The organism is Bradyrhizobium sp. AUGA SZCCT0160, assembly GCF_018130105.1.
Classification (GTDB): Bacteria; Pseudomonadota; Alphaproteobacteria; order Rhizobiales; family Xanthobacteraceae; genus Bradyrhizobium.
In genome coordinates, this window is record NZ_JAFCMD010000013.1 from 56617 (window position 1) to 171233 (window position 114617).

At 63.2% G+C, this 114617-nt stretch carries 104 protein-coding genes, 1 tRNA gene, 1 pseudogene and 1 riboswitch (1 of these 107 running past the window's edge); of the genes and pseudogenes, 62 read left to right on the forward strand and 44 right to left on the reverse strand.

The window, feature by feature from the left end; translation table 11 throughout:
• Positions 1-376: 376 nt before the first annotated feature.
• A complete protein-coding gene (locus tag JQ558_RS21060) occupies positions 377-565 on the reverse strand; it encodes a bacteriocin (RefSeq protein ID WP_212210302.1) in 189 nt (62 codons plus the stop codon).
• A gap of 213 nt (positions 566-778) precedes the next feature.
• Between JQ558_RS21060 and JQ558_RS21065 the strand changes: the two genes are divergently transcribed.
• From JQ558_RS21065 to JQ558_RS21080, 4 genes are all read left to right on the forward strand, one after another.
• Positions 779-1090: a hypothetical protein gene (locus tag JQ558_RS21065; RefSeq protein WP_212294818.1), complete on the forward strand. Its 312-nt coding sequence runs from the start codon at positions 779-781 to the stop codon at positions 1088-1090.
• Between the two features lie 392 nt (positions 1091-1482).
• Positions 1483-2223 carry a hypothetical protein gene (locus JQ558_RS21070; protein ID WP_212210304.1) on the forward strand — a complete coding sequence of 247 codons (741 nt, stop codon included), beginning with the start codon at positions 1483-1485 and terminating at the stop codon, positions 2221-2223.
• Positions 2224-2433: 210 nt separating this feature from the next.
• Positions 2434-4509, forward strand: coding sequence for an ATP-binding protein (locus JQ558_RS21075; protein ID WP_212273515.1), 2076 nt, complete (start codon positions 2434-2436; stop codon positions 4507-4509).
• Positions 4506-5159 (forward strand): response regulator transcription factor, encoded by a 654-nt coding sequence (locus JQ558_RS21080; RefSeq protein ID WP_212273516.1) that lies wholly within the window; start codon positions 4506-4508, stop codon positions 5157-5159. The genes JQ558_RS21075 and JQ558_RS21080 overlap by 4 nt, the downstream gene beginning before the upstream one ends.
• 53 nt (positions 5160-5212) lie before the next feature.
• Here JQ558_RS21080 and JQ558_RS21085 read toward each other — a convergent pair whose 3' ends face one another.
• From JQ558_RS21085 to JQ558_RS21095, 3 genes are all read right to left on the reverse strand, one after another.
• Positions 5213-5518 carry a DUF6719 family protein gene (locus JQ558_RS21085; RefSeq protein WP_212210354.1) on the reverse strand — a complete coding sequence of 102 codons (306 nt, stop codon included), beginning with the start codon at positions 5516-5518 and terminating at the stop codon, positions 5213-5215.
• Between the two features lie 7 nt (positions 5519-5525).
• Entirely contained in the window at positions 5526-5900 is a 375-nt protein-coding gene (locus JQ558_RS21090) for a hypothetical protein (protein WP_212294820.1), read from the reverse strand.
• Between the two features lie 706 nt (positions 5901-6606).
• Positions 6607-6810, reverse strand: a complete 204-nt coding sequence (locus JQ558_RS21095) for a hypothetical protein (RefSeq protein ID WP_212210308.1) — start codon at positions 6808-6810, stop codon at positions 6607-6609.
• A gap of 273 nt (positions 6811-7083) precedes the next feature.
• On the opposite strand from JQ558_RS21095, the gene JQ558_RS21100 reads away from it, so the two are divergent.
• Positions 7084-8262: an efflux RND transporter periplasmic adaptor subunit gene (locus tag JQ558_RS21100; protein WP_212294822.1), complete on the forward strand. Its 1179-nt coding sequence runs from the start codon at positions 7084-7086 to the stop codon at positions 8260-8262.
• Between the two features lie 107 nt (positions 8263-8369).
• A complete protein-coding gene (locus JQ558_RS21105) occupies positions 8370-8813 on the forward strand; it encodes a hypothetical protein (RefSeq protein WP_212210310.1) in 444 nt (147 codons plus the stop codon).
• An 81-nt stretch (positions 8814-8894) separates the two neighbouring features.
• Here JQ558_RS21105 and JQ558_RS21110 read toward each other — a convergent pair whose 3' ends face one another.
• On the reverse strand, positions 8895-9911 hold the full coding sequence (locus JQ558_RS21110) for a polysaccharide deacetylase family protein (protein ID WP_212294824.1): 1017 nt from the start codon (positions 9909-9911) through the stop codon (positions 8895-8897).
• 210 nt (positions 9912-10121) lie between these two features.
• Between JQ558_RS21110 and JQ558_RS21115 the strand changes: the two genes are divergently transcribed.
• Positions 10122-10400 carry a hypothetical protein gene (locus JQ558_RS21115; protein ID WP_212210312.1) on the forward strand — a complete coding sequence of 93 codons (279 nt, stop codon included), beginning with the start codon at positions 10122-10124 and terminating at the stop codon, positions 10398-10400.
• 182 nt (positions 10401-10582) lie between these two features.
• Positions 10583-10798 carry a hypothetical protein gene (locus JQ558_RS21120; protein WP_212294826.1) on the forward strand — a complete coding sequence of 72 codons (216 nt, stop codon included), beginning with the start codon at positions 10583-10585 and terminating at the stop codon, positions 10796-10798.
• A gap of 164 nt (positions 10799-10962) precedes the next feature.
• Here the strand turns inward: JQ558_RS21120 and JQ558_RS21125 are convergent, their stop codons facing one another.
• Complete coding sequence (locus JQ558_RS21125; RefSeq protein WP_212294828.1) at positions 10963-12651, reverse strand: MFS transporter; 1689 nt, start codon at positions 12649-12651, stop codon at positions 10963-10965.
• A 150-nt stretch (positions 12652-12801) separates the two neighbouring features.
• On the opposite strand from JQ558_RS21125, the gene JQ558_RS21130 reads away from it, so the two are divergent.
• The 7 genes from JQ558_RS21130 (at position 12802) to JQ558_RS21160 (ending at position 20807) form a co-directional block, all read left to right on the forward strand.
• Complete coding sequence (locus tag JQ558_RS21130) at positions 12802-14175, forward strand: hydrolase (protein ID WP_212294830.1); 1374 nt, start codon at positions 12802-12804, stop codon at positions 14173-14175.
• Positions 14176-14340: 165 nt separating this feature from the next.
• On the forward strand, positions 14341-15723 hold the full coding sequence (locus JQ558_RS21135) for a cytochrome P450 (protein WP_212210316.1): 1383 nt from the start codon (positions 14341-14343) through the stop codon (positions 15721-15723).
• Positions 15724-15780: 57 nt separating this feature from the next.
• Positions 15781-17193: an adenylate/guanylate cyclase domain-containing protein gene (locus tag JQ558_RS21140; RefSeq protein WP_212210317.1), complete on the forward strand. Its 1413-nt coding sequence runs from the start codon at positions 15781-15783 to the stop codon at positions 17191-17193.
• A 203-nt stretch (positions 17194-17396) separates the two neighbouring features.
• Entirely contained in the window at positions 17397-17924 is a 528-nt protein-coding gene (locus JQ558_RS21145; protein WP_212294832.1) for a TerB family tellurite resistance protein, read from the forward strand.
• A 216-nt stretch (positions 17925-18140) separates the two neighbouring features.
• Positions 18141-18920, forward strand: coding sequence for an SDR family oxidoreductase (locus tag JQ558_RS21150; RefSeq protein WP_212210319.1), 780 nt, complete (start codon positions 18141-18143; stop codon positions 18918-18920).
• A 142-nt stretch (positions 18921-19062) separates the two neighbouring features.
• Complete coding sequence (locus JQ558_RS21155) at positions 19063-19869, forward strand: glutamine amidotransferase (protein WP_212294833.1); 807 nt, start codon at positions 19063-19065, stop codon at positions 19867-19869.
• Between the two features lie 128 nt (positions 19870-19997).
• The gene (locus tag JQ558_RS21160; protein ID WP_212210321.1) at positions 19998-20807 is read left to right on the forward strand and encodes an enoyl-CoA hydratase; all 810 of its coding nucleotides are present in this window, start codon (positions 19998-20000) and stop codon (positions 20805-20807) included.
• A 129-nt stretch (positions 20808-20936) separates the two neighbouring features.
• Here JQ558_RS21160 and JQ558_RS21165 read toward each other — a convergent pair.
• Positions 20937-21012, reverse strand: a tRNA-Ala gene (locus JQ558_RS21165).
• A 182-nt stretch (positions 21013-21194) separates the two neighbouring features.
• Here JQ558_RS21165 and JQ558_RS21170 point away from each other — a divergent pair.
• The 3 genes from JQ558_RS21170 to folD are packed head-to-tail and all read left to right on the forward strand — an operon-like array spanning position 21195 to position 22720.
• Positions 21195-21485 carry a YggT family protein gene (locus JQ558_RS21170; protein WP_192739394.1) on the forward strand — a complete coding sequence of 97 codons (291 nt, stop codon included), beginning with the start codon at positions 21195-21197 and terminating at the stop codon, positions 21483-21485.
• A gap of 19 nt (positions 21486-21504) precedes the next feature.
• The gene (locus JQ558_RS21175; protein ID WP_212210322.1) at positions 21505-21834 is read left to right on the forward strand and encodes a DUF167 domain-containing protein; all 330 of its coding nucleotides are present in this window, start codon (positions 21505-21507) and stop codon (positions 21832-21834) included.
• 1 nt (position 21835) lies between these two features.
• On the forward strand, positions 21836-22720 hold the full coding sequence (folD, locus tag JQ558_RS21180; protein ID WP_212210323.1) for a bifunctional methylenetetrahydrofolate dehydrogenase/methenyltetrahydrofolate cyclohydrolase FolD: 885 nt from the start codon (positions 21836-21838) through the stop codon (positions 22718-22720).
• 159 nt (positions 22721-22879) lie between these two features.
• On the opposite strand, the gene JQ558_RS21185 is transcribed toward folD, so the two are convergent.
• The 3 genes from JQ558_RS21185 to JQ558_RS21195 all read right to left on the reverse strand — a co-directional run bounded on the left by JQ558_RS21185 (position 22880) and on the right by JQ558_RS21195 (position 25875).
• Positions 22880-24361: a M20 family peptidase gene (locus JQ558_RS21185; protein ID WP_212294835.1), complete on the reverse strand. Its 1482-nt coding sequence runs from the start codon at positions 24359-24361 to the stop codon at positions 22880-22882.
• Positions 24362-24607: 246 nt separating this feature from the next.
• The gene (ppa, locus tag JQ558_RS21190) at positions 24608-25141 is read right to left on the reverse strand and encodes an inorganic diphosphatase (protein WP_212210325.1); all 534 of its coding nucleotides are present in this window, start codon (positions 25139-25141) and stop codon (positions 24608-24610) included.
• Positions 25142-25365: 224 nt separating this feature from the next.
• Entirely contained in the window at positions 25366-25875 is a 510-nt protein-coding gene (locus tag JQ558_RS21195) for a GNAT family N-acetyltransferase (protein ID WP_192739389.1), read from the reverse strand.
• A 311-nt stretch (positions 25876-26186) separates the two neighbouring features.
• Here JQ558_RS21195 and JQ558_RS21200 point away from each other — a divergent pair, with 311 nt between their 5' ends.
• From JQ558_RS21200 to JQ558_RS21215, 4 genes are read left to right on the forward strand one after another with little or no spacing between them, the layout of a single operon-like run.
• Positions 26187-27086 carry a S9 family peptidase gene (locus JQ558_RS21200; RefSeq protein WP_212294837.1) on the forward strand — a complete coding sequence of 300 codons (900 nt, stop codon included), beginning with the start codon at positions 26187-26189 and terminating at the stop codon, positions 27084-27086.
• A gap of 7 nt (positions 27087-27093) precedes the next feature.
• Entirely contained in the window at positions 27094-27561 is a 468-nt protein-coding gene (locus JQ558_RS21205) for a DUF2269 domain-containing protein (protein WP_212294839.1), read from the forward strand.
• Positions 27562-27587: 26 nt separating this feature from the next.
• Complete coding sequence (locus JQ558_RS21210) at positions 27588-28901, forward strand: SDR family oxidoreductase (protein WP_409410555.1); 1314 nt, start codon at positions 27588-27590, stop codon at positions 28899-28901.
• Positions 28898-29305: a thiol-disulfide oxidoreductase DCC family protein gene (locus tag JQ558_RS21215; RefSeq protein ID WP_212294840.1), complete on the forward strand. Its 408-nt coding sequence runs from the start codon at positions 28898-28900 to the stop codon at positions 29303-29305. Before JQ558_RS21210 ends, JQ558_RS21215 begins: the two co-directional genes overlap by 4 nt.
• A gap of 132 nt (positions 29306-29437) precedes the next feature.
• Here the strand turns inward: JQ558_RS21215 and JQ558_RS21220 are convergent, their stop codons facing one another.
• Positions 29438-30697, reverse strand: a complete 1260-nt coding sequence (locus tag JQ558_RS21220) for an NAD(P)/FAD-dependent oxidoreductase (RefSeq protein ID WP_212273535.1) — start codon at positions 30695-30697, stop codon at positions 29438-29440.
• Between the two features lie 227 nt (positions 30698-30924).
• Here JQ558_RS21220 and JQ558_RS21225 point away from each other — a divergent pair, with 227 nt between their 5' ends.
• Positions 30925-32673 (forward strand): hypothetical protein, encoded by a 1749-nt coding sequence (locus tag JQ558_RS21225; RefSeq protein ID WP_212294842.1) that lies wholly within the window; start codon positions 30925-30927, stop codon positions 32671-32673.
• A gap of 31 nt (positions 32674-32704) precedes the next feature.
• Positions 32705-32839, forward strand: a complete 135-nt coding sequence (locus JQ558_RS37905; protein ID WP_283814182.1) for a hypothetical protein — start codon at positions 32705-32707, stop codon at positions 32837-32839.
• Positions 32840-32863: 24 nt separating this feature from the next.
• Here the strand turns inward: JQ558_RS37905 and typA are convergent, their stop codons facing one another.
• The gene (gene typA, locus JQ558_RS21230; protein WP_212210332.1) at positions 32864-34690 is read right to left on the reverse strand and encodes a translational GTPase TypA; all 1827 of its coding nucleotides are present in this window, start codon (positions 34688-34690) and stop codon (positions 32864-32866) included.
• Here typA and JQ558_RS21235 point away from each other — a divergent pair.
• Entirely contained in the window at positions 34689-34913 is a 225-nt protein-coding gene (locus tag JQ558_RS21235) for a hypothetical protein (RefSeq protein ID WP_192739380.1), read from the forward strand. The genes typA and JQ558_RS21235 overlap by 2 nt on opposite strands.
• Before the next feature lie 23 nt (positions 34914-34936).
• Here the strand turns inward: JQ558_RS21235 and JQ558_RS21240 are convergent, their stop codons facing one another.
• Entirely contained in the window at positions 34937-35692 is a 756-nt protein-coding gene (locus tag JQ558_RS21240; protein ID WP_212210333.1) for a Crp/Fnr family transcriptional regulator, read from the reverse strand.
• 202 nt (positions 35693-35894) lie between these two features.
• On the opposite strand from JQ558_RS21240, the gene JQ558_RS21245 reads away from it, so the two are divergent.
• The gene (locus JQ558_RS21245) at positions 35895-36263 is read left to right on the forward strand and encodes a response regulator (protein ID WP_212210334.1); all 369 of its coding nucleotides are present in this window, start codon (positions 35895-35897) and stop codon (positions 36261-36263) included.
• 204 nt (positions 36264-36467) lie between these two features.
• Here the strand turns inward: JQ558_RS21245 and JQ558_RS21250 are convergent, their stop codons facing one another.
• The gene (locus JQ558_RS21250) at positions 36468-38018 is read right to left on the reverse strand and encodes an alkaline phosphatase (protein ID WP_212273537.1); all 1551 of its coding nucleotides are present in this window, start codon (positions 38016-38018) and stop codon (positions 36468-36470) included.
• Positions 38019-38115: 97 nt separating this feature from the next.
• The gene (locus tag JQ558_RS21255) at positions 38116-39543 is read right to left on the reverse strand and encodes a TAXI family TRAP transporter solute-binding subunit (protein ID WP_212294844.1); all 1428 of its coding nucleotides are present in this window, start codon (positions 39541-39543) and stop codon (positions 38116-38118) included.
• 209 nt (positions 39544-39752) lie between these two features.
• Here JQ558_RS21255 and JQ558_RS21260 point away from each other — a divergent pair.
• Both JQ558_RS21260 and JQ558_RS21265 read left to right on the forward strand, forming a co-directional pair.
• Positions 39753-40067: pseudogene (locus tag JQ558_RS21260) on the forward strand (4a-hydroxytetrahydrobiopterin dehydratase); the annotation flags it as partial.
• A 157-nt stretch (positions 40068-40224) separates the two neighbouring features.
• On the forward strand, positions 40225-40611 hold the full coding sequence (locus JQ558_RS21265; protein ID WP_212294846.1) for a YkvA family protein: 387 nt from the start codon (positions 40225-40227) through the stop codon (positions 40609-40611).
• A gap of 61 nt (positions 40612-40672) precedes the next feature.
• On the opposite strand, the gene JQ558_RS21270 is transcribed toward JQ558_RS21265, so the two are convergent.
• From JQ558_RS21270 to JQ558_RS21280, 3 genes are all read right to left on the reverse strand, one after another.
• The gene (locus JQ558_RS21270; RefSeq protein ID WP_212294848.1) at positions 40673-41860 is read right to left on the reverse strand and encodes a TAXI family TRAP transporter solute-binding subunit; all 1188 of its coding nucleotides are present in this window, start codon (positions 41858-41860) and stop codon (positions 40673-40675) included.
• Between the two features lie 113 nt (positions 41861-41973).
• Positions 41974-42783 carry a hypothetical protein gene (locus JQ558_RS21275; protein WP_212294850.1) on the reverse strand — a complete coding sequence of 270 codons (810 nt, stop codon included), beginning with the start codon at positions 42781-42783 and terminating at the stop codon, positions 41974-41976.
• 507 nt (positions 42784-43290) lie between these two features.
• Positions 43291-44265 carry an NADPH:quinone oxidoreductase family protein gene (locus JQ558_RS21280; RefSeq protein ID WP_212210341.1) on the reverse strand — a complete coding sequence of 325 codons (975 nt, stop codon included), beginning with the start codon at positions 44263-44265 and terminating at the stop codon, positions 43291-43293.
• A 275-nt stretch (positions 44266-44540) separates the two neighbouring features.
• On the opposite strand from JQ558_RS21280, the gene JQ558_RS21285 reads away from it, so the two are divergent.
• The 7 genes from JQ558_RS21285 to JQ558_RS21315 all read left to right on the forward strand — a co-directional run bounded on the left by JQ558_RS21285 (position 44541) and on the right by JQ558_RS21315 (position 52348).
• Positions 44541-45380: an SDR family oxidoreductase gene (locus JQ558_RS21285; RefSeq protein ID WP_212294851.1), complete on the forward strand. Its 840-nt coding sequence runs from the start codon at positions 44541-44543 to the stop codon at positions 45378-45380.
• A 156-nt stretch (positions 45381-45536) separates the two neighbouring features.
• Positions 45537-46181, forward strand: coding sequence for an invasion associated locus B family protein (locus JQ558_RS21290; RefSeq protein ID WP_212294853.1), 645 nt, complete (start codon positions 45537-45539; stop codon positions 46179-46181).
• 163 nt (positions 46182-46344) lie between these two features.
• Positions 46345-47562: a 23S rRNA (adenine(2503)-C(2))-methyltransferase RlmN gene (gene rlmN, locus JQ558_RS21295; RefSeq protein WP_212294855.1), complete on the forward strand. Its 1218-nt coding sequence runs from the start codon at positions 46345-46347 to the stop codon at positions 47560-47562.
• Between the two features lie 120 nt (positions 47563-47682).
• Positions 47683-48174 (forward strand): hypothetical protein, encoded by a 492-nt coding sequence (locus tag JQ558_RS21300; protein ID WP_212273544.1) that lies wholly within the window; start codon positions 47683-47685, stop codon positions 48172-48174.
• A 39-nt stretch (positions 48175-48213) separates the two neighbouring features.
• Positions 48214-48969 (forward strand): phosphatase PAP2 family protein, encoded by a 756-nt coding sequence (locus JQ558_RS21305; RefSeq protein ID WP_212210346.1) that lies wholly within the window; start codon positions 48214-48216, stop codon positions 48967-48969.
• Between the two features lie 120 nt (positions 48970-49089).
• Positions 49090-50427: an argininosuccinate synthase gene (gene argG, locus JQ558_RS21310; protein ID WP_192739366.1), complete on the forward strand. Its 1338-nt coding sequence runs from the start codon at positions 49090-49092 to the stop codon at positions 50425-50427.
• Between the two features lie 160 nt (positions 50428-50587).
• Positions 50588-52348 carry an alkaline phosphatase gene (locus tag JQ558_RS21315; RefSeq protein WP_409410561.1) on the forward strand — a complete coding sequence of 587 codons (1761 nt, stop codon included), beginning with the start codon at positions 50588-50590 and terminating at the stop codon, positions 52346-52348.
• An 18-nt stretch (positions 52349-52366) separates the two neighbouring features.
• Here the strand turns inward: JQ558_RS21315 and JQ558_RS21320 are convergent, their stop codons facing one another.
• Complete coding sequence (locus tag JQ558_RS21320) at positions 52367-52987, reverse strand: TetR/AcrR family transcriptional regulator (RefSeq protein ID WP_212294858.1); 621 nt, start codon at positions 52985-52987, stop codon at positions 52367-52369.
• Positions 52988-53219: 232 nt separating this feature from the next.
• On the opposite strand from JQ558_RS21320, the gene JQ558_RS21325 reads away from it, so the two are divergent.
• The gene (locus JQ558_RS21325) at positions 53220-54176 is read left to right on the forward strand and encodes a homocysteine S-methyltransferase family protein (RefSeq protein WP_212294860.1); all 957 of its coding nucleotides are present in this window, start codon (positions 53220-53222) and stop codon (positions 54174-54176) included.
• A 55-nt stretch (positions 54177-54231) separates the two neighbouring features.
• Here the strand turns inward: JQ558_RS21325 and JQ558_RS38365 are convergent, their stop codons facing one another.
• Positions 54232-55212 (reverse strand): OmpA family protein, encoded by a 981-nt coding sequence (locus JQ558_RS38365; RefSeq protein ID WP_312014729.1) that lies wholly within the window; start codon positions 55210-55212, stop codon positions 54232-54234.
• Between the two features lie 68 nt (positions 55213-55280).
• Between JQ558_RS38365 and JQ558_RS38370 the strand changes: the two genes are divergently transcribed.
• Together JQ558_RS38370 and JQ558_RS38375 are read left to right on the forward strand one after the other, a co-directional pair.
• Positions 55281-55706: a hypothetical protein gene (locus tag JQ558_RS38370; protein WP_409410556.1), complete on the forward strand. Its 426-nt coding sequence runs from the start codon at positions 55281-55283 to the stop codon at positions 55704-55706.
• A 50-nt stretch (positions 55707-55756) separates the two neighbouring features.
• The gene (locus JQ558_RS38375; RefSeq protein ID WP_409410557.1) at positions 55757-56458 is read left to right on the forward strand and encodes a hypothetical protein; all 702 of its coding nucleotides are present in this window, start codon (positions 55757-55759) and stop codon (positions 56456-56458) included.
• Positions 56459-56573: 115 nt separating this feature from the next.
• Here JQ558_RS38375 and JQ558_RS21335 read toward each other — a convergent pair whose 3' ends face one another.
• The 9 genes from JQ558_RS21335 to sdhC all read right to left on the reverse strand — a co-directional run bounded on the left by JQ558_RS21335 (position 56574) and on the right by sdhC (position 66445).
• Positions 56574-56810, reverse strand: a complete 237-nt coding sequence (locus JQ558_RS21335) for a hypothetical protein (RefSeq protein ID WP_212294863.1) — start codon at positions 56808-56810, stop codon at positions 56574-56576.
• A gap of 116 nt (positions 56811-56926) precedes the next feature.
• Positions 56927-57316 carry a VOC family protein gene (locus tag JQ558_RS21340; protein WP_212294865.1) on the reverse strand — a complete coding sequence of 130 codons (390 nt, stop codon included), beginning with the start codon at positions 57314-57316 and terminating at the stop codon, positions 56927-56929.
• A gap of 31 nt (positions 57317-57347) precedes the next feature.
• Entirely contained in the window at positions 57348-58175 is an 828-nt protein-coding gene (locus JQ558_RS21345) for an FkbM family methyltransferase (RefSeq protein WP_212294867.1), read from the reverse strand.
• A gap of 218 nt (positions 58176-58393) precedes the next feature.
• A complete protein-coding gene (locus tag JQ558_RS21350) occupies positions 58394-60442 on the reverse strand; it encodes an ABC transporter ATP-binding protein/permease (RefSeq protein WP_212294869.1) in 2049 nt (682 codons plus the stop codon).
• A 138-nt stretch (positions 60443-60580) separates the two neighbouring features.
• The gene (locus JQ558_RS21355; protein ID WP_212294871.1) at positions 60581-62773 is read right to left on the reverse strand and encodes a hybrid sensor histidine kinase/response regulator; all 2193 of its coding nucleotides are present in this window, start codon (positions 62771-62773) and stop codon (positions 60581-60583) included.
• Positions 62774-62893: 120 nt separating this feature from the next.
• Positions 62894-63676, reverse strand: a complete 783-nt coding sequence (locus tag JQ558_RS21360; protein WP_192739357.1) for a succinate dehydrogenase iron-sulfur subunit — start codon at positions 63674-63676, stop codon at positions 62894-62896.
• A gap of 112 nt (positions 63677-63788) precedes the next feature.
• Positions 63789-65645 carry a succinate dehydrogenase flavoprotein subunit gene (gene sdhA, locus JQ558_RS21365; RefSeq protein ID WP_212294873.1) on the reverse strand — a complete coding sequence of 619 codons (1857 nt, stop codon included), beginning with the start codon at positions 65643-65645 and terminating at the stop codon, positions 63789-63791.
• 3 nt (positions 65646-65648) lie between these two features.
• Positions 65649-66023, reverse strand: a complete 375-nt coding sequence (gene sdhD / locus JQ558_RS21370; protein ID WP_211994682.1) for a succinate dehydrogenase, hydrophobic membrane anchor protein — start codon at positions 66021-66023, stop codon at positions 65649-65651.
• A 20-nt stretch (positions 66024-66043) separates the two neighbouring features.
• Entirely contained in the window at positions 66044-66445 is a 402-nt protein-coding gene (gene sdhC, locus JQ558_RS21375; RefSeq protein ID WP_212204059.1) for a succinate dehydrogenase, cytochrome b556 subunit, read from the reverse strand.
• Between the two features lie 508 nt (positions 66446-66953).
• Here sdhC and JQ558_RS21380 point away from each other — a divergent pair.
• Complete coding sequence (locus JQ558_RS21380; protein WP_212294875.1) at positions 66954-67805, forward strand: sulfite exporter TauE/SafE family protein; 852 nt, start codon at positions 66954-66956, stop codon at positions 67803-67805.
• A 154-nt stretch (positions 67806-67959) separates the two neighbouring features.
• Here JQ558_RS21380 and JQ558_RS21385 read toward each other — a convergent pair whose 3' ends face one another.
• A complete protein-coding gene (locus JQ558_RS21385) occupies positions 67960-69486 on the reverse strand; it encodes a malonyl-CoA synthase (protein ID WP_212294877.1) in 1527 nt (508 codons plus the stop codon).
• Between the two features lie 86 nt (positions 69487-69572).
• Here JQ558_RS21385 and JQ558_RS21390 point away from each other — a divergent pair, with 86 nt between their 5' ends.
• The 9 genes from JQ558_RS21390 (at position 69573) to JQ558_RS21430 (ending at position 80424) form a co-directional block, all read left to right on the forward strand.
• Positions 69573-70334, forward strand: a complete 762-nt coding sequence (locus tag JQ558_RS21390) for an SDR family oxidoreductase (RefSeq protein ID WP_212294879.1) — start codon at positions 69573-69575, stop codon at positions 70332-70334.
• Positions 70335-70477: 143 nt separating this feature from the next.
• A riboswitch (ZMP/ZTP riboswitch) is annotated at positions 70478-70558 on the forward strand.
• A 35-nt stretch (positions 70559-70593) separates the two neighbouring features.
• Positions 70594-71004 (forward strand): dihydroneopterin aldolase, encoded by a 411-nt coding sequence (gene folB / locus JQ558_RS21395; protein ID WP_212294881.1) that lies wholly within the window; start codon positions 70594-70596, stop codon positions 71002-71004.
• A gap of 901 nt (positions 71005-71905) precedes the next feature.
• Positions 71906-73060 (forward strand): iron-containing alcohol dehydrogenase, encoded by a 1155-nt coding sequence (locus JQ558_RS21400; RefSeq protein WP_212294883.1) that lies wholly within the window; start codon positions 71906-71908, stop codon positions 73058-73060.
• Between the two features lie 14 nt (positions 73061-73074).
• A complete protein-coding gene (locus JQ558_RS21405; protein WP_212294885.1) occupies positions 73075-74637 on the forward strand; it encodes an AMP-binding protein in 1563 nt (520 codons plus the stop codon).
• 297 nt (positions 74638-74934) lie between these two features.
• Complete coding sequence (locus JQ558_RS21410; RefSeq protein WP_212274133.1) at positions 74935-76530, forward strand: ABC transporter substrate-binding protein; 1596 nt, start codon at positions 74935-74937, stop codon at positions 76528-76530.
• Between the two features lie 39 nt (positions 76531-76569).
• A complete protein-coding gene (locus JQ558_RS38155) occupies positions 76570-77517 on the forward strand; it encodes an ABC transporter permease (protein ID WP_212000847.1) in 948 nt (315 codons plus the stop codon).
• 11 nt (positions 77518-77528) lie between these two features.
• Positions 77529-78422, forward strand: a complete 894-nt coding sequence (locus JQ558_RS21420) for an ABC transporter permease (RefSeq protein WP_212294887.1) — start codon at positions 77529-77531, stop codon at positions 78420-78422.
• Positions 78422-79435, forward strand: a complete 1014-nt coding sequence (locus tag JQ558_RS21425; protein ID WP_212294889.1) for an ABC transporter ATP-binding protein — start codon at positions 78422-78424, stop codon at positions 79433-79435. The genes JQ558_RS21420 and JQ558_RS21425 overlap by 1 nt, the downstream gene beginning before the upstream one ends.
• Positions 79432-80424, forward strand: a complete 993-nt coding sequence (locus JQ558_RS21430) for an ABC transporter ATP-binding protein (protein ID WP_212294891.1) — start codon at positions 79432-79434, stop codon at positions 80422-80424. Before JQ558_RS21425 ends, JQ558_RS21430 begins: the two co-directional genes overlap by 4 nt.
• A gap of 367 nt (positions 80425-80791) precedes the next feature.
• Here the strand turns inward: JQ558_RS21430 and JQ558_RS21435 are convergent, their stop codons facing one another.
• From JQ558_RS21435 to JQ558_RS21475, 9 genes are all read right to left on the reverse strand, one after another.
• The gene (locus JQ558_RS21435; RefSeq protein ID WP_212294892.1) at positions 80792-81169 is read right to left on the reverse strand and encodes a hypothetical protein; all 378 of its coding nucleotides are present in this window, start codon (positions 81167-81169) and stop codon (positions 80792-80794) included.
• A gap of 77 nt (positions 81170-81246) precedes the next feature.
• On the reverse strand, positions 81247-83208 hold the full coding sequence (locus JQ558_RS21440; RefSeq protein ID WP_212294894.1) for an acetyl-CoA carboxylase biotin carboxylase subunit: 1962 nt from the start codon (positions 83206-83208) through the stop codon (positions 81247-81249).
• 5 nt (positions 83209-83213) lie between these two features.
• A complete protein-coding gene (locus tag JQ558_RS21445) occupies positions 83214-84830 on the reverse strand; it encodes an acyl-CoA carboxylase subunit beta (RefSeq protein WP_212294895.1) in 1617 nt (538 codons plus the stop codon).
• A gap of 94 nt (positions 84831-84924) precedes the next feature.
• Positions 84925-85791, reverse strand: a complete 867-nt coding sequence (locus JQ558_RS21450; RefSeq protein ID WP_212294897.1) for a 3-keto-5-aminohexanoate cleavage protein — start codon at positions 85789-85791, stop codon at positions 84925-84927.
• Positions 85792-85901: 110 nt separating this feature from the next.
• The gene (locus tag JQ558_RS21455; RefSeq protein WP_212294899.1) at positions 85902-86723 is read right to left on the reverse strand and encodes an AraC family transcriptional regulator; all 822 of its coding nucleotides are present in this window, start codon (positions 86721-86723) and stop codon (positions 85902-85904) included.
• 193 nt (positions 86724-86916) lie between these two features.
• Positions 86917-87573: a glutathione S-transferase family protein gene (locus tag JQ558_RS21460; protein WP_212294901.1), complete on the reverse strand. Its 657-nt coding sequence runs from the start codon at positions 87571-87573 to the stop codon at positions 86917-86919.
• A gap of 80 nt (positions 87574-87653) precedes the next feature.
• Entirely contained in the window at positions 87654-88865 is a 1212-nt protein-coding gene (locus JQ558_RS21465; protein ID WP_212213325.1) for an acyl-CoA dehydrogenase family protein, read from the reverse strand.
• A 34-nt stretch (positions 88866-88899) separates the two neighbouring features.
• Positions 88900-90054, reverse strand: a complete 1155-nt coding sequence (locus JQ558_RS21470; protein WP_212294903.1) for an acyl-CoA dehydrogenase family protein — start codon at positions 90052-90054, stop codon at positions 88900-88902.
• Positions 90055-90192: 138 nt separating this feature from the next.
• Positions 90193-91347, reverse strand: coding sequence for an acyl-CoA dehydrogenase family protein (locus JQ558_RS21475; RefSeq protein WP_212294905.1), 1155 nt, complete (start codon positions 91345-91347; stop codon positions 90193-90195).
• Between the two features lie 157 nt (positions 91348-91504).
• Between JQ558_RS21475 and JQ558_RS21480 the strand changes: the two genes are divergently transcribed.
• The gene (locus JQ558_RS21480; protein ID WP_212274124.1) at positions 91505-92713 is read left to right on the forward strand and encodes an ABC transporter substrate-binding protein; all 1209 of its coding nucleotides are present in this window, start codon (positions 91505-91507) and stop codon (positions 92711-92713) included.
• An 88-nt stretch (positions 92714-92801) separates the two neighbouring features.
• Positions 92802-94349 (forward strand): long-chain fatty acid--CoA ligase, encoded by a 1548-nt coding sequence (locus tag JQ558_RS21485; RefSeq protein ID WP_212294907.1) that lies wholly within the window; start codon positions 92802-92804, stop codon positions 94347-94349.
• A gap of 110 nt (positions 94350-94459) precedes the next feature.
• Here JQ558_RS21485 and JQ558_RS21490 read toward each other — a convergent pair whose 3' ends face one another.
• Both JQ558_RS21490 and JQ558_RS21495 read right to left on the reverse strand, forming a co-directional pair.
• Positions 94460-94669 carry a cold-shock protein gene (locus JQ558_RS21490; RefSeq protein WP_192735591.1) on the reverse strand — a complete coding sequence of 70 codons (210 nt, stop codon included), beginning with the start codon at positions 94667-94669 and terminating at the stop codon, positions 94460-94462.
• Between the two features lie 203 nt (positions 94670-94872).
• On the reverse strand, positions 94873-95637 hold the full coding sequence (locus tag JQ558_RS21495; RefSeq protein WP_212294909.1) for a helix-turn-helix transcriptional regulator: 765 nt from the start codon (positions 95635-95637) through the stop codon (positions 94873-94875).
• A 243-nt stretch (positions 95638-95880) separates the two neighbouring features.
• Between JQ558_RS21495 and JQ558_RS21500 the strand changes: the two genes are divergently transcribed.
• The 3 genes from JQ558_RS21500 (at position 95881) to JQ558_RS21510 (ending at position 101302) form a co-directional block, all read left to right on the forward strand.
• Positions 95881-98094, forward strand: a complete 2214-nt coding sequence (locus JQ558_RS21500) for a marine proteobacterial sortase target protein (protein ID WP_249142576.1) — start codon at positions 95881-95883, stop codon at positions 98092-98094.
• 216 nt (positions 98095-98310) lie between these two features.
• Positions 98311-98880, forward strand: coding sequence for a class GN sortase (locus tag JQ558_RS21505; protein ID WP_212295001.1), 570 nt, complete (start codon positions 98311-98313; stop codon positions 98878-98880).
• Between the two features lie 199 nt (positions 98881-99079).
• The gene (locus JQ558_RS21510) at positions 99080-101302 is read left to right on the forward strand and encodes an acetate--CoA ligase family protein (RefSeq protein WP_212294913.1); all 2223 of its coding nucleotides are present in this window, start codon (positions 99080-99082) and stop codon (positions 101300-101302) included.
• 113 nt (positions 101303-101415) lie between these two features.
• Here the strand turns inward: JQ558_RS21510 and JQ558_RS21515 are convergent, their stop codons facing one another.
• A complete protein-coding gene (locus JQ558_RS21515) occupies positions 101416-102177 on the reverse strand; it encodes a trypsin-like serine protease (protein WP_212294915.1) in 762 nt (253 codons plus the stop codon).
• Positions 102178-102290: 113 nt separating this feature from the next.
• Between JQ558_RS21515 and JQ558_RS21520 the strand changes: the two genes are divergently transcribed.
• From JQ558_RS21520 to recQ, 8 genes are all read left to right on the forward strand, one after another.
• Complete coding sequence (locus tag JQ558_RS21520) at positions 102291-102923, forward strand: HAD-IA family hydrolase (RefSeq protein WP_212274118.1); 633 nt, start codon at positions 102291-102293, stop codon at positions 102921-102923.
• 125 nt (positions 102924-103048) lie between these two features.
• Positions 103049-103510, forward strand: coding sequence for a hypothetical protein (locus tag JQ558_RS21525; RefSeq protein ID WP_212294917.1), 462 nt, complete (start codon positions 103049-103051; stop codon positions 103508-103510).
• Positions 103511-103665: 155 nt separating this feature from the next.
• The gene (locus JQ558_RS21530) at positions 103666-104814 is read left to right on the forward strand and encodes a toll/interleukin-1 receptor domain-containing protein (RefSeq protein ID WP_212294919.1); all 1149 of its coding nucleotides are present in this window, start codon (positions 103666-103668) and stop codon (positions 104812-104814) included.
• A complete protein-coding gene (locus JQ558_RS21535) occupies positions 104796-105668 on the forward strand; it encodes a hypothetical protein (RefSeq protein ID WP_212294921.1) in 873 nt (290 codons plus the stop codon). The genes JQ558_RS21530 and JQ558_RS21535 overlap by 19 nt, the downstream gene beginning before the upstream one ends.
• A gap of 4 nt (positions 105669-105672) precedes the next feature.
• Positions 105673-107325, forward strand: coding sequence for a CBASS cGAMP-activated phospholipase (locus JQ558_RS21540; protein ID WP_212294923.1), 1653 nt, complete (start codon positions 105673-105675; stop codon positions 107323-107325).
• A gap of 121 nt (positions 107326-107446) precedes the next feature.
• On the forward strand, positions 107447-108397 hold the full coding sequence (locus tag JQ558_RS21545) for a MoxR family ATPase (protein WP_212274112.1): 951 nt from the start codon (positions 107447-107449) through the stop codon (positions 108395-108397).
• A gap of 5 nt (positions 108398-108402) precedes the next feature.
• Positions 108403-109779: a VWA domain-containing protein gene (locus JQ558_RS21550; protein WP_212294925.1), complete on the forward strand. Its 1377-nt coding sequence runs from the start codon at positions 108403-108405 to the stop codon at positions 109777-109779.
• Positions 109780-109860: 81 nt separating this feature from the next.
• Positions 109861-111723: a DNA helicase RecQ gene (recQ, locus tag JQ558_RS21555; protein WP_212294927.1), complete on the forward strand. Its 1863-nt coding sequence runs from the start codon at positions 109861-109863 to the stop codon at positions 111721-111723.
• A gap of 15 nt (positions 111724-111738) precedes the next feature.
• On the opposite strand, the gene JQ558_RS21560 is transcribed toward recQ, so the two are convergent.
• Positions 111739-112752: a 1-aminocyclopropane-1-carboxylate deaminase gene (locus JQ558_RS21560; RefSeq protein ID WP_212274109.1), complete on the reverse strand. Its 1014-nt coding sequence runs from the start codon at positions 112750-112752 to the stop codon at positions 111739-111741.
• Between the two features lie 145 nt (positions 112753-112897).
• Here JQ558_RS21560 and JQ558_RS21565 point away from each other — a divergent pair, with 145 nt between their 5' ends.
• Positions 112898-113374: an Lrp/AsnC family transcriptional regulator gene (locus JQ558_RS21565; protein WP_212294929.1), complete on the forward strand. Its 477-nt coding sequence runs from the start codon at positions 112898-112900 to the stop codon at positions 113372-113374.
• A gap of 23 nt (positions 113375-113397) precedes the next feature.
• On the opposite strand, the gene JQ558_RS21570 is transcribed toward JQ558_RS21565, so the two are convergent.
• A protein-coding gene (locus JQ558_RS21570; RefSeq protein WP_212294931.1) for a S1C family serine protease crosses the window boundary here: on the reverse strand, positions 113398-114617 show its 3' portion. Its footprint extends 43 nt past the window's final position; 1220 of the gene's 1263 nt are visible here — the last part of the coding sequence; the start codon falls outside the window, past its right edge; it ends in the stop codon at positions 113398-113400.

The window sequence follows — 114617 nt, forward strand, 5'->3', positions numbered from 1 at the left end:
TCCGACGCGGCTGCGCTTTGATTGCGTCATGCCATGGCGGCGAAAACCAAATTCTCGATTGCGATACTGGTCAGGCGGGACGCCGACCACGGCAAAGGCCGCTGGCTTCACGTCGATTCTTGTCTACTGCGTCGGCCCGCCTGTCGGAGACCCGCGCAAACGGTGTTGGCATTCGGCGGCTAACCGAACGGGGTCACAGGTTCGAGTCCTGTTTGCGTCACCAGCCTCTCTCCCGCTCTACGCGCGTATTCTCAACTGATCGGTGTAGATCTGCGGAAATTTGTGGCCAGCTCCCGGTAGCGCAGCGTGGTCACGACATGCGCCCCAGGTCGGTCACGCCGACCGGGGCGACTTTTGGTCAAAGTGACCGTTTCACTTACAGCCGAATTGTCGGGGCTTCGATTGCGCCGCGATAGTTGCTCTCCATGAGCTGCTTCTGGGCGATCATGAAGTCGGTCCTGGCGCCAAAGCCAGTCGGATGCAGATGGATATATCCGCCTCCAGTGACAGCGGCGAGGTCGTTCTCGGTGATTTCGCGAAGTTCGTTCTGATTCCCGGTAGACATGGCACATCCTCCGTTTAGCTCGACCGGCGCGATCATTCGCCCCGTTCCGTCGATCTCGGAAAAATGCCCCGTCTTGCAATGATGCGCTGTTCCCCAGGTAACAGCCGATGCGTGACCGGCATCACGGAGCGCCCCGCATATCGCGTCTATGTCGGCAAAGCAGAGAGCGCTCATGCACCTGCTGCCATGCTTGTCCGAACATGGAGGCGCCGCATGCTGAAAATATACCTGAAGGTGAAGAGTGCCGCCCCTGTGGCGTTGCTCAACCGTCGACTCAGCGACGTGCCTCCCAAGCAACGTGACGAACTCGCTCGAAATTTGAAGGACGAGTCCGACATCTATCCGCGTGCGCTACTCCTGATATTCGCGTTGGTCTCGTGCGCGTTTGCCGCGCTGGCGATATTTGCTGCTATCGACGCGTGGAAATCCGGAAACTGGGTGCAATTCACGGTAACGCCTCCGGGAGCGATCTTCTTTGCATGGTGTGCGTGGGCATGGCTGCGCCGATGGATTGCCCGCGCCTGAACAGCATTCCGCGCTCACGGCAACAGTGGTACGGGCGGTGTGATCTTTCTCCCGGATACGATCTCCGCGGTGCTCGGAAGCTATTTCCGGCATTTTTCCCTGCCTATGCTGCGCCGTTAACCCTCCATTAACCATGTCGGCGCACCCTGCGCTGTCCCTTCTGGAAACGAGTGTGCGGCGAGAGGCCGTCCCCGCTGTCCCGGTGACGGCTTTTTGCCTTTCCGAACCGTGGAGTAGAGCCATGTCTGAACCGGGCAAGGTGCAACTGGGGGTAAATTTGCTTTCCGCATTCACATCGACAATTGCCGTTGCCCTGGTCTTGGGCTTGCCAATGGCGGTCGCTATAATCTGGCTTTGCTCCTGATTTCTCCGCCTGGCCAGAGGGCAAGGCAGTGTTCGACTGGTGGAAATCGAAAAAGCCTTCGACGAAGTCCGCCGACCGGGGACGCGGCGGCGGACCGCACGTCATCCTTGAGGAATTACGCAGCCGCGTTCCGCGGTACCTCGATGATGCCGATAACGGCAAACTGATCTATCCGGCCTGCAAGCGGGCGCTTTCGGATCTGGATGGCGATATCAGCTCGGTTTGGGATCACACCCGACTCGAAGCGATGCGATATGTCACGATGGTGCCAAGCCCGCAATTCGAGTTGCTGACCGGTTCGGACCGCCAGATCGAGATGATGAACGCTTACTTGTTTCAGCGTCCTCACGACGAGACCGTGATCGATTTCACCGGAACTGCGACGACCGATTTTGCGATTGCTATTGTGGCCGGCCTCAATTGGCTGACGCATTGCGCCCAATTGTCTGGCGTTGAACCAGGCAAGCAGTCCGGCACGATTCGCAATTTTCGAAGGATAGTCACGTTGGCGCACCAATGGTGGCTAACCGAGGGAGCCGGCGAACGCGCCAGCCGATTGCTTGATAATGGCGAGCAGCCACCGCTGATGTTCTATTTGGTATGGAACGACTATACGCAACTGGCAAAGCACATCGCGGCAGCCACCGTATTTGGATCGTCCGCCAACCGTGCAGCAAAGCTGGTTGCACTTCCCGCCGACCTCATTCCCCGTTTTGAGGCCGCTCAAGATCCGCTGGAATTGGCCGACGACGCAGCACGACCCCGCTAGTGGTTTGATCGGCTGCATTCCCTGAGGTTCATGCCCAGCTTTGGCGGGGCCGGAACCAAAGGATCTGGAACCCCGATGGATTGCGAGCGTCAGGATTTACCTGACGTCCGTGCGGCCAACACCATGCCTGGCAGACCAAGGTCAGGCTGGTCCGATCCGCCAAATCCCGTAAGGGTGGTCCGGGTTCAATTTGCTCCGGCGGAACGATAGATGCGCACAGCTGTAATCGCGGAGTTGGCTGACAGGCTTTCCTCCGGTTCAGGACGAAGGAACGAGGGCATATGGCTGTTCGCCGCGCTGGCTCTGACCGCCGCCATCCCGGTCCTGCTTCTCGGGGGATGGATCGCCTACATCACCGCTGACCAGGAACGCAGCTACGCGCGTAAAGCGGCCACCGAAGCGCTGACCCAGGTCGCGCATCAGATCGAAGCCGAAATTTCGCGTGAGATGCAGGTCGCGGAAACGCTCGCGAGTTCGGCCGCACTCGACAACGGGAATTTGGGTGACTTCTATCTGGAGGCAACGCGGATCGTGGCCGCCCGCCCGCTCTGGGAGACGGCCGCGCTGACGAAGCCGGATCAGGAGCAGGTATTGAACGTGCTGCGCCCGCTCGGTGCGCCGCTCGGACCGGTCATGGACAGTGAAAGTTTCAACGCCGCCGTCCGCACGCGAAAGCCGGTCCTTGGCGGACTTGGTCCGTACCAGGCTGCGATCGGCAAACAGCTGGTGTCCCTGCGTGTCCCGGTCATCAGGGATGGTGAACTCCGCTACATCCTGACGATCGGGCTGTTGCCCGACCAGATCGGCACGATCCTCGGTCAGGCCGGACTGCCGGCCGGATGGGCCGGCACGGTGATTGACGCCAAAGAGCGGATGGTGGCGCGCACGCCCGACACGAACACCGCCAAGGCAGACGCGAAAACGCCTGCAGTGCAGGAAGCCATTGCCCGCGGCGGCGCGAATTCGCGCAACACCAAGACCAGTGAGGGCATGGATGTCGAAACCGTCCATCGCGTGCTGGCCGGCACCGAAGGATGGTCGGTGCATGTGGGCGTTCCGCTCGCTGAACTGAACGCTCCCGTGTCTCGCTCCTTGCGACTGTTGTTTGGCGGAACCGCCGCAAGCGTCGGGCTCGCCATTGCCCTTGGTCTGGTGATCGCCCGGGAAATTGCCCGCCGGCGTCGCATGGAGGCGCTCGAATCGGCAGCGGCTTTGCTGGACAGCGAAAAACGAGGGGCGCTTGCGATCGACGCCGCCGAGCTCGGCACCTGGCGCTGGGATCTGTACACAAACGAGTTCAGCGGCTGCAGCCGCTTTTGCGCACTGCTGGGCCTGCCGGCCGCCCGATCGGGCGAAACAAAATGGCCTGCCGACGGGATTTTCGCGAAAGTCGAACCATCGCATCGGCCGGCGCTGGCGGCCTTTGGCGCTGCATGCCTGGAGAGCGGCAAGTCGAGCAGCGTCGCATTTCAGATTCAGTCCGACGACCGCGGCGAGTATTGGTTGCGCGCGGCAGGGAGAGCTGAAGGGCGGCCCAATCATCGCCATGTGATTCACGGCGTGCTCGCCGACATTGACGTGTCCAAGCGCGCGGAGGCGGAGCGGTCGCATCTGCTGCGACGGCTTGCCTCCGCCCAGGAAGAGGAGCAGCGCCGGATATCGCGGGAACTGCACGATCAGATCGGCCAGACGGTGACAGGGTTGTCGCTCGGCCTCAAGGCACTCGAGCAGGGGCTCGCCAGAGGAAACAACGGAGCAGCGGCAACCGAGCAGGTACGATGGCTGGAACAGCTCGCGGCGCAGATAGGCCGCGATATTCATCGCACGGCTTCGGACCTGCGGCCGACGGCGATCGACGACCTCGGAATTTTCAAAGCGATCGAGGCCTACGTTGCGGAGTGGCAGGAGCGTTATGGCGTTCGTGTCGATGTTCAGACGTTCGGGCGAGACGATCAACTTCCCGCCGATGTGGCGGCGGTGCTGTACAGGTTGGTTCAGGAAGGGTTGAACAACGTCCTGAAGCATGCCCAGGCCAGCAAGATCAGTCTCGTGCTCGAAAAAAAATCGGAAGGGTTGGCGCTGGTTCTTGAGGACGACGGAATAGGTTTCGATCCGGAAACCTCGCAACGCAATGTGTCGCACGGCCGGGCGCCCGGATTGGGCCTTTCCGGCATGAAGGAACGCGTGGCGCTTCTTGGCGGCAAGATTGCCCTGGAATCCGCGCCAGGAAAAGGCAGTACGATCTTTGTCCAGATTCCGCTGGAAGAGCTTGTGAGCGTCAGATGACCCGCATTCGCATCGCCCTCGTCGATGATCATCCTGTCGTGCTGGCGGGCATTCGCGCGCTGCTGCTGGACGTGCCGGACGTCGAACTCGTGGGTGAGGCGAATACGGGAGCGGCAGGTTTGAAGGCGATTTGCGAATGCTCCCCGGATATCGCGGTGATCGATCTGTCCCTGCCGGATTTCAGCGGCATGGAACTCGCGCGTCGTCTGAGCAAGCGGTGTCCGGCGGTGAAGATCATCGCGCTGACCGTTCATGAGGATCGCGCCTACGTCCACCCCGTGCTGGACGCCGGAGCGAGGGGATATCTGTTGAAGCGATCGGCCGGAGACGAATTGCTTCGCGCCATCCGGGCCGTCAACCAGGGATCGCTCTACCTCGATCCTGCGATCGCCGAAAAGACATCGGCGAAGGTGCCCGAACTCGCGTCGGCGGGCGAGGACGATGGCGGTGAGCTCAGCCCTCGCGAAGAGGACGTCCTCAAACTCGTGTCGCAGGGATTCAGCAACAAGCAGATCGGCGGGCAACTCGAAATCAGCGTCAAGAGCGTGGAGACCTACAAGGCGCGCGCCTCCGAAAAGAAGGGACTGCATAGCCGCGCGGATATCGTTCGCTATGGCATCAAGCAGGGCTGGCTTACGACTCCAAATTGAGCGCCTGTAACAGGTGTGAAGTCACGTGGCATCGCTGCCTGCGCCGCGAATCATCATCGCGGGGCGGTCTTGAGATCACTCATCGGCACGCAGCTCTTCTTCCGCCGCTGATTCCGCGGCGCACCCTGCACCTTCAAGACCTTGCCGGCCGAACACGAGCCGTCGTTGACATAGATCGTGGTATAGGGATCCATCATCAGCGGTTCGTAGGAATAGAGCTTCTGGGCATAGGACGGTTGCGCAACGAACAAGGCCGTCGCGAACAAGGCCGTCAGAAGCGCGCCCCATGCCAGTCGACGAGAGCCGCGCCGGAACGCAAGGCATGCGCTGTCCTCAACGTGCCCGTTACGTGCGCTCACGGGCATCTCATCGATCCTCTTGACGTTGAAATGTCTCCGCCGTCGAGGGCGCATTCCGCGACAGGCTGTGAATGATGTCGGTCACCGGTATGAGATGGCGGGCGTAGACCTCTTGAAGCCTTCGAATCATGTCGATGTTTTCTGCTGACGCGTTCAAGCGAAAGCCGCCATTCGTGCAAAGCACGAACCCATCTACGGAAAGCCGTTCGAGCGCCTTCGCGGTTTCCGTCTCGCTGGCGTAGATGCGGGCTGCGATCTCAGTCACTCCCCAGTGTTCTCCGGGGTTTGACCAAATGAGCAGCAGCGCTTCGATTTGTGCCACCGAAGCGATGTACTTCAGGATGAAGTCCCGAACCTCGCCGGGGACGTATTGGGCTGCCATGAGTTGGGCCGAGCTTGTGCGTGCGAACGAGAGAGGGTGTCCTGGCGGCAGATCGTGGTGCGATCGCCAGAGGATAATTCAGGGATCATTCCGCCGGTGAGTTTTGAACCGCCGGCGTGGCTCGCGTCCCCAAGGATCGCTCCGCCCGCGCCGCCTCGCCCTCATACTCGTCGACCAGTGCCTGAAGTTTAGCTGCAAATTTCGGGTCGGCGGCGCCGACTGCCAGCTGCTTGAAAAACATGGCCCGCGCACGCAAGTGCTTGCTTCCATATGGCTTGTTCAATTCGCAGTTGGCTCGACCCACCGTCGCATTCCCCATTCTTACATGCTGCCGCTCGGCGCCATTCTAGAGCCCAACCAGTCGTACGGGCGTCAGGAAAAGCCTGTCAGGGTCAACGGTTGTCTCATCAACGGGACGGGACTGCTGCCAAGGGCTGCTGCAAAAGGCAGGCGGGAGCCCCCGAGATGTTCATGGCGTTGGAGAGGGTGTCGCGGCAGTTTGCGGAACGGATCCGCTGCGTGAATCATTGTTGCAAATCAGGCAGACAGCGCGGGACGTCAACCGTCCGTCGACGCCTAACCGCTCGTAACGGTGTGGCGTTCTTTCCAAGCACGGAACGCAGTAAGCCAAAGGTGGACTCTTGATCGTCTTGCCATCCAGCATTTCAAAACCCCCGATCTTGAAAAAATTTGCGTAAATCTCCCGTTATTCTTCGCTTTCGTTGGCCCCACCCGCAATCGCCACCACGCCCACGAAGCCAAGGGCGCCTGCCGAGATGAGCGCATTAATCCTCAATGCCGCCGGAGGAACTCCCAGCCCGTACCAGACCAGCAGCATCATCAACAATGCGGCCACGCATGCGCTTCCGAGGTAGATCGTGAGTGCGACAGCCAGATCTATGATTCTCATCGTTGGCTCGCGGCTATCTCGGGTTCGGCGTTACCCTGAATAGTAGAACGACGATGATCTTCGGAACGTCAGGAAAATCCTGTCAGGTCTGCCGGGGGATAGTGCACTAGTCATTCCTAAAGCAATTCGCGGTAATGACGCTGGACGGTTCCAGGATCTGATCGGGTCCAACGGCGCTGACCCTGCTCAGAGCGGCTGAATCCGATCGGATTGCCTGGCAAGACTTGGAAGCCAAGACTTGGAAGTCAAGACTTGGAAGTACTGGGGGATTAGATGAAGCATCACTCGGGGCTGGCGTGCGGAGCATTGTTGTTGGCTGGCCTTGCGCCGTTTCTTGCTGGTTGCGATGAGCCGAGGGCCGCGCAAGCCGCAACCAAGGTTGAATCCGAAGTGGGCGTTATTTCCGTGAAACCGCATCCGCGTGCCCTGGTGCGCGAACTGCCCGGTCGCATCGCGCCCACGCGCATTGCCGATGTTCGGTCCCGCATATCGGGCATCGTGGTTGAGCGGATGTTCCACCAGGGCTCCGAAGTAAAGGCCGGCGATCCGCTTTATCGAATCGATCAAAGGCCGCTCGAAGTCGAACTGCGGGCAAGCGAAGCGTCGCTGGCAAAGGCGACTGCCGCGCTCGAACTGGCTTCGCATCAGGAGAAGCGAACGACGCTGCTCGCGAGTCAAAAGGTGGTCTCCGAAGCCCAGCATGAGAAGGCGGTCGGAGGCTTGCGTCAGGCCGAAGCGGACGTCGCGGCCCGCAAGGCCGACGTTGCCCGCGCACGGCTCAAGCTGAATTACGCAACCATCCGCGCTCCCATCGATGGCGTGGTTGGCGCTGCACTTGTCAGTGAAGGCGCCTTTGTCGTCCAGAACGAATCCAATCTCGCCACGATTCGGCAGCTTGATCCGACCTACGCAGACTTCACCCAATCGGTAACCGAGATGAACCGGCTTCGCCGCGCGTTTGCCGACGGCGACCTGGACCGGATCGCGCCCACGACAGCCCGGGTTCGCCTCGTGCTGGATGACGGAACCGTTTTTCCGATGCACGGCAAATTGCTGTTCTCGGAATCCAAGGTCGATGCCTATACCGGGCAGGTGACAATGCGGGCCGAGTTTCCAAACCCGAGACGAGAATTGCTGCCGGGCATGTATGTCCGGGTTCTCATCGAGCAGGGGGTCGACGCCGACGCCATCACGGTGCCGCAACAGGCCGTCCAACGCAACGCGGGGGGAGGCAGCGAGGTCTTTGTGGTCAAGGACGATGGTCGTGTCGCGGTGCAGCCGGTCCGTCTTGGTGAGGCGCAGGGTGGCCTGTGGCTGGTAAACGAGGGTCTGCGTGAGGGCGACCGGGTGGTGGTGGATGGATTTCAAAAGCTTGCGCCAGGCGACAAGGTCAAGCCGGTGCCTTACATCAATGAAACGGCGTCGGCCGATGCCTCCCTGGGGCGCCGATAGCTCGCGCCTATTCAGAGAAACGGCCGCTGCCCCCTATGTGACCTATCTCACATAACGATCCGCGGTCCTCGCCTAGTTTTCCCGCCACCAAAAACGGGAGACACATCATGCGCAAGATCATTCTGATCGCAGGGTTCGTTTTGGCGTCTGTCAGCGCGCAGGCCGGGGATAACAGAAGCCTCTCGCTGGCCGGAAGCGATACGCAAACAACCGCCGCACCGGCCCGGACCAACGCGCCGCCGCAAATTGCCGAAGCTGCCGAACCGCCGAAGGCCGAAGCCCCGCGCGCGGCCGAGGCGCCCAAGGCGGAAACTCCGAAATATGTCGAGCGTCCGGCGATCGTCGAAACCAAGCCTGACCGGTATCGCCACGAGCCGCGTTACAAGGACGAGCCGCGATATCGCGACGAACCGCGCTACAAGGATGAGCCGCGATATTCGGACTCGCCTCGATATGATGATGGTCCCCGATACGATAAGTCCCGGAGGTCACGCTACTGGACCGAACGGCGTATCATCAACGCGCTGCATCGACACGGCATTTACTGGTAATTCCAGAAAGCAAAACGCGCCCGCGGGATTGATCCGGGGCGCGTTTTTGTTGTGGGCTGATGCCGGCGGCGGCGCGCTTGACTACTCCTGAGCCGTCTGCACCACGCTGGCGATCGGGCGGCTGGCGACGGTCGGGACCTTGAGGTCCTTGACCAGCATCGCGTCATACTCGGCCAGGGTCTCGAGCTGCACCTTGGCCTTCATCAGCACGACCTTGTAGCCGCCGGCCTTGAGGCGGCGCAGCAGCGTCGGCAACGCCGTCGCGGTGTGCTTCTGCAGGTCGTGCATCAGGATGACGCCCTTGCCCTGCTTGTCGAGCTTGGTCATGACGTTCTGGATCACCTGATCGGGACCCGAGGATTTGAAGTCGTTGGAATCGACGTCGACCGAGAACATCGAGATGTTTCGCGTGCCGAGATAGGCCAGCGTGGGTTGGGTGTGTCCGAGCCCGGGGAAGCGGAAGAACGGCGCGGGTGCAGCGCCGATCGCCATCTTCACGGCGCTGAAGCCCTTCTCGATCTCTTCCTTGGCCTGCGCTTCCGTCATCTTCTTGCTGTCGAGATGCGCGTGCGACCAGGTGTGCGAGCCGACGGTGTGGCCGGCTACGTAAACCTGGCGGAGGATTTCGGGGTGATAGGTGGTGTGCTTGCCGACCGGGAAGAACACCGCCTTGGTGCATTCGTCCGCCAGCGCCTTCAGCACTGCAGGTGTGGTCGGCCACGGACCGTCGTCGAAGGTCAGCACGACCTCCTTCTCAGTCAGGAAGTCGAACTGCTTGTATTGCAGGAAGCCGAAACCCGGTCCGCCCGTGGTGTCGATGATGACGGTGCGGCTGACGCCGAGCGCGTCGGGATTGGCGCAAACCGGTTTTGCGGCCACCGGCGCAGCAGGTGCCGGCGGCGGGGCCGGCTTCGTGAGCGACGCCGTTACCTCGACGTCATCCTTCGGCTTGGCGGCGGCCGGCAACGGCTCGGCCTTGCGGGCGGCGACAGTTTGAGGGGCCGCATCGGCACGCGGCGAGGAGGTCCAGAACCAAACACCGGCGATCACAGCCGCCGAAACAACAGTGGCCAGCATCAGGCCTAACGCATTACGCATCGTTACACTTTCCACATAACGCAAGGGACACAACGCAACGGGCCATTAATGCCAATAAGGTCTTAACGCCTCCCCAACACGGCGCCGGGAGTTCAGGAAAATTAGGGGCTTATCTCTGTGTGATGAACGTCACAGCGGGAATGGTGGGCGGAGTGCACGGTCGGTCATCAACAACGGGCCCCGCATCCGCGGCGCCAATGGGAGCCGAAAATGACCGCTTTCTTCACCACCGTTCGCAACGTCAGTGTCGTGCTGGCCGTTGCCGCCTCGCTTTCCGCTGTTACCTCGACCGCGGGCTATGCCTTCAGCGAAGAAGCCCGCTCGCAGTGCACGGGCGATGCCTTCCGCCTCTGCAGCTCTGAAATCCCGAACATTCCGAAGATCACCGCCTGCATGGTCAAGAATCGCGCAAATCTCTCCAGCGGTTGCCGCGCTGTGATGGACCGCGATTTCGCCGCGCAGCGCGTCAGCAAGGTCGCCGCGCAATAACCCAGTCTTCCCCGGCTCTCTCGAAAAGCGCTTGCGTCGATGCGACGCAGGCGTTTTTGCGTTTGCCGGCCGCCAATTTCCCGCATCTAACCGCTTCCCCCGGACCAGGTCCGGGCTGGCTTTCGCCTGAAAACGCGATAGAAGGCGGGGATCGTTTATTGCTGTGTGTGAAGGCGACTAAGATGACCAGATTTCTTTTTGTTATTCCCTTTGTTCTGATGGCGTCAGCCGCTTCGGCGCAGCAGCAGCCGGGCCATGACACCTGCGCCCGCGACGTCTCGCGGTTTTGCCGCGCCCAGATGAATGACGGCGACATGGTCGTGCTGGCGTGCCTGCAGCAGAACCGCGCCCGTATCAGCAAGGGCTGTCAGCAAACGCTGGCGGCTCACGGGCGGTAGTTAGCCTCTCCGTCATTCCCCGATGCGCAATTGCGCATCTGAGGGCGTGCGAAGCACGAGCTATGATGTGCAATTGCACATCTGAGAATCCATAACCACGATAATGAGTATGGATTCCGGGCCTGCGCCAAGGGGCGCATCCCGGAATGACGATGGTGAGATAGCTACGTACTACTCCCCGCCACGGTCGCGACCGGCAACACCTCGTTGGCGGCGCGGTCGGGCGTATCTTCCTTCCAGCGCACCGATCCGAATGGCCGCTCCAGCATGCGGCGCACGCGGATCGGCTCGGGTCCGAGGTGGAAGTCGATCGCGCGCTGGTGCAGCGCGCGTTCGGATTGCGTCGCGCGGTTGCGCTGGCGCAGATAATCCAGCCAGGTCGGGCAGTGATAGCGTTCGGTCCACAATTCGGGATCGGCGATGTCGCGCGCGATCGACCAGCCATAGGCGCCGTTGCGCTGGCGGCTCAGCTGCACTTCCTGCATCACATTGTGGAACAGCCGGGCGTTGTCCTGCGCCACGCGATATTCGATCTCGACCACCAGCGGGCCGCTGCGTCCGGTCAGCGACAGCCGCACCTCGGGATCGGCCAGCACTTCGGTGGCAGCCTCGTTGCGCGCGCCGACCGGTGGCATGCGCAGCCAGATGCCGAGAACAGGCGAAACCAGCATCAGGCCTGCGGAGACCAGCAACGCGGCCTCGACGCCGGCGTAGTCCGTAAGATGGCCCCAGCCCCAGCTTCCGACTGCGATGCCGCCGGCGATCGCGGCCTGGAAGGCGGCCAGCGAGCGGCCCGCGACCCAGCGCGGCGCCGAGAGCTGCACGCCGATGTTGAACAGCGCGACCGCCAGCATCCACACGCCGCCGGCGAGCACGAGGGCCGCCGCGGTCAGCGCCGCGTTCGTGCTGAACGCCACCGCGGCAATCGCGCCGGCCATCGAAATCGCGCAGGCGCGCACCGCGGCTTCGCCGCTCAGCCGCTTGCGCACTTCCGTGATGTTGAGCGCCCCGATAACGGCGCCCATGCCGAAGGCGCCTAACATGATGCCGTAGGTTTGCGCGCCGCCATGCAGCAGATCGCGCGCCACCAGCGGCATCAGCGCCGAGACCGAACCGCCGATCAGGCCGGTAACCAATGTTCGTATCAGCACGATGCGGATCGACGGCGAGTTGGCGATATAGCGCACGCCGGAGACCATCGCGCGGTTGAGACGCTCGCGCGGCAGGCGCGACGGCTCGTGGGTGCGGTTCCACAGAAACAGCACGACCATCAGCGGCAGATAGAGCACCGCGTTGACCGCGAACGCTGCGACCGCACCCGCGGTCGCGACCACGATGCCGCCGACCGCCGGCCCAAAGCTTCGCGCGATGTTATAGCTGATGCCGTTGAGCGCGACGGCCTGCGGCAGCGTTTCCGCCGGCACCTGCTCGCTGACCGAGGCCTGCCAGGCCGGACCGAACAACGCCATGCCGCAGCCGACGACAAAACACAGCGCCAGCAGCACATTCGGGGTGACGAGGTTGAACCATGCCAGCACGGTCAGCGCGGTGGCGCCGACCAGTGCGATCGACAGCGAGACCAGCGCCACGATACGCCGGTCGTGCATGTCGGCGATGGCGCCAGCCGGCATCGAGATCAGCATGATGGGGAGCATCAGCGCGGTTTGTACCAAGGCGACCTTGTCGGCCGAGGACGTCATCTGCGTCATCGCCCAGGCCGCGCCGACGCCCTGGATCAACAGACCGAGGTTGGACACCAGGCTGGCCAGCCAGATCCGCCGGAACACCGCGTGCCGCAGCGGCGCTGCGATGCTGTCGGCGGCAAAACGCGAGCGCTTCGGCTGGTCGGTCATGGTCCGTTCCGCCTGTCCCTCTGTCACCGGTTTGATTCCATTTGCATTTAAAGAGATGCCTGCGAAAACCCTGCCCTGTCCAGTAGTTACGCCGCCCTTGGTGGTGCCAGGACACAGCTAAAGTACTGAAAAGTAACGGAAGGTCACAAAATGAGCCTATCGCGGCGATCGATCCTGAAAAGCGCCGGCGCGCTATCCTTGCTGGGCGGCCCCTTCGGATTTCAAGCGTTGGCACAGGCGGCGCCGGCTGTGCCTGCCGCCGCCGAGATTCCGCCGATCCTGTTCGTGCACGGCAATGGCGATCATGCCGCGCTCTGGATCACCACGCTGTGGCGGATGGAATCGAACGGCGTGCCGCACGAGCGGATGTTCGCGATCAATTTCACCGATCCCCTGGGGCGCAGCGACGACAAGGTGGAGCAGCCGAACCGTTCGTCGACCGAAGACCAGCGCCGCGAACTTGGCGAGGCGATCAAGGAACTGAAACGGCGCACCGGTGCGCCGCGCGTCGCGCTGGTCGGCAATTCGCGCGGCGGCAACTCGATCCGCAATTATGTCAAGAACGGCGGCGGCGGCGATGTCAGCCATGCCGTGCTGTGCGGCGTTCCCAACCACGGCGTCTATGACTGGGACGACGGCCTCGGCGGCGAGTTCAACGGCCGCGGGCCTTTCCTGCGCGGCCTGAACGAGGGCGAAAAAGAAGTCACTGATGGCACGGCATTTCTGACGCTGCGCAGCGACGGCATCGACAAATTCGCGCAAGCCGACGGCCGCTTCGTCGGCAAGCCGGGGACGCCGACCGGTATCACCGCGGAAGGTCCGGCGCTGAAGGGTGCAACCAATCTGGCGCTCGGGGCTATCGATCATCGCGAGACCGCGTACCATCCGCGCGCGTTCCGCGAGATTTACAAGTTCATCGCCGGCCGCGAACCGTCGCGTCTCGACATCGTGCCGGAAGCGCAGGTCAAGCTGAGCGGGCTGGTGACGGGCATGCCGACCGGCGTTCAGACCAACCGTCCGGTATCCGGCGCAACGGTCGATGTCTATCGCGTCTCCGCAGAGACCGGCGAACGCAATGGCGGGCGGATTCATTCTTCGCAGACCGGCGCCGATGGCCGCTGGGGTCCGGCGCAGGTCGACCCCAGCTGGTATCTCGAAATCGTGCTGACCTCGCCGCACGCGACCACGACGCATTTTTACCGTTCGCCATTCCCGCGCTCGTCCGACATCCTGCATTTGCGGGCCGCCCGGCCGCTCGGGTCTGCCGATTCCGGCGCCGGCGCTGTCGTGCTGATGTCGCGGCCGCGGGGCTATTTCGGCCTGCCGCGCGACGTGGTGCTGTTCGACGGCAAGGAGCCCAAGGACGTGAAACCGGGCGTGCCGACCGATTCGGTCACCACCTTGCGGCTTCCGGCCGAGGAGGCAGGCCGCGCTGTGGTGGCGCTGTTCAACCAGGAGCGAATCGTGGCGCGGGCCTGGCCGGCAGCGGAAAACCGGATTGCGGTAGCTGAGCTGACTTATTAGCTGTTTTCTCGACTATTACCGGTGCCGGCGCCTTTGTCATGCCGGGATCGGAGACATAGATTGGATCTTGGATAAGATCTTGGCCCGCATGAGCGCAGCGATATGCGGGGCTTTGGCACCATCCCGGATATCGCTTCGCTCATCCGGGCGACGAAAGTGGCGCCTATGAGCATTGCCGAAGCCTACGACATGCCGCTCGTGCGGCCGCTGGTGCCACCGAGCCCGCCGCGTGCGCCCGACGACATGACGATGCTGCGGCGGATCAAGGCGATCCGCGAGAACGTGATCGGCAGCTGGGGCCAGCGGGCCTATGAAGAGGACATCGTCCGCGGCCGATTCTTCAGGCGCAGCACTTTCATTCTCAACACGCCGGACGCCATCCGGCATGTCCTGGTCGACAATTACGAGAATTATACGCGCACGCCGGCCAGCTTCCGGGTGCTGCGGCCGCTGGTCGGCGACGGATTGTTGACCGCCGAGGGGCGCGCCTGGAAACATCAGCGCCGAACGCTGTCGCCGGCCTTCACGCCGCGCGCGGTGACGACGCTGGTTCCGCACATGCTGTCGGCAACCGACCAGACCATCGCCAAGCTCAGGGCCGCCAGCAATGCGCCGGTGGATCTGCGCCAGGTCATGCAGCGGATGACGCTCGAGATTGCCGGACGCACGATGTTTTCGTTCGGGATGGACCGCCACGGCGCCGCCTTGCGCAATTTCGTGACGGAGTATGGCGAGCGGCTGGCGTCGCCGCATTTTCTCGACATTCTGCTGCCGCCGCGCTGGCCAAGCCCGCAGGATTTCGCGCGCGCCCGCTTCCGCAAGCGCTGGACGGCTTTTGTCGGTGTGCTGATGGCCGAGCGCCGCGCCGCCGGCAAGACCGAAGGCGCCCCGCCGCGCGATCTGTTCGACCTGATGGGCGCGGCGCGCGATCCCGAAACCGGCGAGGCCTTCACCGACGAACAGCTCGGCGATGAAGTCGCGACCATGATTCTCGCCGGCCACGAGACGACGGCCACCGCGCTGTTCTGGTCGCTCTATCTGCTCGCGCTCGATCCCGCGACCCAGGAAAAACTGGCGTCCGAAGTGCAGGGCGCAAGCGTCAATGGCGAGCTCGAGATCGAGCGGTTGAAATTCACCCGCGCGGTGGTCGACGAGACCATGCGGCTTTACCCGCCCGCTTTCCTGATCATTCGCGCGGCAGCCGGGCCGGATACGATCGGCGGCATGCCGGTGAAGAAAAACGACGTCGTGCTGATCGCGCCGTGGCTGCTGCACCGGCATGAAAAACTGTGGCGCGATCCGAACGCGTTCGTGCCTTCGCGCTTCATGACGGGGACGCCGCCCGATCGCTTCGCTTATCTGCCGTTCGGTGTCGGCGCGCGCGTCTGCATCGGCGCGCATTTCGCGCTGGTCGAGGCGGTGCTGGCGCTGGCCAAGATGATCGGCGCGTTCCGTGTCAGCATGGTCGACAACGCGCCGGTGATGCCGGTCGGCGTAGTGACGACCCAGCCGGACCGCTCACCGCTGTTTGCCATCGTGCCGCGGTGATGCGCATGGCGCATTGCCTGACTTGGTGGCCCGCCCAATCTTCTTTAGGCTGCGATCATGAGTGACGTCAAAGCGCAATTTTCGATGCTCAATCAGACCGCCGATCCCGCGGTCGCCGATGCGATCCGGCTTGCGGTCGAGAACGGCCAGGACCATGAGCTCAACCGCATCAATGTGCTGGATTTTGCGAAACGGAGCGGGCTGGACGAAGAGCGGGTGATTTCGGGCTTTCTGCACGCGTCGCGGCTTGGATTGTTCGACCTGACCTGGAACGTGTTGTGCCCCGGTTGCGGCGGTGTGCTCGGCGCCCACAGTACGCTGAAATCCCTGTCTCCGCATGACTACCATTGCGGCCTTTGCGCCTGCGGTTACGAGGCCTCGGTCGACGAGCAGGTCGAGGTAGCCTTTACCGTCAGCCCCCGGGTCAGGCGCATCGCCGCGCATGATCCCAATACGCTGCCGGTCTGGGAATACTACAAGCAGATGTTCTGGAGTTCGGGCATCGATTTCGACGCGGCTGATATCGCGACGCTGGCCGACGAAGTGACACTGGATACGCTCGAACTCCCGGCGGGCGAGAAGGCGGTGCTGTCGCTGCAATTGCCGAAAGAATTCATCATCGTGTTCGAACCGGTGACGCATTCGGCGGAGTTCATCGACGTTCAGGGCGAGCCGACCAAGGAACGCCAGCAGCTGTCGCTGGTCTACAACAAGACCGCGACGCCGACGGGCGGAACGAGGACCATGCGTCCGGGACCGCTGCGATTGTCGCTCGACAATCAGGCCGATGTGCGGACGTTGCCTACGGTCTTTATCGCGGGTGATGTGATGCATCACCTGATCGGCAAGCGGAAGCCGTTTCTCACGGCCAAGCGGATGCTGTCGAACCAGACCTTCCGCGACGTGTTCAAGGCCGACAATCTCAGCGTCGATCAACGCCTCAAGATCACGTCGCTGACCTTCCTGTTCACCGATCTGAAAGGATCGACCGCTCTGTACGAGCGGGTCGGCGATCTCGCCGCGTTCGATCTGGTGCGCGCGCATTTCCACGCGCTGCTGGAAATCATCTCGTCGGAAAAGGGTGCCGTCGTCAAAACGATTGGCGATGCCGTGATGGCGACGTTCATCAAGCCCGAACATGCGATCGTCGCGGGCTTGCGCATGCGCTCCGCGATGGACGCCCTCAATGCTGCGCGCGGCACCGAGGACCTCGTCGTCAAGATCGGCATTCACGAGGGCCCGTGTCTTGCCGTCATGCTCAACGAGCGGCAGGACTATTTCGGCCAGACCGTGAATATCGCCGCCCGTGTGCAGAGCCTGTCGACCTCGCAGGAGATGCACATCACCGGTCCGGTGATCGAGTCGCCTGCGGTTGCCGGCATCCTCGAGAGGGAAGCGATCAAGCCGATCCAGAAACAGGCGGCGCTGCGCGGCATCGCCGACAAGATCGTGGTGTACGAAATACCGTAGAGGTGGGTCCGTCATTCCGGGATGGTCCGAAGGACCAGACCCGGAACCTAGAGATTCCGGATTCGATGCGTTGCATCGCCCCGGAATGACGACGTGATCCAGATTGCCTAAACGTAATGCTTCCCCGGTAGCCCCCGCGCATTGCGCGGCCTGATTTTCCACGCCATATAACCGCTATCAATCTTCGTTCCATAGAGGTGCCGATGCTCGACGGACTTCGCCAATTCATCGCCGACATTATCTCTCCCGATGCGAATCAGGATCGGGCGTTCGACGATACCGGGTATCTTCTGGCGGCGACGGCGCTGCTGGTTCACGTCATCTCGCTCGACGGCGAACCGACGGCGCTGGAGAAGCGCAAATTGCACAGCCTGATCGAAAGCCGCTTTGAGCTCGATCCCGGCACCGCGGACAGATTGATTGCCTCGGCGACGCGGGTCGAAGGCGACGCGGTCGATCTCTATCATTTCACCAGCGTCATCATGCGCAGCGTGAATGAGGAGGGCAGGCTCCGCATCGTCGAGATGATGTGGGAAATGGTCTATGCTGACGGTGACGTCACCGAGTTCGAGGATAACGTGCTCTGGCGCGCCGCAGATCTCCTGGGCGTCTCGTCGCGCGACCGGATCGATCTCAAGCGCCGTGTCGCGGAGCGGCAAGGGAATTCCGAAGGCAAGTCTCAAGGCAAGCCCCTCGCGGGCGCGTCGAAGGCGGCCGACGCGACAACTTAAGCGCTGTGCCTAGCCGCAGATGACGAAACTTTAATGTGGAGCGCGGCCCGCGATCCCGACGCGCGATAGACCCTGAAAATACTGGACTTCGATTCAGCAGGCGCGTGCCTTTGCGTGGCGATATGCTCGCGGGGTGGCTTGCGTCGCACCACAAGCCTATGCTCTCGTTCTCCCGTTGGGCGGCATTTCCGTAATTCATTTTAAGAGCACTCGATCGTGACTGAGCGTGTGGCGCTGATTACCGGTGCATCGGCGGGCATCGGCACCGAACTGGCGCGCGTGTTTGCTTCCAGGGGCCATCGCGTGGCGCTGGTGGCGCGGCGCGAGGACCGGTTGACGGCATTGGCGGCTGAAATCACCGCGGCAGGCGGTGCGGCGCCGATCGTGATTCCCTGCGACCTCACCCAAACGGGGGCAACCGACCAGATTGCCGACGCACTGACGGCGGCCGGCGTCGAAGTGGAATATGTTGTCAACAACGCGGGCTTCGGTGTGTTCGGCAAGGCGATCCAGCGCGATCGCGCCGATCAGCTCGACATGATAACGGTCAACATCCGCGCGCTGACCGATCTGTCGCTGCGGTTTGCCGATCAGCTGATCCGCCATCGCGGCGGCCTGCTCAATTTGGGCTCGATCGCGGGTTTTCTGCCGGGCCCGGGCATGGCGGTCTATTACGCGTCCAAGGCCTATGTCTTGTCGTTCACCGAAGCGATGCGGGCGGAACTGGCGCCGCGCGGCGTGCGCGTGACCGTGGTGTGTCCCGGCCCGGTGCCGTCGGAGTTTCAGGCCCGCGCCGGCTTCGCGCCCGGATTTGATTCGGCCATCCTCAACGTCCTGCCCGCCGATGTCGCCAGGCAGGCCTACGACGGCCTGATGGCCGACAAGCGCGCGGTGTTGCCCGGTTTTGGTATCAAGATCGTGCCGTTCCTGCTGCGGTTCTTTCCGCGCTCTTTCATCCTGGCGGCGGTCTGCCGTTTCCAGCTGCGCAAGCGCTAAAAGGCGGCGTGACGCGCCTCACAGACGCTCTGGCCCGCGATTTGCTTACAGATATTTGCAAATATCTGCAGGCCCCGCATGAACTCACCTGAAATTAAGACTCACTTAGGTATGGTTTTGGTTTGAGGTCCTGAGCACATCGATGTCGTACCGGTCGCGAAAAAATGGCGAAAACGTCCTGCCCTTTCCGGGGCGAAGGGCGCTGGCTGCCGCGCCCGAATCTCTGCTGCTGCCTCTGCTGCCGGTCCTGATCGTTCTGCACCAGGAGAGTTCGACGCCGGGCCGGGTCGGCAACGCGCTGCGTGCGCTGGGGCATACCCTCGACATTCGCCGCCCGAGGTTCGGCGACCCCCTACCGGAAACGCTGGATCTGCATGCCGGTGCGGTGATCTTCGGCGGCCCGATGAGCGCCAACGACGGCGACGAATATGTGCGCCGGGAGATCGACTGGATCGAAATTGCCCTGCGCGAGCAGCGGCCGTTCCTCGGCGTCTGCCTCGGCGCCCAGATGCTCGCCAAACAATTGGGCGCGCCGGTAGCACCCCATCCGCAGGGCCGTACCCAGATCGGCTACTACCCGATCCGTCCGACGCAAGCCGGCCACGCGGTCTGCCCGAACTGGCCGGATCAGGTTTACCACTGGCACCGCGAGGGGTTCGAGCTGCCGGCCGGCGCCGAATTGCTGGCGGAGGGCGACGACTTTCCGGTGCAGGCATTCCAGTCCGGCCATGCCTTCGGCTTCCAGTTTCATCCCGACGTGACCTACGCGATGATGCATCGCTGGACCACGCGCTGCGAGACAATGGATTTGCCGGGTGCGCGGGCGCCGCATTCGCACTTCGCCGATCGCGCGGTGCACGACGTCGCCGAGCGCGCGTGGCTGCAGCAATTCATCTCCGGCTGGCTCAAGCGCATGCCGATGTCGATCATGTCGGAAGCCGCCGAATAGCCGCCACGCGGAATTTCCCCGCGCCTCCACGCGCCTTTCAAAACCATCAGATGTGCTAATCTGTCCGCATGGCGCGGCCGAAAAGGCGCGCGCGAAATTCAACAACAGAAAACAACAGGGAGATCGCGGTGACCTACCAACACATTCTGTACGACGTGAGCGACAAGGTCGCGACCGTCACGCTCAACCGGCCGGACCGCATGAACGCCTGGACCGCGATCATGGAGCGCGACGTGCGCCATGCGATGGAAACCGCCGCTGCCGACGACGATGTGCGCGTCATCGTGCTGACAGGCGCGGGGCGCGCGTTCTGCGCCGGCGCCGATATGGAAGGGCTGAAGGGAATCGATCCCAACGAGATCAGGCGCGGCGAGAACACGCCGTTCGACATGAACCGGCGAGCCGACTGGCAGACGCGCTACGCTTATTATCCGGCGATTCCAAAACCCGTGATCGGTATGCTGAACGGCGCCACCGCGGGCATCGGCCTCGTGCATGCGCTATATTGCGATCTGCGCTTTGCCGCCGACAACACCGTGTTCACGACCGCATTCTCGCGCCGCGGGCTGATCGCCGAGCATGGCATCAGCTGGATGCTGCCGCGAATAGTCGGCCACGCCAACGCGCTCGATCTGCTGATGTCCTCGCGCCGCGTCTCCAGCGAGGAAGCCCTGCGCATCGGCCTCGTCAACCGGCTCTATCCGCCGGATCAGCTGCGCGAGCAGACCTACGCCTACGCCCGCGACCTTGCCGATTTCGTCTCGCCCAGCGCGATCTCGGTGATCAAGCGCCAGCTCTACGATGTGCCGTTCCAGACGCTCGCGGAAGCCACCATCGACGCCAACCGGGAAATGCAGATCGCGCTCAAGGGCAGCGATTTCAAAGAGGGCGTGGCGAGTTTCATGGAGAAGCGTCCGCCGCGGTTTACGGGGAGGTGAGGGGGTTGTGTGCTTGTGGAACCAGCCCGCCGTCGCCCTTCGGGCTATGGCGCGGCAGCCTTCGCTAGCTTCGCTACGATAGGCCACGGCGTGGCTTGCCGAGCCGTAGCTTGCGAAGCAAGCGAAGGCTGGTGGAGCCAGGCGGGATCGAACCGCCGACCTCGTCATTGCGAACGACGCGCTCTCCCAGCTGAGCTATGGCCCCGTCGCGGCCGCCCAAACTGAGAACAGGCGACCGACAATCGGCGCCATTTACAGTCCGGCCCAAGGTCAAGTCAAGAACGGTTAAAGCGCCGATTCCGGGGTCTTTTTGATGGGAACTTCCCTTGTTTGCGGGGGGATGAACCGATATCTAGCAGGTTACCCCACCTGCGAGCCCCCTCCATCATGCGCGCTGTCCTCGACATCATCTCCATCGTCCTCGACCTCTATATCTGGCTCTTGATCGCCTCCGCCATCCTGTCCTGGCTGATCGCCTTCAATGTCGTGAACACGCGCAACCAGTTCGTCGCGGCCGTGGCCGAATTCCTGTACCGGATCACCGAGCCGGTGCTGGCGCCGATACGCCGGATGCTGCCCAGTCTGGGCGGCCTCGATATCTCGCCGATCATCCTGATCCTGATCATCATGTTCATCCAGCGCGTGATCGCCTACTACATCTATCCCAACGTCATCTGATCGAGGGCATCACTGATCGATGGATCCTTGGCGTTACTCCACCGAGGGCATCAGCGTGGCGCTACGGGTCACCCCGCGCGGCGGCCGCGACGACATCGACGGGATTGAGACGCTCGCCAACGGGCGTTCCGTGGTCAAGATTCGCGTGCGCGTCATCGCTGAGGGCGGCGAGGCCAACCGCGCGGTCATGGAACTGATGGCAAAGGCGCTCGGCGTGCCCAAGGCCAGGGTCAAGATCCTGTCCGGCACGACATCGCGCCTCAAGCAGGTCGCCATTGGCGGCGACCCCAAATCGCTCGGCGATACCTTGCGCAGGCTGACTGCAGCCAAACCGGATACGAAGGATTGAGATGACCGCCCGCATCATCGATGGAAAGATCATTGCAGCAGAGCTCCGCGGCCGCGTTGCCGGCGAGGTCGCACGGATCAAGGCCGCGCATCAGATAATTCCGGGGCTCGCGGTGGTGTTGGTCGGCAGCGACCCGGCGAGCCAGGTCTATGTCCGCAGCAAGCACAAGCAGACCCAGGAAGCCGGCATGGCGTCGTTCGAGCACGTGCTGCCCGAAGACGTCGCGCAGGCGGACTTGCTGGCGTTGATCGCGCAACTCAATCGCGATCCCGCAGTGCATGGCATTCTCGTGCAACTGCCGCTGCCGAAATCGCTGCATACCGAAACCGTCATCAATGCGATCGATCCCGCCAAGGATGTCGACGGGCTGCATCCGAACAATGCCGGGCGCCTGGCCGGCGGCTTTGCCGCGCTGTCGCCGTGCACGCCGCTCGGCTGCATTATTCTCACCAAGAGCGTGCATGCCTCGCTCGAGGGCATGAACGCCATCGTGATCGGCCGCTCCAACCTGGTCGGCCGTCCCCTGGTGCAATTGCTGCTCAATGAAAACGCGACGGTGACGATCGCGCATTCGCGCTCGCGCGATCTGGCGCAATTATGCGCCCGCGCCGATCTGGTCTATGCGGCCGTCGGCAAGCCGGAAATGGTGCGCGGCGACTGGATCAAGCCGGGCGCTACCGTGATCGACGTCGGCATCAACCGCCTGCCGGCCGCCGACGGCAAAACGCGCCTGGTCGGCGACGTCGCCTATGCCGAAGCGCTCAACGTCGCCGGTGCGATCACGCCGGTGCCGGGCGGCGTCGGGCAAATGACGGTGGCGTGTCTGCTGGTGAACACGCTGCGCGCGGCGTGCGCGATACACGGGCTGCCGAAGCCGGCGGTGTGAGGCGAGGCGCAGATCTCTCCGTCGTCATTGCGAGCCAACGGGTCGCGCGAATGCGCGCCCGATGACAGGCTCCGCGAAGCGATCCATAGCGTGGCAAAACGGATAGCTGGATTGCTTCGTCGCAAGTGCTCCTCGCAATGACGGAGGTGAGAGCTTGGGCTATCCCGCCGCGTTCTCGATCAGCCGCCGATAAAACCGGATCATGTCGGCATAGCCGTCCAGGCTGAGGCGTTCGTTGGTGCCGTGGAAGCGCTTCAGATCGTCGGTATCGGCGCGCACCGGCGAGAAGCGGAAAATCTTGTCGGTGATCCCGGCAAAGTGGCGCGAATCGGTCGCGCCCACCATCAGTCCGGGCGCCACGATGACATCAGGAAAAACCTCGCGGATGGTACGGTTGAGCATCTGGAACGACGGGCTCGCGGTACCCGTCACCGGTGGCGGATCGGTATTGCCGGGGAACGGTTTGATCGAAATGCGATCGTTGCGGATCGTGCTGCGCACATGGTCGGTGACGCTCGCCTGGGTGTCGCCCGGGATCATGCGGAAGTTGACGACGGCCTCGGCGTTGCCGGGCAGCACGTTGTCCTTGTCGCCGGCATTGAAAATCGTCAGCGCCGTGGTGGTGCGGATCGTCGCCTCGCTCGGGCCGTTCTTCTCGAACTCGCGCAGCAACAGCGGCTTGAACAGCCACAGGTTCGACAGCACCACGCGGTTGAAGCCGTTCATCTCCGGCGCCAGCGTGTCGAACATTTCGGCGACCGTGCCGCGGATATGCATCGGCAGGCGGTTGTCTTCGAGCCGCGCCAGCGCCGCGCTCAGCATGCCGATCGCGGTGTCGCGCGGCGGCATCGAGGAATGGCCGGGCGTTGCCTGCACGTTCAAGACCAGCGAGGCGTAGCCCTTTTCGGCAACGCCGATCAGAGCCGCTGATTTGTCGAGGCCCTTGATCATGCCTTCGGTGATCAGGAGGCCCTCGTCGACGACGAAATCGAGGCGGACGCCGCGTGAGGCCAATAGCGCCGCGATGGCCTTGGCGCCCGCGGTGCCGGCAGTTTCCTCGTCGTGGCCAAAGGCAAAGTAGATCGTTCGCTTCGGCCGGAAGCCGCCCTTGGTCATCGTCTCGGCGGCCTCCAGCATCGAATAGAGGTTGCCCTTGTCATCCCAGGAGCCGCGGCCCCAGATGAAACCATCGGCAATGACGCCATCGAAAGGCGGCTGCTGCCAGTCCTTCTCGGTGCCGGGCGCAACCGGCACCACATCCTGATGCGCGAGCAGCGCGATCGGCGGCAGCTTTGGATCGGAGCCCTCCCAGGTGTAGAGCAGGCTGTACTGGCCGACGATCTCGCGCTTCGCCACGGCGTGGAACGCCGGAAAGCTCTTCTCGATATGCGCCTGCATGCCGCGCAAGGCCTCGGCGTGCTGGTCGGGCTTTTCGTGGCTCGAAATGGTGCGAAAGCGGATCGCCTCGCTGAGGCGCGCCGCAACGGCTTGCGCGTCAACCGCAACGCGCGGGATGGCCGCGACCTGAATTTGCCGCGAACTATGGGTGATAACGTTGAACGCCAGCACGCCGGCGAGAATCACGATAACAGCGATCAGGAGCAGCGCGAGGTTGCGGACAATTCTGATCAGCCGTCGCATCGGTCTCTCCGTCATGGCCGGGCATAGCCGTCTGAAGGACGGCGTCGCTTCCGCTCGCCATAGCCGTCTGAAGGACGGCGTCGCTTCCGCTCGCCATAGCCGTCTGAAGGACGGCGTCGCTTCCGCTCGCCTATGTCCCGGCCTCCACGCCCTTCTTTCTGCGCGTGACCAAAGACGTGGATGCCCGGCACAAGGCCGGGCATGACGAGATCTATCACAAAGAATTGGTCCCGGGGCGCTAACCGCCTACTTCTTCCCCTGCGCCCGCTCGATGCCCTCGATGATCAGCCTTTGGGCGTCGTTCGCATCGCCCCAGCGCAGCACCTTGACCCATTTGCCTGGTTCGAGATCCTTGTAGTGCTCGAAGAAGTGCTGGATCTGCTGCAGCGTGATGTCGGGAAGGTCGTTGTAGTTCTTCACCTTGTCATAGCGCTGCGTCAGTTTCGATGTCGGCACCGCGATGATCTTCTCGTCGCCGCCGGCCTCGTCTTCCATCAGCAGCACGCCGACCGGCCGCACGCTCATGACGGCGCCCGGCACGATCGCGCGGGTATTGGCGACCAGCACATCGCAGGGATCGCCGTCGCCCGACAGCGTGTGCGGGATGAAGCCGTAATTGCCGGGATAGCGCATCGCCGTATAGAGGAAGCGGTCGACGACCAGCGTGCCGGCCTCCTTGTCCATTTCATATTTGATCGGCTCGCCTCCGACCGGCACTTCGATGATGACGTTGACGTCATGCGGCGGATTCTTACCGGTTGAAATGGCGTCAATGCGCATGGAGGGCTCCGTGGTTGCTTGGCGAAGTCGTGCTTCGACTGGCTGGATGGTCATGCCTGGCAAATGCGCCAAGCGCGTGTTCCGCGCTGGATCCCCGGCGTATCCATCGCATGCAGGCGGCTATTAGAAATGATGGGAGGCTAGGTCAAGCCATACCGAAGGCGCGAGTCGCGCTTTCGTCTGATATGACGATCAGCCCAAAAAATTGGCGTTTCAGGCTTGGCTCAGTTGGTCCAGGCGAAGGCGACCTTGTCGAGCGATTTGGGTCCGAACTTCTCCGACGAGCGGGCGACCATGCGTCCGCCGAGCGCGCGATAGAACTCCGTCGCGGGATCGTTGTCGGACAACGCCCAGATCACCATGCTCTTGAGGCCGCTCTGCAAGAGATCGCGGCGGGCGGAGGTGAAGAGGCGGCGGCCGAAGCCGAGACCCTGGAATTCCGGACGCAGATAGAGCTCGTAGATTTCGCCTTCGAAATGCAGGCTGCGGGCGCGGTTGCGGCCGTAGTTGGCATAGCCCGCGACCTTGTCGCCGAACACCAGCACGCTGACGCGGCTGCCCTTGCGGATCGCGCTGTCCCACCATTGCGGGCCGCGGCGGTTGATCAGCTTTTCAAGTTCGGCGCCGGGAATGATGCCCTGATAGGCCGAGCGCCAGGCTTCGTCATGGGTGGACGCCACCGCGGCTGCATCCGCAGCTTTGGCCGGCCGAACCTCGATCAGGGTTGTGCTCATGGACCCAATCAAAGCAAGTCAGCGCGTTGTCTTCAAGGTCCATCGTTAATTATCGGTTAACCTGTGGATTTTCTGCATCAGTTTACCGCCCGGCTGTACCGAAAGAGGACAGGAGGCCGACTTTACCGGGCACTTGGCCGATGCGGAGCAGGGTAAAACCAGGCTCAAAACAATCGCGGAGAACGCTTCCAGCAATCCGATCACGGAAAAATGTGCTGAATCTGATTCGCCGGTATTCTGTTGGCGAATTCGCAATTCCTTCCCAAAGACTACCGTCGCAACTGCCTTTCCCAAGCCCGCCAGGCCAATTCATGCATCCGGCTAAAGTGTTTATCGCAGCGGTTGTCCTCGCCGCGCTCGGCATCGAGACCGGCGCGGCGCAACAAAACCTCGGCGCGCAAGGTACCGAGGGCGAGCCCAATCGCCGGCAGCAATGGCTGGTGCCGTCGCCCGATCTGGGCCCTCCGTCACATGCGCTGTTGTTTCGTCCACCGGGCGCCGGTCCGTTTCCGCTCGCGCTGATTGCGCATGCCACCACCCAAAACGTATTGCGTCGCGCGCAAATGCCGCAGCCGGAATACCGTGCGCTGGCGGCCTGGCTGGTGGCGCGCGGCTTTGCCGTGCTGGTGCCGGAGCGTCCGGGCCATGGCGCCACGGGCGGCAAATATCTCGAAGACCAGGGCGGCTGCGACGAGGCTGATTACGCCAGGTCAGGCCGCGCCACCGCTGATGTCATCGCGGCGGCAATGGGCTTCGTGCGCAAGCAACCCTTCATCCGGTCAAACGGAATGATCGTGATCGGGCACTCGGCCGGCGGCTGGGGCGCGCTGGCGCTGGCCAGTGAAGATCCGAAGGACATCTCCGCGATCATCGCCTTTGCGCCCGGACGCGGCGGCCGCGCCAATGATTTTCCGGGTCAGGTCTGCGCGCCGCACACCCTGATGGCCGCCGCACGGGAATTCGGCAAGACCGCGCGCGTGCCCGTCACATGGCTGGTGGCGGCCAATGACAGCTACTTCTCGCCTGTTCTGTCACGGCAACTGGCGGACGCGTTCCGCAACGCCGGCGGCAAGGTCGATTTCCGCGTGCTCGGGGCCTATGGCAGTGAAGGGCACTGGCTGCCGGAAACCGAAGCTGGTGTAACAAGCGCTGCCAATGAACTCGATCGCGCCCTGAAGCTGCGCGCGCAAAGCCCGGCCAAAAAACGATGACGCGACGATGACGCTGTATTTCGCGATCAAATATCTGCACATGCTTGGCGCCATCGTCATTCTCGGCACCGGCAGCGGCATCGCGTTTTTCATGCTGATGGCGCACCGCAGCGGTGATGCCTCCTTCATCGCCCGCACCGGGTCGACAGTGGTGATTGCCGACATGCTGTTCACGCTGACGGCGGTGCTGCTGCAGCCCGTCACCGGCGGTCTCTTGATGATGCTGTCATCGACGGGATTTGGCGAACTCTGGATTTGGGCCTCGCTCGGGCTGTATGCGGTGGCGGGGCTGTTCTGGATGCCGGTGATCTTCATGCAGATCGAGATGCGCGACCTGGCGCGCGTCGCCGCGGCTGCGAATGCGGCGCTGCCGCCGCGCTATTTCGCGCTGTTCCGGCGCTGGTTTCTGTTCGGCATTCCAGGCTTTGGTTCGGTCATGGCGATCCTGTGGTTGATGATCGCGAAGCCGGTTTAGGTGGGTATATGCAAGCGGAAAATTCATTGCGCAAAATCCTCGTCCTCGGCGCTTCCGGCCTGATCGGTAGGTACATCACCGATGATCTTCGATTGCAGGGCTTTCAGGCGGTCGGGGTCGCGCGGCATTTCGAACCGTCACAAAAGACTGGCGCTTCCGACCTTGAGCTTCCGATCATGTCGATGGATGCTGCCTCGCTGGCGCGGTTGATCCGCGAGCGCGAGATCGATGTCGTGGTCAATTGCCTCGGCGTGCTGCAGGACGGGCCGGGCAGCGACACCCGCGCGGTGCATCGCGATTTCGTCGAACGGCTGCTGGTGGCGATCCGCGACAGCCGCCGCGCGGTGCGCTTCGTTCACATCTCGATCCCCGGCACCGCCGATGACGACCGCACCGCCTTTAGCACGACCAAGCGCGAGGCAGAGCGGCTGATCGCGGCCTCCGGTATTCCCTACGCAATCCTGCGGCCGGGCTTTGTCGTGGCGCCTTCGGCCTATGGCGGCAGCGCGATGTTGCGCGCGCTGGCGGCATTCCCGCTGCAATTGCCCGGCGATGAATCGGCGACTCCGTTCCAGCCGGTGGCGGTCGAGGATGTTTCCGCGACCATCGCCTGGCTCGCCGCCCGCGACATCGGCGATCCCGCGGCAAACGCCGTGACCTGGGACCTGATGCAGCCGCAACCGATCACGCTTGGCAATGTCATCGATCAATTCCGCTGGTCGCTCGGCACCTCCCGCATGCCGCGGATCACGCTTCCCGGTTTTCTGCTCAATCTCGGCGCCAAATCAGGCGATCTCGCCAATAAACTTGGCTGGATGCCGCCGATGCGCTCCACGGCGATCGCCGAACTGCGCCGCGGCGTCACCGGCGATCCCGCAAGCTGGATGGCGGCGACCGGCATCGTGCCGAAGACGCTGGCGCAGGCGGTGGGCGGGCATGCCGCCACCATCCAGGACAAATGGTTCGCGCGGCTGTTCCTGGTCAAGGCGCTCGTGATCGCCAGCCTTGCGGTGTTCTGGATCGTGTCGGGCTTCATCTCGCTGGTGATCTCGTTTGCCGCCGCCGCCGATATTTTGCGGGCGCACGGCTTTCCGTCATGGCTGGTCGCGCCGATGACTGCTATCACCAGCCTGATGGATATGAGCATCGGGGTGTTAATCGCCTTCCGTCGCACCGCCGCGGTCGGACTGGTCGCCGGCATCGTCGTCGCGCTGGGCTACATGGTCGGCGCGGCGATCCTGACGCCGGATCTCTGGATCGAGCCGCTCGGTGCGCTGGTCAAGACGGGACCGGCGATCGTGCTGATGTTGGTCGCATTGCTTACCTTGGACAACAGATGACGGCATGGCCGGACGATGACGTGATCCTCTACGACGGCGTCTGCATCTTCTGCTCGCGCTGGGTCCGCTTCGTCGCCACGCGAGACGTCGAGCGTCGCTTTCGCTTCACGCCGATCCAGTCCGGCTACGGCACGCGTCTGGCGCAGGCGTTCGGCATCAACCCCGACGATCCCGATACCAACGCCGTCGTTCACGGCGGCGTCGCATATTTCAAGTCCGACGCGGCGCTGACGGTGCTCGGCGCGCTGCCGGGCCGGGGCTGGATGCGCGCGCTGTTTGCGGTGCCGAAGCCGCTGCGCGACGGCGTCTACAGCCTTGTCGCGCGCAACCGCTACCGGATTTTCGGCAAGTATGAGCAGTGTTTTGTGCCCGATGCCGATATGCGCGCGCGGGTGATGGAGTAGATTCACGCCGAACCGTCATTGCGAGCGAAGCGAAGCAATCCATGTCACCGCTTGGGGAATCGATTGCGTCGTCGCTATCGCTCCCTTGCGCAAACGCTTCGCGCTTGTCGCAGGCAATGACGGGATTGAGGGCTATTGCTTCGCCAGCAAAGCCAACACTTCCCCCGCCGCGCGCTCCCCCGAATCCCGTGCCCCATGCGCGGTCGAGAAAAACCCCGGCGAGGTCGCCTCTCCGGCAAAAAACAAGCGTCCATCTACGGGCGCTGCCAGCACCGCGCGGTCGCCGGCGTGGCCGGGTAGAGCGTGGGAATACGAGCCGCGCGAGAACGGCTCGTGGGCCCAGCGCGATTCCGCGAGCGGCTTCAGCTTGCGGCGGAAGTCGTTGCCGAGGAAGCCTGCAATCTCGCTGATGCTTTCGGCGGCCAGTGCGCCGGGGCCGGCATCTTCCAGCGATCGCGCAAAGCGGCCGCCGAAAAAGCCTTCGATGCAGGGCTGGCCGAACGGGCGCAGATGATAGGTGCCCATCGCGGTGCGCATGGTGGCGCCGCGCAGGCTGCCATCCTTCGGCAGCGCGTCGCCATCGCTAAGTGCCAGCATCACCTTGTCGGCGAGACCAAGCGGCAGGCCGCGTGCGGCGTCGAGCTTTGCCGGCAGGGCCGGGTGAAAGCGGATGGCTTCATCCGCAATCAGGTTGGTCGGGACGGTGATGATCACCCTGCCGGCGGTCAGCGTGCCCCGCGACGTCTCGACGCGAATGCGCTTTCCCGAATGGTCGATCAGCGTCACCGCGCAGTTGAGCGCGAGCGGCATCGAGGCGCCATAGGCAGCGACCAGCGCGCCATAACCGCGGCGGACGCGCCAGTTGATCTCGGTGTCTTCATAGGCATCCATGTCCAGGATCGAGACCTGATCCAGTTCGCAGCCGTTGACGTAGGTCGAGATCGCGTCGATCATCGGGTTCCAGCGATTGCCGGGCTCAAGATAGAGGCTCGCGGCGACATCGCGGCCGCTCTGCCCGGCCAGTTCTGCGGCTTCCTCGGCGCGGTCATAGAAGGCATCGAGCGCCCTCAGGAATTCCGTCCGCTGCTCAACCGGAAACGCCTTGTTGTGGGCCTGCTCGCGCCAGGGCGGGCGGTTCCTGTCGATTTCGAACTTCAGTTGCTCGGCGATCGGGACGAATGAATTTTCATCCGCCGAATGCAACCAGCCGCATCCGAGGTCGAAGGTGATCTCGGGCGAGGCCGCTATCGTATGGGCACGGCCGCCGACGCGGTCGCGCGCTTCCAGCACGACACAGGAGAGACCGGATTGTTTCAGCGCATGCGCGGCGCCGAGGCCAGCAGCGCCGGCGCCGATGATGGCAACATCGACTTCGGAGGGGAGGGTCGTCATGTCAGAGCCTCTAGCACGTTCGCCAGGGGGCCTGAAGCCGGTCCGCAGAGGGCTCCCGGTCCACGGCGGGCAGGGGAGGGATGCGGTTTTCGCATCGATTGGCCGAGCTCGGTCATTGCCGGCTGGCAGTGCGACATCTTTGCGAAAAAGAGCGGCTTGTTTCTCTCCCTGTAGTTGTATTGAATAGATTATTCTCCCTAACGTCATTTCAGATCCGGATTTCAGCCATGGCCGAATTCGACCCCGCTACCGCGCGGAAGAGAACCGCGATCCTTGTCGTTCACGGCATCGGCAGTCAGCGCGCGCTGGAAACGGTGCGCGGCGTCATACGGGGCGTCTGGCTGGACGAGAAAAACCCGGCCGACAAAGGCAAGCGGATCTGGACGCATCCGGAAAGGGACGGCTCCGACATCGACCTCGCGGTGATGACGACGAACACGGTGCCGGATTCGCCGGATGGCCGCCTGGTCGATTTCCACGAATTATATTGGGCTCACCTGATGAGTGAGACCAAGGCCGTCGCAGTGCTGCTCTGGCTGTACGAACTGGTCCGGAAGGGGCCGATCATGAAGCTCGGCATGAACGGGCTTTGGTGGGCAGCGGCTATTTTCCTGTGCCTGATGAATCTCTCCTTCGCGGTGCTGGTGTTGCAGGGGATTCTGCTGTTTTCGCGAAACGTTGCGCAGATCATGCTGGTCGCACCGTTCCTGCTGCTGGTTGCAAGCCTGCTGTTAGGCCTCCTCGTCGCCTTGAAATGGGGGGCTGTCCGGATCATCGGATTGCTCGCAATCGCGTTGGCCGGCGGGGCCGTTCTGATCGCGGTCTATGTCTGGATCGGGAGAAAATTTCCCGGCATTGCTGCGAGTGCAGGTAATCCCGGGATTCCCGATGGTGCCGAACTCTTCACGCAGATTGCGCTACCCACGTTGATTGCGCTGATCGCGACATTGCTGATCATGGGGCGACAGGGACTGCGGGCATTCTGGCGAGCCATCTTCATTTCCGTGGTCCTGTTCGGCATTTTCATTGTTGCCGATCGGTACTGGCATCCGGAAAGCGAATTTGTCCTGACCGTGATCAAGGCATGGTTGTGGGCGCTGAACTCGCCGTGGAGCGTCGCGGCGGCGTCGGCCGTGATCGGGCTCTATTTGATCATCAATGCCGCATTCCTGCAGCCGTATCTCGGCGATGCCGCGCGCTACTTCCGCAATTCACCGGCCAATGTGGCGGTGCGCCGGGCGATCAGGAAGGAGGCCGTGGATCGGCTCGCAAACCTCCACGCGTCCGGCCAGTACGATCGCATCGTCGTCGTCGCGCACAGCCTTGGTACCGTCGTCGCCTACGACATGCTGCGCGCCTATTTCAGCCGGGTCTGCAATGAGTTGCCGCCTGTCGAAGAGCTGGGCACGGATTTTGACGCCATCGATAGCGCCAAATGGCAGCCGGAAGACGCCAAGGCAACGATCGAGGACAAGAAGGCGTTGCGGATCAAGGCGCGCGCCACGATCGCCAGCATCGCCGCTGCCGCGGCGAAGCCGACGCCCCAGCAGCAAAAGCCCAATCCCTTGCAACCCAAGAGCTGGCTGGTGACCGACTTCGTCACCCTGGGAAGCGCGCTGACCCACGCCTACTTCCTGATGTGCCTGGGCAAGACCGCGGCGGATCTGAAAGCCGAGGGAAGGTTGAATACCGAGCAGGATCTGAAGGATGATTTCGCCCGGCGCGTCGGGGAAAGAGAGTTTCCGACCTGCCCGCCGAAACGGCTCGATCGAGACGGCTTGCTGACCTTCACCAATCCGACGACGCACAGGAAGCAAATTCACAACGGCGCGTTGTTCGGATTGACCCGGTGGAGCAACATCTATTTTCCCCGGCGTCAGCTGTTCTGGGGAGACGCCATCGGCGGCGCGCTATCGCCGATCTTCGGCTATCACATCGTCGATCTCGCGGTCTCCACCAAAAACGCGGGGGGGTGACGACTTCTTCACCCACACCGCCTATTGGGACGTGCGCCGTGCGCCCGACACCTGTCAGGCGCCGCATATCGTCACGCTGCGCAAGGCCATCGATCTGGCCGATACCGGCGCCGCCATCGACCTGGTCGACGAAGGCGACGATCCCACCGCGCACGACGGGATCTGACGCAGTCGTTTAGGCGGGCGGTGCTTAGGCCACCGCCTCCTTGGCCTTTTCCGCGCGCTTGCGGTCGTTGGCGTCGAGGAACTTCTTGCGCAGGCGGATCGACTTTGGGGTCACTTCCACCAGCTCGTCGTCCTCGATATAGGCCAGCGCCTTTTCCAGCGTCATGCGGATCGGCGGGGTCAGGCGCACCGCTTCATCCTTTGAGGTGGTGCGGATGTTGGTGAGCTGCTTGCCCTTGAGCACGTTGATCTCGAGGTCGTTGTCGCGGGTGTGCTCGCCGACGATCATGCCCTTGTAGACCTTCCAGCCCGGCTCGATCATCATCGGGCCGCGGTCTTCCAGCTTGAACATCGCGTAAGCCACCGCTTCGCCCTGGTCGTTGGAGATCAAGACGCCGTTGCGACGGCCCTGGATGTCGCCCTTGTAGTTGGCATAGCCGTGGAACAGGCGGTTCATGATCGCGGTGCCGCGGGTATCGGTGAGCAGTTCGCCCTGATAGCCGATCAGGCCGCGGGTCGGCGCGTAGAACACCAGCCGCAGGCGGTTGCCGCCGGAGGGACGCATCTCGATCATCTCGGACTTGCGCTCGCTCATCTTCTGCACGACGACGCCGGAATGCTCCTCGTCGACGTCGATCACGACTTCCTCGATCGGCTCCTGCCAGTCACCGGTGGTTTCGTCCTTCTTCAGCACCACGCGGGGGCGCGACACCGAAAGCTCAAAGCCTTCGCGACGCATGGTCTCGATCAGGATCGCGAGCTGCAATTCGCCGCGGCCGGAAACTTCCATCGCATCCTTGTCGGTGGCTTCCACCACGCGCAGCGCGACATTGCCTTCGGCTTCGCGCAGCAGGCGGTCGCGGATCATGCGGCTGGTCACCTTGTCGCCTTCGGTGCCGGCAAGCGGTGAGTTGTTGACGATGAACGACATCGACACGGTCGGCGGATCGATCGGCTGCGCCACCAGCGGGGTTTCAACGGACGGATCGCAGAAGGTATCGGCGACGGTGCCCTTGGTGAGGCCGGCGATGGCGACGATGTCGCCCGCTTCGGCTTCCTCGAGCGGCGTCCGCTCGATGCCGCGGAAGGCGAGGATCTTCGTGATACGCCCGCTTTCGATCTGCTTGCCGTCGGCACCGAGCACCTTCACGGCCTGGTTCGGCTTGATCGAACCCGAGGTGATGCGGCCGGTGATGATGCGGCCGAGATAGGGATTGGCTTCGAGGATGGTGCCGATCATCCGGAACGGGCCTTCTTCGACCGTCGGCGGCGCGACATGGCGCAGGATCAGGTCGAACAGTGGCTGCATGCCGGCTTCGTGCGAGGCTTCCGGGCTGTCGCCCATCCAGCCCTGCTTGGCTGATCCATAAAGAATCGGGAAATCGAGCTGCTCTTCGGAGGCGTCGAGCGCGGCGAACAGGTCGAACACTTCGTTGATGACTTCGGTCGGGCGCGCGTCGGGACGGTCGACCTTGTTGATGACGACGATCGGCTTCAGGCCGACCTTCAGCGCCTTGGAGACCACGAACTTGGTCTGGGGCAGCGGGCCCTCCGCGGCGTCGACCAGCACCAGCGCGCCGTCCACCATGTTCAGGATGCGCTCGACCTCGCCGCCGAAATCGGCGTGGCCGGGAGTGTCGACAATGTTGATGCGGGTGTCTTTCCACTGCACCGAGGCGGCCTTGGCCAGAATGGTGATGCCGCGCTCGCGCTCCAGGTCGTTGGAATCCATCGCGCGTTCGACCACGCGCTGGTTGTCACGGTAGGTACCGGATTGCTGCAGCAGCTTGTCGACCAGCGTGGTTTTGCCGTGGTCGACGTGGGCGATGATGGCGACGTTACGAAGGTTCATGGCTCTTCTTCTGGTCGTGCAATGGCTGGAGCGCGATCTCGCCGGAAAACCGGGACCCACTTTTCCGGATCGTGCTCAAAACCTGAAATGCGAAAGGGGCAACGGCCTCGACCTTGGCCCCAAAAAGGAAGCCCGGCCAAAAGGACCGGGCACACCTTACGCGTTGCGGCGCAATATAGTCAGAAAACGCCAAAAAACAATGATTTGTTTGGCATTTGGTTAGCCGATTTTCGCCCGATTGCCCGCCTAATTGCCCTTTTCGGGGTCCGGATAGACCCCCCGCAAAACCTCCTCGAAATGGTCCTTCACCGCGTCATTGCAGAGGCAGGACCGGATTCGCAGCGCATCGGCGTTGCGGACCAGGATCGAACCGCGACGGGTCTCCAGCATGCCCTCGGCCTTGAAGGTCTGGATCACCCGGCTGGTGTAGCTGCGGCCGACCCCGAGCAGGGTCGCCAACTGCTCATGGGTCAGCGGCACCACTTCGTCGCCGTCGGTGCGTTCCATCGCCGAAATGATCCATTTCGCCGTGCGCTGCTCGATCGAGTGGATCGCGTTGCAGGCCGTGGACTGGAAGATCTGGGCCAGCATGCAGTCGGCGTAGCGGGCGAAGATGTTGCTGAGCGTCGCCGATTGCCTCTTGGCGGCCTCGAGCTTTCCGACCGGCAGCCGCACGAACGGCCCGGCGAACTTGACCATGATGCGGGTATAGGCCGGCAAATAACCCTGGCTGACGATGCCGCCGACCGCGCCTTCGCGGCCGATCAGGATGGTCTCGACATCGCGGCCATCCTCATTGGGGACCAGGTAGGAGACGAGGCTCGGACCGCAGGGGAAATGCACGATCTCGACGTCATCGCCGGGGCTGTAGAGCACTTCGCCGGCACTGGCATCGACCTCGGCAAGGTTCGGCGCGACCAGGGCGAAATCGGCCGCGTTCAGACGACGCAGCAAATTGTTGAACGGCCGTGCGCCGGCCGGCTCCTCGCGTCGCGCCTGCATCCAAGGTTCCTCTGTTCCCCAAGCGCACAATAACGAAGCTGTGCGCGTTTTTATGTGCACTAGTGAACAGACAGCATAACGACGGTGTGATGGTTTCAGTTCCGGAACCGATGGCCGCGCTTCAAGGCGTCGTCGGACCTCCTTCCGGGGCTTCGGCCCGGCAATCGGACAAAAAATAGTGAACCTGGGACAGACGAGTACAATGCAACCCGTCGCCGACGGCATGCCCAATGACGTCCTGATCGTCGAGGACGACCCAATCATCGCACTCGATTTCGAGGACACGCTTCTTGGTTTTGGCGTAAAGGCCGTGCGTACGGCTCAAACCGTGGCCAGGGCCCTCGCCATGATCGCCGAACGGCCGCCGGATTTTGCCCTGCTCGATGTCAGCCTGATTCGTGAAAAGAGTTTTGCGGTTGCCGAACAGCTGGACGCGCTGAAAATTCCTTATGTCTTCGTCACCGGCTATGGCGTCGACGCCAGGCTCCCGGCGGCGTTCGCAAACACGCCCCGGCTGGCGAAGCCTTATTCGACCGAGGCGTTGCTCGCGTTGCTGAACGTCAGGCGCTGAGACGCCAACCAGCGCGTCTGATTTATCGGCGGTGGATGCGTCCGCTTCCGGGCCGCCTGAATGGTTCACCCGGGAGCCGGTTCTGACTGGATCAGAACCGGCCCCGGCTTTTTGTTTTGACGCGTTTTCTACCGCAGATAAGTCTACGCAATCCGCGCAAAGCTTGATTGCGATGCGAACCGATTCCCGCTTCGCTCGAAAACGCTACGTACGCTGCGGATCGAGCGTCGTCGACCAGAGTGCGACGTCGGCGCGATCGCGCAAGGTCACGATCATCTGTCCGGTGGCGCCGTCGATCTTGACGTGGCCGAAGAACTGCATGCCGGCCGACGGCGGCAGGTTCTGCTTGTCCGGCCCCGGCGCCTTGATGAACTTCACCTCGGGCCCAAACGTGTTGTCGAGTTCGTTCGGCCCGAACGTGCCGGCATGCAGCGGGCCGGCGACGAATTCCCAGAACGGATCGAACTCCTGGAATTGCGCTTTATCGGGATTGTAGTAATGCGCGGCGGCGTAGTGCACGTCAGCCGTCAGCCACACCGTGTTGACGACGCCTGATGTCTTGATGAAGCGCAGGATATCGGCAATCTCGAGTTCACGGCCGCGCGGCGGGCCGTCGCCTTGCGCGAACGCTTCCGAGCCCTTTTTGTTGGCCGCATCGTCATAGACGATGATGCTGAGCGGCATGTCGGAGGCGATCACCTTCCAGGTCGCGCGCGAGTTCAACAGTCCGCGCTTCAGCCAGGCGAGTTGATCCGGTCCGAGGAAATAGCTTTCGGGCCCGTAGCTGGTTTGCAGGTTGGGCCCGTTGCCGGCGCGATAGCTGCGCTCGTCCAGCATGAAGACGTCGAGATGCGGACCGTAATGCAGCGTGCGATAGAGCCGGCCCGGCTCCACAATGCTTTCCCGGATCGGATACATTTCGTGGAACGCGCGGCCGGCGCGGGCGGCGAGCAGGTTGATGTCGCGCTCCTTGTAGGAGGCCGGCAATTGCTTCGACGGCGACCAGTTGTTGGTGACCTCGTGGTCGTCCCATTGCACGAAGATCGGCACCTCGGCGTTGAAGGCGCGGACATGTTCGTCCATGAAATTGTATTTGTGGGCCGCGCGAAACTCGTCGAGCGTCTCGGCCACCTTGGCTTTTGCTTCGATGGTGACGTTCTTCCACACCTTGCCGTCGGGAAGCTTCACCTCGGACCTGATCGGGCCGTCGGCATAGACGGTGTCGCCGGAATGCAGCAGGAAATCCGGGCGGTGCTTGCGCATGGTGGCGAAGGTGAACATGCCGCCGTCGTCGGGGTTGATGCCCCAGCCCTGTCCCGCGACATCGCCGCCCCAGACGAAGCTGACATCGCGGCGATCGGCCGGCGCGGTGCGGAAGCGGCCGACAACGGCCTCGCTCGCGACGTCGATATGCGACAGATCGCGAAACCGCACGCGGTAGAAGATCTCTTGTCCCGCGGGCAGGTTTTCCAGCAGCATCTTGGCGGTGAAATCGCTTTCGGGCAGTGCTGCGATCGGCGGCAGCGCCCGCGCATTGGCAAACGACTCGGATGTCGCGACCTCGACCATCATTTGCGAGGGACGGTCGGCGCGCGCCCAGATTACGCCGCCATCGGCGCCGACGTCGCCGGATTGCACGCCGTGGCTGATGACCGGCCGGTCGCCGGCGCGGCTGAGATAGGGCATCGCGATGACGCCAAATCCCGTCGCGGCGGTGGAGGAGAGAAATTTTCGACGAGAAATTCGTGTGGCCATGTCGGTGTTCCCGGTCCGCCCTGAGATAGCACAGGTAGACCTAGGAAAATTCCATGACCGCCGAATTACAGGACGGCCGAATTACAGGACTCCCGGCTCAGGCGCCGGCGGCCCGGAATTGCGCGCTGGCCCGTTGCAGGTTCTGCGGCATGCTCATCAGGAGCGCCTTGCGGTCGGCGACCGCGTTGTGGAACTGTTCGAGCGCGATGTTGAACGTGGTCAACGCGCCCTCCTCGACGGCGCCGTGTTCGAAACACTCCAGCATATGGCGCAGGATGCCGTCGGCCTCCGTCTGCATCTGGTCAAGCTCTTCCCCTGAATCGCAGCTGCGTGCAGCGGTGAGCAAATCGAGCAGCCGGTCGCGCTGCGAATTGCTGGCAATGCGCTCGTCCTTCTTCAGGTAGCCCGCGAACCAGGCGCCGGCAGAGCCCATCGCCGAGAGCCCCATCAGGCCCCACCAGATGAAATCGCTATAGCGCTCGAAGAAGGTTTTTTCCTCGCCATCGACAAAGGCGGCCGCGCCGGGATGCGCCGGGATATTCGCATCCTTGTCGGTGTCCGGCGTCTCGATCTTGGCGGCGAGCGGAAATTCGTTCTTCAGCGTTTGCCTGATTGCAAACAGCTGCCGGGTAAAGATCGCGATGGTGGAGTCGGATACGCCCTTCCGCGCCACGATGTGATGCGAGAAGCTGATGGTCTTGACTTCCTCTTCCGGCTTGGCCGGCGCGCCGCCAAAGGTACCGGCGGGAATCTCGGAAGACTCGTAGGCCGGATGGTTTTGCGCAATCGCTTCCGCCGAATCGATCGCCAGGAAGGTCGGCGTGCCGCCGTCGCGCATCGAGGCTGCGATCGCATCGGACGTGATCTTGCTGTTGAGCGGGCCCGCCGCGAGATAGACATCCGCCTTCTGATTGCGGATGGCGTCGACCGCCTCAGTGACCGGAAACTGGACGATCTCGACCTTCGCCGGATCGACGCCGTATTGCTGCAGGATCACCTTGAGCAAATTGACATTGGCCTCGGTGCGGCCGACGACGCCGACGCGATGTCCGGCGAGCTGCGTGATTTTCGTGATCGCGGGCGCGGCCTTCTTGCCCTTGGCCCTGGCTTTACTGGCGGGTGGCACCCAGAGGACCACGACGTTCTTGCGCAGCGTCGCCACAGCCTGCGCGTTTTTGGGCACCTCGAGGTCGCCCCGGATAATGGCGAGATCGGCCTTGCCGTCGCCGAGCAGCTTGGCGCTCGCCACGGCGCCGTCGGTCTGTGCCGGACGCAGCCGGATTTGACCGTGCGGCTGGTTGTTGAGGGCTTGCGTCAGTGCCTGAACCACCTTGAGGTCGTCGCTGTTGGCCGGGCCGACCGCGATCCGCAACGTCACCGGCCGCGTCGCAATGTGATAGCCGGCCGCCGCCACGCCGATGATCGCCAGAACGCCGGCCAGCATCACGAATGCCAGCCGCCGGCGCGCCGAACGGGGCGACGGGGGAGGCAGTGCTGCTTCGGCGGGATGAGAGCCGTCGGTCATCAATTCCTGAACAATCGTTTGAGGTTCGATCTTCGGTTGCCAACGTGCTTACACCGGGCATCCTAGCAAATTCCTCGCCGGACCGTGGTTACATCTCCGTCATGGTTACCGGCACCCGAGCGGCCATTGGACGCGCCTTTCGGTCTAAATTTGGGCGGGGATCCCGCGGGGGCCCTTCGGTGTTAGGGTGAAGCTGGTGTCAAACGCGGGAGGCGAGCATGGCGGAACGGCTGTCGGCAGAAGCGCGGAAATCGGCGCTGGCGGAACTTTCCGGCTGGTCGGAGGCGCCCGGCCGCGAGGCGATCGCGCGAACCTTTACCTTCAAGGATTTCAACGAGGCCTTCGGGTTCATGTCCCGCGCGGCTTTGGTGGCCGAAAAGAACGACCATCACCCGGAATGGCGCAACGTCTACAAGACGGTCGAGGTGGTGCTGGCCACCCATGACGCCAATGGCGTCACCAAGCTGGACATCGAGCTTGCGGCCGCCATGAACGCCATAGCCAAACAGCTCGGCGTCTCCTGAGCGCCATCTTGGCGTCTCCTGAGCGCGCCAGCGTCTCCTGAGCGCCGGGTCTTGAAGTGATCTTCCAGCAGTGATCTTGCGGCGGCGGCTGGACATCCCCAATTCCTAGACAGACGTCCGCGGCGATCCGCCGCGCCTGTCTTGAGGGAGCGCCGTCATGGCAACGTCCGAACACAGCGTGGGTTTTGAACCGGCCGACCGGCTGGCGCAGGACCGCGAAAGCGTGCGCCGGCGCTTCTGGAGCAAGCTGAAGCGGGTGGTGGCGAAGCTTCCCTTCGCCGAGGACCTGCTCGCGGCTTACTATTGCGCGTTCGACAAGCAGACGCCGCGCCATGTGCAGGCGGCGCTGCTCGGCGCCATCGCCTATTTTGTCCTGCCGTTCGATTTCGTTTCCGACGTGCTGCCGGTGCTCGGCTTCACCGACGACGCCGCAGTCCTGGCCACCGCCATCCGCATGGTTGCCAGCTATATCACATCGGAGCACCGCGATGCCGCGCGCGCTGCGCTGAAGCGAGGTGTCGGGAAGGACGACGAGGCGCAATAGCCCCGCGTCGACGTCCGCCACCGGGATCGCTTGCGGCGATCCCGATCACGGCCGAGGTTTCCTACTTCTGCGATCCGGAGCGAACTTGCGCGCGCGCGTTGCGCTCGGTTTCCCAGGCCTGGAACTGCTTGAACAGCGTCTCGCGATCGGCATCGGTCTTGATGTTCGCCGCGGTGGTTGGGCTCTGCTTCAGGAATTCATCGAACCGGGTACGCGCGACCGCTTCAACGTTGTGGGACTTCAGCCATTGCTCGGCGACCGGCAACCGCTGCCAATCGGGCAGTGGCGCCGACAGCGAGACTTCCCTCCACTTCGGATGGAAGGGCGGGTTCTGGAACGTCGGGAATTTTGTGAAGAACGCATCCACGAACTGCGACAGCTTGCGATAGCGCTCGGTGTTCGGCGCCCAGTTATAGGCCGCAAGCACCGCCGGCACCGCGATGGTGTCGACGCGATCGTCGCCCGAAATCAGGTTGGGATAGTCCTTCGACGACAGGCTGGCGGGCAGATAGTCTTTCTGCAGCGGCTTCTCGTAATTCACCGTCACCAGATGGAAGCGGTCGTCCTTGAACGTGCTGACGGATTTGTACGGTTTGCCGCCGCACACGATCACGGCGTCGATTTCGCCGGCCTTCAATTTCTCCAGCGCGATGCGTTGCTCGACATAGACCACCTTCGGCTTCATCCCGAGCCGTTCGAACACGGTCAGCGCAGTCACGAACGTGCCGCCATTGGGAAGGTCGACGCTGACGGTCTTGCCTTCGAGGTCCCTTAAGCTGCGGACCGATTTCGACGCGATCACGTGCATCTCTTCATTGTAGAGCTTCGTCACGTAGGTGAACTGCTTCTTGATATCCTTCGCAAAGCCCTTGCGTTCGAGATAATCGAGCGTGTCGGAGCGGACGATGCCGAGATCGACACCCTGCAGGAACAGGATGTCCGCCACGCTCTGCACGGAACCGCGCCCGACGATGGGCAGTACGCGCAACTTGTTGCCATCGTCGAGCACGGAAGCGAGGTCGGCGCCGAACTGCACATAGGTGCCGCCGATCGTCCCCGACATCAGCGTCACCGTGTTCGAGTTCAGGCTCTGCTTGGTGGCGACAGAACCGAACTGGAAAATAGCCTTCAGGCTCTCGCTGACCTTGGCCGGGTCGTATTCGGTTTGCTGGGTTTGGGCTTGGGCTTGCGCCGTCAGGCCGCAAGCCATCATGATGGCAAATACTGCCACTCCAAACAGTCGTCGCATTTGTTGGTCCCCTGCGTGATGCCCGCTGATGCGTGATGCGTGTCGCGTGATGCGTGTCGCGTGATGCGCGGTCGTGAGTGATGCGTGCCGGTGATGACCGGTTCTGAAGATGCCTAGTTTTGAACCTGGCTGAGACGCCGCTTGGCGTCGGCCGAGCCGAGCTGGGCGGCCTTCTGGTACCAAAGCCGCGCCATCGCCGGATCGGGCGTGATGCTGCGCATGTCCTGCTTGCCCAGCACCTGCGGATCATAGGTCCCCGCCAGCATCAGCGCGGCGTCGGCCTCCTGCGCGTCTGCCGCACGCTCGAGCAGCAACCGGGCGGAGGTGATGTCACCGATCGCGAGCAGGCCCTTCGCCCGCTTCAACAGCGCGGCCAGTTCATCCGCATCGATGCGCCGTGCCGCTGGTGCAGGTTCGGGGGCCGTCGGCTCGATCGCCACAACCTGGGTCTTGATGGCGCTCTGGTAGGCCGCGGTGATTTCGTCGCGTGACGGTGAAGCGGACGCCAGCGCGACAGGCTGGACACGCTGTACGGTTGCCGCTTCCGGCGTTGCCGGCGATGCTTCGGGACTAGCAGACTGGGCCGCGACGCGCGGTGCCGGTGGCGCGGCGTCCTGTTGTTCGGTGCCTGACGGGGCGGGCGCTGCGCTGGCCAACGAAGCCTTGGCGTTGACGATGACCGCGCGCGTCGAATCGAAGGAAAGCAGCGCAAGAACGGCGGCCACGATGGACAACGCAAGCGCACCGGTCACGATGCGCGATGCGCGCGCTCGTCGTTTCTTGCCGCCAGCGAAGGAGTGTTCGGGCGGTTCTTGATAGAAGGGCAGGTCCTGATAGCGCTCGTCCTGTCGGTGGCGGGCATCCGGCTGGCCGGCGAGAAAAAGCGGCACCGGGTCGTCTGCCAGGTGATCTTTCTGGACCAACGGGTCGGGCTTGCGTGCTTCTGACCGCAGAAATTGATGTGTCTCATACAATCCGGAATCACCGATCGCTTCGCCTAATCTTGCGAACGGATCCCCAGATTGAAAGTGCCTTGTACTCTCCACCATGGTGATGCTTCCCCGCTACCAAAACGCAACGACGGGAGGCCGGCATCTGTTTCTTGTTGTTATCGGTGTCCGGGAACCCGTTTACTGGGCGGGCAATTCGCATGTCGAATGGGTTGAAAAAACGACGCCGGACCGCTCGAATCGGGAGACATTTTGTTTTGATTGCGGCGAATAGACGTGATTCAGAGATTTAAGATTGTATATCGTTAGCGCACAATCGCCTTGTATGAAGGCATTTTCAGCGTCGCCGCTCGGCAAGGCGCAGGCGCGCCAATTGCCAAAACGGGCCACGTTGTGCGCGGCCCGTTCGATTTTTTGCTGAACGATGATCGTTCAAAACAGAAGAGACGTTGAATGAAGCGCGACTGCTGTCGCGCAGCATCACGGATGCAGAATCACCTTGCCCATCGCCTTGCGGCCGGCGAGCACTTTCAGCGCTTCGGCGGTTTGCGCCAGCGGGAAGGTGCGGTCGACATGCGAGGAGATCTTGCCTTCCGCGGTCCACTTCACGAGCTTCTCCAGGTTGGCGCGGTTCTTCTCCGGGTTGAGCCGGGCCCAGGCGCCCCAGAACACGCCGCGGATATCGCAGCCCTTGAGCAGCGCCAGATTGAGCGGCATTTTCGGAATGTCGCCGGCGGCAAATCCGATCACCAGGAAGCGGCCTTCCCAGGCGATCGAGCGTAGCGAGGCCTCGGCATAGGTGCCGCCGACCGGATCGAAGATGATGTCGACGCCCTTGCCGCCGGTAAGGCGCCGCAAGCCTTCCTTGAGATCTTCCTTGCTGTAGTTCAGGCCAAGCTCGGCGCCGTGCGCTTTCGCAAATTCGAGTTTTTCATCCGACGAGGCGCAGGCAATCACCTTCAGGCCCATCAGCTTGCCGAGCTCGCAGGCGGCGAGGCCGGTGCCGCCGGCGGCGCCGAGCACGGCCATGGTTTCGCCGGGCTTGAGGCTGGCGCGATCTTCCAGCGCATGCAGCGCGGTGCCGTAGATGATGAAGATTCCGGCGGCGCGATCGAAGTCCAGATTGTCGGGAATCTTCACGATCGAGTTGGCCGGCAGCGCGATTTTTTCGCGCGCGCCATTATGGCCGCAGGAGGCCGCCACGCGGTCGCCGACCTTCAGATCGGTGACGCCACTGCCGACGCTTTCGATCACGCCCGCGACTTCGGCGGCCGGCGAGAACGGGAACGGCGGCTTGATCTGGTACTTGCCCTGGATCATCAGGATGTCGAAGAAATTCAGCGCCGCGGCTTTGATCGCGATCACCGCCTCGCCCGGTCCGGCGACGGGATCGGGCACATCGGCCAGTACGAGGTCGTCGGGCTGGCAATATTGCGAGCAGAGAATGGCTTTCATGGACACACCTGATGTTCGGACGCACAAGGAAAGGCTGAATGCTTCTTGCCGGATTTGACGCCGGGCTACAATCCGATTCGGTGCTTAGGACGCGCATAGCTATCCGCCCGTCATTGCGAGCGAAACGAAGCAATCCATCGCGCCGCAAAATGAAAGAATGGATTGCTTCCGCCTTCGCTCAGGAGCTACGGCGGACAAGTCGTCGCTTACGCTCCCTTGCGCAAGCGCGTAGCGTTTGTTCGCTGGCAAGGATGGGGAAAACAGGGAGTGAAACAATGTTTGAAAAAGACCTGCTGGCGGGAAAGCGCATTCTGGTCACCGGTGGCGGCTCCGGGCTTGGCGCCGCAATGGGGCGGCGCTTTATCGAGCTCGGGGCGGAACTCATCATCTGTGGCCGCCGGCTCGAATTGCTGGAGGCCACGGCAACCCAGATGCGCAGTGAGCTCAGTGGCAAGGTTTCCGTGGCGCGCTGTGATATCCGCGACGGCGGCGCGGTCGATGCGATGATGGATCAAATCTGGCGCGAGGCGCCGATCGACGTGGTGGTCAACAACGCTGCCGCGACTTTCCTCGCGCAGACCGAACATCTGTCGTTTCGCGCGGCGGACGCGATCCTGGGGCCGACGCTGCATGGCACGATGTATTGCACGCTCGCGGCCGGCAAGCGCTGGATCGAGGGCCGTCATAATGGCGTGGTGCTGAGCATCCTCTCGACCTCGACCATCACCGGCCGCGCCTTCACGGTGCCGTCGGCGATGGCGAAGTCCGCTATCCTGGCGATGACGAAGAGTCTGGCGGTGGAATGGGGGCCGAAGGGCGTTCGCACGGTCGCGATTGCGCCCGGTGCATTCCCGACGCCGGGTGCATCGGGCCAGCTTCGCCCCGAGGGCCGCGGCGAGAGCTGGGCGCACCGCAATCCGCTCGGCCGCGCTGGCGAGCACAGAGAACTCGCCAATTTGGCGAGCTTCCTGATTTCCGACCAGGCCGGCTACATCAATGGCGAGATGGTGGTGCAGGATGGCGGCTCGCATTTGCGCAGTTCCGGCGCCGAAGACCTGCTGCAATGGACCGACGCGCAGTGGCAGAAGCAACGCGAAGGCCGTACCAAAGGCTAACTCCGCAGGAGGCGCGAGATACCGCCAACATGGCCGTGGATACAGCGGCTGGATAGCTCGTAAGTGCCTTCCCAAAAAGGCATTTCCCGGTTATCCATAGGTGACGGCCCGACCCGTCGCCGGGCCATCTTCCAGTCACAATGATGAGGGAACCAGTTGTCCGTGCGGCAGATACTGACATCCCTTGTTTTGAGTGCGTTGCTGTGCGGGGCTTCCAGCCTTGCGCAGGCGCAGAGTGCTGCGCCGAAGGGCGCCAAGGACGCGGCCAAGCCCGCGGCAACGGAAAAGCCCGCGGCGGCTGCGAAGTCTGCCGCCAAGCCTGAGTCGGCGGCAGCCGCCGCGGCCGGTGGCGCGGAGCCGACCCTGATCGGCCAGTTCGGAACCTGGGGCGCCTACACGGCGGCGCCGAACGGCAAGAAGGTGTGCTTTGCGCTGGCCAAGCCATCCTCGTCGAAGACCAATCCGCCCAACCGTCCGCGCGATCCGGCCTATGCCTTCGTCTCGACGCGCCCGGCGGAAAAAGTCATCAACGAAGTCTCGGTCATGATCGGCTACGCGCTGAAGCCGGGCTCGGAATCCTCGCTCGAGGTCGGCGGCGCGTCGTATGCGATGTACACGCAGGGCGACGGGCTCTGGATCAAGAACGCCGCCGAGGAAGAGCGGATGGTCGATGCCATGCGCAAGGCCGCCGACGTCACCGTCAAGGGCGTCTCGGCCAAGGGCACCGAGACCACCGACACCTTCTCACTGAAGGGGCTGTCGCAGGCGCTCGACAAATTGGCGCAGGATTGCCGGCGTTAAGCAATTTTAGGCCGAAAATGACGTTGTTTGTGCGTCCCGGAAGGCCTATTTGAGGTGCTACCTGTAGGCTGGGCAAAGGCGCATCGCGCCGTGCCCACCATTAACGCTTGCGGCGGGCACGCTACGCTTTGCCCACCCTACGTATCCCAAGAATAGAAACACGATGACCGTCGCTTCAATCGAGAGCAGTTCCTCGGCTCAGGCTCCCCTCGAAAAAATTCCGCTCGAAACCTATGTGCCGCCCGCCAAACCGTCGCTGATTGGCCTCTCTCGCGCTGAGATCGCCGACCGGCTCGGCGAGATCGGTGTTCTGCCCGCGCAGCGCAAGATGCGCACCCAGCAGCTCTGGCACTGGATGTATGTCCGCGGCGCCAAAGATTTCGATGCGATGACCAGCATCTCCAAGGAAATGCGCGCCCAGCTGGTGCAGCATTTTACCGTCGATCGTCCCGAAGTGGTCGCCGAACAGGTCTCCAACGACGGCACCCGCAAATGGCTGCTGCGGCTGCCGAGCGGCAATGCCCTCGAGAAGGCGCATGAAGTCGAGTGCGTCTATATCCCCGAGACCGATCGCGGCACGCTGTGCGTTTCCTCGCAGGTCGGCTGCACCCTGACCTGTTCGTTCTGCCACACCGGCACGCAGCGGCTGGTGCGCAATCTCACCGCCGGTGAAATCGTCGGCCAGATCATGGTGGCCCGCGACCGACTCAACGACTGGGCCGATCGCGAGACCCCGACCGGCAGCCGCCTCGTCACCAATGTGGTGATGATGGGGATGGGCGAGCCCTTGTATAATTTCGACGCGGTGCGCGATGCGCTGCTGATCGTGTCAGACAATGAAGGCATCGGCATTTCCCGCCGCCGCATCACGCTGTCGACCTCGGGCGTGGTGCCGAACATCGTCCGCGCCGGCGACGAAATGGGCGTCATGCTGGCGATCTCGCTGCATGCGGTGCGCGACGAATTGCGCAACGAACTGGTGCCGCTCAACCGCAAATACCCGATCGCCGAATTGCTGCGGGCCTGCCGCGATTATCCGGGATCGTCCAACGCGCGGCGCATCACCTTCGAATATGTGATGCTCAAGGGCGTCAACGATTCCATGGACGACGCCAAGCTGCTGGTGAAAATGCTCAAGGGCATTCCGGCCAAGATCAATCTCATTCCGTTCAACCCGTGGCCGGGCACCAAATACGAGTGCTCGGACTGGGACCAGATCGAAAAATTCTCCGAGTATATTTTCAACGCCGGCTATTCCTCGCCGGTGCGCACGCCGCGCGGTCGCGACATCCTGGCCGCCTGCGGCCAGTTGAAATCGGAAACCGAAAAATTGTCCGCGCGCGAACGTCAGGCGCTGCGCGCGATGGCGATGACGGATTGAGTTGACCGATATCAAATTCGTCATGGCCGGGCTTGTCCCGGCCATCCACGTCTTTACGTGGTCACGACGAGGCATGACGGTTGAAAGAATTGTGCTCGTACGCGTGATGGAAATAGCTGCATGGCGCTAATCGGCCGCTTCTTCGTCATCCTGTTCGGATTCCTGTTCGCCTGCCTGGCGGCGGGGATGATCGTGGTCGGCGCGGTGCTGTATCCCGAATTCAGCGATCTCGGCGCAGGGCCGATCGATCAGGGCGCGATCAATGTCGTGCTCGGGTTCGGCTTCATCTTCATTTCGGGTTTTGCGCTGTTGCCGGCGCTGATCGTGGTTCTGATCACGGAAGCGTTTTATGTCCGGGGCGTGCTGACCTATGCGATCGGCGGCGCGCTCGTCGGCTGCGCCTGCTATCTCGGTCTGGTCCCGTTCGATCCCGAGACGATGCGCTTTGACGGCATCGTCCGCCGCCATCTCGAAATCATGACCGGGGCGGGCATCGTCGCGGGCCTGGTCTACTGGATGATCGCGGGCCGGACCGCGGGTGCATGGCGCGAACCGCCGAAACCCTTGCGCCCGCCACCGCCCCTGCCGGCCCATTCGCGGCCGCGTCCGTGAGCCTTTTCAAGACCCATCCCCTCGGCTAAACACCGCGCCATGAACCGGACCGGACTTTTCATCGCGCTGGGGCTGGCGCTCGTCATCGGACTGCTGTTCGGGATTTTTCCCGAACTCGATCTCAAACTGGCGGCGTTGTTCTACGATCCCGCGACCCATTCGTTTCCGTTGAAGCAGAGCTGGCTCGCCGCATTCGCCCGCGACGCCGCGATGTGGATCGCATGGGCGCTTGCATTGCCGTCGCTCGCGGCCATCGTGGTGAAGATGGTGCGGCCGGATCTGCCGATGTTCATTCGCGCGCGTACCGCCGTATTCCTGCTGAGCACCATTTTGCTATCTGCGGTCGTTCTCACCAACCTCACCTTCAAGACCTATTGGGGCCGGCCGCGGCCGGTGGTGGTGACGCAGTTCAATGGGCCGCAGGAGTTCGTGCCGTATTGGGATCCGCGCGGCACGTGCGGACGCAACTGCTCGTTCTTCTCCGGCGAGGGCGCCACCGCGTTCTGGGCTTACGCGCCCGCGGCGCTGACGCCGCCGGCGTGGCGGCCGTTGGCCTATGTAGCGGCGACCCTGTTCGGGATCGCGACCTCTGTGCTGCGGATGGCGTTTGGCGGGCATTTTTTCACCGATGTGGCGGCCGCCGGCCTGGTGAGCTTTTTGGTGATCTGGCTGGCCCATGGCTGGCTGTACCGCTGGCCATCGACCCGGGTCTCGGATGCGGCCGTCGAGGCCGCGCTGGCTCGCCTGGCCCGGCCCTGGAACCGTCTGACCAAGGGCTCGCGCCAGCCGGGCTGATCAGCCCCGGCCAGCTGCTGTCTGGGGTGCTATTAAACACGTGCCGACAAGCGCAAAGTTTGATATTCGCGCACCCGAAGCCGCAAACGATCTCAGCCATTTCGACCGATTGGAAGCACGATGAGCACGATCCTGAAGAGCCTGCCCAAAGGGGAAAAAGTCGGCATCGCTTTTTCGGGCGGCCTCGACACCTCGGCGGCGCTGGTGTGGATGAAGCAAAAGGGCGCGCGCGTCTTTGCCTATACCGCCAACCTCGCCCAGCCTGACGAGGCCGACTACGAGGAAATTCCGCGCAAGGCGTTGGAATTCGGCGCCGAAAAGGCCCGCCTGGTGGATTGCCGCACGCAGTTGGTCCACGAAGGCATCGCCGCGATCCAGTCCGGCGCCTTCCACGTCTCGACCGGCGGCAACACCTATTTCAACACTACGCCGCTTGGTCGCGCGGTAACCGGCACGATGCTGGTTGCGGCCATGAAGGAGGACGGCGTCAACATCTGGGGCGATGGCTCCACTTATAAGGGCAATGATATCGAGCGGTTCTACCGCTACGGCCTTTTGACCAATCCGAGCTTGCGGATTTACAAGCCCTGGCTCGACCAGCAGTTCATCGACGAGCTCGGCGGCCGCGCGGAAATGTCCGCGTTCATGACCGCCAATGGCTTTGCCTACAAGATGAGCGCCGAAAAGGCCTACTCGACCGACAGCAACATTTTGGGCGCCACCCACGAGGCCAAGGATCTCGAGAGCCTCGACACCGGCATCAAGATCGTCAATCCGATCATGGGCGTGCCGTTCTGGCGCGACGACTGTGCCGTCAAGGCCGAAAAGGTTGTCGTGCGTTTTGCGGAGGGCCAGCCCGTCGCGCTGAACGGCCAGACCTTCGCCGATCCGCTGGCGCTGTTCCTTGAGGCCAACGCCATCGGCGGCCGGCACGGCCTTGGCATGAGCGACCAGATCGAGAACCGGATCATCGAGGCCAAGAGCCGCGGCATCTATGAGGCGCCCGGCATGGCGCTGCTGCACATCGCCTATGAGCGTCTGGTCACCGGCATCCACAACGAAGACACCATCGAGCAATACCGGATCAGCGGCATGCGCCTCGGCCGGTTGCTGTATCAGGGGCGGTGGTTCGATTCCCAGGCCCTGATGCTGCGCGAAACCGCCCAGCGTTGGGTGGCGCGCGCCGTTACCGGCGAGGTCACGCTTGAGCTGCGTCGTGGCAACGATTACTCGCTGCTCAACACCGAAAGCCCGAACCTGACCTATCAGCCGGAGCGGCTGAGCATGGAGAAGGTGGAAGACGCCGCGTTCACGCCGGCCGACCGTATCGGCCAGCTGACCATGCGCAACCTCGACATCACGGATACCCGCGCCAAGCTGAAGCTCTATTCCGACACCGGCCTGCTTTCGAGTGGAGACGGTTCCGAGATCTTCAAGCTCGGGAACGACAAGAGCTGAATCCGCCCAGGCCGGGCTGTATTTGGCACCTCTGCGCCGCTGCGGGCCGCCGTTACATGCGTTACATAGATGTCATCCGGGGTGGATAGAACGGGTCACCTTCACTTCTTGCTGAGCAATGGCTGTCGCTGTCCCGCAGGCAAGCACGCGCGGAGCTGAGATTTTGATCAAGCCAGTCACCATCATCACTCTCGCCGCCGTGCTCTCGGCATCGCCGGTTGTCGCCCAAACAGTCTATCCGATCGACCGCGCCGAAATTCTCTCCGGCGCGCGGTTCGACTTCAAGGTCGAATTCCCTGACCGGGTCGATCAGGCGAAACTGAAGGTAACGGTCAACGGCGAGGACCATGCCGCCGTGTTCGGCCGGGCCGCAACGTTTATCGAGCGTGAGGACGGCAGGGACCAATCCGCGCTGATGCTCCGCGATGTCGAGCTGGCAAAACCCGGGCCGTTCGTCGTCGAGGTCAATGACGGCACGAAGAGCCGCAAGGTGACGTGGACGGTCTACGACACCGGGCCGCGCAAGGCGAAGAACGTGATCCTGTTCATCGGCGACGGGATGTCGCCCGCCCATCGCGTCGGGGCGCGGCTGCTTTCCAAGGGCATTGCGGAGGGCAAGAGCCTCGGCAAGCTTGCGATGGACGACATGCCGCATACGGCGCTGGTGGCGACCGCCGGCTCGGATTCGATCATCACCGATTCGGCAAACTCGGCCAGCGCCTATTCCACCGGCCACAAGAGCGCGGTCAACGCGATGGGCGTCTATGCGGACCGCACCAGAGACGCGTTCGACGATCCCAGGGTCGAAACCATCACGAGCCTTGCCAGGCGCCGGCTCAAGATGAGCATCGGTATCGTGACCACCACCGAAGTCGAGGACGCCACGCCGGCGGCGATGGTGGCGCATACGCGCCGCCGGGCGGCCTACGATGAGATTGTCGAGCAGCTTTTCGCGGCAAGGCCCGACGTGTTGCTGGGCGGCGGCAGCGCGAATTTCCTGCCGAAGTCTGCGGCCGGATCCAAACGCAAGGACGAGGTCGATTATATCGCCCGGTTCCGCGAGGGCGGCTATGCCCTGGCGACGACCGCGGGCGAACTCAATGCGCTGGCGGCCAAACCCGAGACGCGCCAGTTGCTCGGGTTGTTTGCCACGGGAAATATGGACGGGGCGCTGGATCGCAAATTCCTCAAGGGCGGCGGCGTCAAGAAATTTCCCGAGCAGCCCGATCTGACCGAGCAGCTCCAGGCCGCGCTGAACGTGCTGTCGAAAAACGAGGCCGGCTTCTTCCTGATGGTGGAATCCGGATTGATCGACAAATACGCGCATGCCCTCGACTTTGACCGCGCCGTCTACGACACCATCATGCTCGACAATGCGGTGCGCCTCGCCCGCGACTGGGCGAGCAAGCGCGGCGACGACACCCTGATCCTGGTGACGCCGGACCATAACCACCCCAACGCACTGGTCGGCACCATCAATCACGACATGAGCACGACGTCGGAAGCGCCGATGCGCGAGCGCGTCGGCGTCTACGACAAGGCCGGCTTCCCGAATTACCCGGCGCCCGATGCCGACGGCTATCCGTCGCGCGTCGACGTCAGCCGGCGGCTTGCCATCTTCTCGGCCAGCCTGCCCGACCATTACGAGACCTTCCGCCCCAAACTCGACGGCCCGAACGACCCGACCATGAAGGGAGACGATGACGGAACCTTCAAGGCCAACGAAAAGTACAAGGGCGTTCCCGGCGCCGTGCTGCGGCCCGGCAATCTGCCGGCGATGATGAACGCCAGCGTGCATTCCGGCGAAGACGTCATCCTGACCGCGACCGGGCCCGGCAGCGAACGGGTCAAGGGTTCGATGGACAATACGGAAGTCTTCCGAGTGATGGTCGACGCGCTGGGGCTCGCCGCAGCGAAATAGACTCTGAGTCGAAGCGCGTCAGGACAGCGATGGAGCTGAGAAAAGCAGCTTCACGCAGCTTCGAAAGATCAGGATCTGGCGTTCCAGCCGGCTCGGATCGTTCAGCGTTTTCGACATGATGATCGCCCCATCGACAATGCAGGACATCATGTCGGCGAGATCGTCGAGATCGATTGGCTCCCGCAGTGGATGGACGGCGGCGATGCCGTCGAGGATGTGGCGGAAGCGCGCGTTCCAGTCGCGCACCGACTGTGCGGTGAGCTCGCGCACCTCGCGGTCGAACAGCCGCTCCTGATAGCAGACGCTGGCTATCAGGCAGCCGGGATGCCCGTTCGGCAGATCGGCCATCACTTCGGCGAGCAGCTTCAGCGAGATCAGGAACGCCTGCAGCGGATCGTCCGAGAGCTGCCGGCCGCGCGCGAAGATGTCGTCGAACAGCTGGTCGTTGGTCTTGACGTAGCGGCGCAGCATTTCGCGCGCGAGCGCATTTTTGTCCTTGAAGTGATAAAAGAAACCGCTCTTGGTGAGGCCGGCCTCCGCGATCACTTCGTCGATCGAGGTGGCGCCAAATCCCTTCGCGAGCACGGCCGCTTCCGCGATCTCGAGAATTCGCTCGCGCGTCGCTTCGCCTTTTCCCATCGCGTGTCTCCAGAAACTGTACTTGCGGTACGGTTTTGACTCCGCGTGCCGGCGCCGCGATTTTGTGCGCGCCGCGCAACCGTCTGATTTCCTAGCATTTTACAGCCCGACATTCAGCCGCACCACGAGCCGCCTAGGAAACCGCGACACTATGCGGCACCAGTTCCGCCAGACCAGGGCGCGCCGCGCCAGACCTATCAACAGCGCCTTTTTGGCGATTGGAGATATTGCAATGACAAAATATCGAACCGATCTGCCGCAACGCCGCGGCGGCATTTTCCTCACCGATGGCGGCATGGAAACGACGCTTATCTTCCATGAAGGGATTGATCTGCCCCACTTCGCCGCCTTCGTGCTGCTCGACAGCGCGGAAGGCCGGGTCACGCTGAAGCGATACTACCAGGCCTATATGGCTGTCGCGCGCGACCATGGCGTTGGCTTTGTGCTGGACAGCCCGACATGGCGGGCCAACCCCGATTGGGGCGCCAAGCTCGGGTACGATGCCGCGGCACTCAGGGCGATCAACATTCGCGGGATCGGGTTGCTCGAGGAGCTGCGCGCCGAATGGGAAAAGCCGATGACGCCCTGCGTCGTCAGCGGCGCCATCGGGCCGCGCGGCGACGGGTACAAGGCCGGCAACATGGATGCGGCCGAAGCCGAGGCCTATCATGGCGCACAGATCGCCGCCTTCGTCGAAGGCGGCGCCGACATGGTGACGGCCTATACGCTCAACACCATCAATGAAGCGATCGGCATCGCGCGTGCGGCCAGGGCGCAGCAGATTCCGGCGGTGATCTCGTTCACGGTGGAAACCGACGGCCGTCTGGTCAACGGGGAGACGTTGCGCGAAGCGATCGAGGCGGTGGATCGCGCGACCCAGGATTCGGTCGAATACTTCCTGGTCAATTGCGCGCATCCGACGCATTTCGAACATGCGCTGAAGGCCGACGAGGCCTGGGTCAAGCGTATCCATGGCGTCAGAGCCAATGCATCGGCCAAGAGCCATACTGAGCTGGATGAGTCTGCGACGCTCGATGCAGGCGATCCGCAGGATCTCGGCCGGCGCTATTCGAATCTCTGGCGCTCGTTTCCGGCGATGCGCATTCTGGGCGGCTGTTGCGGTACCGACCACCGTCACGTGGCGGCGATCTGTGACGCCTGTCTGCCGCCGCGGGCGCTCAGCGCCTGACACAAAAAAATGGCCGGGATTGCTCCCGGCCATTTTCATATGGTGCTGACCGATCTCAGCGGCGCGGCGGCGCGGTGCCGGGCGGGGGCGGCGGCAGCGCCGCCTGACCGCCATTGAGCAGCGGGGTGATGCGGCGGACCGTGACGCGCCGGTTGATCTCGCTCGGTCCGTCCGTCTGCTCCTTCGGATACTGCTCGCCGTAACCCTGCGAGGTCAGGTTCTCCGCGGGCACGCCGAACTGCTGCGTCAGCAGCGTTGCGGCGGATTCTGCGCGGCGGTCCGACAGCGAGAGATTGTCGACGTCGGAGCCCACCCTGTCGGTGTGCCCTTCGATCAGGAACACCTCGCGCGGGTTGGCCTGGATCGCCCGGTTGAGGCCGTCGGCGATCGCCTGCAGCTTCGCCGTCTGGTCCGGCGGGATTTCCCACGAACCGGTGGCGAAGTTGATGGTGTTGACGTCGATGCTCGGCATCTGCATCCGGACATTGGGGCTGTAGCGGATTTCGTCGAGCGAGTAGCGTCGGTCGATCCGTTGCACCGGCGGCGCCACCATCGTGTCATAGATCACTTCCGGGGTCGCTTCGTCCGCGCTGACGATGTAGCGGTCGTAGGGCATGCTGACCACTGGCGGCGGCAGGTCGACATAGAAGCCACCGACCGCGCGCGGATCGCGGTAGCTGTTGTCGATGATGATGATCTCGCGGCCCCGTTCGTCGCGGCGGATGCGGCGCAGCAGCCGTCCGTCACTGCCGACCACGGTGATGATCCGGCTGCCGTCCGGCCGGATCACGACGGTGCGGGTTTCGCCGCCGACGGTCTCGGTCTGGATGTCACGCGCACCATAACGGAAGCGATAGAGATCGTTGCCGCGGACGTATTGCTGGCCGCTCGGGTCGCGGATGATGATCCGGTCCGGCTCGGTGTAGATGGTGCGGCCGCCTTCGATGGTTTCTCGCCGCTGGTTGCGGTAGTCGGCGATGGTCGCGCCGACCACGGCGCCTGCCACAACGCCCGCGCCGATGGCGAGCGGCGTCATGTTTTCCCGCCGTGGCGGTGGCGGTGGCGGCAGTTGCGTTGTGACCGTGGGTGCGGCCCGGAAGGCCGGTGCAACCGTCGGCGGAGCATTTTGTGATCTGCCGGGCGGTGCTGTTGCGGCTGCCGATCCAGGGACGGTACTTGGGGCCGGAGCGCCGGCGGGAGGCGCGGGCGGAACGGCCGGGCGTCCCTGCTGGCCGGGCGGCGGAGGCGTGGGCGCGCCAGCCGCTGGCGCTCCGGCTGATGGAGGCGCACCCGCAGGCGGCGCCGTTCCGGCGGCCGGCGGTGCGCCAGCAGGCGGTGTCGTTCCGGCAGCCGGCGGTGCGCCGGGTGGCTGACCGGGGCGTGGCGGCTGACCGCCCGGAGGTGTCGTCGTCGCGCCACCCGCGGCGGGCGGCGTTGTTGCGCCAGGACGCGAGGGCGCTGTCGGTGCTGCGCCGGCAGGAGGTGTCGAAGGCGCTCCCGCGGCCGGAGGCGCGGTTGGCGACGGCGTAGCGGTTGGCGCTGGCGTGGGGGCTGCGGCCGGCGCTCCCGGCACACGCTTGGTGTCAGCCGGCGGCGCGCCCGCGCCCGGGCGCGCGCCGGGTGTCGTCGTTGTGCTGCCCGCAGCGGGCGGCGATGCGGTCGGCGCAGGCGTAGGGGTTGCCGCCGGCGGAGGCGGCGTACGCGCGGGCGGAGCTGCAGCAGGCGGCGGCGTTGGCGTCGGACGCGCGGGCGGAGCCGCAGCCGGCGGCGGCGTTGGTGTCGGACGCGCGGGTGGAGCTGCAGCCGGCGGCGGCGTTGGACGCGGAGGCGGTGCAGCGGCGGGCGGTGCCGGTGGCTTCGGCGTAGCCGCCGGGGGCGGCGCGGGAGGAGGTGTCGGCCGCGGCGGCGGCGCGGCAGCGGGTGGTGCCGGCGGCGGTGCGGGACGCGGCGGAGGCGCCGCAGCAGGCGGGGGAGCCGGCGGAGGTGCCGGGCGCGGAGGCGGAGCCGCAGCTGGTGGCGGCGCGGGCGGAGTCGGTGGCTTCGCAGCTGGCGGCGGCGCGGCCTTTGGCGGCGCCTTGGGCTTTCCGTCGGGACCGAGTTCTTCCCTGGCCTGTGCGACGACCAGCGGCGCATTTTGCGCATGCGACGCGGATGTCGCGATCTGCGTCACCGTCAGAGCGGTCGTGGCAAGCAGCACGATGCGAAGGTTTGTCATGATGTTCTTGGTCCCTGGAAAGGTTCTGGCAGCAGAGGAATCGTTTGGCGGGTCGATCAACGGCTAATCGTTAGGCCGGATTGTGGCGGGCTGGAAAGCGCGAATGCCTTTTATTTCGAGGGCGCAACGGGTTGCATGCGCAATTGTTCATTGCGTATTCAGGCGGCGCTTTCAGATCAAAGTCAAATTCCTCCCTGTGGCCGATCTGTGGCCGGATTGGGCGTCGAGGGTCCGTTCGGCCCGCGCACCGGCAGTTCATCCGGCGTCTTGCCCGGCAACTCCTGCGGCGGCGGCGGCGCGCCGGGCTCGCGCATCGGTGGCGGCACCTCCGGACGGGGATTGCCCGGAGGATCTTCGCGCGGTGGCTCGGTTGGTTTTCCCGGCGTAGGCGGCGGGATTTCGGGAGGTTCGATCGGCATCCTCGATAACGGAACGGACGCCGTGAGGTTCCCGAAGCGAGCCTGACGGAACCGATCATCCCGGTGCGTCAGTCACCCGGCGTCAGTCACCCCGGTGCGCCAGTCACCCCGGCGCGTCAGTCACCCGCCGTGTGGCAGACCGCCTCGATGTTGTGGCCGTCGGGGTCGAGCACGAAGGCGCCGTAATAGTTCGGATGATAATGCGCGCGAATTCCGGGCGCGCCGTTGTCGCGCCCGCCGGCAGCCAACGCGGCGTTGTAGAAGGCATCGACGGTGGCGCGGTCCTTGGCGAGGATCGCGACATGCAGCGGCTTGTTCAAGCCGCCTTCGCCGCCGATCCAGAAATCCGGCTTGCCGCCAGCGCCGAAGCCGGCGGCGGGATCATGGCCGGTCTGCTCCTGCGTCACTTCCATGACCAGCACATAGTCGAGCGGCGCCAGCGCCTTCACATAGAACGCCTTGGCGCGCTCATAATCCGAAACCGGAAAACCGATATGGTCGATCATCGAACTCTCCCTTGGTTAGAAGATGGTCGGTTCAGCCGCGCACCAGCAGCGTATTGCTGCGGGTCTTGCCGGTTTCGGCATAGCCTCGCGCGCGCATGTCGGCGATACAGTCATTCTGCCATTCATTCGATGACAAATGTTCGATCACCACCGCGCGCGGCCATAGCGATTGCGGCGCGTCCCTGAAGAAGCCGGTCAATACGCGGTCTTCAAAGCCTTCAACGTCGATCTTCAGCGCATCGGCATGCGAGACGCCGGCTTCGTCGAGGATGCGTTGCAGCCGCAGCGACGGCACCTTGATCGCCTTGGCTGAGGCCTGCCCCGACACGATATGGCTGGCGCCGAGATTGTCGCCATCGGTCTCGATCATCAGTTCGCCATCGGCGGGACCGGCGGCGGCGGCGACCAGTCTGGTTTGGGTAAAGCCCGAGGCGGCGTTGTTGAAGGCGAGCCTTGCATGCGTGACCGGATGCGGCTCGATCGCGACCACCTTGCCGCTGGCGCCGACATGGCGCGCCAGCGCAAGCGCATAGGTGCCGACATTGGCGCCAACATCGACGAACACGCCGCCAACAGGCGTATGCGCGCGCAAGAAATCCAGCTCCTCGATGTTGTAGTCCGGATTGAACAGCGCGCCGCGCTCGGTGGCGCTGGCCTGATGATAGAAACGAAACGATGCGCCCTGATAGCGCACGTCCACCGGCCCCGCGCGAAAAAGATTGGCCAGTCGCGACAGCATCGGCCGGAACGCGCCGCGCTTCAGCCGCGAGCGGTGCGCCAGCGCAATGATCGCGGCCTGCGCAGCATTCGGTGCGAACGCGCCGAACGGCGCGGGCGTGGGGTCGTTGTCGGGCTTCAAACGGATATCCTCGGTGGAAAGCGGCGCATGCATAGCCGGTTTTGCTGGCAAGGCCAACGACGCTTCTCTTCCCCTCTCCCCTTGTGGAGAGGGTGGCTTCGCGCAGCGAAGACGGGTGAGGGGTTCTCTCCTCACGGTAAGATTTCGATGTGAGGATAGAGACCCCTCATCCGGCGCTACGCGCCACCTTCTCCCACAAGGGGAGAAGGGAAGAAATATCACGCCGCCTTTTTCGGCGGCTTGCGTTGGCGCAGGAAGCGGCCGAGCAGGCGGCGTTTGCCCTTGCGCGGGATCAGGTCGACGTCGCTGACGAGCTTGGCGCCGCCCTTGCGCCGCTCCAGCACGATCTTGCGGCTATGAAATGCTTCCAGCTCGGCGCGATGGGCGACGCTGACGATGGTTGCTTTCGGCAGCTCCTTGATGACGATCTCCATCATCTTGTCCTGGCTCTTTTCGTCCAGCGCCGAGGTCGCCTCGTCCAGCACCACGATGTCGGGGTTGTGCAGCAACAGCCGCGCGAACGCCAGCCGCTGCTTTTCACCGCCCGACAATGTCTGGTCCCACGGCGCCTCTTCCTCGATCTTCTCCTTGAGATGGTCGAGGCCGACCTTGTGCAGGGCTTCGCAGAACTGTTCGGATCTCCAGTCCTCGGCGGCGCCGGGATAGGCGATCGCGCGGCGCAGCGTGCCGGTGGGAATGTACGGCCTCTGCGGCAGCATGAAGAGCCGGCGGTCGGGATGGAAGTTGACGCTGCCGCCGCCCCATGGCCACAGGCCTGCAATCGCGCGTACCAGCGTGCTCTTGCCGGTGCCGGATTCGCCGGCCACCAGCAGGCGCTCGCCGGGCTCGATCACGACTTCGGTCTCGCCGACAACAGCGGTGCCGTCGTCTAACGTCACCGAGAAATCGTTGAGGCTGAGCATGGCCTCGCCCTCGGTCTCGCCGCGCTTGATGCGGCCGAATCCGTCGCCGCGTTCGGCCCGCTCCAGCCCGTCGAGCGACATCATCAGCGAGGCGATCCGGCGCGCGCAGGCGTTCCAGTCGGCAAGGCGCGGATAATTGTCGACCAGCCAGCCGAACGCGGTCTGCACGATGGTGAAGGCGGAGGCCGCCTGCATCACCTGTCCGAGCGTCATGCTGCCGTCGAGGTATTTCGGCGCGCACAGCAACAGCGGCACCACGGGCGCAATCAGTCCCGACCCCTGCGACACCAGGGTAGTGCGCATGTGCTGGCGGGCGAGCTGCGACCATTGCCGCAGCACATTGGAGAAGTTCTTGTCGAGACCGTCGCGCTCTTCCTCCTCGCCGCCGAGCAGCGCGATGCTCTCGCCGTTCTCGCGCACCCGGGTCAGCGTGTAGCGGAATTCGGCCTCGGCCTGGTTCTTGTCTTCGGACACCTGCACGAAGCGGCGGCCGATGGCCATGATCGAGCCGGAGGCGATCGCGGCGTAGACCACCGCGGCAATGACGAGAAAGCCGGGTATCGTCACCGTTGATCCACCGAGCGTCACCGTCAGCGCGCCGCCGATGGTCCAGAGCACCACGATGAAGGTCGCGGCGGATAAAAACGCCGAGGTGACGCCGGCGACGAAATCCACCGGCGAGTCGGTCGAGATCCGAAGATCCTCGGCGATGCGGTGTTCCGGATTCTTGTGGTCGCCGCCGACGAGGTTGAGCTGGTAATAGCGGCCGCTGGTCAGCCAGCGCGTCATGACAGAGCTGGTCAGCCAACCCCGCCAGCGCCGCTGGATACCCATCCGCGCGAACACCTGCGCGACGCCGAGCAGCACGCTGCCGATCGCAAGCGGGAAGAACACCGCGGAGAGATAGAAGACGGTGGCGGATTCGCGCTTCTCGATGGCATCGAAGATCGCCCGGTTCCAGACATTGATGCCGTATTGGAATCCGACATTGACGACGATCAGGATCAAGAGCCCGATCGAAAACACCCACGCCAGCCGGTCGCCGCTTTTGCCCCAATAGCCGCGCGCGCTGATCCAGAAGCGCGTCAGCAGATAATCTTTACGCGCCTGCTCGGCCTCCTCAGGCGACAATTCCGGGTCGGGCTCGACCACCTCCGGCGGCGGCGGGTCGACGCGATCGCCGTCCTCGGCGACGACATCGATAATTTCGGCCTTTTCGGCCGCTGACTCTTCGGCAGCGGCTTGTTTCGCGGCAGCGGATTTCTTCGAGGAATCGGATTTCTTCGAGGAAGGCTCGGACTTTACGGCGGGCTTCGCATCGGACTTACTATCAGTCTTGGCCATGGCCCGGTAACGCGAAGAAAATCAGAAGGTTCCCTGACGGTGCTTCCCCACGTCATGGGCGAGCGCGAGCGACGCCTCCTTCAGACGGCTATGCCCGGCCATGACGAGGTGCGAATGATACCGCTGACGTGCTGAATCTCAGGACGCCCGCGTCGTGGTGGCGCGTTTCATCATGCGCCAGCGGGCGACCGCGTGCAGCACGCGCGAAAGCTGCTCGATCGAGTAGGGCTTTTGCAGCAGCTCCAGACCGTCGCTGCCGCTTTCGGACAGGCCGTGGCTGTAGCCGCTGGTCAGCACGACCGGCAGATCGGCATGGTAACGGCGAATTTCCTGCGCCAGCTCGATGCCGGTCATGCCCGGCATCACGACATCGGTGAACACCACGTCGTAGCGGTCGGCGCCAGTAGCCAGTTCTTCCAGCGCGTGCGTGGCGTTGTCGACCAGGGTTGTGCCGTAGCCGAGTTCGGCCAGCGCGTCGGTGGCGAATTTCCCGACCTCGATATTGTCTTCGACCACGAGCACCGACATACCCCTGCCGTCGAGCGGCGGAGCATCTTCCACCGTCATCTGCTGCGGCTTGCCGTCACCGGTGGCGCGCAGCAGGTACAGCGTGAAAACGCTGCCCTTTCCCACTTCGCTGGCCACCACTACTTCGCCGCCGGATTGCCTGGCGAAACCGAACACCTGGGACAGGCCGAGCCCGGTGCCCTGGCCGACCTCCTTGGTCGTGAAGAACGGTTCGAAGATGCGACCGTACTGCTCCTGGGGAATGCCGACGCCGGTATCCTCGACGGAGACGGCGACATAGCCGGTGGGTTTTTGGTCGGCGCGATTCTGGCCGATGGAATCCTGGTTGCGGGGGTTTGGCGAACCTATGGCGGCGCTGGGCAATTCAGTTGCCGTGTGCACCGTGATGGTCAGCCTGCCGCGGCCGTCCATGGCGTCGCGGGCGTTGACCGCCATGTTGATCATCGCGGTTTCGAACTGCCCGGCATCGGCATTGACGACGCACGGTTCGGCCGGCCCATGGATCTCAATCTCGACCCGCGATCCGATCAGCGTCTTGATCATCTCGCTCAGCATCTGAACGTTCTGGCCGACGTCGAACAGTTCCGGTTTGAGTGTCTGACGGCGCGCGAACGCCAGAAGCTGGGTCGTCAGTCGTGCCGCGCGCGTGACCGTGTCCGAGATCGCGTCGATGTAGCGCAGCCGGCGTGGCTCCGGCAGGTCCGGCCGCCGCAACAGATCGACGGAGGCGCGGATCACGGTGAGCAGATTGTTGAAGTCATGCGCGACGCCGCCGGTGAGTTGCCCCAGCGCCTCGAGCCGCTGGCCATGCTTCAGCGCTTCCTCGGCCTCCTGCCGCTTGGCAGCCTCGGCATAAAGATGCCGCGTTCGACGCAGGGCGAAAGCGAGCAGGAAAAACAACAGGGCGGTGGCCGGCGCGCCGAAGATGAGGTGCTGGCTGATGGTGGAGAACCAGCGCGCCCGGATTGCCGACGTCTCAAGGCCGGCGCTGATATAGATCGGATATTCGGCGAGCCGCTGGTAGCCGAGGCGGCGCTCGATGCCGTCGGTCGGCGACGTCACGGTGATGAGGCCGGCCTTGGGGTTCGCCGCGATCTGCTGTCCGACCGGTCCTGAGAGGTCGAGCCGCGCTTCCTGATCGACGGTCGGAAAGCGCGCCAGCACCGCGCCGTTGGTCAGGGCGAGCGCAAAGAAGCTGCCGGGCTCACGGCCGATCCGGGCGTAGAATTTCTCGAAATATTCCGGCAGTACCGACGCCTGGATCACACCGGCAAAGCTGCCGTCCTCGGTTTGCCGCCGCCGGCTGAAGCCGAAAAACGGCGCGCCCTGATAGGGCGGCCGCGGCGTCAGCGCCTCGCCAATATAGGTTCCGATGTCGCCGGCGACATGCGCGTTGAAATAATCCCGGTCCGAGAAGTCGATCTCGGGCGGGGGCATCACGAGGCTGTTGACGAGCGCGCGGCCCCTGGCGTCGAAGATCCAGGTCGATTTCACCTGCGGCAGCGACCCGACAAGCTGCTTCAGCCGCTGATGCAGCGCTTCCTCTCGGGATGTAATGCCGGCGTCCGGAATGCCGCGGATCACCTCGGCGATTTCAGAGATGCTGCGGTCGATGGTCTCGAACACTTTCAGCGCGTGCTCGTGCACGACATCGAGCGAGCGTTCGATTTCCCGGTCGGCGGTCTCGTTGATCGAGATCCAGGAAATCGCGGATGCAAAGATGAACAGCGCCAGCGGGAGGGCCAGCGAGGCGGCCATCATCCATTGCAGCAATCTCAGCGAATTGCGTTGTGCGGTCTGCACGGGCGCTCCTGCTCCGGAGCGAATGTTACGTCAAACCTGTAACGGAACAAAGCGGCGCAGAAGCTGAAACTTTGCCCGGTGCCGACCCGGCCGTTTGCCGGGATACTCGGCACAAATTAGCTAAATTTGCCGCTCGACCAGCTTCAGCTTGAGCTCGGCGATGGCTTCCGACGGGTTGAGACCCTTCGGGCAGGCCTTGGCGCAGTTCATGATGGTGTGGCAGCGGTAGAGCCGGAACGGGTCTTCGAGATTGTCGAGCCGCTCGCCGGTGGCTTCATCGCGGGAATCGGTAACCCAGCGCGTCGCCTGCAGCAGCGCGGCGGGGCCCAGGAATCGGTCGCTGTTCCACCAGTAGCTCGGGCACGAGGTCGAGCAGCAGGCGCACAGGATGCATTCGTAGAGGCCGTCGAGCTTTTCGCGGTCCTCGTGGCTCTGCTTCCATTCCTTCTGCGGCGTCGGCGTGGTGGTCTTCAGCCACGGCTCGATCGAGGCATATTGCGCATAGAAATTGGTCAGGTCAGGCACCAGGTCCTTGACGACGGGCTGGTGCGGCAGCGGGTTGACCTTGACCGCGCCGTCTTTGACGTCGTGCATCGACTTGGTGCAGGCCAGCGTGTTCTGGCCGTCGATGTTCATGGCGCAGGAACCGCAGACGCCTTCGCGGCAGGAGCGGCGGAAGGTCAGCGTCGGATCGATGTGGTTCTTGATCCAGATCAGGCCGTCGAGCACCATCGGCCCGCATTCGCTGGTATCGATATGATAGGTGTCGACGCTTGGATTCTTGCCGTCGTCCGGATTCCAGCGATACACCCGAAACTCGCGCGTCTCGGTCGCGCCCGCCGGCTTCGGCCAGGTCTTGCCGCCGGTGATCTTGGAGTTCTTCGGAAGCGCGAATTCAACCATTCCTCTAACCTTTCGTCATTCCGGGGCGATGCGTCAGCATCGAACCCGGAATCTCGAGATTCCAGGTCTGGTCCTTCGGACCATCCCGGAATGACGGCTGCTTTTGTTCTGATCAATACACCCGCGCCTTCGGCGGGATGTACTGCACGTCGTTGGTCATCGTGTAGTCGTGCACCGGGCGGTAATCGATCGTGGTCTTGCCACGCCCGTCGATCCACGCCAGCGTGTGCTTCATCCAGTTCTTGTCGTCGCGTTCGGCGAAATCCTCGCGGGCGTGGGCGCCGCGGCTCTCGGTGCGGTTGGCCGCCGAGTCCATCGTCACCACTGCCTGCACGATCAGATTGTCGAATTCGAGGGTTTCGACCAGGTCGGAGTTCCAGACCAGCGAGCGGTCCGTGGTCGCGACGTCGCCGATGCCGCCATGCACCTTGTGGATCAGGTTCTGGCCTTCGCTCAGGACTTCGCCGGTCCGGAACACGGCGCAATTGCTCTGCATCACATGCTGCATGCTGTCGCGCAGTTTTGCGGTCGGCGTGCCGCCGGAGGCGTAGCGATAATGATCGAGCCGGCCGAGCGCCAGTTCGGCGGAGTCCGCCGGCAGCTCCGGCTGCTTGCCGTTCGCGGTCAGTTTCTCGGCGCAACGCAGCGCCGCGGAGCGGCCGAACACGACGAGGTCGATCAGCGAGTTGGAGCCGAGCCGGTTGGCGCCGTGCACGGAGACGCAGGCGGCTTCACCGAGCGCCATCAGGCCGGGCACGGTCGCGTTGTCGTCGCCGTCCCGCTTGGTCAGCACTTCGCCGTGATAATTGGTGGGGATGCCGCCCATATTGTAGTGCACGGTCGGCGTGATCGGGATCGGCTCGCGGGTGACGTCGACATTGGCGAAGATCTTCGCCGATTCGGAGATGCCCGGCAGTCTTTCCTGCAGCACCTTGGGATCGAGATGATCGAGGTGCAGATAGATGTGGTCCTTTTTCTTGCCGACGCCGCGGCCTTCGCGCATTTCGATGGTCATCGCGCGCGAGACCACGTCGCGCGAGGCGAGGTCCTTGGCTGATGGAGCATAGCGCTCCATGAAGCGCTCGCCCTCGGAATTGACGAGATAGCCGCCTTCGCCGCGCGCACCTTCGGTAACGAGGCAGCCCGAACCATAGATACCGGTCGGATGGAACTGGATGAACTCCATGTCCTGCAGCGGCAGGCCGGCGCGCAGCGCCATCGCGCCGCCGTCACCGGTACAGGTATGCGCCGAGGTGCAGGAGGCGTAGGCGCGGCCGTAGCCGCCAGTGGCGAGGATCGTGGTCTGGGCGCGGAACCGATGCAGCGTGCCGTCGTCGAGCTTGAGCGCGATCACGCCGCGGCAGACGCCCTGGTCGTCCATGATGAGGTCGATGGCGAAGAACTCGATGTAGAATTCGGCGGCGTGGCGCAGCGCCTGGCCGTACATCGTGTGCAGCATGGCGTGACCGGTGCGGTCGGCGGCGGCGCAGGTACGCTGGGCCTGGCCCTTGCCGAAATCCATCGTCATGCCGCCGAACGGGCGCTGGTAGATCTTGCCGTCTTCGGTGCGCGAGAACGGCACGCCCCAATGTTCGAGCTCGTAGACCGCCTCGGGCGCGTTGCGCACCATGTATTCGATGGCGTCCTGGTCGCCGAGCCAGTCCGACCCCTTGACGGTGTCGTACATGTGCCAGCGCCAATCGTCCTTGTGCATGTTGCCGAGCGCCGCCGAAATGCCGCCCTGCGCGGCGACCGTGTGCGAGCGGGTCGGGAATACTTTTGTGATGCAGGCGGTGCGCAGGCCCGCCTCGGAGCAGCCGACCACGGCGCGCAAGCCGGCGCCGCCGGCGCCGACCACCACCACATCATAGGTGTGGTCTTCGATCGGATAGGCTTTTCCGTTGGTCGCAGGACCACTTCCTGGACCGCCACTGCCGTTGGTGGCCTTGCCGTTACCTTCAGAGGCCATGGGCTAAACTCCCGATGACATTTTGAGGATCGCGTAAATCGAGGCGAGCGCCACCGCGATACAGAAGAAATTATTGGCCATCACGCTGGCGAGCTTGATCTTCTCATTGTGCACATAGTCTTCGATCACGACCTGCATGCCGATCTTCATGTGCCAGGCACTGGCGAGGATGAAGAGCAGCATGATGATCGCGATGGGCACCGAGCTGAAGATTTGCTTGGCACCCGCCTGGTTGCTGCCGAGCAGCATCAGCACGACCACGATGACAGGGACGATCAGCAGCGTCATCGCCACCGCAGTGAGGCGCTGACGCCAGAAATCGGAAGTGCCGGAATGCGAGGAGCCGAGGGCGCGGACGCGCGCGAGCGGCGTGCGCATGGAAGGCGATTTGGGCGCGTTCATCGTCCGCCTCCGATGGTCATGTAGGCGATGATCCAGACCAGGATGGTCAGCGAAATGCCGCCGATCAGCGCGCCCCAGGTCAGGGCCTCGCGCTCATTGGCCTTGAAGCCGTAGCCGAGGTCCCAGACCAGGTGCCGGAGCCCGGACAGCAAATGATGCATCAGCGCCCAAGTGTAACCGAACACGATCAGCTTGCCGATGAAGCTGCCGGTAAAAGCCTGCACATTGGCGTAGGCGCCGGGGCCCGAGGCGGCGGCGATCAGCCACCAGGCCAGCAGCAGGGTTCCAAAATACAGCGCCACGCCGGTGGCGCGGTGGACGATGGACAGCGCCATCGTCAGCGTCCAGCGGTAGGTCTGCAGATGGGGAGAAAGCGGTCGTTCGATCCTGGCGGTCATTCGGCGGCTTTGAAGTTGGCGGGACGTGGTGCGGCCCATCGGGGATCGCGTTAAAGCAATTCTATTTACGTAGTCGAACCAGCGAGCGCAACGATCAAATGCCACGAAATCGAACGGTCGTTCATTACTAGATCAAGGATGAAACGAGGGCGATCAGCGGCTTGGTATACCACGCCTGCGCTCGCTCACAGAAAGAACGAATCATCGTTCGTTTGTTGTGGTGAGCTGTCGCTGCCTGCGCGTATAAAGGGGTCGGCGGTGGCGTGACCGGCGGCCCGAGGTCGTGGCGCGGACGGCGTCCCTTCCCGGCCGTTCCCGAGCGCGTTCAGGCTATTCCCGCAGAGCCGACCGGATATGCGAATCCAGCGCACGCCCTGGCCGCGCGTCCCGGTCCGACGCTGCATTTCAAGCCCTGCATTTGATCGCAAGAGCTGCCGCCAGCGCGGCAATGGTCGCGCCCCGATTCGTCGGGTAACGCTGCGGTGTTCCTCAACGTGCAGGCGGGATTGTGATGGCCGGACTTAATCTCGTCGAGCTTGTCGAACTGGCGCTGATGCTGGTTGCGGTTGGCGCGGTGTCGGGGTTTTTTGCCGGCATCTTCGGGATCGGCGGCGGGGCGATCCTGGTGCCGGTGTTCTATGAGTGCTTCCGCCTTGCCGGCGTGCCGCTTGATGTGCGGATGCCGCTCTGCATCGGCACCTCGCTCGCCATCATCATCCCGACCTCGATCCGTTCGTTTCGCGCCCATCACGCCCGCGGCGCGGTTGATCTCGGCGTGCTCAAATTGTGGTGGCTGCCGATCATCATCGGCGTCATCGCCGGCAGCATCACCGCGCGTTATGCGCCGGAGCGGCTGTTCAAGATCGTCTTCGTCGGCGTGGCATGGTCGGCCGCCGCGCGGCTGCTGCTGGCGCGCGACAACTGGAAATTCGGCGACGACATCCCCAAGGGCCCGCTGATGCGGCTCTATGGATTCTTCATCGGTCTGCTGTCGACCCTGATGGGGGTCGGCGGCGGCCTGTTCGCCAATCTTCTGCTGACGTTCTATGGCCGTCCCATTCATCAGGCGGTCGCGACCTCCTCGGCGCTGGCGGTGCTGATCTCGATCCCCGGCGCGCTCGGCTACATCTATGCCGGCTGGCCCGCGGCGGCACGCTACCCGGATGTCACCGCGCTGCAGCTGCCGTTCGCGATCGGCTTCGTCTCGTTGATCGGCGCCCTGCTTGTGATGCCGACCAGCCTTCTCACCGCGCCGCTCGGCGTGCGCGCGGCGCATGCGATGTCAAAGCGCAACCTGGAGATCGCGTTCGGCTGCTACCTCTTCATTGTCGGCAGCCGGTTTGTGATCAGCCTGCTGTAGGAAACATCATCGACATCGGCGCGCGTTCGCGCGCCCTCAGCGGTTCAAGGCGACTTCCCTGAACGCCTTGACGAGCGGGGCTTCCAGCTTGCCGTGCATGGAGCCCAGAATTTCATAGGCGCAGGCGCCGCCTCACCCGGACAGGCGACGGCTACTATTTTGCGTAAATCTTTGCGTAAGTATCCCGCAGAATATTCTTCTGCACCTTGCCCATCGCGTTGCGCGGCAGTTGGTCGACGACGAAGACGCGCTTCGGCATCTTGAATTTCGCAAGACGCCCGTCGAGCGCTTGCAGCACCGAGGCTTCGCTGATGTCGGCGCCCTTGTTGCAGACCACGACCGCGGTGACGCCTTCGCCGAAGTCCGCATGCGGCACGCCGATCACGGCGGATTCGATCACGCCCGGCATGGCGTCGATCTCACTCTCGATTTCCTTCGGGTAGACGTTGAAGCCGCCGGAGATCACCAGATCCTTGCCGCGGCCGAGAATGTGCACATAGCCCTTGTCGTCGATCTTGCCGAGATCGCCGGTGATGAAGAAGCCGTCGTCGCGGAACTCGGCTTTTGTCTTCTCCGGCATCCGCCAGTAGCCCTTGAACACGTTCGGGCCCTTGACCTCGATCATCCCAATAGTGTCGCGCGCCAGTTCCTTGGCGGTCTCGGGGTCGGTGACGCGCACCGAGACGCCGGGCAAGGGAAGGCCGACGGCGCCGGGCACGCGGTCGCCGTCATAGGGGTTGGAGGTGTTCATGTTGGTTTCGGTCATGCCGTAGCGCTCGAGGATGGCAAAACCTGTTCGAGCCGACCATTCGCGGTGGGTGTCGGCGAGCAGCGGCGCGGAGCCCGAAATGAACAGCCGCATGTGCCTAGTGGAGTCTTTGGTCAGCGCCGGGCTCTGCAGCAGCCGCGTGTAGAAGGTCGGCACCCCCATCAGCACGGTCGAGCGCGCCATCAGCTTGATGATCAGGTCGGGATCGAGCTTCGGCAGGAAGATCATCGAAGCGCGCGCGAACAGCGTGACGTTGCTGGCCACGAACAGGCCGTGGGTGTGATAGATCGGCAGCGCGTGGATCAGCACATCGTCCCTGGTAAAGCGCCAATAATCGACCAGCGAGAGCGAGTTCGAGGCGAGATTGTCGTGCGTCAGCATCGCGCCCTTGGAACGGCCCGTGGTGCCCGACGTGTAGAGGATCGCGGCGAGGTCGTCGCTGGCGCGGGCGACGGTTGCGAACGAAGCGTCCGCCCTGGCGGCGGCGTCCGTCAGCGTTCCCTTGCCGTTGGCATCGAGCGTTTCGACCCTGGCGTTGACCTTGGCCGCGATCACGCCGATGCCCTCAGCCTTGGAGGGGTCGCACACCACCAGCGACGGCTCCGCGTCGGTGATGAAATATTTCAGCTCGTTCAGCGTATAGGCGGTGTTGAGCGGCAGATACACCGCGCCTGATCGTACCGTGGCGAGATAGAGCACCAGCGCCGGCACGGATTTTTCGGTCTGCGCCGCCACGCGGTCGCCCGGCTTGACGCCCCTCGCGACCAGCACATTCGCCATCTGGCCGGCGCGGGCGATCAGATCGGCATAGCTGATGCGCGTGCCGTCGAACATCTCGATCGCGAGCCGGGCGGGATCGTCGAGCTTGTCGAACAGGCGGGAAAACAGGTTGGCGCTGGCGGTGGTGTTCATGCAACATTCCCTGAGGGGCAATGGCCGGAGTTTTCGCCGGCTGGATTAGCAAAAACGCCCCTCACAAAGCAACGGAGACAGTTTGCATGTCAAATAATGGGAAACGCGTGGCCTGGGTGACGGGCGGTGGCACGGGAATCGGTGAATCCGGCGCGGAGCATCTCGCGGCGGACGGCTGGACCGTCGTGGTTTCGGGACGCCGCCAGGCCGAGCTGGACCGGGTCGTGGCCAACATCACCAAAAAGGGCGGCAAGGCCGAGGCGATCGCGCTCGATGTCAGCAACAGGGCCGACGTCAACAAGGTCGCCGACCAGATCCTCGCCAAGCACGGCCGGATCGACCTCCTGGTCAACAGTGCCGGCGTCAACGTACCGAAGCGGAGCTGGGCGGATGTGGAACCGGAGGGCTGGGACAAGGTCGTCAATATCAACCTCAACGGCGTCATGTTCTGCATGCGCGCTGTGCTGCCGGCGATGCGCAAGCAGCAGGATGGCTGCATCATCAACGTCGCGTCCTGGGCCGGTCGTCATGTCTCGAAGATGACGGGCCCGGCCTACACCACCACCAAGCATGCGGTGCTGGCGCTGACCCATTCCTTCAACATGGACGAATGCGTCAACGGGCTGCGCGCCTGCTGCCTGTCGCCCGGCGAGGTCGCAACCCCGATCCTGAAATCGCGCCCGGTGCCGCCGAACGAAACCGAGCTGGCGAAGATGCTGCAGCCCGAGGATTGCGGCCGCACCATCGCGTTCGTCGCCAGCCTACCGCCGCGCGTCTGCGTCAACGAGATCCTGATCAGCCCGACACATAATCGCGGCTTCATCCAGACGCCGGCGAGCAATGATTAGCTCTTGGTAGGGTGGGCAGAGCGCAGCGTGCCCACCATCTTTTTATGACGCCAAACTGTGGTGGGCACGGCGCAAACGCGCCTTTGCCCACCCTACAAGTTTTCGGCTTACACTTGAGCCCCGACCGTTGCGCCCGTATACTCACACTCTCGCGCGACTGGCGATCGCAGATGGGGCACCATCGGGAAGCGCGAGGTATTCAGCCGCGCGCCTGGGCAATCGGAAAAAATCCGATCCACCTTCAGATGAAGGAGCGCCCATGCTGACGACCATCCAGATATCAGGATTGCAGACCTTCGGGTACCACGGCCTGTTCGAGGAAGAACGCCGCCTCGGCCAGAAATTCACCTTCGACATCGACGCGACGCTGAAGGCGGCGCCGACGCACCGGGACGACAGGCTGGATGCCTCGATCCGCTATGACGCTGTGGTGGATGCCGCCGTGAGTCTTGCCGGCGCGACGAAATACCAAACGCTGGAAGCGCTCGGGGAAGCTGTTGCGATCGGCCTGCTGCGGCGCTTCGCCTTGATCGACAGCATTACCGTTGGCGTCGCCAAATTCAGCCCGCCGATCCCGCATACGCTCGGCAAGGTCGGAATCACGGTGCGCTTGGCCCGATCCGATCTGGCGGGTAGGCCGGTGGAGGAGGTGCTGGAAGATTTTGTCTAGGTGGCGGCATCTGTACGGCGCGGTGGCCCACCCATCCTTCACCGCGCGGGATCGTCATTGCGAGCGAAGCGAAGCAATCCATCTCTCGTAACGCGGCGTCGTGGATTGCTTTGCTGCGCTCGCAATAACGGCTGGGTGCGACATAGTAGCCCGTCGGGCAAATCAGTTCGGGTTTACAGAAATCATGTCAAGTCCAAAATTTCTGCAAATCAAAATTATTCTTGTTGCCATCCGACCCAAATCAGTGCGCAGCTATCGTCATCCCGTCCCACTCAGAGGGCGTTGGCCATCGTCACAACGAGGGGCGGGTCGCGGTGGACGCTGAGGTTGCGATTGACGGTCGCGGCTGAAGCGTACGGCGAAAGCGTGTGGTCCTGGCGCCCGTAACGGCGTCAAGTCTTTCGGGAGCTAACGCTTCCGAGGGGCGACGGTGGCAATAGAGGCCGTCTCACCGGGGAGAGCGCGTCATAAGCCGTAAAGCCATTGCGCAGGGAATGTCGGATGCTCTCCGCTGCCCTGTATGCTCATGTGCAGCATTCTTATGCACAATCGCACATGAGACCGCGGGTGCAGCGCGCATCCGGCATTCCCTGCGCCATCTGGATTTGGGGGCGAACGATTTGAACGACCCGGGCGAAACCCGCCGCGGGAATGCGGAACCATATCCGCGTCGTCCCGGGCTTGACCCGGGACCCATACGCCGCGGCCACCCGATAGGAACACCGGCGTCAGAGACCTTCTGCAACAACAACCGCCGCGGAGTATGGGTCCCGGCTCAAGGCCGGGACGACGATGCGAGACAGCACCACCTCCCCACCCGCATCATCTTCGGGCATGACGTCCGGAATTTCCTCCGCTAACCTCCCTGCCAACAAAACCAAAATGTCCGGGGAGGACAAGCGTGCATAGAGGGCGTGTGGTATTCGGCGCCATGGATGAGGTCGTGTTCGGACGGCCGGCATCCGAGGTGATCGTCGAGCAGATGGCCCGGCTCGGTGCGGTCAGGGCGTTCCTGATGGTCAGCGGCACGCTCAACCGTGAGACCGACGCGATCAGGAACATTCGCGACATGCTGGGGCCGCGCTGCGTCGGGACGTTCGACGCGATGCCCGCCCATACGCCGCGGGCGGCCGTGATAGCGGCCACCGAACAGGCTCGTGTCGCCAAGGCCGACCTCATCGTCACCATCGGCGGCGGCTCGATCACCGACGGCGCCAAGGCGGTGCAGCTCTGCCTCGCCAATGACATTACGACCGTCGAAGGCATCGACAAAATAAGGGCCGTTGCCGGCGCGCCGCCGCCGATGAACCCGCCGGCGGTGCGGCAGATCAGCGTGCCGACGACGATCGCCGGCGGCGAATTCACCGCCAACGCCGGCGTTACCAACGAGCGGACCAAGGTCAAGGAAGCGCTGCGCCATCGGCTGGTGATGCCGCGCGCCGTGATCCTCGATCCCGCGATCGGCCTGCACACGCCGGAATGGCTGTGGCTGTCGACCGGGATTCGCGCCGTCGACCACTGCGTCGAGGGCATTTGCGCGCGCGAAGCGCATCCCTATGCCGACGCGCAGGCGCTGAAGGGGCTTGCGCTGCTGGCGCAGGCGCTGCCGCGGGTGAAGGCCAATGGCCGCGATCTCGACGCGCGGATGGATTGCCAGATCGGCACCTGGCTCTCGACCGGCCCGCTGGCCGCGGGCGTGCCGATGGGCGCCAGCCACGGCATCGGCTATGTGCTCGGCGCCGAATTCGGCGTGCCGCACGGCCATACGTCGTGCGTGATGCTGCCGAGCGTGATGCGCTGGAACATATCTGTGAATGCCGAGCGCCAGGCGCTGGTATCAGCCGCGATGGGGTATCCGGGCAAGGACGCCAGCGAAGTGCTCGATAATTTCATTCGCGGGCTCGGAATGCCGCGCAGCCTGCGCGAGGTCAAAGTCGGACCCGAGCATTTCGACCGCATCGCACAGCAGGCGATGGCGACACCCTGGGTGCCCCGCAATCCGCGCAAGATCGAAGGGCCGGCACAGGTCCGCGAAATTCTCGAACTGGCAGCCTAGGAGAACGAGACGGAATGTACACCGGCAAGCATGTAAAACTTCGCCCCCTGCAGCCCGCCTTCATCATGGCCGGCACCGGCGAGACCGTCACCTATCGCGAACTCGACGCGCGCTCCAACCGGCTGGCGCATCTGTTCCGGCAGCGTGGCCTGAAGCGGCTCGACCACTATTCGATCTTCATGGAGAACAACAGCCGCTATCTCGAAGCCTGCGGCGCCGGCGAGCGCTCGGGCCTCTATTACACCTGCGTGAACTCCTACCTCACCGCGAGCGAGCTTGCCTACATCCTGACCAACAGCCAGTCGCGCATCCTGATCACCTCTCGGGAAAAACTCGATGTCGCGCGCGAGGCGTTGCAGGAATGCCCGCAGGTGGAGCTTTGTATCGTCGCCGATGGCCAAGGAGAAAATTGGCACGAAAGCGACCGCATCGTCGGCCTGCAGCAAGTGACGGCTGATATGCCGCACACGCCGATACCGGATGAATGCGTCGGCACCGCGATGCTCTATTCCTCCGGCACCACCGGTCGGCCGAAGGGAATTCTGCGCCCGCTGCCGGAACTTCCGGCCGATCAGAATTTGCCGCTGTTCGATTTCCTGGTGAAGATCTGGCAATACCGCGAGGGCATGATCTATCTGTCGCCGGCGCCGCTCTACCACTCGGCGCCGCAGGCCGCCGTCAACCTGACGATCAAGATGGGCGGCACCGCCGTCATCATGGAACGGTTCGATCCGGAGCATTATCTCTCGCTGGTCCCTAAATGGGGCATCACGCACACCCAGCTGGTGCCGACGATGTTCTCGCGCATGCTCAAGCTGCCCGAGGAGGCGCGCAACCGATACGATCTGTCGTCGCTCGAGATCGCGATCCATGCCGCAGCGCCCTGTCCGGCGGCGGTCAAGGACGACATCATCAAATGGTGGGGGCCGATCATCCACGAATATTACGGCGCCACCGAAGGGCTCGGCTTTACCTCCTGCAACAGCGAGGAGTGGCTGGCCCATCGCGGCACCGTGGGTAAGGTGCTGCTCGGCGATCTGCATATTCTCGACGAGAACATGCAGGCCGTTCCCGTCGGCACGCCGGGCACGGTGTGGTTCAAGACCGCCACCCCGTTCGAATATTTTTGCGATCCGGCCAAGACAAAGGAAGCTCGCTCGGCGGACGGCAGCATGAGTACGGTGGGCGATGTCGGTTATGTCGACAATGACGGCTTCCTCTATCTCACCGACCGCGCGACCTTCATGATCATCTCCGGCGGCGTCAACATCTACCCGCAGGAATGCGAGAATTTGCTGATCACTCATCCCAAGATCGCGGACGCCGCGGTGTTCGGCGTGCCCAATCCGGATCTGGGCGAGGAAGTAAAGGCGGTGGTGCAGCCGATGCCCGGCGTTTCGCCGGGGCCGGATCTCGCGGAGGAACTGATCGCGTTCTGCAGCCAGTCGCTGTCTCGCCAAAAAGTGCCGCGCTCGATCGATTTCGAGAAAGAACTGCCGCGGCTGCCCACCGGCAAACTCTACAAGCGCCTGCTGCGCGACCGCTACTGGGGCAACAAGACCTCGCGGATCGTGTGAGTGGCGCTGATCGGCAAACGCGGGGCCGCGTTGATGCGAAATATGAGGGAATGTGACGGCACGAATGCTCGGGTGAGGCATTATGGCGCGATTATCTTGTGTGCGTCGCAACGACGGCGGCAATTGCTGACCCATTTCCGTGCAAATCGCCGCAAAAGTCGGGTCAGTTCCACCACACGGACTATTAGTTCGAATTGCCAACATCCGCCCGGACTTGGCCGGTTGCCCGGCAGGATGGTCATGCTATCGTCGGTGGTAATCGGCCATTGAGACCGAACATTCTCGGGAGGGGACACCATGCGGAGCGTGCGAACGCTTGCCGTCGCGGCGTTGTTATTGCTGCCGGCCTACCATGTTGCATCGGCAGGCGAGCCCAAGCAGGGCGGCATTCTCAAGGTCTATCACCGCGACAGCCCGGCCAGCGCTTCAATCCACGAGGAAGCGACCTATTCGGTCAACATTCCCTTCATGCCGGTTTTCAACAACCTCGTGATCTACAAGCAGGACGTCCCGCAGAACTCCATGGAATCGATCGTCCCGGATCTTGCGGAAAGCTGGGCCTGGAGCGGCGACAAGAAGAAGCTCACCTTCAAGCTGCGGCAGGGCGTCAAGTGGCACGACGGCAAGCCGTTCACCTCCGCGGACGTCAAATGCACCTTCGACATGCTGATGGGCAAGTCGCAGCAGAAGTTCCGCAAGAACCCGCGAAAATCCTGGTACGACGAGGTCGTCGACGTCACCACGTCAGGCGATTTCGAGGCGTCGTTCAACCTGAAGCGGCCGCAGCCGGCGCTGCTGGCGCTGCTCGCCTCCGGCTATACACCGGTCTATCCCTGCCACGTCTCGGCCGGCGACATGCGTACCAAGCCGACCGGCACCGGTCCGTTCAAGTTCGTCGAGTTCAAGGCCAACGAATCGATCAAGCTGACGCGCAACCCGGATTACTGGAAGAAGGGCCTGCCGCATCTCGACGGCATCGAATTCACCATCATCACCAACCGGTCGACCGCGATTCTCGGCTTTATCTCCGGCCAGTTCGACATGACCTTCCCGACCGAGGTCTCGATCCCGCTGCTCAAGGACGTCAAGAAGCAGTCGCCGAACGCCGTGTGCGTCGTCGAACCGATCAACGTCTCGACCAACATCATCGTCAACTCGTCCTCGCCGCCGTTTGACAGCCTGGATATCCGCCGCGCGATGGCGCTGGCGATCGACCGCAAGGCGTTCATCTCGATCCTGTTCGAGGGACAGGCCGATATCGGCGGCACCATGCTTCCCGCCCCGGGCGGGTTGTGGGCAATGCCGAAAGAGATGCTGGAGACGATCCCGGGCTACGGGCCCGACATCAACGCCAACCGGGAAGAAGCGCGCAAGCTGATGCAGAAGGCGGGCTTTGGGCCGGACAAGCGGCTCGCGGTCAAGGTCGCAACGCGCAATATTCCGATCTATCGCGACCCCGCCATCATCCTGATCGATCAGCTCAAGAGCATCTATATCGATGGCGAGCTTGACGTGGTCGAGACGGCGAACTGGTTCTCGAAAGTCGCGCGCAAGGATTATGCGCTCGGCCTCAATTTGACCGGCAATGCGGTCGACGATCCCGACCAGTCGTTCTACGAGAACTATTCCTGCGGCTCGGAGCGCAACTACACCAACTACTGCAACAAGGACATCGAAAAGCTGTTCGGCGAGCAATCCCAGGAAACCGACGTCGCCAAGCGCAAGAAAATCGTCTGGGAGATCGACAAGAAGCTGCAGGAAGACGTCGCCCGCCCGATCATCTACCACGGCCGCTCGGGTTCGTGCTGGCAGCCCTACGTCAAGGGCATCACCATCATGGTGAACAGCTCCTATAACGGCTATCGTTACGAGGATGTATGGATGGACAAGTAGCGTCCGCCATAACGTCGGCCGGCCAGGGAGAATAGCCAGGTGTTTGCTTATATCGTGCGACGCCTCGCGTTGATGTTCGTGACCCTGATCGGGATCTCGATCATCATCTTCGTGCTGCTGCGCGTCGTTCCCGGCAATATCGTCGACATCCTGTTCGACGCAGCCGGCTTTGTTGATCCCGCCGACAAGGCCAATCTGGAAAAGGAACTCGGTCTCAGCGACCCGATCGTGGTGCAGTATTTCCGCTGGATCGGCGGGTTGCTGCACGGCGATCTCGGCTATTCCTATGTGTCGGAAAAACCGGCGCTGCAGGAGATCCTGCCGCGAATTCCGATCACGGCGCGGCTGGCGGGCCTGGCACTGCTGTTCTCCGCAGCGATCGGCATTCCCCTCGGCGTCATCAGCGCCGTTCACCAGGGCACCCGGCTTGATTATGCCCTGCGTATCGTCAGCCTGAGCGGGCTGTCGCTGCCCTCGTTCTGGCTCGGACTGCTGATCCTGATGGCGTCGGTTTCGATGTTCGGAACCATGCCGATCTTCAACCCCAATCCGAAAACCTGGACCGAAGCGATCGCCATCTACGCCGTGCCGGCGATGGCGGTCGGCTTTCGCAGCGCCGCGCTGACGATGCGTATCACGCGCTCCTCGATGCTGGAAATCCTGCGCCAGGATTTCATCCGCACCGCGCGCGCCAAGGGCGCCTCGGAGAATTCGGTCAATTACCGCCATGCGCTGAAGAACGCCATCCTGCCCGTCATCACCGTGATCGGCATCGAGGCCGCTTTCCTGATCGGCGGGCTGATCGTCACCGAAACCGTGTTCAATATCCCGGGCATCGCCCGCTTCCTGGTCGAGGCGCTGCGCTGGCGCGACTACCCGATCGTGCAGAACCTCGTGATGCTGATCGCGGTCGTCGTGGTGTTCGCCAACTTCACCGTCGACTTGCTGTATGCCGCGATCGATCCGCGCATCCGCTACGGGGATTAGGAGATTCAGGTTTGGCTGTAGTCAATTACGATAGCGAACTGAAACGCGCCGGCGCCCATTCGACGCATGGCTGGCGCCGGCTGACGTTTCTCGCGCAACGCTACATGCTCGGCACCATCGGCCTCTTCATCATGATAATGTTCGTCTGGGTGGCGATATCGGCCGACTTGATCTGCCGCTTCAGTCCGCTCAGCGTCGATTCCACGCACCGGCTGGCGGCGCCCGATGCCGTGCATTGGCTGGGCACCGATTCATTCGGCCGCGATGTCTGGAGCCGGATCGTCCATGGCGCCCGGATTTCGCTCGCCGTCGGCATCGGCGCCACGCTGCTGGGCTCGACGCTCGGCGTCATCGTCGGCCTCGTCTCCGGCTATCTCTCGGGCTGGGTCGATCTGCTGTTCCAGCGCGTGACCGACATCTTGCAGGCCCTGCCGCTGCTGGTGCTGGCGCTGGTGATGACGGCGGCCCTGGGGCCGTCGCTGCCGAACGTCATCATCGCGATTGCGATCCCGCTGATCCCGACGGTGGCCCGCGTGATCCGCGCTAACACGCTGGCCTTGCGCGAACTGCCGTTCGTCGAAGCCGCCAAGTCGATCGGCATGAGCGAAAGGCGCATCGCGATCCGCCACGTGCTGCCGAACACGCTGGCGCCGCTGATCGTGCTGGCGACCGCGCAGCTCGGTTCCACCATTCTCACCGAAGCCTCGCTGTCGTTTCTCGGCCTCGGCATTCCCGAACCCTATCCGTCCTGGGGCCGCATGCTGTCGGAATCGGCGGCGGAATATGTCCGCACCGCGCCATGGCTGGTGATCTTCCCCGGCGTCGCGATCAGCCTTGCGGTGTTCGGCACCAATCTGTTCGGCGACGCACTGCGCGATATCCTCGACCCGAGGCAGCGCGGCTGATGAACGGGATCGGGGCGGAAGACACGGTTCTCGACGTGAAGAACCTGCAGACGGTGTTCTTCACCAATTCGGGCCTGTTCCGGGCGGTCGATGACGTCTCTTTCCACGTTCGCCGCGGCGAGACGCTGGCGATCGTCGGCGAATCCGGCTGCGGCAAGAGCGTCAGCGCGCTGTCGATCATGCGCCTGGTGCCGGACCCGCCGGGCCGGATCGTCGGCGGCTCGGTGACGCTCGAAGGCACTGATTTGCTCGGCATCGACGAAGCGGACATGCGCAAGATCCGCGGCAACCGGATGTCGATGATCTTCCAGGAGCCGATGACCTCGCTCAATCCAGTGATGCGGATCGGCGACCAGATCACCGAGGTGGTGCGCCTGCACCAGGACATGACGGCGAAGGAAGCGTGGGCGAAGGCGGTCGAGATGCTGCGCCTCGTCCGGATTCCCGAGCCGGAGCGGCGCGCGCAGGAATATCCGCACCAGCTTTCCGGCGGCATGCGCCAGCGCGCGATGATCGCGATGGCGCTGGCGTGTCGCCCGGCGCTGTTGATCGCGGACGAGCCGACCACCGCGCTCGACGTCACGATCCAGGCGCAGATCCTGGCGCTGATCGTCGATCTGCAGAAGACGCTCGGCACCGGCCTGATCCTGATCACCCACGATCTCGGCGTGGTTGCCCAGACCGCGCAGCGCGTGATCGTGATGTATGCCGGCAAGAAGGTCGAGGAGGCCACTGTCGAGGCGCTGTTCGAGAATCCACGGCATCCCTACACCCGCGGCCTGATGGCCTCGATGCCGGCGGTGATTTCGCTTGGCGCGAAAGAGGATGTCAGGTTGAACGAAATTCCCGGCATGGTGCCGTCGCTGACCAATTTGCCGCCGGGCTGCGCCTTTGCGCCGCGCTGTCCGTTCGCAATCGACCGCTGCCGCGCAGAATATCCGCCGCTCAAGGATTTCGGCGATAATCATTTTGCGGCGTGCTGGCGCGCGGCGGAAATGGTGGCCGCGATATGACCGACAGAGCGCCCCTCTTGGAGGTTACCGACCTCGTCAAACATTACCCGGTGCGCGGCGGCATCCTGCGCCGGCGCATCGGCACCGTGCATTCGGTCGACGGCGTCAGCTTCTCGGTCGGCAAGGGCGAGACGCTGGGGCTGGTCGGCGAGTCCGGCTGCGGCAAGTCGACGGTGGCGCGCAGCGTGTTGCGGCTGGTGGAACCGACCAGCGGCGCCATCAAGCTTAATGGCACCGACATCACCAACCTCAGCAAGACGGATCTGCGCCCGCATCGGCGCTCGATGCAGATCGTATTCCAGGATCCGTTCGCTTCGCTCAATCCGCGCATGACCGCCGGCGACATCGTCGGCGAGCCGCTCGGCGTCCACGGCCTCGCCACCGGCGCCAAGCAGCAGGAACGGGTCGCCGAACTGTTCGCCCAGGTCGGCCTGCGCGCGGACCAGATGAAGAACTATCCGCATCAGTTCTCCGGCGGACAGCGGCAGCGCATCTGCATCGCGCGAGCGTTATCATTGGGGCCGAGCCTGATCGTCTGCGACGAGCCGGTGTCCGCGCTCGACGTCTCGATCCAGGCGCAGGTGATCAACCTGCTGATCGACCTGCAGCGCAAGAACAATTTTTCCTATTTGTTCATCGCTCATGACCTCGCCGTGGTAGCCCATATCAGCCACCGCGTCGCCGTGATGTATCTCGGGCGCATCGTCGAGATCGCCGACAAGACCGAGTTGTTCGCCAACCCGCGCCATCCCTATACGCAGGCGCTGCTGGCCTCGGTGCCGGTCGCCAATCCCAAGGCGAAGAAGCTCGCGCCCATGATCGACGGCGACGTGCCAAGCCCGATCAACCCGCCGTCGGGCTGCGCCTTCCACACCCGCTGCCGCTACGTGATGGACCGCTGCAAGGTCGAACGGCCGTCGCTGCTTGATGCCGGCGCGCGGCATAAGGTAGCGTGCTGGCTCAATGAGGGGACTGGGCGGGCGGAATGAGTCAACCTAGACACGATGCGGCACGAACAATAGAACGAGCACCTGTACGACCACAGAATTGCTACCTTCGAAGATAAGATTCAGGAGCAGCACAGTTGTCGGGAGCACCAAAATGACTCCCAAAAGTCTCTGTCTTACATAATTTGAAGTCTGCTCATCCTTGGGAATCATCTCCCAAGTAAGGTGCTCCCAGAGGCTGTTCCTTTTCGAGGGCCTGATACCCCGTGCCCACAGATACCCCTGCACGCTCAGTATCGTTATCAACGCCGAGAGCAACAACAACCAAACGCTTCGCGTCATCTATGATTCCAAGAGGGAAGTTACGTTACCGCAAACCCATATTGGGACCCTACGCTACTGCGGCGGATCAGTTCAACTTGCTCGATTGCGTTTCAGGGCGGGCGTTGAGCTGGGCCTGCAGCTGAGTAATCAGCTTCTGCGTGTCCTCCTTCGAGAACATGTAGTGGAGCCAGCCAAACCGGGAATCCCGGATATGAAGAACGGTATTGCCCTGCATCAGCTCGGGCTCGGTGCGCCAAGCCGGATACGGCACAGCCTCGCACTTCTGGCCGGTCTGGTAAGTCGAGGGAGTTTCCGGCTTCATCCGGGCTCGAAACTCTCCAAGGTCTTGCATCATCCGGCCGGCACCGTCGGCATCCATTTTTATTGCAACTGGCGGGGTGGAAGGGAACGTGATCGTTACCGTCTTGAAGTCGTCGTCCAGTTTCCAGCTTACGCCGCTCATTAGCGTCTCCAATGCGTGACGATTTTGGGCAGCTTACGCTTGAAGCGCGGAAAATGCTCCACTATTGGAAGGTAAAATCAGGCCACCGCCTCGATCTCCACCACGATCTTCCCCGTCGTCACCTGCTCGCCCTCGGCGACATCGATGGCCGCGACTGTGCCCGCAACACCCGCGGTATGCACATGCTCCATCTTCATCGCTTCCAGCGTCATGACAGGCTGGCCGGCCGTGACCTGCTCGCCCGGCTTGACCAGCACGGCGACAACGCGGCCGTTCATCGCCGCCCTCACCTTGCCGTCGCCGCCGCTGGCCGCGGCTGACACCGGCGCGGCCAGCGTCAAATCGCGGACCGCAATCGTGGCACCGCGGTGCAGGAAATAGAGCCGATCCCGGTCACGCAGGAATTTGACGGACTCCGCAAGACCGTCGCGGCTGAAGCGGATGGTGTCGCCGTCGACGGCGTGAACTTCGATTCGATAGAGCGTGTTGTTGAGCCCGCGATAGCTGCCGTCACGCTCGCGCACGATCTCGATCTCATGGACCGCGCCGCCGATCTCGACACGAACGGGAACCGGGAACGCCGCCGCCAGCGAACGTCCGGGCTTCCACTTCGGCGCCGAGGGATCGGTGACATACAACAGCAACGCCGCAAGCTCGGCATCCGAAGCTGCATCCTTGCGCGGCGCCAGCAATTCATCGCGGTGGCTGCCGATGAACGCCGTGGTCGCCTCGCCCGCGGCAAAACCGGGATGGCGCAGGCATGAAATCAGAAAGCCCTGATTGGTGGTGACGCCGAATGCAGCCACCTGCTCCAGACCGACGATCAGCTTGCCCCGGGCTTCATCGCGGGTGGCGCCATGGCTGATGATCTTCGCGATCATCGAATCGTAGAACGGCGGAATCTCGGAACCGGATTGCAGCGCATGTTCGACCCGGATACCGTCCGGCATCTGCCACAACGCCATCGTGCCGGATTGCGGCATGAAATCATGGCCGGCATCTTCCGAACACAGCCGCACCTCGATGGCATGACCGGAGAATTTGATGTCTTCCTGTACCAGCCCAAGCGGCTCGCCGCTGGCGACGCGCAGTTGCAGTTCGACCAGATCGAGGCCCGTGATCGCTTCGGTGACGGGATGCTCGACCTGCAGCCGCGTGTTCATTTCCATGAAATAGAACTCGCCGCTGCCATCGAGCAGGAATTCCAGCGTGCCGGCGCCCTCATAGCCGATCGCCTTGACGGCTGACACCGCAACGGCGCCCATCCGCGCCCGCAGCTTCGGCGACACCGCCGGCGACGGCGCCTCCTCGATCAGCTTCTGGTGCCGCCGCTGCACCGAGCAATCGCGCTCACCGAGATGGACGGCGTTACGGTAGCGATCGCCGAACACCTGAATTTCGATATGGCGGGGATTGACGATGGCGCGTTCCAAAATGACTGTGGGATCGCCGAACGCGCCCTGCGCCTCCGACCGTGCGCTGCGCAGTGCATCCGGAAATGCCGCGGCGTCGGCCACGAGCCGCATGCCGCGCCCGCCGCCGCCCGCCACCGCCTTGATCATCACGGGAAAGCCGATCTTATTGGCTTCCGCCAGCATCACGGCGTCGCTCTGATCCGCGCCCTGATAGCCGGGCACGCAGGGCACGCCGGCCTTTTCCATGATCTCCTTGGCGCCGGCCTTGTTGCCCATCGCCCGGATCGCTTCCGGCGACGGACCGATGAACACCAGCCCAGCGTCGCGGCAGGCTTGCGCAAAATCTTCGTTCTCGGCGAGGAAGCCGTAGCCAGGATGCACCGCCGTGGCGCCACTGGCTTTGGCCGCCGCGATGATCGCCTCAATCCGCAAATAGGATTGCGTCGGCAGCGCCTCACCGATCCGCACGGCTTGATCCGCTTCGCGGACATGCAGCGCGTCGCGGTCGGCATCCGAATAGACCGCAACCACGCCATAGCCGAGGCGGCGCGCGGTGCGCATGATGCGCAGCGCGATCTCGCCGCGGTTGGCGATCAGGATTTTGAAGAAAGGCGTCGGCTTCATGACAGTCATGGCCGCGCGACCGAGAATTGCATGCGCTGGGGTTGCCGCGCCTCCGCCTCGCGACAGATCGCCAGCACCTCGGACAAGATGCTGCGGGTATCGCGCGGATCGATCACGCCGTCATCGAGCACGCGTGCCGAGGTCGAGAACACGTCCATCTGGCCGTCGAACACGCCTGTTATCTGCGCCTTCATCGCCTCCAGCTTTTCCTTCTCGATCGGCTTGCCACGCCGCGCAGCCGCTGCTTCGGTGACGATCGCCATCGTCTCCGCCGCCTGCTCGCCGCCCATCACGGCGGTCTTGGCGTTGGGCCAGGAGAAGCAGAAGCGCGGATGGAAGCCGCGCCCGCACATGCCGTAATTGCCGGCGCCGAACGAGGCGCCGCAATAGATGGTGATCTGCGGCACGGTGGCCGAGGTCACCGCCTGGATCATCTTGGAGCCGTGCTTGATCATGCCGGCTTCTTCGTAAGCCTTGCCTACCATGTAGCCGGTGGTGTTGTTCATATACAAAAGCGGCGTGCGCGACTGGCAGCAGGCCTGGATGAAGTGCGTCGCCTTGTTGGCGCCGGGCACGTCGAGGGGACCGTTATTGGTGATGATGCCGATCGCCTGCCCCTCGATGCGGGCGTGGCCGCAGATGGTGGCGGGGCCGTAACTGCTGCCGAATTCGGTGAAATCGGAATCGTCGATGAAGCGCGCGATCGCCTGACGCATGTCGACCGGACGCTTGTGGTCCATCGGCATGATGCCAAGCAATTCCTCCGCGTCATAGCGGGGCGGCCGATACGAGGTTTCAGCCGGTTTTGGCCGGTCCCACTGCATGTTGGTCATGATGTCGCGCGCGATGCGCAGCGCGTCGCGGTCGTCCTCGGCGAGATAATCGCCGAGGCCGGAAATCGAGGTGTGCATCTCGGCACCGCCAAGCTCTTCCTCGGTCGCGATCTCGCCCGTCGCGGCCTTGAGCAGCGGCGGTCCGGCGAGGAAGGCGCGGGTGCGGCCGCGCACCATCACGATGTAGTCGGAGAGCCCGGTCTGATAAGCACCGCCCGCGGTAGACGAACCATGCGTCACCGTGACGACCGGCAAGCCCGCCGCCGACAGCCTGGCCAGGTTGCGAAAGATATTGCCGCCACGGATAAAATCCTCAACGCGGTAGCGCAGTAGATTGGCGCCGGCGCTTTCGACCAGTTGCACGTAGGGCAGCTTGTTCTCCAGCGCCAGTTCCTGCACGCGCAAGGTCTTGTCGAGGCCGTAAGGCTGCAACGCGCCGGCGTCGATGCCGGAATCATTGGCGCTGACCATGCAGCGGATGCCGGCGACGAACCCGATGCCGGCGATCGCCCCGCCGCCCGGGATGCTCTTGTCGGCATCCGGCACGTCGAACATGTAGCCCGCCAGCGTCATCAATTCGATGAAGGGCGCGCCGGGATCGAGCACCAGCGCGACGCGCTCGCGCGGCAACAACTGCCCGCGTTTGTGAAAGCGGTCCTTGGCGGCAGCGGAGGCGGCGCGCGTCCGCTCCTCAAGCCCGCGCATGCGCGCGATCAGCGCCAGCATGCCGTCGCGGTTGGCCTTGTAGCCGGTGCTGCTTGGGGCGATGGTCGATTCGATGATGGCCATAAATGTTCCTGGTCGTCATTCCGGGGCGTCCGAAGGACGAACCCGGAATCTCGAGGTTCCGGGTTCGATGCTTCGCATCGCCCCGGAACGACAATTAATGCCTCGTCCCAAATATCTGCCGTGCCTCAGCGGGGCTGGCGATCTCCCTGCCAGCGCGGCGGGCGCAGGCGGCGATCGCTTCGATCAATTGGCCATTGGAGGTCACCTTGGTGCCGTCGGCGAGATAGAACGTGTCCTCCAGCCCGGTGCGCAAATGACCGCCGAGATCGGCGCAGCGCTGGTGCAGCGGCCAGATTTCGGCGCGGCCAATGGCCGTGACCTGCCAGTGCGCTTCCGGCAATTTGAGCTTGAGCAGGATCGGCAGCAGATCCGGATCGGCCGGCATGCCGGACGCGACGCCCATCACGAAATTATACTCCAGCGGCCCTGAATACATGCCGGTCTGCCGGTACATACCGACACAACGCACGATGCCGACATCGAAGCATTCGAACTCCGGAATCGTGCCCGCGACCTTCATCACGTCGAGATAGTCCTGCACCTTCTCGACCGCGTTATCGAACATCATCGGCGGCCAGGCCCAGGTGTTGTCGGATTTCACCTTGAGGTAATTCAGCGACCCGGCGTTGCAGGCCGCGATCTCCGGCTTGGTCTCGCGCACGCAATCGAGCGCGCCGCCATAGTTCGGACCCGAGGTGCCGGTGGTGTGGTTGATGATGACACCGGGACAGGCCTCGCGCACCGCCTGCTGAATCTCTTTGCTAACGCTGACGTCCCATGACGGCAGATGGCCCTTGCCCGCCTCCTGCTGACGCAGATGGATGTGCATGATGCTGGCGCCGGCGTTGAAGGCAGCCTTGGCCTCGCGCGCCATCTGTTCGGGCGTCACAGGCACGTTGTGCTGTTTCGGGTCGGTCAGCACGCCGTTCAGCGCACAGGTAATGACGGCCTTGTCGCTCATGGATCAGCCTTCAAGAATGGGCGGAAGTCGCCCTTGTTTTGGCGTATGATCTGTTCGGAGAACCGCTTCACACTTTTCCGGATCATGCGCTGGCGATCATGCGGCCCGCATCAACCCGCTTCTTGCGTCCACCCGCTATTGGCGCCGCCGGTGCGATTGCTGCGGTAGATCGCCAAGTCGCGCGAGCCGGAAAAGATCGCGCGCGGCTTCAAGCCGTAGAAGCGGCGGATCGAGTGGCTGAAATGCGTGGAGTCGGGATAGCCGATATCCTGCGCGAGATGCGCGAGGTTGATGTCCTGGTTGGCGAAGTGCAGCAAATGCCGCGCCCGCTTCCAGGCGCGGAACGAGCGGAACGAGATTCCGGTCTCTTCCTTGAACAGATGCAGGAAGCGCGACGGCGAGAGGCCTGCCTCCGCGGCGCAGCTTGCGGCCGTCACCGGTTCGCCGCAGAATTTTCCGATCTGCACAATCGCGCGGGCCACGCGTGGATCGAGCACGCGCTGCGGCAAGGCTTCGCCAAGGCACAGAAAGTCGAACTCGGCGCTGGAGAAATCGTCGCCCGCATGATGCTCGCGCAAGGCGAGATAGGCGGCGCGAATGCGGTCGGCAAAGGCTTTGCCTTCAGGCCCCGACAGCCGCGCGGCGAGGTCTTCGAGCACGCCGGGACAAACGCTTTCCGGCTCGATCACGACGCTCAGCACCGAACGATAGTCGCTGGCGATGGTATGCCCTGTGTTCGGCAGCATCGCGACCATCTCGGCATGGCTCTCACGACCATCTGATGTGGTGAGCCACAACCCGCCTTCGATCGCGACATAGATGTTGAACGCACCCGAGCAGCGTTCCCGCGGCCGGCCGAGCAGGCCCGCGTAAAACACGCGCTCCGGAGTGATCAGCATCAGATGGCCCGATTTGCGGCCGATGTCGTCCATGGTGCATCCTCCTCGCGCGGCTCTTGGGCCGCTGCGATGGGGCAACCATAGCGGAAATTGGGGGGCTGTCACGGACGCAAACGACGTCATTCCGGGGCGCGAAGCGAACCTCAGATGCGCAATTGCGCATCGGGGAATCTCGAGATTCCGGGTCTGGTGCTCGCGCACCATCCCGGAATGACTGCGTTTCTAATCAGCCCCGAACCCGCGGCGCCACATTCTGCTCGACGCCAGCCTTCTGTTCCGCGGCCACCGCCCGCTTATAACCGTCACGCGCCTGCAACCGCGCCCAATAGGCTGCGACATTGGGCCCGAAATCCTTGGCCAGCCCGATATTTCCGGCCAACCGCAACGCATAACCGTTGGCGATATCGGCGGCGGTAAAGCGGTCCGCGCAGAGCGTTTCTGACTTGCCGGTGGCGGCTTCCACGGCCCGCAGCCGCCCGAGGAACCATTTTGCATAATCCCCCGCCACCTGCGGATTGCGGCGCTCCTCCGGCTCGAGCTGGCTGTATCTCAGCACCAGCGTTTGCGGAAAGGTCAGCGTGGCGTCAGAAAAATACATCCAGTTCAGGAATGCGCCATAGGCCGGCTCGTCGGGCCCGACGATCAGCGGCGTCGGGCCATATCTGGTGCCGATGTAGTGGCAGATGCCGGACGATTCCGTCATTTTGGTATCGCCATCGACCATGAAGGGAATGGTGCCGAGCGGATTGATCGCGAGATATTCCTTGGCGAACACCCGCGGCGGAAACGGCAGCATCTTGAGCTCATAGGGCAGCCCGAGCTCTTCCAGCATCCAGAGCGGGCGGAACGAGCGCGCTCCGTCGCAGTGATAAAGCGTGATCATCAGGCGTTTCCCCTCAATTTCGATTCAGGCCAGTTTGGGGCGCCGAAGCGGCGCCCGCAATATCATCTTGGCGCCGCGCCTCAGGCATTGCTGTGCTTGCGCAGTTCGAGGCGGGCAATCTGGTTGCGATGAACCTCGTCCGGACCGTCGGCGAGGCGGAGCAGGCGAGCCGTAGCATAGGCCGCAGCCAGGCCGAAATCGTTGCTGGTGCCGCCGCCGCCATGGGCCTGAATGGCCCAATCGATCACCTGGCACGCCATGTTGGGCACCGCGACCTTGATCATCGCGATCTCGGCCTTGGCCGCCCGGTTACCGACAGTATCCATCATGTGCGCCGCGTTGAGCGTAAGGAGCCGTGACTGCTCGATCATGATGCGCGATTCCGCAATTCGTTCCTGCGTGACGGTCTGCTCCGAAACCGGCTTGCCGAACGCAACCCGGCTTCTGGTGCGGACGCACATCTTTTCCAGCGTCCGTTCGGCGAGCCCGATCAACCGCATGCAGTGATGGATACGGCCGGGACCGAGACGCCCCTGTGCGATTTCGAAGCCGCGGCCCTCACCAAGCAGCATGTTGGTGGCGGGCACGCGGACATTCTCGAACACCACTTCCGAGGCCCTGTCAGGCACGCCATAGAACCCGAACACCGGGATAGACCGCAGCACCTTGACGCCTGGCGTGTCCATCGGCACCAGGATCATCGACTGCTGGCGATGGCGATCCGGATTATCGCGATCGGTCTTGCCCATGAAGATGCAGATCTTGCAGCGCGGATCGGTCGCGTTGGTGGTGTACCATTTGCGGCCGTTGATGACGTAATCATCGCCGTCGCGCCGGATGGAACTCTCGATATTGGTGGCGTCGCTGGAGGCGACCGCAGGTTCGGTCATGGCAAAGCAGGAGCGGATTTCGCCAGCCAGCAGCGGCTTGAGCCAGCGCTCCTGATGCTCGCGCGTGCCGTAGCGCGCCAGCACTTCCATGTTGCCGGTGTCGGGCGCCGAACAGTTGAAGACTTCAGGCGCGAGATGCGAGCGCCCCATGACTTCGCACAGCGGCGCGTATTCGAGGTTGGTCAGACCGGCGCCGTGTTCGCTCTCCGGCAGGAACAGGTTCCAGAGGCCGGCCTCCCGCGCCTTCGGCTTCAACTCCTCGACAACCGGGAAAACCTTCCAGGCTCCCAGCTCTTCCGCCTCTTTGTAGAAGCGCTCTTCATTCGGATAGACGTGGCGATCCATGAAGGACTGAAGGCGATGCTTCAGCTCGGTGACCTTCTGGCTCTCCTGATAGAGCATATCGATATCCGTTCATGGTTCGGTAAGTTGAATTTTACTTCGCTCCCGGCAGCGTGCCCATCATCTTGCACAAGACCGTCAGCATCACTTCATCGGCGCCGCCGCCGATCGAGGTCAAGCGGCTGTCGCGATAGGCGCGGCTGACGTGTGTTTCGTTCATAAAGCCCATGCCGCCCCAGAATTGCAAACAGGCATCGGTGAGTTCGCGTCCCAGCCGTCCGGCCTTGAGCTTTGCCATGGTCGCAAGACGCGTGACGTCCTCGCCCGCGATCAGCGCCTCGGCAGCGCGGTAGATCAGCGCCCGCAACAGCTCGACCTCGGTCTGCATTTCCGCAAGCTTGAAATGAACCACCTGGTTGTCGAGGAGGGTCTTGCCGAACGCTTTTCGGTTGCGGGTATATTCGATCGTCTCGGCGATAATGTACTCATGCGCCTTCAGGCACGCCGCGGCGCCCCACAGCCGCTCTTCCTGGAACTGCACCATCTGGTACGTAAAACCCTTGCCCTCCTCGCCGATGCGGTTGCGCTTCGGCACCCTGACATTGTCGAAGAAAATCTGCGCGGTGTCGGAAGAGCGCATGCCCATTTTGTCGAGTTTTCGCGCGACCTCGACACCCTTGGTTTTCATGGGCACGCAGATCAGCGACTTGTTGCGATGCACCTGCCCATCGCTGGTATTGGCGAGCAGGCAAATCCAGTCCGCCTTTACGCCATTGGTGATCCACATCTTGCCGCCATTGATGACGTAATCGTCGCCATCCGAGCGCGCATTGGTCTTGATCGAGGCGACATCGGAGCCGGCGCCCGGTTCGGACACACCAATGCAGGCGACCGCATCGCCCGCGATCGCGGGCGCCAAAAATTCACGACGCACTTCATCGGAACCGAACCGAGCCAGCGCCGGGGTGGCCATGTCAGTCTGGACCCCGATCGCCATCGGCACGCCGCCGCAATGGATGGCGCCGAGCTCTTCGGCCATCATCAGCGCGTAGCTGTAATCGAGCCCCTGCCCGCCAAACTCCACGGGCTTGTTGAGCCCGAGAAAGCCGAGATTGCCGAGCTTCTTGAACAGCGCGTGCGAGGGAAACTGTCCGGCCTCCTCCCATTCGTCGACGAAGGGATTGATCTCGGCGGCGATGAATTTTTGCAGGATACGACGGGGTTCGTCGTGGTCGGCGGTGAAGAGCATTTTGTCAGTCTATCCCTCGTCATTCCGGGATGCGCCACTTGGCGCAGGCCCGGAATCCATACTCTCGATCGTGGTTATGGATTCCGGGCTCGCTCGCTTCGCTCCCGCCCCGGAATGACGGAAGTGCGAGCGTATCTCTCACAATCCCATCTGCCTCGACGCCAGATCCTTCATGATCTCCTCCGTGCCGCCGCCGATCGCGTTGACCTTTACCTCGCGGTAGATGCGCTCGACCTTGATGCCCCGCATGAAGCCGGCGCCGCCGAAAATCTGCACGGCTTCAGAGGCGCAGAACGCCATGGTCTGGGTCGCCTGGTTCTTCATCATGCAGATCTCGGCGACCGGGCTTTCGCCCTGTCCGAGCCGCCATGCCAGCATCTCCAGCATCGCTTGCGAGGCCGCGACTTTTTGCGCCATGTCGACCAGCTTGTGGCGGATCACCTGGTGCTGCGCGATCGGTTTGCCAAAGGTGTGGCGCTCCCTGGCGTAGGCAATTGCCTCCTCGACGCAGACGCGCGCATAGGCCGTACAGCTCGCCGCCATGCCCATCCGTTCGCTGTTAAAATTATGCATGATCAGCTTGAAGCCCTGACCTTCCTCGCCGAGCAGGTTTTCGACCGGCACACGGCATTCGTCGAAATGCAGCGTCGCTGTATCCGACGCCCACCAGCCCATCTTCTTGAGTTTGGTGCGCGACAGCCCTGGCGTATCGCCCTCGATCAGGAGCAAGCTGACGCCGCCGGCGCCCTCACCGCCGGTGCGCACGGCGACCGTGAGATAATCGGCCCGCATGCCGGAGGTGATAAACGTCTTCTCGCCGCTGACGACGTAATGATCGCCGTCGCGGCGCGCCTTGGTGCGCAGATTGGCGACGTCGGAGCCGCCGCTCGGCTCGGTGATCGCCAGCGCCGATATCTTCTTGCCGGACAGCACCTCCGGCAGCACCCGCGCCTTGATTTCGGCGCGGGCGGCACGCGCGATCGGCGGCGCGCCGATGGTGTGGCTCATCAGGCTGGAGGAGACACCGCCAGCGCCGGCGCGCGCGAGTTCCTGCGAGGCCACGATTTTCATGAACTGGTCGGCAGCGACGCCGCCATATTCCTCGGGGAAACCGAGCCCCAGCAGGCCGATCTCGGCCGCCTTGGCGTAAAGCGCGCGCGGAAACTCGCCGGCTTCGTCCCATTCATGGGCATAGGGCTCGATCTCACGCGTCACAAAGCGCCGCATCACGTCGCGAAACGCTTCGTGATCCGCGTTGTAAAACGGGCTGTTCGCCGTTGTCCGCTCCTGCATGCCGTCCTCCCGATGGAATCACGATGCCCTGAATCGGCCTGCGTAAACTTGCGTTGAGCGGCTGGCGACTCAACGCAAGACCGGTTCCCCGGCCATGCCCTAGCCTTCTGCAAAAAAGCAATAACACAAAATCGGCAAAACGCCGGGGAGATGAAGCATGATCCGATGGAGCCAATCTGTCCCGGCCATTTTCCTCGCGCTGTCGCTCGTCGCATCGTCAGCTGCCTTCGCGCAACAGCCCGGCATCACCGCTACCGAAATCAAGTTCGGCAACATCATGCCGTATAGCGGCCCGGCCTCGGCGCTCAGCGTCGTCGGCAAGGCCTTTGCCGGCTATTTCGACATGGTCAACGAGAAGGGCGGCGTCAACGGGCGCAAGCTCAACATGGTCTCGCTTGACGACGGCTTCTCGCCGCCGAAGACGGTCGAGGCGACGCGGCGGCTGGTCGAAAGCGACAACGTCGCCTTCATGTTCGGCACCATGGGCACCGCGCCGAGTTCGGCGACCGCAAAGTACCTCAACAGCGCCAAGGTGCCGCACCTGTTCCTGATCTCATCCGCGTCGAAATGGAACGATCCGGTCAACCAGCCCTGGCTGATGGCGCTGCCCTGGGCGCCGAATTACGTCGAGGAAGCCGGCATCGACGTGCGCTATGCGCGCGCCAAAAATCCCAATGCACGCTTTGCGATCCTTTACCAGAACGACGACGCCGGGAAGGATTATTTGCGCGGCGTGAAAGAGGCGCTTGGGGCCGACGCCGACAAGGCGATCGCGCTGGCATCGAGCTTCGAAGTCGCCGATCCCAGCGTGGATTCGCAGATCCTCACCCTTGCCAATACCAAGGCCGACGTTTTCCTGATCTACAGCGTGACGCCGCGCGCCTGCGCGCAGGCGATCCGCAAAGCCTATGAGACCGGCTGGCGTCCGATGCGCTTCATCTCCTCGGGCTGCGCCAACAAGGAAACCGTGATGGTGCCGGCGGGCTTGGAGGCCGCGAGCGGCATCATGTCGGTCGGATCGCTAAAGCCCTATGCGGCCGACTCCAAAGATCCCGACCTGATCGCCTACCGCGAATTCATGAAGGCGCGGGTGCCGAATGTCGATCCGGCGAATTTCGCCGCCGGATATGGCTACATGGTCGCCCAAGCGCTGGTGGTGGTGCTGGAGCAGTGCAAGAACGATCTGAGCCGCGAGAACATCATGGCGCAGGCCGCCAACCTCAGGGATGTGCAACTGCCGCTCTTGATGCCGGGCGTCAAGCTCAACACCTCACCGAAAGACTATCGCCCCATCAAGGACGGCTACATGGTCGAATTTCGCGACAACCAGTTCAACGTGATCAGCGAATTGCTGCGGGGTTCGTGAAGTGGCTCGCTCCCTCGCCCTCAGAGTCTGACTCAATCGCACACGAGACCGCGGGTGCAACGCGCACGCGCGACGTCAGGAGGAAGCCTTGTCCGTCCGCTATTACGACTGGATCGCCCATTTCGGCCGCCGCACGCCGGATAAAATCGCGGCGATCGACCTCGCCAGCCAGCGCCGGCTTTCCTATGCGGAGTTTGATGCGCGGATCTCGCTGCTCGCCACCCATCTGCGCGACAAACTCAAGATCGCGCGCGGCGACCGGGTCGCGGTGCTGGCGCTGAACACATCAGATACGCTGGAGGTGCAGTTCGCCTGCTTCCGGATCGGCGCCGTGTTCCTGCCGCTCAACACCCGCCTCACCGTTCCCGAGCTGCAGTTCATTGTCGGCGACGCCTCGCCAAAGGTCATGATCCACGACACCGATCTTGCCGAGGTCGCGCTATCGGTCGCCAAACTCTGCAACGTTTCATCGGCATTGCTGCTTGGTCCGGGTGGCTCCTATGAAGCGGCGATCGCCGCGTCAAAGCCGCTCGATCGCGCGGAGATGGTCACGCTCGATGACATCTCGACCATCATGTACACCTCGGGCACTACGGGCCAGCCGAAGGGCGCGATCATCACCCACGGCATGACGCTCTGGAATTGCGTCAATCTCGGCGGTCCCGCGTACATCTCGCCGTCGTCGGTGCTGCTCACGGTGCTGCCGCTGTTCCACACCGGCGGGCTGAATTGCTACACCAATCCCGTGCTCCACGCCGGCGGCACCGTGCTGATCATGCGCGCGTTCGATCCTGGGCTTGCGCTGCAATTGATCAGCGATCCCGCGCAAGGCATCAACCAGTTCTTCGGCGTGCCTGCGATCTACCAGTTCATGTCGCAGCACCCGTCGTTTGCCGCAGCCGATTTCAGCCGGCTCGTGATCGGCGGTGTCGGCGGCGCGCCGATGCCGGTGCCGCTGTTGAAAATATGGGAAGCCCGCGGCGTCGCCTTGCAGCAGGGGTACGGCATGACCGAGACCAGCCCCGCGGTGCTGACGCTTGACAAGGAGGATGCCGCGCGCAAGGCCGGCTCCTCCGGCAAGCCGGTGCTGCATACGGAAGTGCGGATCGTTCGCCCTGATGGGTCAGACGCCGATGTCGGCGAGCTCGGTGAACTCTGGGTCAAGGGACCGAACGTCACGCCCGGCTACTGGAACCGGCCGGACGCCAATCAATCATCCTTCACCGACGGCTGGCTGCATACCGGCGACGCCACGCGCGTCGACGAAGAGGGTTTCTACTACATCGTCGATCGATGGAAGGACATGTACATTTCCGGCGGCGAGAACGTCTATCCGGCCGAGGTCGAGAGCGTGCTGCATCAATTGACGGCCATCGCCGAAGCCGCCGTGATCGGCATCCCGAACGAGCAATGGGGCGAAGTCGGCATGGCGATCGTGGCCGTGAAGCCCGGCCATACGCTTTCGGCCGACGATATCCACGCGCACTGCCAGGCCAATCTGGCGCGGTTCAAATGCCCGCGGCTGATCGAGTTCGTCGACGCCCTGCCGCGCAACGCGACGGGAAAGATTCACAAGCCGACGCTGCGAAAGAATTTCAGCGTTTCGAAGCCGACCGACAAAGCCATTGCCTCGTGATGAGGTGCTGGCAACAAAAAGCCCGCCGATTTGCACCGGCGGGCTTCTGTATCAGAGGCTAATTAGAGGATCCCAGTACATCCGTGGTAATCCGTAATCAGCAACCTTTGTTAGTCGACGCGAAGGTTCTCAGCGCTGGTCTTGCCGCGCATCGGGTCCTTCTTCGCTTCGAACGAGATCTTCTGACCTTCGTTGAGCGAGCTCAGGCCTGCGCGTTCGACAGCCGAGATGTGAACGAACACGTCCGTTCCACCATCGTCGGGCTGAATGAAGCCAAAACCCTTGGTCGCGTTAAACCACTTAACTGTTCCGGTAGCCATGTAACTATCTCCAAGATGCGCGAATGCGCTTTGCTCACACGACCTCCGCGTGAGCTTGATCCGATTTCAACGATGTCTTGGGGATGGGCCGGTGTCGGCGTAGTCAACAAGGCAAACGACAATTCGAATAAGCGGGATATAGGCCCTTTGCGCGGGAATTACAAGGGACGATAGCGCGTCAAGAAACGCGTCAAAAACAGACTCTAACCAGGCAAAAACATGGCAAACGGCTCGTCGATCGTCCGCCGCAGACGTTCGCGATACAGCGCATAATTGGCATTATCGGACGAAATGCGCCCAAAACTCGGGTTTGCGACCATCTTGGTCGGGACATACGCGATTGGAGCGGCAATCGGCGTCAGCATGGAGCCGCGCCCTGCCAGCAGCGTGGTGATGATGCCGTACATTTCGCCGGATATCGCCACGCGCGCCACCGTGATCAGGCGATGCTGACCGTTCCGGTTGGTGACGAGATAGATGTGGCCGGACTGGTTCGGCACCGCGACTTCGCCGAATTGGGTGTACAAGGCATCCTGCCGCTCGCCTTCGTGGAACACGAGCGACGAGGCCGCATCACTCCAGACAATCTCGGTGAGGTAGGCGAAGATCGCGTCCTTGTCGCCGAACGACGGCCGTATCGTGACATAAGCGCCTTCGATCCACGCCACCGCGCGGCGCGAATAGGCGCCCAATCCATCTGGCGCGATGTCGCCATTGACCGGCGCGGCCGGCGCCGGCGCATCCACCGTCTTGCGCAGGGATACGCCGAGCGCCTGTTCGAGCCGGACCGTGGTCGCGAGTGTGAATGGACGGCGGCCGCCGAGCACCTTTTCCAGCGTCGAAAGACTGAGTTTTGCGAGTTCGGCCAACGATTGCCGGGAGATGCGGCGGCGGGCGATCTCTTCCCGAATGGTATCGGCGATCTGCCGGCTTTGTTCGGCGGAAAGCTGCTTGTCCGGCGTCGGCATCGTCACCCCTGTTCGGCCTGTTTGGGCAGTCTACCAGACGCACAATCCATCACAAACCCGCACAAAGCCGCCCCTGCCGTGGCGCACGGCGCTGGCGTCAGGCTGAACAATGCCGATCATTCCGCTCGCGCCCGTCAGCGCGTTACCGGAGATTTCCTGCACGACGAACACGTCGCACGGGAGAAGGAAATGACGATCTGCGGTGAAATCCAGCCCGACAGGCGTTCGCGCCTGTCGCGCAAAATGCGCGTAATACTGTTCTTCGCCTTTGAAGGCGCCGCCGCACTGCTGATCGGATTTGCGGCCTTATTTTTGAGTTTACCGGCCTGGTCCGCCGAGCGCGCGCAGACCACTTTCCTCAAGCCGGGCGATGCCCGTTCCGGTTCGCTGCTGCTGAAGACCGAGGACGGCTACGCCGACGCCTCGCGGCTTGGCATCGATGTCGACATCACCGTGTCCGGCCCCACGGTCCGCGCCCGCGTCACGCAGGTTTTCCGCAACCCGACGCAAGACTGGGTCGAGGCGGTTTACGTCTATCCGCTGCCGTCCGGCGGCGCCGTCGATACGCTGAAGATGGTGGTCGGCGACCGCGTCATCGTCGGCGACATCAAGGAGCGGCAGCAGGCCCGCATCATCTATGAGCAAGCGGCACGCAACGGACAGAAGGCGGCGCTGACCGAACAGGAACGGCCGAATATCTTCACCAATTCGGTCGCCAATATCGGCCCCGGCGAAACCGTGCTGGTGCAGATCGAGTATCAGGAGCAGGTAGCACAGAGCGGCAATGAATTCTCGCTGCGGCTGCCGATGGTGATCGGGCCGCGCTACAATCCCGCACCCGTGGTGCAGAGCGTCGACTTCCGCCCCGGCGGCGGCTGGGGCGCCAGCAAATCCGATCCGGTGCCGCACCGCGACCGCATCTCTCCGCAGGTGCTCGATCCCGCGACCAACGCGCCGGTCAATCCGACAAGTATCACGGTTCGCCTGCAGGCCGGATTCCCGATCGGCGAGATCAAGAGCCATCATCACACCATCAAGACCGAAAGCCCCGACGGCAGCACGTTCATCATCAAGCTCGCCGAAGGCGTGGTGCCGGCGGATCGCGACTTTGAACTCACCTGGAAGCCTGCCGCGGAGAAGGCGCCGTCGGTCGGCCTGTTTCGCGAACATGTCGGCGGCAGCGATTATCTGCTTGCCTTCGTGACGCCGCCTTCGGTCGAACAGAACGACAGGAAGCCACTGCCGCGCGAGGTGATCTTCGTGATCGACAATTCCGGCTCGATGGGCGGCGTCTCGATCATCCAGGCCAAGGCCAGCCTCACTTACGCGCTCGGCCGCCTGCAGCCTGCCGACCGCTTCAACGTGATCCGCTTCGATCACACCATGGAGATGCTGTTCCCGGCCTCGGTGCCGGCCGACCGCGAGCGTGTCGGTCAAGCGACCTCGTTCGTCGGCGCGCTGCAGGCCAATGGGGGCACCGAAATGGTGCCGGCGATGCGCGCCGCGCTCAGCGACAGCGTTGGCGATTCCAATTATGTCCGCCAGGTCGTGTTCCTGACCGACGGCGCGATCGGCAATGAGCAGCAATTGTTCGAGACCATCAACGCGCTGCGTGGCCGCTCGCGCATCTTCATGGTCGGCATCGGCTCGGCCCCGAACACCCATCTGATGACGCGTGCCGCCGAACTCGGCCGCGGCGCCTTCACCCATATCGGCTCGGTGGAACAGGTCGAGGAGCGCATGCGTGGGCTGTTCTCGAAACTGGAGAATCCCGCGGTGACCAACCTCACCGCCAAATTCTCCGACCCCACCGCCGACATCACCCCATCGCCGATCCCGGACCTCTACCTCGATGAGCCGCTGATTCTTGCCGCCAAACTCGACAAGCTCGCCGGCTCGGTCGAGATCAAGGGCCGGATCGGTGACCGTCCGTGGGTGGTGACGCTTCCGCTGGCGAGCGCGGCCGAGGGCAAGGGCCTGTCGAAACTATGGGCGCGGCGCAAGATTGCCGATGCCGAAGTTGCGCGCACCACACGGCAGGAGAGCCCGGAGGATGCCGACAAGACCATCCTCGCGCTCGCACTCGATCATCAACTGGTGACGCGGCTGACCAGCCTCGTCGCGGTCGACAAGACGCCGAGCCGTCCCGAAGGCGAACCGCTGAAAGTTTCGGAACTGCCGATCAACCTGCCGGCCGGGTGGGATTTCGCCAAAGTGTTCGGTGAACGCCAGCGGCTGCCGGCAGCGCCGACTGAACGTCGCGCCGAGGCCGGCGAGGCCAGGGTTCAGGTCGCGGCGTTGAAACGCGCGGCCCCTGCGGTCACGGCAGCGCCGAACACGGTCCAGCTCCCGAAGACCGCGACCGATGCCGAACTGAGAATGATCCTGGGTGTGATCTTCCTCATATTCAGTCTTGTCCTGTTCGCGTTCAATCGGCGCCAGGCGTTGATCCCCTGACGCCCCCTTGACGGAGGAGGCCCCCCAAGCTCCTCCCGAATGCGCGCGCGGCCCTCCGTCCCCCAGGGTCGCGCGCGCGACTTTTTTTCGAACCGTCATTGCGAGCGCAGCGAAACAATCCACCGCGCGGCAAAGAAAGTATGGATTGCTTCGCGGAGCCTGTCATCGGGCGCGCATCCGCGCGACCCGGTGGCTCGCAATGACGGGAGGTTCCAAATGTGTCGCTTCATCCTCCCTCTCCTCCTCGCCGTCGCCGGCCTCATCCTGCTCGGCCAAGGCGGCTACATCCACGCCAAGGCGACGCTCGCGCAGATCCTGCTGGAGCGCGCGTTCACCGAATCCATCGTCACCGGCCGCGAGACAAAACCGTGGTCATGGGCGGACACCTGGCCGGTGGCCCGCATCGAAGTAAAGCGGATCCATGCCAGCACCATCGTGCTGGCGGGCAGCAGCGGCCAGGCGCTCGCGTTCGGCCCGGGCCATGTCGAGAACACACCCGATGCGGGCGAGCGCGGCGTCGCCGTCTACTCCGCGCACCGAGATACGCATTTCCGCTTCCTGCAAAATGTCGCCATCGGCGACGAGATCGACGTCACGCGCCGCGATGGCAAGAAATTCCGATATCGCGCGGATTCGACTTCCATCGTTCGCTTCGATGCCTCGGGCATCGATCCGATGGGCGAGGGATATGGACTGGTGCTGTCGACCTGCTGGCCGTTCGAGGCGCTGACGCCGGGGCCGGATCGCTATCTCCTGCACGCCATCTTGATCGGGCCTGTTCCCTGAGTTCATCCGCCCGTCAATCCCGGGGCGACGATGAATACTCCGCCTGCCGGGATATCGTGCGCTGCGCAAAGGGCGCTATCGGGCCAACGCGTGTTGCCACCCTCCTCAAGTCTCAATAAAAAGAATGAAAACGCATGGCCGAAGCGATCGCACGAGATCGCCGTCTGCCAAAGGAAACAACAAGGTAAGGGCACGCTCCATGGAAGCTCGGGTAGTCAACGCGTCGCATTCGGCTGAAAACTGGTCGCCCTCGTCCGACGCCAGCGACATCGTCAAAAGCATCCATGCCATGCTCCACCCGCGCAACATCGTGCTGGTCGGTGCGACCGACAAACCCGGGAACTATGCCGAGCGCATCTGGAACAATCTGGTCAAGTACCAATACAAGGGCAAGCTGTTCCCTGTTAACGCCAAGCGCGAAACGATCTGGGGCGCCCCCTGTTACAAGGATTTCGCCAGCCTGCCGGAGAAACCCGACCACGTGCTGGTGCTGGTGCCGGCGCGTTTCGCGGTGCAGGTGATCCGCGACGCCGCGGCCGCCGGTGCGCGTTCCGCCACCATCGTCACCTCGGGTTTCAGCGAGTTGCAGGACGCCGACAGCCAGCGGCTTGCGGTCGAACTGAAAGAGGCGGTGCGTGAAACCGGCCTTGCCGTCACCGGCCCGAATTGCCTCGGCAATCTGAGCGCGGGCGAAAACCTGTTCACCAACATCGATGACCGCATCGTGACGATGGAAGCAGGTCCCGTCGCAATCGCCGGGCAATCCGGCGCGATCGTGATGGCGATCCGGCAGGCGCTGGAAGATCGCGGCGTCGGTGTCGGCTACATGGTCACGACCGGCAACGAGACCGGGCTCGAGACTCCGGACCTGATGGCCTATTTCGCGGCCGATCCAAGTATCCGCGTGATCGTGGTCTATCTCGAAGGCGTGCGGAACACCAAAGTGTTCCGGGAGGCCTGCAAGGCTGCGCGTGCCGCCGGCAAGCCGGTGATCGCGCTCAAGCTCGGTGCCTCCGAGGGCGGCCGTGCGGCGGCGATGGCGCATACCGGCGCGCTCGCCGGCTCCATCCAAACCTTCGATGCGATCTCGACGCGCGAGGGTGTGATCCGCGTTCGCGGCCTCGACGAACTGATCGAGACCACCGAATGTTTCGTGCATGCCGAACCGCCGAAGAGCAATCGTCTCGCCGGCGTGTCGCTGTCGGGCGGCAAGCGCGGCCTCTTGATCGACGCGTTCGATTCCGCCGGGCTCAACTTCGCACCGCTGAGCGCGGACGCCACCGAGAAACTCGCAAAGATGCTCGGACCGGGCAGCATCGTCGGCAATCCGCTCGATGCCGGATTTGCCGCGGTAGTCGACCCCTCCGTCTACATGCAGTCGATCAAGATCATGATCGACGATCCCGACACCGATATCGTGATCATCGACGCCGAACTGCCGAAGGCGCCGCACGAACTGCGCGAGCGCAATTTGCGTATCGTCAACGACATGGCGGGCGCGGCCAGCAAGCCCGTGGTCTATATCAGCGCGATGTCGATCGGCTTTACCGAGTTCACCAAGGGCCTGCGCAAGTCGCTGCCGAACATCGCGGTCATGCAGGGCCTCGACCGCGCGGTGGGTGCGATCAAGTCGCTGATCGAATATGCCTCGCTGCGCAAGGTCGTGCCGGAGATCGCGTCGAGTTCGAAGGCTTCCGCGCGTGCCGTGCTGGAGAAGACGCTAAAAGGCGCCAATGGCGCCGCGGCGCTCGACGAAGTCGCCTCGAAAAAGCTGCTAAAGGCCTACGGCATTCCCGTCTCAAAGGAAGAGATCGCGCAGACCGCCGCGGATGCGGTGAAGATCGCCAAAAAAATCGGCTTCCCCGTGGTCGCCAAGGTGGTCAGCGCCGAGATCCTGCACAAATCGGACATTGGCGGTGTGGTGCTGAACATCAACAGCGCCGCCGAGGTGAAGAAGGCGTTCAACGACATCACCGCGCGGGTCAAGAAGCTGAAGAACAAGCCGAAGCTCGAAGGCATTTTGATCGCGCAGCAGGTCAAGTCCGACCTCGAACTCGTGGTCGGCGCCTCGCTCGATGCCGAGATGGGCCCCGTGGTGCTGTTCGGCACCGGCGGCGTCGATATCGAACTGATGAAGGACGTGGCGCTTGCCGGCGCGCCGCTCGATGCCGACGAGGCGAAACAGCTGATCGGCAAGACCAAGGCCGGCGTCAAGATGAAGGGCTATCGCGGCAAGCCCGCGCTGCACGAGGCTTCCGCGGTGAAAGCGCTGGTCGGGCTATCCAATCTGATGGCGGACGCGGGAACCCGCATTGCGTCGATCGACGTCAATCCGTTCCTGATCAACAGCAAAGTCGGCGTCGCCGTCGACGGCCTGATCGTGCTCAACAACGCGGCGGCGAACAAGGCGGCGGGGCACTGACGGCAGCGGCAGAATCGTAGGGTGGGCAAAGCGAAGCGTGCCCACCACTCGGATGACGGAGTATGATATGGGCACGGCGCGAAGCGCGCCTTTGCTCACCCTACGAATCGTAGCTACAACCCCGCGCCCCATTGCCGCGCGGTCTGCACCAGCCAGTCGCGGTAAAGCGTCAGCGGCGTGACGCCGGTGAGCCCGCCGCAACCGGCCGAGCTATTGGGCCCGGTCGACCAGCTGACGACGCCGACGATGGCCGGACCTGATTGCTTGTCCTCGAATACCGGCCCACCAGAGTCTCCCGTGCAGGCGCCGAGCCCGTCGCGCGTGCCCTGGCTCACGGGATCGATCAGTCGAATCTGCAGCGTCCCCGGCTTGCCGGTTGCGACCAATCCGGCGGCGCGGATGGTGCCGCCGCTCTTGCCATCGCCGCGCGTCGTGACGCCGATGCCGGCGATCGTAAAGCGGCTGCCGACAAGAATTGGAATATTGGGCATGCCGAGCGTCGATGGCGTCTTGCCTTTGACGGGTGAACCCAGTTGCAGCAGCGCCACATCGGCGGTCGCCCGGTGCGCCAGCATCGCCTGCATCTTGAAGCCGGGATGAATGGCGACGCTCTTGACGTCCTGCAACGACGGCTGCTTGTCGGCGCCATATTCGACGATCTTGTAATCGGCACCGGGCTGCACGCAGTGTGCCGCGGTCAGCACGATTTTGGGCGCGATCACCGCGCCGGTGCAGAAATTGCCGCGGGAACCGACGATGGTGACGACCGAACGACCGACGCCGTCGGCGGATGGCGCGCCACCGCCCACGATGGCGTGAGCGGGCGCGACCACCAGCAGCGCAAGACTGGCAATTACTCGAGCGAGGACTTTCATGGCCGCAGCAATACCCCGCGCAACCGACATCGCCAAGCCGCGGATCGGACTGGCTCCGAAGGGCATTCCGTGTTAGCCGCTCCCCCGTCGCGTATAGATATGGCGGGGAAACAATGGTCGAGGCGGTGATCTGGGATTTCGGCGGGGTGCTGACCACCTCGCCGTTCGAGGCCTTTACGCGGTTCGAGACCGAACGCGGGCTGCCCGCCGATATCATCCGGCGCACCAACGCGGCCAATCATCTGGAAAACGCCTGGGCGAAATTCGAGCGCGCCGAAGTCGATATCGAAGCCTTCGATGCGCTGTTCGCCACGGAATCGAAGGTGCTGGGCGCCGAGGTCCGCGGCAGCGATGTGTTGCCTCTGCTCTCGGGCGATCTACGCCCCGAAATGGTCGAGGCGCTCAAACGCGTGAAGGCCAAATTCAAGACCGGCTGCATCACCAACAATCTTCCGGCCAACGCGATCGGCAGCCGCAGCGGCCGTTCGCTCTATGTCGCCGAGGTCATGGTGCTGTTCGATCACGTCATCGAGTCCGCCAAGATCGGCCTGCGCAAGCCCGACCCGCGCATCTACCAGATGATGGTCGAGACGTTGCAGGTCGATCCCAAAAACTGCGTCTATCTCGACGATCTCGGCGTCAACCTGAAGCCGGCGCGCGAAATGGGCATGACCACGATCAAGGTGCTCAATGCGGCGCAGGCGATCACGGAGCTGGAGGCGGCGACCGGATTGTCGCTGCGATAGGGCTCAACGCCTGACCTGCGCCTTGGCTCTTTCATACGACAACCAACGGCTGTACAATCGAGGTCGCATCTCCTTTAAAGTCTGGATCAGTCCAGAACCCCGGACCGACCAAAGAGGCTGTGATCATGGCACTTCCTCCAGAGGAAAAGCCCCCTTCGGCTTTCTATCCGGCCGATAACGCTGCGGTCATCGCGCATCTGAACTATTTGCAGGCAATCATCACCCGGCTTGCCGGCAACAGCGCGCAGTGCAAGACGTGGTGTCTGGCCATCGTCAGCGCCCTCTTCAGCTTTGCCGGCGCCTTGAAGAACGACAATATCGTCGCATACGCGATCATCCCGATCGTCATCTTCTGTATGGTCGACGCCGCCTATCTCGGCCGCGAAAAATCCTATCGCCAGCTCTACAATTCCGTGGCCACCAAGATTCGCGCGGGGACCTATACCCGCGGCGATTGCTTCGATCTAACGCCGACTGCCGGCACTGGACACTACTCCAAGGCGCTCTGCTCCTGGTCGATCTGGCCGATCTATCTCGGCCTGATCGCCGGCTATGCCCTGCTCCGGATGTCCGGCCTGTTGATGTAACGGCGGCAACAAGCGAAGTTGGGCGCCGACACGAGATTAGCCCAGCCGAAGCCATAAGCTGCGCAGATAATTTTCTCGATGAAACGAGCGATAGTTGTCGCTATTATCTCCAGAGATTGCATCTGTATTAGATCAATCAAAAGAGGTTATTTCTTATGACCGATTTTTTTGCGATCATTATCGGCGCGAAAGAGGATTCCCGGCGCGCCAGGCTCGTCAAGGAATTGCGCAGCCGGACGCGCAACCTGCGTGAATCCGGAGAACGGCTTGATATCGTCGGTCAGAGCCGCATCAACTCTGTGCCAGTCGATGCGCATGCTGTGGCCATCGTCCTTTGCCGCAGAGGCATGGGCACCAGCGAGATCGATGCAATTGCCGCAGCGAAGAAGCGCTCTGTTCCGATCATTCCTGTTGTCGCCGATCTGCGCACCTTCACGACGGTCGCTCCCCAAGGGGTCACGGAGTTCAACGGCTTCGAGTTGAGTGATCCGGCCGACATCGGCGAGCTTGCCGGACTCGTGCTCGAATCGCTCGGGCTGCAGCGCTCCAAGCGGAAGATTTTCATCAGTTATGCCCGGATGGATTCGAGCGCGGTAGCGCAGCAATTACGTGAAGCCTTCACGGCGCGTTGGTACACCGTCTTCATGGACACAATTTCGATTCGCCCGGGGGCGGTATTCCAGGAGGAACTGTTGCAGGAACTGGCGGACAGTGACGCCGTTGTGTTGCTGAACAGCCCCAACGTCAAGCATCGCCCCTATGTGCAGCAGGAGATCGCATTCGCGGATCAGGCCGGCGTCAGCGGCATCCAGGTGGTCTGGCCCAAAGTGCAGCGGATGAGGGAAGGCGCATTCTTCATGCCGCTTATGCTCAACGCGAAAAACGCGACAGCCCAGAATGGTGTCGTCACGGCCTTGACCCCGACGGGTATCAAGCAAGTCCTGCGTCGGGTCGCCGACATGCGCACCGCGATGCAACGGCACCGGGAAAAGGAGATGCTGAGTCCTGTCAGGGCCTATGCCCAGACCAAAGGATGGAAAGTGGTTCCATATCTCGGTCGCCATATCGAGCTGCATGATGACGTTACGCGCATCCGGATCGATATGGCCCTTGGCGTGCCCACCAGCCGCGATCTTGAACGGGCATTTCAGGCAGCGAGCGCGGGAATACCAGGCGGCAAGTTGTTGTATGATCCGCTTGGCATCACCAACAGCCAGGCCGATCACCTGAACTTCCTCGGCTCACACCTTCGCTTGCAGTATCTTGATCCGAAGACTGCGCTGCAATGGACGGTCATCCCATGATCATCCCACCCGTTTTCCTCTCCGCCAGCGAGCCCGATCCGGACCGAAAGGAGGAGTACTGGCAGAGCCAGAACCTGCTCAACGTTCGCGAAGCGGTGCGGGCCTTTTGCGCCCATGCCCTGGCGCATTATCCGGTCGTCTACGGCGGCCATCCGGCGATTACACCTCTGGTCCGGCAGGTGGCATCGAGAATCGAGCATGACGCCGCCACCGGGACAAAGCCGCGAAAACCAGTCAAAAAACCGAAAACCCTGATGTTTCAGTCGGGCCTTTACGTCAAGCCATCATCGGCCGACCAGAGCGTTGTCGTTACACCCGCGCACGAATCCGACGGGACGATTGCGACGCCCGAAGGAGGCACGCGCAACGCAAGCCTGCTACGGATGCGCTACGAGATGATCGGCAGGCCAGGAAAGTACCCCGTTCATCTGCTGGAGGACCATGCGAACGAATTCGGCGCGCAACGCCTCGCACGTCTAAAGACATATGAGTTTACCGCTGCGGTTTTCATTGGCGGCATGGAAGGCGTCGAACGGGAGTTTCGAATCTTCCGCAGCTTCCACCCAAAAACACCGGCGTATCCGATCGGCAGCACAGGCTCCGCCTGCGCCAAGCTGCTCAAACAGGTCAGACCCTATCTCAGTCCGGAAACATTCGACGCGCTGCGCGGCGAGACCGCATACAGTCTTTTGATGCAGCAGCTTCTCCCGGTGCCGGACTCAAGCGTCGGAGGCTCGCTCGGCGCTGGAAACTGGCGCGAAGATCCCCGCGCAGGCGATCCGCGTTCCCACATCGATCCGAAAGAAATCGATCGCGCGAGAGTTAATCTACCGCAACGAAGTGGAAGGAATTGACCATATGGCCGACTCTTCTGCTGCCCCACTCAAGGGTGCCCGAATCTGGCTGTCTGGATCCATTCCCGACGGCGCCGATCCAGACAGCATCCGATCGTTCGTCGCACGACTGAGCGCGAGTATCTTCCGCGATGGCGGATCCATCATCCATGGCAGCCATCCGACGATATGGCCGATCCTGCAGCAGCAAGCGGCGGAGTTTCAGCAGGCCGGAGGTGCACGCGATTGCCTGACGATGGCGATTTCCCGGCACTTTTCCAGCGAGCCGGACAAGTACGGCGTCGACATGAAGGCGTGGCGATCATGCAGTCTCGTATATGAGGTGCCGGCCGAAGGCGGCGACGACAAGAAAGCGCAGAACCTGGAACGATTGCGCAACTGGATCGCAGAACGGTGTGACGCGGTCGTCGTCGTCGGGGGCAAGGGTTGGGACAAAAATCCGGGCGGCGCCGGAATTCCCGCCGAGTTCGAACTGGCACGCGAACGAGGTTTGCCGTGCTTCTTGGCAGCGAGCATGGGAGGCGCGGCGGAAGGCTACCTGCGCGATCGCCCTGAAATTCTGCGCAACCTCAGAAATGGCCTCGATCCAGATGAAAATCTCGCGCTCGCCACCGCACTGAAGGGAGACGTCCTCGCCGACCGCATCGTCGAACAGCTGCGCCGGCTTCCATTGGTTCGCGGCGAGCCGCGGAGTGGCAGCACGTTTCGAATATTGTCGCTGGACGGCGGCGGCATCAAGGGCACCTTCACCGCCGCGGTGCTGGCCGAGTGGGAACGGATCACGAAGTGCAAGCTGACCGACCATTTTGATCTGATTGCGGGAACCTCGACCGGCGGCATACTGGCGCTCGGACTCGGCATGGGCCTCTCGGCGCAGACGATGCTGGAGTTTTATGAACAGCGGGGACCCACCGTCTTTCCGATGACGAGTCTTGGGCAGAGATTGCTGGCGACCCTGCGTTCGCTGATCAAACCAAAATTTGCTCAGGAGATCCTGCAATCCGAATTGGCGACGGCTTTCGACAGCGCCCCCTGGAAAATTCTTCGCGACGCACGGTGCCGGCTCGTCATTCCCTCCTGTCATGCCAGAACCGGCGGCGTTCATATTTTCCGGACCAATCACCATCCGGCCCTGACGGCAGCCGCAGATTATCTGGCAACCGACATTGCTTTGGCGACCGCCGCCGCGCCGACCTATTTCCGTGCAGCGGAAGTCGATGATCGCGCCTATCTCGATGGCGGGGTATGGGCCAACAACCCCAGCATGGCAGCGCTGGTCGAAGCGCTCTCCCGGCTCCGGGTGCCGCTAAACCATGTCGATATTCTCAGTGTCGGCACGACATCCGCACCCTTTGCCGGGCGCAGCACCCTCAAGGCGGGCTTCGCTGGCTGGCTTTGGAAGGGCCGCATCGCCGAACTTCTAATGCATGCACAGGCGCAAGGCGTGCTCGAACTGTCCAACGACCTCGCGGGCCACGCCCGCATGTTGCGCGTCGACCTATCCCTCGTTCCCGGCGAAGTAAGCCTCGACAACGTCAATCGCATTGCCGACCTCAAGGATTATGGCAAGCAAGTCGCGGCCAAGCCGGATACGGTTGCCGACGTCAAGGCGCGTTTTCTCAATGGTGTTCCGGTTGAAGACTGGACCCGGTTCTAGCCGGTTCGGTCCGCGCGCATGCCAGAACTGCAGGCGCTCGAAATACCGCAAACGAGGCTTGTTCTTTGCCGGGAACGCAGGCAGAACACTCTGAAATCCAGTGAATTCGGAGTTGAAACCCGTGGCTGAAAAAGGGCCGACCGCCTCGATCGAGGCAGTGGAAAGCGGCCTTGCCGCGCAGGGCTATATTGCGAGCCGGCAGATCGCGACCGCGGTCTATCTGTCGCAACAGATCGACAAGCCCATCCTGGTCGAGGGTCCCGCCGGCGTCGGCAAGACCGAACTTGCGAAGGCAATCGCGGCGTGGCGCGGGCTGAAGATGATCCGGCTGCAATGCTACGAGGGCCTCGACGAAGCCAAGGCGCTCTACGAGTGGAAATACGCCAAGCAGCTTCTGTACACGCAGATCCTGAAGGACAAGCTCGGCGAAGTGCTCGGCGGCGCCGAAACGCTGCACGACGCGCTGGCGCAATTGCATGATTTCGGCGACGTGTTCTTCTCCAAGGAATTCGTCGAACCGCGGCCGCTGCTGCAGGCGCTGGAACAGCCGGCCGGCTGCGTGCTCTTGATCGACGAAATCGACAAGTCGGATGCTGAGTTCGAATCGCTGCTGCTGGAAATCCTTAGCGATTTCCAGGTCACGATTCCGGAACTTGGCACCGTTACCGCCATCGCCGCGCCGACCGTGATCCTGACCTCGAACAGCGAGCGCGACCTCGGCGACGCCCTGAAGCGGCGCTGCCTCCATTTGCACATCGGCTTCCCCGAACAGAAGCTCGAGGAGCGCATCGTCGAGAGCCGGGTGCCCGGCATCTCGCAGACGCTGCGCAGGCAGATGGTCGGCTTCATCCATGAGGTTCGCTCACTCGATCTGAAGAAACTGCCGTCGGTGAGCGAGACGATCGATTGGGCACGGGTGCTGGTGCTGTTGCAGGCGCCCGAACTCGGCAGCGAGATCGTCAAGGATACGCTGAACGTGCTGCTGAAGTACGAGGCGGATATCGAGGCCACACTGCCCCAGGTATCCACCTTCATCGCCAAGACATCGCGGCAGAGCGTCGTCTTCGGATAAAGCGGATGAGAGAAAACCTGCATCGCTTCTTTCGTGCGGCGCGGGGCGCAGGCGTCAGGCTCTCGCCGGCCGAAAGCATCGATGCGATGCGCGCGGTTTCCAAGGTCGGCTTCAGCGACCGCACCGTGCTGCGGGACACCTTCCTCCTCACGCTCGCCAAGACCCAGGACGAGAAGAAGGCGCTCGGCGCCTGTTTTGACCTGTTCTTCGATCAGCCCGAGCCGACGCCACCACCTTCCGACGAGAGCGAGACGGACAAGTCCGACACGCCGGAATCCGGTGCAGCCTCCGATACGCCAGGCGACGCCGATGGCGGCGACCAGGCCCAGGATCTCGGCCAGCTCGCGCAGATGCTGCTGTCGCAGGACCGCAACGCGATGGCCTCCGCCATCGCCAACGCTTCGAATGCCGCATCTCTGTCCGACATCCGCTATTTCACGCAGCGCGGCATCTTCTCCGGCCGCATCCTCGACCAGATGGGCATCCAGCGCCTGCGCGACGATCTCGACGCGCTGACGGCGACCAATCCCGCTCTCGCGGAACGGCTGCAGGCAGCACTCGACGGCTTGCGCGACACCGTGCGCGAGACCGTCTCGCAGGCCTTGATGCTGTACGGCCGCGAGGAAGCCGAGAACCTGCGCAACGAGATTTTGCGCAATGCGCCGCTGTCGCGGATCGAGCCGCGGCAAGTCGAGCAGATGCGGCTTCTGATCCGCCAGATCGCTCGCCGCCTGCGCGAGCGCTACAGCAAGCCGCGCAAGCGCCAGCGCCGCGGCCATCTCGACGTGCGCCGGACCATCCGGCGCAACGCCGCCTGGGGCGGCGTGCCGTTCCTCACCGCATGGAAACGACGCCATCGCGACAAGCCCAAAATCATCGCGCTCTGCGACGTTTCGGGTTCGGTGGCGCGGGTCTCCGATTTCTTTTTGCTGCTAATCCACAGCCTGCATGAAGTGGTCTCGGACGTCCGCTCGTTCGCTTTTTCCGGACATCTGATCGAGGTCAGCGACATCCTGGAATCCAAATCGCCGGAAGAGGCGATGGCCGAGATCATGTCCAAGGTCGGCTTCGGATCGTCGGATTACGGTAACTCCTTTGCCGATTTCGAGCATGAATGGATGAACGCAATCACGCCGCAGACTACGGTGATCATTTTGGGCGACGCCCGCAGCAACAACCTCGATCCTCGCGCGGATATCCTGCGCCGCATCGGCGAGCGCTCGAAGCGGCTGGTGTGGCTCAATCCCGAGGGACGGATGGCCTGGGGCTGGGGCGATTCGGAAATGCCGCGCTATTCGACCTTCTGCACCGTCGTGCGGCAATGCGCGACCGCGCAGCAGCTGGAACGCGCAGTGTCGGATATCGTGGCGAGCTATCAGTAGTTCCACCCTAAGCCGCCGGAATCCTGTATTGTTGATCTCGCGCACCCGATTCCCGCCTGTTGACCCCGTTTTGAAGCCGATATGGAAGCAGCCCTTAACCGCAAGCCGGACAAAGCCCCTGACGCGCTGTCCGTGCTGAATTCCGTGTTCGGCCTGCCGGCCTTTCGGGGCGAGCAGGAAAAGATCGTCCGTCACGTCACTGATGGGGGCAACTGCCTGGTGCTGATGCCGACCGGCGGCGGCAAGTCGCTGTGCTATCAGCTGCCGTCATTGTTGCGCGAAGGCTGCGGCATTGTGGTGTCGCCGCTGATCGCATTGATGCGCGACCAGGTCGCCGGCCTGCTCGAAGCCGGCGTCAAGGCAGCGGTGCTGAATTCGACGCTGTCGTATGAGGAAGCCAACGCCGTCGAGCAGCGGCTGCTGGCCGGCGACCTCGACGTGCTTTACGTCGCGCCCGAGCGGCTGCTGACGCCGCGCTGCCTCGGCCTGCTTGCACGCGCCAAGATCGCGCTGTTTGCGATCGACGAGGCGCATTGCGTGTCGCAATGGGGGCACGACTTCCGCCCCGAATATATTGGTCTTTCCGTCATCGCCGAGCGGTTCCCCGATGTGCCGCGGATCGCGCTGACCGCTACCGCCGATGACCTCACGCGCCAGGAAATCGCCGAACGGCTCAAGCTTACCGATGCGCCGCGCTTTGTCGCCAGTTTCGACCGACCCAATATCCGCTATGAGATCGTCGACAAGCAGAACGCGCCCGCCCAGTTGAAGGCCTTCATCAGCGAACGGCATGCCGGCGACGCCGGCATCGTCTATTGCCTGTCGCGCGCCAAGGTCGAGGACACCGCCGCCGCATTGAACAAGGCCGGCGTGCCGGCGCTGCCGTATCACGCCGGCCTCGACGCCGGTCTGCGTTCCCGCAACCAGGATCGCTTCATCAACGAGGACGGTGTCGTGATCGTCGCCACCATCGCGTTCGGCATGGGCATCGACAAGCCCGACGTGCGCTTCGTGGCGCATCTCGATTTGCCGAAGAGCATCGAGGCCTATTACCAGGAGACCGGGCGTGCGGGGCGCGACGGCAAGCCCTCCAGCGCCTGGATGGCCTATGGCCTGTCCGATATCGTGCAACAGCGCCGCATGATCGACGAATCCACCGGCTCGGACGCATTCAAGCGCGTGTCGGTCGGCAAGCTCGATGCGCTGGTCGGCCTCGCGGAGACCGCGGGCTGCCGGCGCAGCCGCCTGCTCGGCTATTTCGGCGAAGCGGTCAGCGCCGGCAATTGCGGCAATTGCGACAATTGTCTTTCACCGCCACAACTTCTCGACGGCAAGGTGATCGCGCAGAAAATATTGTCCTGCGCCTATCGCACCGGGCAGCGCTTCGGCGCCATGCACCTGATCGATGTGCTGGTGGGCCGCATGACCGAGCGCGTCACGCAATTCGGCCACGACAAGATTTCCGTGTTCGGCATCGGCGCCGAACTCAACGAGAAGCAATGGCGCGCCGCGATCCGGCAAGTCGTCGCCATGGGTCATCTGCACGCCGACAGCGAGGCCTTTGGAGCGCTGAAGCTGACGGAGAGCGCGCGCGGAGTCTTGAAGGGTGAAACCGCGGTGATGCTGCGTGAGGCGCCCGCCGGCACCCGCGTCCGCGCCAGCCGGACCAAATCAAGGCGCGGCGATCTGGCGCCACGGTCTACCGGAGAAGGTGCGCCCGCCGATGCCGGCCTGCAGGCGTCGCTGCGGGCCTGGCGCTCCGAAATCGCGCGCAGGCGCGGCGTGCCGGCCTATGTCGTGCTGCACGATTCGACCATCGACGGCATCGCCGCCTCCCGCCCCGCGACGCTCAACCAGCTGCGCAACATCCCCGGGATCGGCGACAAGAAGCTCGAGCACTATGGCGACGAGCTGATCGCGCTGGTGAAGGACGCGGAGCGCTAAGCACTCACCGCCGCGCTAGCCATTGCGGAACGTGTAGGCGTACCCGTTGATCGCGGGCGCGCCGCCGAGATGGGCGTACAGCACCTTCGATCCCTTGGGGAAATAGCCCTTGTTCACAAGGTCGATCATGCCTTGCATGGATTTTCCCTCGTAAACCGGGTCGGTGATCATGCCTTCGAGCCGGGCGCAAAGCCGGATTGCTTCCTTGGTCTCTTCCGAGGGAACGCCATAGGCGGGGTAGGCATAGTCTTCGATCAGAACGACGTCGTCTGCGACGATCTCCTTGCCCAACTCGACCAAGGCAGCGGTGTTGCGGGCGATATCAAGCACCTGGGCCTTGGTCTGCGCAGCGGTGAACGAGGCATCGATGCCGATCACCTTCCGCGCGCGGCCGTCCTTGGCAAACCCGACCAGCATGCCGGCATGGGTGGAGCCGGTGACGGTGCAGACCACGATGTAATCAAAGGCGAAGCCGAGTTCCTTTTCCTGCGCGCGGACCTCTTCGGCGAAGCCGACATAGCCGAGCCCGCCATATTTGTGCACGGACGCGCCAGCCGGGATCGCATACGGCTTGCCGCCCTTGGCTTTCACGTCCGCGATCGCTTCTTCCCAGCTTTGCCGAATGCCGATGTCAAAACCTTCATCCACCAGCTGGACGTCGGCGCCCATCACGCGGCTGAGCAGGATGTTGCCGACGCGGTCGTAGACGGCGTCCTCATGCGGCACCCAGCTCTCCTGCACCAGACGGCATTTCATACCGATCTTGGCGGCGACCGCGGCGACCATGCGGGTGTGATTGGATTGCACGCCGCCGATCGAAACCAGCGTATCGGCGTTGGAAGCGATCGCGTCGGGCACGATATATTCGAGCTTGCGCAGCTTGTTGCCACCGAACGCCAGCCCCGAATTGCAATCCTCGCGCTTGGCGTAGAGCTCGACCTTGCCGCCGAGATGCTGGGTCAGCCGCTCCAGCTTCTCGATATGGGTCGGCCCGAAGGTCAGCGGATAGCGTTCGAATTTTTCCAGCATGCGTCATCCCCGTTGATGTCTGATCTTGCGGGAACGCCTATCATCAGACGACGGAAAGGTGCTCTCTAAGTTACCATCGGATTTTGACGGATTGGTTGCTGGATTGATCATTGGTGGTAGTTTTCGTTCATCTGCTGACCACTTTATGAGAGATTCTTCCGTGACCCGACTGGACCGCGTCGACCTCAAGATGTTGCGTTTGCTGCAGAATAACGGCCGGCTCAGCAATGCCGAGCTGGCCGAAGCGGTCGGGGTCAGCCCGGCGACCTGTCACCGCCGCACCAAGCGCCTGCTCGACGACGGGTTTGTCAGCACGGTCCGCGCCATGGTGGCGCCGCGCAAGGTCGGCAAGGGCGCGCTGGTCATGGTCGGCGTCGTGCTCGACCGCTCCACGCCCGAAAGTTTTGCCTCGTTCGAGCGCGCGATTGCGAAACTGAAGTTCGTCCTCGACTGCCATCTGGTGGCCGGCGATTTCGATTATTTTCTCAAGATCCGCGTCGGCGACATGGAAGATTTCAACCGCATCCATGGCGAGCAGCTGATCGCGCTGCCCGGCGTGCGCCAGACGCGAACCTTCTTCGTCATGAAGGAAGTCGTCGACAACGCGCCGCTGGATTTTTGAGAAGGCGTTTTGGCGAGAGCGGATCACTCGCTCGATTTTTTCGCACTCGCGCTCTGTTCGGTCGCCGTGCAGGAAATCAGCAGCGTGAACGCCCTTGCGTTGCGCGCAATGTCGGACGTCTTCAGCTCGGCCTTTGCCTCGACGGCGGTCTGGTAGGGCACGACGCTGTTGTCCAGGAAGTCCCGCAGCGCGCCGGTCTTGATCGCGAAATTGATGTTCTCGGGGATGTTGCCGGTCGCCCTGGCAACTTTCAACGCATTGAGTTTTGCTGCAACCATGCCGGCGATCGTGCCGCTGGTGTCCAGCAGCGGCCCGCCGCTGTTGCCGGGCTGAACCGCAGCACTGATTTGCAGGAAGCGGGTATCGTTCATGATGCCGCTCAGGGAACTTACAATCCCGGTGGTGACCGTGAAATCGGAGGATAACAGGCCGTGGAACGGATAGCCGATTGCGACAACGCTATCGCCCGAATGGATCGCCTTGCCCCGAATCGTCGCCACTTCCTTGAAGGCGCTCGGCGCCTGCAGCAAGGCGAGATCGTTGGTTTCATCGCTTGAAACGAGCCGCAGCTTGACCGGGGCCTCGCCGGTCAAGTTTCCGAGAATGTCGCCACTGCAGCCATCAACCACATGTTGATTGGTGACCACGTGCCCGCTGCTGCTGACGACGAAGCCCGTACCGGTTTTGTTGACCGATCTGGTGGCCTTTGGCGACGCGGGATTTGGTTGCGCCGGCCCGGCCGCCGCCACCTGCTTCGGAGCGAACTCGCCGGCGCCGGCGAGCCCGTTTTTCTTGACCGTGGCAACGCAATTGGCCAGCGCGGGCAACAATTGCGCGGTCTGATCGAGCTTGAACTGGAAAAGCTGCCCTTGCGTGAAGGCGGTCATCGTCTTGGCTTTGCGGAATTGCGCAATGAGCGCCGAGTTGGGCGGCATCGGCACGCGGACCAGTTTGTCGCCGATCGGGATGCCGTGAACGTTGAATGGCGTCTGACCATCAAACGTCAGGACAATCGGAAATGCCTGTCCGGTGGTAAGCGTCCAGTTTTCATGGGCGAATCCCAGACCCCATGCCGCCTTGTCGTCTATCGTGACGACAAAGTGGATGCCGCTCCCATAGGTGGCACCCGCGGCGCAGTGCGTGAACGCGCCGCTCTGGTCGTTGGTATAGGCCCCGCCCTTCCAGTTGCCGACGTTGATCGTGCCGTAAGGGCCGCGGGCATCCGAGGTTGAAAGCGTCGCAA

What these genes read in the sequence shown, in the direction of transcription:
- JQ558_RS21060 (WP_212210302.1), bottom strand. Translation starts at nt 565, where the DNA reads ATGTCTACCGGGAATCAGAACGAACTTCGCGAAATCACCGAGAACGAC.
- JQ558_RS21065 (WP_212294818.1), top strand. Translation starts at nt 779, where the DNA reads ATGCTGAAAATATACCTGAAGGTGAAGAGTGCCGCCCCTGTGGCGTTG.
- JQ558_RS21075 (WP_212273515.1), top strand. Translation starts at nt 2,434, where the DNA reads ATGCGCACAGCTGTAATCGCGGAGTTGGCTGACAGGCTTTCCTCCGGT.
- JQ558_RS21080 (WP_212273516.1), top strand. Translation starts at nt 4,506, where the DNA reads ATGACCCGCATTCGCATCGCCCTCGTCGATGATCATCCTGTCGTGCTG.
- JQ558_RS21090 (WP_212294820.1), bottom strand. Translation starts at nt 5,900, where the DNA reads ATGGCAGCCCAATACGTCCCCGGCGAGGTTCGGGACTTCATCCTGAAG.
- JQ558_RS21095 (WP_212210308.1), bottom strand. Translation starts at nt 6,810, where the DNA reads ATGAGAATCATAGATCTGGCTGTCGCACTCACGATCTACCTCGGAAGC.
- JQ558_RS21100 (WP_212294822.1), top strand. Translation starts at nt 7,084, where the DNA reads ATGAAGCATCACTCGGGGCTGGCGTGCGGAGCATTGTTGTTGGCTGGC.
- JQ558_RS21105 (WP_212210310.1), top strand. Translation starts at nt 8,370, where the DNA reads ATGCGCAAGATCATTCTGATCGCAGGGTTCGTTTTGGCGTCTGTCAGC.
- JQ558_RS21110 (WP_212294824.1), bottom strand. Translation starts at nt 9,911, where the DNA reads ATGCGTAATGCGTTAGGCCTGATGCTGGCCACTGTTGTTTCGGCGGCT.
- JQ558_RS21115 (WP_212210312.1), top strand. Translation starts at nt 10,122, where the DNA reads ATGACCGCTTTCTTCACCACCGTTCGCAACGTCAGTGTCGTGCTGGCC.
- JQ558_RS21120 (WP_212294826.1), top strand. Translation starts at nt 10,583, where the DNA reads ATGACCAGATTTCTTTTTGTTATTCCCTTTGTTCTGATGGCGTCAGCC.
- JQ558_RS21125 (WP_212294828.1), bottom strand. Translation starts at nt 12,651, where the DNA reads ATGACCGACCAGCCGAAGCGCTCGCGTTTTGCCGCCGACAGCATCGCA.
- JQ558_RS21130 (WP_212294830.1), top strand. Translation starts at nt 12,802, where the DNA reads ATGAGCCTATCGCGGCGATCGATCCTGAAAAGCGCCGGCGCGCTATCC.
- JQ558_RS21135 (WP_212210316.1), top strand. Translation starts at nt 14,341, where the DNA reads ATGAGCATTGCCGAAGCCTACGACATGCCGCTCGTGCGGCCGCTGGTG.
- JQ558_RS21140 (WP_212210317.1), top strand. Translation starts at nt 15,781, where the DNA reads ATGAGTGACGTCAAAGCGCAATTTTCGATGCTCAATCAGACCGCCGAT.
- JQ558_RS21145 (WP_212294832.1), top strand. Translation starts at nt 17,397, where the DNA reads ATGCTCGACGGACTTCGCCAATTCATCGCCGACATTATCTCTCCCGAT.
- JQ558_RS21155 (WP_212294833.1), top strand. Translation starts at nt 19,063, where the DNA reads ATGTCGTACCGGTCGCGAAAAAATGGCGAAAACGTCCTGCCCTTTCCG.
- JQ558_RS21170 (WP_192739394.1), top strand. Translation starts at nt 21,195, where the DNA reads ATGCGCGCTGTCCTCGACATCATCTCCATCGTCCTCGACCTCTATATC.
- JQ558_RS21175 (WP_212210322.1), top strand. Translation starts at nt 21,505, where the DNA reads ATGGATCCTTGGCGTTACTCCACCGAGGGCATCAGCGTGGCGCTACGG.
- folD (WP_212210323.1), top strand. Translation starts at nt 21,836, where the DNA reads ATGACCGCCCGCATCATCGATGGAAAGATCATTGCAGCAGAGCTCCGC.
- JQ558_RS21185 (WP_212294835.1), bottom strand. Translation starts at nt 24,361, where the DNA reads ATGCGACGGCTGATCAGAATTGTCCGCAACCTCGCGCTGCTCCTGATC.
- ppa (WP_212210325.1), bottom strand. Translation starts at nt 25,141, where the DNA reads ATGCGCATTGACGCCATTTCAACCGGTAAGAATCCGCCGCATGACGTC.
- JQ558_RS21195 (WP_192739389.1), bottom strand. Translation starts at nt 25,875, where the DNA reads ATGAGCACAACCCTGATCGAGGTTCGGCCGGCCAAAGCTGCGGATGCA.
- JQ558_RS21200 (WP_212294837.1), top strand. Translation starts at nt 26,187, where the DNA reads ATGCATCCGGCTAAAGTGTTTATCGCAGCGGTTGTCCTCGCCGCGCTC.
- JQ558_RS21205 (WP_212294839.1), top strand. Translation starts at nt 27,094, where the DNA reads ATGACGCTGTATTTCGCGATCAAATATCTGCACATGCTTGGCGCCATC.
- JQ558_RS21215 (WP_212294840.1), top strand. Translation starts at nt 28,898, where the DNA reads ATGACGGCATGGCCGGACGATGACGTGATCCTCTACGACGGCGTCTGC.
- JQ558_RS21220 (WP_212273535.1), bottom strand. Translation starts at nt 30,697, where the DNA reads ATGACGACCCTCCCCTCCGAAGTCGATGTTGCCATCATCGGCGCCGGC.
- JQ558_RS21225 (WP_212294842.1), top strand. Translation starts at nt 30,925, where the DNA reads ATGGCCGAATTCGACCCCGCTACCGCGCGGAAGAGAACCGCGATCCTT.
- JQ558_RS21235 (WP_192739380.1), top strand. Translation starts at nt 34,689, where the DNA reads ATGGCTCTTCTTCTGGTCGTGCAATGGCTGGAGCGCGATCTCGCCGGA.
- typA (WP_212210332.1), bottom strand. Translation starts at nt 34,690, where the DNA reads ATGAACCTTCGTAACGTCGCCATCATCGCCCACGTCGACCACGGCAAA.
- JQ558_RS21240 (WP_212210333.1), bottom strand. Translation starts at nt 35,692, where the DNA reads ATGCAGGCGCGACGCGAGGAGCCGGCCGGCGCACGGCCGTTCAACAAT.
- JQ558_RS21245 (WP_212210334.1), top strand. Translation starts at nt 35,895, where the DNA reads ATGCAACCCGTCGCCGACGGCATGCCCAATGACGTCCTGATCGTCGAG.
- JQ558_RS21250 (WP_212273537.1), bottom strand. Translation starts at nt 38,018, where the DNA reads ATGGCCACACGAATTTCTCGTCGAAAATTTCTCTCCTCCACCGCCGCG.
- JQ558_RS21255 (WP_212294844.1), bottom strand. Translation starts at nt 39,543, where the DNA reads ATGACCGACGGCTCTCATCCCGCCGAAGCAGCACTGCCTCCCCCGTCG.
- JQ558_RS21265 (WP_212294846.1), top strand. Translation starts at nt 40,225, where the DNA reads ATGGCAACGTCCGAACACAGCGTGGGTTTTGAACCGGCCGACCGGCTG.
- JQ558_RS21270 (WP_212294848.1), bottom strand. Translation starts at nt 41,860, where the DNA reads ATGCGACGACTGTTTGGAGTGGCAGTATTTGCCATCATGATGGCTTGC.
- JQ558_RS21280 (WP_212210341.1), bottom strand. Translation starts at nt 44,265, where the DNA reads ATGAAAGCCATTCTCTGCTCGCAATATTGCCAGCCCGACGACCTCGTA.
- JQ558_RS21285 (WP_212294851.1), top strand. Translation starts at nt 44,541, where the DNA reads ATGTTTGAAAAAGACCTGCTGGCGGGAAAGCGCATTCTGGTCACCGGT.
- rlmN (WP_212294855.1), top strand. Translation starts at nt 46,345, where the DNA reads ATGACCGTCGCTTCAATCGAGAGCAGTTCCTCGGCTCAGGCTCCCCTC.
- JQ558_RS21300 (WP_212273544.1), top strand. Translation starts at nt 47,683, where the DNA reads ATGGCGCTAATCGGCCGCTTCTTCGTCATCCTGTTCGGATTCCTGTTC.
- JQ558_RS21305 (WP_212210346.1), top strand. Translation starts at nt 48,214, where the DNA reads ATGAACCGGACCGGACTTTTCATCGCGCTGGGGCTGGCGCTCGTCATC.
- argG (WP_192739366.1), top strand. Translation starts at nt 49,090, where the DNA reads ATGAGCACGATCCTGAAGAGCCTGCCCAAAGGGGAAAAAGTCGGCATC.
- JQ558_RS21320 (WP_212294858.1), bottom strand. Translation starts at nt 52,987, where the DNA reads ATGGGAAAAGGCGAAGCGACGCGCGAGCGAATTCTCGAGATCGCGGAA.
- JQ558_RS21325 (WP_212294860.1), top strand. Translation starts at nt 53,220, where the DNA reads ATGACAAAATATCGAACCGATCTGCCGCAACGCCGCGGCGGCATTTTC.
- JQ558_RS38365 (WP_312014729.1), bottom strand. Translation starts at nt 55,212, where the DNA reads ATGACGCCGCTCGCCATCGGCGCGGGCGTTGTGGCAGGCGCCGTGGTC.
- JQ558_RS21335 (WP_212294863.1), bottom strand. Translation starts at nt 56,810, where the DNA reads ATGCCGATCGAACCTCCCGAAATCCCGCCGCCTACGCCGGGAAAACCA.
- JQ558_RS21340 (WP_212294865.1), bottom strand. Translation starts at nt 57,316, where the DNA reads ATGATCGACCATATCGGTTTTCCGGTTTCGGATTATGAGCGCGCCAAG.
- JQ558_RS21350 (WP_212294869.1), bottom strand. Translation starts at nt 60,442, where the DNA reads ATGGCCAAGACTGATAGTAAGTCCGATGCGAAGCCCGCCGTAAAGTCC.
- JQ558_RS21360 (WP_192739357.1), bottom strand. Translation starts at nt 63,676, where the DNA reads ATGGTTGAATTCGCGCTTCCGAAGAACTCCAAGATCACCGGCGGCAAG.
- sdhA (WP_212294873.1), bottom strand. Translation starts at nt 65,645, where the DNA reads ATGGCCTCTGAAGGTAACGGCAAGGCCACCAACGGCAGTGGCGGTCCA.
- sdhD (WP_211994682.1), bottom strand. Translation starts at nt 66,023, where the DNA reads ATGCGCACGCCGCTCGCGCGCGTCCGCGCCCTCGGCTCCTCGCATTCC.
- sdhC (WP_212204059.1), bottom strand. Translation starts at nt 66,445, where the DNA reads ATGACCGCCAGGATCGAACGACCGCTTTCTCCCCATCTGCAGACCTAC.
- JQ558_RS21385 (WP_212294877.1), bottom strand. Translation starts at nt 69,486, where the DNA reads ATGAACACCACCGCCAGCGCCAACCTGTTTTCCCGCCTGTTCGACAAG.
- JQ558_RS21390 (WP_212294879.1), top strand. Translation starts at nt 69,573, where the DNA reads ATGTCAAATAATGGGAAACGCGTGGCCTGGGTGACGGGCGGTGGCACG.
- folB (WP_212294881.1), top strand. Translation starts at nt 70,594, where the DNA reads ATGCTGACGACCATCCAGATATCAGGATTGCAGACCTTCGGGTACCAC.
- JQ558_RS21405 (WP_212294885.1), top strand. Translation starts at nt 73,075, where the DNA reads ATGTACACCGGCAAGCATGTAAAACTTCGCCCCCTGCAGCCCGCCTTC.
- JQ558_RS21410 (WP_212274133.1), top strand. Translation starts at nt 74,935, where the DNA reads ATGCGGAGCGTGCGAACGCTTGCCGTCGCGGCGTTGTTATTGCTGCCG.
- JQ558_RS21425 (WP_212294889.1), top strand. Translation starts at nt 78,422, where the DNA reads ATGAACGGGATCGGGGCGGAAGACACGGTTCTCGACGTGAAGAACCTG.
- JQ558_RS21430 (WP_212294891.1), top strand. Translation starts at nt 79,432, where the DNA reads ATGACCGACAGAGCGCCCCTCTTGGAGGTTACCGACCTCGTCAAACAT.
- JQ558_RS21435 (WP_212294892.1), bottom strand. Translation starts at nt 81,169, where the DNA reads ATGAGCGGCGTAAGCTGGAAACTGGACGACGACTTCAAGACGGTAACG.
- JQ558_RS21440 (WP_212294894.1), bottom strand. Translation starts at nt 83,208, where the DNA reads ATGAAGCCGACGCCTTTCTTCAAAATCCTGATCGCCAACCGCGGCGAG.
- JQ558_RS21445 (WP_212294895.1), bottom strand. Translation starts at nt 84,830, where the DNA reads ATGGCCATCATCGAATCGACCATCGCCCCAAGCAGCACCGGCTACAAG.
- JQ558_RS21450 (WP_212294897.1), bottom strand. Translation starts at nt 85,791, where the DNA reads ATGAGCGACAAGGCCGTCATTACCTGTGCGCTGAACGGCGTGCTGACC.
- JQ558_RS21455 (WP_212294899.1), bottom strand. Translation starts at nt 86,723, where the DNA reads ATGGACGACATCGGCCGCAAATCGGGCCATCTGATGCTGATCACTCCG.
- JQ558_RS21460 (WP_212294901.1), bottom strand. Translation starts at nt 87,573, where the DNA reads ATGATCACGCTTTATCACTGCGACGGAGCGCGCTCGTTCCGCCCGCTC.
- JQ558_RS21465 (WP_212213325.1), bottom strand. Translation starts at nt 88,865, where the DNA reads ATGCTCTATCAGGAGAGCCAGAAGGTCACCGAGCTGAAGCATCGCCTT.
- JQ558_RS21470 (WP_212294903.1), bottom strand. Translation starts at nt 90,054, where the DNA reads ATGCTCTTCACCGCCGACCACGACGAACCCCGTCGTATCCTGCAAAAA.
- JQ558_RS21475 (WP_212294905.1), bottom strand. Translation starts at nt 91,347, where the DNA reads ATGCAGGAGCGGACAACGGCGAACAGCCCGTTTTACAACGCGGATCAC.
- JQ558_RS21480 (WP_212274124.1), top strand. Translation starts at nt 91,505, where the DNA reads ATGATCCGATGGAGCCAATCTGTCCCGGCCATTTTCCTCGCGCTGTCG.
- JQ558_RS21490 (WP_192735591.1), bottom strand. Translation starts at nt 94,669, where the DNA reads ATGGCTACCGGAACAGTTAAGTGGTTTAACGCGACCAAGGGTTTTGGC.
- JQ558_RS21495 (WP_212294909.1), bottom strand. Translation starts at nt 95,637, where the DNA reads ATGCCGACGCCGGACAAGCAGCTTTCCGCCGAACAAAGCCGGCAGATC.
- JQ558_RS21500 (WP_249142576.1), top strand. Translation starts at nt 95,881, where the DNA reads ATGCGCGTAATACTGTTCTTCGCCTTTGAAGGCGCCGCCGCACTGCTG.
- JQ558_RS21505 (WP_212295001.1), top strand. Translation starts at nt 98,311, where the DNA reads ATGTGTCGCTTCATCCTCCCTCTCCTCCTCGCCGTCGCCGGCCTCATC.
- JQ558_RS21510 (WP_212294913.1), top strand. Translation starts at nt 99,080, where the DNA reads ATGGAAGCTCGGGTAGTCAACGCGTCGCATTCGGCTGAAAACTGGTCG.
- JQ558_RS21515 (WP_212294915.1), bottom strand. Translation starts at nt 102,177, where the DNA reads ATGAAAGTCCTCGCTCGAGTAATTGCCAGTCTTGCGCTGCTGGTGGTC.
- JQ558_RS21520 (WP_212274118.1), top strand. Translation starts at nt 102,291, where the DNA reads ATGGTCGAGGCGGTGATCTGGGATTTCGGCGGGGTGCTGACCACCTCG.
- JQ558_RS21525 (WP_212294917.1), top strand. Translation starts at nt 103,049, where the DNA reads ATGGCACTTCCTCCAGAGGAAAAGCCCCCTTCGGCTTTCTATCCGGCC.
- JQ558_RS21530 (WP_212294919.1), top strand. Translation starts at nt 103,666, where the DNA reads ATGACCGATTTTTTTGCGATCATTATCGGCGCGAAAGAGGATTCCCGG.
- JQ558_RS21535 (WP_212294921.1), top strand. Translation starts at nt 104,796, where the DNA reads ATGGACGGTCATCCCATGATCATCCCACCCGTTTTCCTCTCCGCCAGC.
- JQ558_RS21540 (WP_212294923.1), top strand. Translation starts at nt 105,673, where the DNA reads ATGGCCGACTCTTCTGCTGCCCCACTCAAGGGTGCCCGAATCTGGCTG.
- JQ558_RS21550 (WP_212294925.1), top strand. Translation starts at nt 108,403, where the DNA reads ATGAGAGAAAACCTGCATCGCTTCTTTCGTGCGGCGCGGGGCGCAGGC.
- recQ (WP_212294927.1), top strand. Translation starts at nt 109,861, where the DNA reads ATGGAAGCAGCCCTTAACCGCAAGCCGGACAAAGCCCCTGACGCGCTG.
- JQ558_RS21560 (WP_212274109.1), bottom strand. Translation starts at nt 112,752, where the DNA reads ATGCTGGAAAAATTCGAACGCTATCCGCTGACCTTCGGGCCGACCCAT.
- JQ558_RS21565 (WP_212294929.1), top strand. Translation starts at nt 112,898, where the DNA reads ATGAGAGATTCTTCCGTGACCCGACTGGACCGCGTCGACCTCAAGATG.